Here is a 100,718-nt window from a genome sequence, read left to right on the forward strand (position 1 = left end):
AACATCGCCGAGGACCTCGGCGCGGAGTACTACGGCAAGGTCAAGAAGCCCGGCCCCGGTTCGCAATCGGTCAGCGAGTACCCCTCCATCGAGGAGCTCCCGGCCGCCTTCCGCGAGGCCGATGTCCTGACGTACTCGGTCAACGCCGACGGCAGCGTCCCCAAGTCCGTCCAGTACGTCCTGGACTCGAAGCTCTGGAAGAACCTGCCCGCCGTCAAGGCGGGGAAGGCATTCCCGTTCCGCTACACCGAGGCCGCGACCTACGGCGAGGCCGTTCAGACCCTGGACGCGATCGACGAGTCGCTCGCTCCGCTGCTGAACCGGTGACCGTCGCGGGCCGCGCCTCCCGGACGGCGGGAACCGGGCGAGCCGGGCCACGGATCGGCCTGCTCGTCGGCGGACTGCTGCTGCTGGCGGCGATCGCCGTGATCGGCATGGGCGTCGGGGCCCGCCACGTTCCGCCCGCCGAGGTCGTGCGGGCACTCTTCGACCACCGGGGCACCGACGACCAGGTGATCGTGCACGACATCCGGGCGCCGCGCGCACTGCTGGCCATCGCGGTGGGCGCCGCGCTCGCGGTGGCCGGCGCGCTGATCCAGACGCTGGCCCGGAACCCGCTGGCCGAGCCCGGCATCCTCGGGGTCACCGCGGGCGCCGGATTCGCCGTCACCGTCGGCTCGGCGCTCGGGCTGGCCGGCGGACAGGCGGGCGAACTGGGCTTCGCGATCGCCGGATCCGTGCTCGCGGCGCTGCTGGTTGCCGCGGTCGGGCAGCGCTCACCGCTGCGCCTGGTACTCACCGGCGTGGCCCTGACCGCGGTACTGGGCGGCGTCGCGCTGGGCATGCGGCTGATGCTCCCGGACGTCTTCGACGCCTACCGGTTCTGGTCGGTCGGATCACTCGCGGGCCGTGAACAGGCGCCGCTGGCCCTGCCGTTGACCGCGATCGCCGTGGCCCTGCTCGGCGCGCTGCTGCTGAGCCGGGCACTGAACGCCCTGACGCTGGGGGAGAACGTGGCACACACACTGGGTGCGGGCGTGGGCCGGGTACGGGCCGCCGCCCTGGTGCTGATCACGGTGCTCAGCGGGGCGGCGACGGCGGTGGCCGGGCCGATCCTCTTCGTCGGACTGATCGTGCCGCACCTGGCACGCAGGCCGGCGGCGGGCTCGGTCCCGTGGCTGATCCTCTACACGATGGTGCTGGGGCCGATCCTGCTCCTGGCCGCCGACATCGGGGCGCGGGTCCTGCTGCCCACCGGCGAGGTGCCGGTGGCCGTCGTGACCGCGTTCCTCGGCGGCCCCATGCTGATCTGGGCCGTCCGCCGGCACGGGGCGGGGTCGCTGTGACCGTACTCGTACCGAGGGCCGGGCGCCGCACCCTGCTGCTCTGCGCCGTGCTGATCCCTCTGATGCTGGGCCTGAGCCTGCTCGGGCTGTGTTACGGGGCGTCATGGTCCACCCCCGGCGAGGTGTTCGCCGCGCTCACCGGGACGGACCGCTCCGTGGTGATCCGGGACTGGCGGCTGCCGCGCGTACTGGCCGGGCTGGTCTTCGGCGCCGCGCTCGGTGTGGCGGGGGCGATCTTCCAGAACCTCACCCGCAACCCGATGGGCAGCCCGGACGTCATCGGTCTCGACGCGGGCGCCTACACCGGCGCCCTGGTCGCCCTCACCGTACTCTCGGGCACCTCCGCGCAACTCGCCGTCGGCTCGGTGCTCGGCGGGCTGGCCGTCGCCGCCGCCATCTACCTGCTGTCGTACGAACGGGGCTTCTCCGGGCTCCGGTTGGTGGTCATCGGCATCGCGTTCAACGCGATGGTGACCGCGGTCAACTCCTGGATCGTGCTGCGCGCCGAGCTGGAGGTGGCGATCGCCGCCGTCGGCTGGAGCGCAGGCTCGCTCAACGGAGTGGGCTGGGCCGACCTGGGGATCCCGTTCACGGTGATCGCCGTACTGCTGGCCCTGATGGCCTCGCGGGCGCACGCCATGCACCAGGCGTCGCTCGGCGACGCGGTCGCGGTGACCACCGGCGTCGGGATCGACCGGCTGCGGCTGCTGATGGTGCTGGTCGGCGTCGGCTGCACGGCCACGGTGACCGCGGTAGCCGGCCCGATCGCATTCATCGCCCTGGCCGCCCCGCAGATCGGCCGCAGACTCGCGGGCGCCGCCGGAGTACCGCTGCTCCCGGCCGCCCTGACCGGGGCCGTACTGCTCCTGGGCGCCGACCTGATCGCCCAGATGCTGCTGGCGCCCGTCGCGCTGCCCGTCGGCGTGGTGAGCACCGCGATCGGCGGCTGCTACCTGATCTGGCTGCTGACCAAGGAGGTGAGGCGCGCGTGACCGCACGCCTGACGGCGCGGGACATCACCCTGCGCCACGGAGACCGGGTCGTCTCGACCCGGCTGAGCATCGACGTCCCCGACGGCGCGTTCACCGCCATCGTCGGCCCCAACGCCTGTGGGAAGTCGACCCTGTTGAGCGCGCTGGTCCGGCTGCTGCGCCCGGACTCCGGGCAGGTGGAGTTCGACGGCCGCGAGGTCGGCCGCTACGCCACCAAGGCACTGGCCAGGCAACTCGGCTTCCTGCCGCAGGATCCGCTGGCACCCGACGACATCAGGGTCCGGCAACTCGTGGGCCGGGGACGGTTCCCGCACCAGTCGATGCTGGCCCTTTGGTCGCCGGACGACGAGGGGGCCGTCGACACGGCGATGGCCGCAGCCGGCGTCGGCGAGCTGGGGGACCGGCCGGTGCGGGAGCTGTCCGGCGGACAGCGGCAACGGGTGTGGATGGCCATGGTGCTCGCCCAGCAGACGCCGTACCTGCTGCTCGACGAACCCACGTCGTTCCTGGACATCACCCACCAGTACCAACTGCTCGGCCTGCTCGCCCGGCTGCGCGACGAGGGCCGCACGGTGGTCGCGGTCCTGCACGACATCAACCAGGCATGCCGGTTCGCCGACCACCTGATCGCCATGAAGGACGGCCGCGTCATCGCCGAGGGCGAGCCCGGGGACGTCGTGGACGCCGCGCTGATCAAGGACGTCTTCGACCTGCCGAGCGTCATCGTCCCCGACCCGGTGACCGGCACACCGATGGTCGTTCCCACACTTCTAGGAGACTGAGTTGAGCACCACAAGCGCCTCCTCGGACGGCCTGCTCGCCCTGACCGGCGCCCAGACGGGCATCTGGAACGCGCAGCGCCTCGAACCCGATTCGCCCTACTACCTGGTCGGCGACGTGGTGGAGATATCCGGCGGCGAACCGGTCGACGTGGACGCGCTGGCCGAAGCGGTCCGGGCGACCACCGAAGAGGCCGAGACCCTGCGACTGCGGGTGTACGACACCCCCGACGGGCCGCGCCAGGCGGTGAGCGGGGAACCGGTCGGGCCGCCCGAGGTGATCGACGTCAGCGGCGCGGCCGACCCAGCGGCCGCGGCCCACGCGCTCGTCGAGGACGAGCGGGGGCGGGCCGCCGAAGCATGCCGGGGGATGGTCGACCGGGCGCTCTGCTCACGTACCGTCATCAAGCTCTCGGACCACGAGGTCTGGTACACCCAGCTCGGCCACCACCTGGTCTTCGACGGCTACACCGCCTCCCTGCTCGCCCGCCGCACCGCCGCCCGCTACACCGCCCTGGTGCGCGGGACCGAACCTCCCCGGTCGACGTTCGGCCGGTTCGCCGACCTCGTCGCCGCCGACCGGGCCTACCGGGACAGCGACCGGAGCGCCGAGGACCGCGCGTACTGGGTCGAGCGGTTCACCCCGCTGCCCGACCTCGACGAACCCGGTGAGTTCGCCGCCGCCGGTCTGCCCGGCCGCACCCTGACCGCCCGCGCCGTCATCGCCCCCGAGGAGACGGCCCGGCTGCGCGCCTTCGCCGACCGGGCCGGCGTCACATGGGGCGAGGCGCTGATCGCCGGCTACGCCGCCTTCCTGCACCGCATGCTGGGCCGCACCGACGTGGTGTTCGCGCTGCCCCTGATGTGCCGGACCGGCTCGACCGAACTGCGCACCCCCGCCATGGCCGTCAACGTGCTGCCGCTGCGGGTGACCGTGCGCGCCGGGGACGACCTCGTGGAACTGAGCCGACGGGTCTCCACCGCCATGCGCGAGATGCGCGACCATCAGCGCTACCGGGGCGAGGATCTGCCCCGGGACCTCGCGGCGCCCGGCGCGGGCGCGCTGCTGCACGGGCGCGGGATCAACCTCAAGGCGTTCGACCTGGCGCTCGACTTCGCCGGGGCCACGGGTGTGATGCGTAACGTCGCGGGCGGTCCGCCGGAGGACATGGGCCTCAGCGTCCTGCCGACCCGTGACGGCGGGCTGCTGCTCGGCTTCGAGGTCGACGCCCGGTCCAAGGACCAGGCCGCTGTCGACGGCCTGCTCGCCGGGCTGCGGGCGCTGCTGTCCGGGCTGACCGGCGGCCTGCCCGTCGGGAGGATCGCCCTGACCGACGACGTGGACCAACTGCTCGCCGACCGGTGCCCGCCCGCGCTGCCCGGCACACCGGTGGACGTGCCGGCCGCCTTCGACGCGATGGCCGCCGCCGGCCCCGGGCACACCGCCCTGGTCTGCGGGGACGACCGCCTTTCCGCAGCCGGACTGGCGGACCGGGTGCACCGGTTGGCCCGCGCCCTGCGGGCGCGCGGGATCGGGGCCGACGACATCGTGGCGCTCGCGCTGCCGCGCTCGGCCGACTCGGTGATCGCCCTGCTGGCCGTGCTGGACGCGGGCGCCGCGTTCCAGCCCCTGGACGTGGCGTACCCGCCCGAGCGGCTGCGCGAGCTGATCGACGACACCCGCCCCGCGCTGGTACTGACCGACGGGGCGATCGACGGACTGCCGTGGCACACCCTGCTCGCCGAGGCCGCCGGGCTGTCCGGAGCGCCCCTGACCGCCGGTGAACTGGCCGAGCCCCGGCACCCCGAGCACCTCGCCTACGTGATCCACACCTCCGGGTCCACCGGACGCCCCAAGGGCGTACTCGGCCGGGCCGGCGGCCTGGCCGCGCTGCTGCACCACCAGCGGTCCACCGTCGTCGCCGAGGCCGAGCGGGCCGCGGGCAGGCGGCTGCGCGCCGCGCACACCTACTCGTTCGCCTTCGACTCCGCGCTCGACCACCTGGTGTGGCTGCTGTGCGGGCACGAACTGCACGTCTACGGCACCGAGACCACGCGCGACGCCGACGCCCTGCTCGCCGCCTACGCCCGCGACGGCATCGACATCGTGGACACCACACCGTCCATGGCCTCGCCACTGGTCGACGGCGGCCTGCTGGAGCTGCGGCCCACGCTCCTGGTCCTCGGCGGAGAAGCCACCCCGCCCGCGCTGTGGCGGCGGGTCGCCGCATCGGGGATCACCGCACGCAACATCTACGGGCCGACCGAGGCGACCGTGGACAGCACCACCGCACGGATCGAGGGCGACGAGCCGACCATCGGCCACCCGCTCGCGGGCACCCGGACCTACCTCCTGGACAGCGCGCTGCAGCCGGTGCCGCACGGCACGGCGGGCGAACTGTACCTGGCCGGGCCGCACCTGGCCCGCGGCTACCTCGGCCGGCCCGGGGCGAGCGCCGAGCGCTTCGTCGCCGACCCCTTCGGTGCGCCGGGTCAGCGGATGTACCGCACCGGCGACCTGGCCCGCTGGGTGCCGGGCCGGGGCCTGGAGTACCTGGGCCGGGGCGACGGACAGGTCAAGATCCGTGGCCACCGGGTGGAGACCGGCGAGGTCGAGGCGGCGCTGGCCGCGGTGCCCGGGGTGACGGCGGCGGCCGCCGCGGTGCGGTCGTCCCGGCTGGTCGGCTACCTCGTGTCCGCCTCGGTCACCGGGGACGAGGCACGTGCCCGCCTGGCCGAGCGGCTGCCCGAACACCTGGTGCCCGCGGCGGTGGTGGTGCTGGACCGGCTGCCGGTCACGCCCAACGGCAAGCTCGACCGCGCCGCCCTGCCCGCGCCCGCCCTGCACAGCGGCGGCCGGAAGCCGCGCACCGAGCGGGAACGGCTGCTCTGCGGGGTCCTCGCCGAGGCGCTCGGCGTCGAACGGGTCGGTGTGGACGACGACTTCTACGCGCTGGGCGGGGACAGCATCACCGCGATCACCGTCAGCAGCAGACTGCGCGCGGCGGGCCTCGGACTGCGGCCCCGGGATCTGCTGGCGCGCCGCAGCTTCGCCGCCCTGGCGGCCTCCGCCGAGCTGCTGTCGCAGACCCCGGAGCCGGTGGACGACCCGACCGGGCCCGTACCCGCCCCGCCGATCACGCGCGGCCTGCTCGACCCGCACCCCGACGTGGACGTCGTCGCCGGGTACGCGCAGTGGACCGCCCTGCATGTCGACGGACTCGACCGCGACGACCTGGTCACGGGTGTGCAGACGGTGCTCGACCACCACGACGCGCTGCGGCTGCGGGCGGGCGACGGCCTGGAGGTACTGCCCCGGGGCCTGGTGCGGGCGGTCGTCGACGAGGTCCACGGCGATGAAGTGACCGCCCTGGCCCGGCGGCTGGCGGGCGAACTCGACCCGCGCTCCGGCGACTTGCTGCGAGCGGCCCTGCTCCGCACCGGCGACGACGCCCCGGACCGGCTGGTCGTCGTCGTGCACCACCTCGCCATGGACGGCGTGTCCTGGCGCATCCTGTTGCCCGACCTGCACAAGGCCTGCACGGGCGGCACACTCGAACCGGTCGGGGCTTCCTGGCGGCATCACGCCCAACTCCTCGCCCGTCAGGGGGAATCAGGCGCACGGCGTGGCGAACTCGACCACTGGCGGACCGCGCTCGGCGCCGCGTCCCGGCTGGGCGCCCGGCCGCTGGACCCGGCGCGCGACAAGGTGTCGACCGCCCACCGGTCGGTCACCGTGGCCTCGGCCGAGGCCACCGAGGCGCTGCTGACCACCCTGCCCGCGGCCTACCGGGCCGGTGTCGACGAGGTGCTGCTGGCCGCGCTCGTGCTCGCCCTGCGGGGCTGGGGCCTGCGCGACGACGCGGTGACCGTGTCGTTGGAGGGCCACGGCCGTGAACACCTCGACCTGGCCCGTACCGTCGGCTGGTTCACCAGCGAGTACCCGGTGCGTGTTCCCGCCTCCGACGACGTGGGGCGGACGCTGAGGGCCGCCAAGGAGGTGCGGCGCGCCGTCCCCGACGGCGGTGTCGGCCACGGCGTCCTGCGCCACCTCGACCCGGAGGCCGGCCGCGAACTCGCGGCCACCCCGCCACCGGACGTGCTGCTCAACTACCTGGGCAGGTTCGCACCGCTGCCCGCGACCGGCTGGCGCCTGCCCGAGCAGGACGCCTTCTCCGTGATCGAGCCCGGCGCCAAGGCCCTGGAACAGGTGCTGGCGCTCAACTGCTTCGTCCACGAGGAGGGTGCGCCACGGCTCGCCGTCGAGTGGACCGCCGCGACCGGGGTGCTCGGCACCGAAGCCGTGTCGGCCCTTCAGCAGGCCTGGGCGGCGGCGCTGGACGCGCTGGCCGCGCACGCGCTGCACACCGAGGGCGGGCTCACCCCCTCGGACATCCCGCTGGCCGGCCTCGACCAGGCGGCCATCGACGCCCTCGAACGCACCGGCCGCATCGACGACGTACTCCCCGCCACACCCCTGCAGGTCGGGCTGTCCTTCCATACCCTGGTCCGCGACGACCGGGCCACCGACGTCTACGTCGTCCAGGCCGTGACCACCCTGGTCGGCGAGCTGGACCCGGACCGGATGGCCGAGGCGGCACGCGAACTGCTGCGCCGCCACCCCGCTCTGCGGGTCCACCTGGCCACGGCCGGAGACTCCGTGGTGCAGGTGATCCCCGCCGAAGTCGCCCTGGAATGGCGGGAGGACGACCGGTTCCCCGAAGCGGCCCGCGCCGATCTGGAGCGCCCGTTCGACCCGGTCCGGCCGCCGCTGATCCGCTTCCTGCTCTCCCGGGTCGGGCCCGCCGAGCACAGGCTCGTGATCACCAACCACCACGCCCTGCTCGACGGCTGGTCCATGCCGCTGGTCGGGCGCACCCTGCTCGCCGTCTACGCCGAGCTGGGCGGCGGCCCCGCCGCACCTTCCGCCCCACCGCTGTCGGAGTACTTCCGCTGGCTGGCGGGCCGGGACCGGGAGGCGTCGCTCACCGCGTGGCGGGACGCGCTGGCGGGCGTCGACGACGCGACCCGGCTGGCACCCGCGAGCAACGGCACCGCCGTCGAGCGGCCCGGCCGCGAAACCGTCCGGCTGGGGCGCGAGTTCAGCGACCGGCTGCGCGCGTTCGCCCGCGAGCGGGGCGTCACCCTGACGACGGTGCTCCAGACGGCCTGGGGCCTGCTGCTGGGCAGGCTCACCGGCCGCCGCGACGTCGTGTTCGGCTGTCCGGTGTCCGGGCGGCCCGCCGAGGTCGACGGCGTGGAGTCGATGATCGGACAGCTCGGCACCACGATCCCGGTGCGCGTGCGGCACACCCAGGACGAGACCGTGCTGGACCTCATGGCACGGGTGCACGCCGAGAGCGTCGTACTGGCCGAGCACCACCACGTGGGGCTGCCCGCGATCCAGCGGGCGGCCGGCATCGGTGAACTCTTCGACACGATGCTGGTCATGGAGAACTTCCCGCTCTCCAGCCGGAAGCGCACTCCGCTCACCCCCGGGCTCGACCTGGCCGGGGTGGACATCACCGACGCCACGCACTACGCGCTGACCGTCATCGTGATCCCGGACGAGGAGATCACCATCGGCCTCGGCCACCAGCCGCGCGCCTTCACCCGGGAGACCGTGCGCGACTACGGCCGCTGGCTGCACAACCTGCTGCGGGAGATCGTCGACGACCCGGCACGGCCCGCGCTCCGGCTGCCCGCGCTCGACCCCGACGAGCGGGCCCGGATGCTGCGCACCGGCACCGCCGCCGTCCCCGCCAGGGAACGCGGCCACTGGCTGGACGAGTTCGCCGCCCAGGTGGACCGCAGGCCCGAGGCCGAGGCCCTGGTCTGCCGCGAACGCAGCCTGAGCTACGTGGAGTTGGACCACGAGGCCAATCGCCTCGCCCATGCGCTGATCGCGCACGGGGTGCGGCCCCAGGACCCGGTCGCGGTCCTGCTCGGACGCGACATCGAGATGACCGTGGCCCTGTTCGGCGTGGCCAGGGCCGGCGCCGTGTACGTACCGATGGACGCGAGCTACCCCCGGGAACGGCTGGCCTACATGTTCGACGACATCGCCCCGGCCGCCGCCGTGACGACCGGCGCCGAACTGCCCGTCGACCGCGACATCCCCGTCCTGCGGCTGGACGACCCCGCCACCCTCGCCGGCGTACCGGAAACCGACCCGGCCGAGGCACGCGAGAGGCTCACCGAGGACGCCCTCGCCTACGTCATCTACACCTCGGGAACCACCGGGCGTCCCAAGGGAGTCGGCGTCACCCACCGGGGCGTGCCCGACCTGATCGCGCTCCAGGAGGAGGTCGTCGGGGTCACCGAGCACGACCGGTACCTGCACTTCGCGTCGACCGGCTTCGACGTCGCGTTCTGGCAGACCATGGTGCCGCTGCTCTCCGGCGGTACATCCGTGATCGCGCCCGAGGAGGTGCGCGTACCCGGCGACGAACTGCTCGACTACATCGTCGAGCACCGGGTGACCGGAGTGAACCTGCTCCCGTCGTTCCTGGCCGCGATGCCCGACGACCGCACCGTCGGCCCCGACGTCTTCTTCGTCGTCGGCGCCGAGCGCCTCGACCCCGAACTGGCGCGGCGCTGGGGCACGGGCCGCAGGGCGCTGTTCAACGCCTACGGGCCGACCGAGGTCACCATCAACGCCACGACGTGGCACTACGACCCGGACGACGAGGGACCGCTGCCGATCGGCCGCCCCGACCCCAACGTCCGTGCCTATGTCCTCGACGGCGGGCTCCAACCGGCCGGCGTCGGCGTGACCGGCGAGCTGTACCTCGCCGGGCCGAGCCTGGCCCGCGGCTACCTCGGCCGCCCCGGCCTGACCGCCGCCGCGTTCGTGGCCGACCCGTTCGGCCCGCCGGGCGAGCGGATGTACCGCACGGGCGACCTGGTGCGGTGGCGCCCGGACGGACAGCTGGTGTTCCTCGGCCGCGCCGACCACCAGGTCAAGGTCCGCGGCTTCCGGGTCGAGCTGGGCGAGATCGAGTCCACGCTGACCGGCCACCCCGACGTACGCGCCTGCGCCGTGATCATGCGGGAAGGCAGGCTCGTCGGCTATGTCATCCCGGCCGACGGCGCCGAACCGGACGCCGCGCGGCTGCGCGAGTACCTGGCCGCGGAACTTCCCGACCACATGGTGCCGACGGTGCTCGTGCCCATCGACCGGCTGCCGCTGAGCCCCGGCGGCAAGCTCGACGCCGCCGCGCTGCCGGTCCCCGAGACCGTGACCGCCGCGCGGCGCGAACCGGCCACCGAGGCCGAGACATTGCTGCTGGACGTGTTCCGGGACGTCCTGGGCACCGACGGAATCGGCCCCGACGACGACTTCTTCGCCGTCGGCGGGGACAGCATCGTCTCGCTGCAAGTGGTGTCGCGGGCCCGGCGCCGGGGACTCGGCCTGAGCGCGCGGGACGTGTTCGAGGGCGCGACGGTCGCCGGGATCGCGGCGCGGGCCCGCGCACTCGACGCCGGTGACGCACCCGCGACCGGCGACGCACCGCTGACCCCGGTCATGCGGGACCTGCTGCGCCGGGCGGGGGCCGCCGCGGACGGCTTCTGCCAGTGGGTGGAGATCTGCGTCCCGCCCGGTGGCGACGCGACGACCTGGCGGGCGGTGCTCGACGCGCTCCTGGCCCGGCGCGACGTGCTGCGGGCCCACCTGGCCGGCGACGCGCTGCGCATCCCGCCGGCCGGCGCGGTGACCTGGGCCGAGGTGCTGACATGCGTACGGGCTTCGCACGGCCTGCGGGCCCCGGTGGACGCCGCGATCGCCGCCGCCCGGGACGCGATGGACCCGCGCACCGGTCCGCTGCTGCGCGCGGTGTGGGTGGACGCCGGCCCGGAACGGCCGGGCCGGCTCGTCCTGATCGCGCACCACCTGATCGTCGACGGGGTGTCCTGGCGCGTCCTGCTGGACGACCTGGAGCACGCGTACTCGGGGGGCTCGTTGACCCGCCACGGGCAGTCCTTCCTCGGCTGGGCGCGGTCGCTGCGCGACGCCGACCGCCGGGCCGAACTGCCGCACTGGCGGCGGATGAACGCCACCCCGGCACTCACCACCCACCCGCTCGACCCCGCGCGGGACACCGCGGCCACCGCGGCGCACCACGAGATCCGGCTCGACGCCGACTCGACCCGCGCACTGATCACGACCCTGCCGGCCGCCTGCCGCACCACACCGGACGCAGTGCTGCTGACGGCACTCGCACAGGCGGTACGGGACTGGCGCGGGACCCCCGAGGTGCTGGTCGCGCTGGAGAGCCACGGCCGCCCGCGCCACGTCGACCTGTCCCAGACCGTCGGCTGGTTCACCGCCGTGCACCCCGTACGGCTCGACGCGGACGACGACGTGCGGGCGGTCGGGGAGCGGCTGCGCGCACAGGGCGACGGGCTCGGTCACGGCATCCTCACCACGGCGGGCCTGCTGGACCCGGTGGCACCGGAGATCGCCTGGAACTACCTCGGCCGGTACCCCGGCGCCCCCGACCGGGAGACACCGTGGCAGGCACCCCCGGACGCCGACCCGCTCGGCTCGGGCGGCTCCGACGCGATGCCCCTGCCGTACGCCCTGATGGTCAACGCACTGGTCCGCGACGACCTGCTCGGGGTCCGGATCACCCACCCGTCCGCGCTCTTCACCGCCGCAGAGGTCGAGGACCTGGCCGAGAAGCTGCGGACCGCGCTCCTGCGGGTCGCCGCCGCACCGGAGGCCGGGGCGCTCGACCGCGACCGCCCGGTCGCCGACGTACAACCGCTCACCCCCTTGCAGGAGGTGATGCTGCGGCACTCGCGCACCGAGCGCCCCGACCCGTACACCGTGCAGTCGGCGTTCAACCTCGCCGGCCCGCTCGACACCGACGCCCTGCGCGCCGCGGGCGCCGACCTGCTGGCCCGTCACCCGAACCTGGGCGCCGTGTTCCCCGCCGGTCTGGCGGTGATCCCCGCCTCGCCCCGGCCGGACTTCCGGGTGGTGGACGGGGAGGCCGAGGAGGTGCTGGCGGCGGATCTGGCCGAGCCGTTCGACCTGGCCCGGGGCCCGCTGCTGCGCCTGACCGTGATCCGGCGCGGCCCCGAGCGCGCCGACCTGGTCCTGACCAGCCATCATGTGCTCTCCGACGGCTGGTCGGCCCCGCGCATCCTCACCGAGCTGTTCGCGCTCTACACGGCGAGGGTCCGAGGCGAGGCCCCCGCCCTGCCCGCTCCCGTGCCCTTCGCCGACTACCTGGACTGGTGCGCCGACCACGAGCCGGGCCTCGGTGCCTGGGCGGCCGAGCTGGACGGGCTGCCCGAGGGCGACTACCTGGGCACCGGCGAACCCGGTCCGGCCTGGCAGGAACCCGAGGTCATCGAGTTCGACGCGGCGCTGGTCGCCGACCTCACCGGCCTCGCGGCCCGGCGCGGCCTGACCCGCAACACACTGGTGCAGGGCGCATGGGCGGTGCTGCTCGCCCGGCGTTCCGGTCAGGCGGACGTCTGCTTCGGCGCCATGGTCTCCAGCCGTCCCCCGGAGCTGGCGGGCGTCGAGGAGATCATCGGGCTGCTGGCCAACACCGTGCCGGTACGGGCACGGCTCGGCGGCACGCTCGCCGAGACGCTGACCGACCTCCAGTCCCGGCAGCGGTCACTGGTCGAGCACCACCACGTGGCCCTGTCCGACCTGGAACGGCTGACCGGGCGGCGCAGGCTGTTCGACAGCCTGGTGGTGTTCGAGAACTACCCGGTCGACCCGGACCGCCTCCGTGAACCCGCCCCCGGACTCACGGTCCTCGCCACCCGCTTCCGCGAGGCCACCCACCACCCCGTGACCCTGACCGTCATGCCGGACGGGGACGGCTGGACCGGCGTGCTCGCCCACCGGGCCGGAGTCTCCGTCGACGGGCTCGCCGAGGAGCTCCTCGACCTGCTCCGCGCCCTGGACAAGCACCTCGACAACGACGTGCGCGATCTTCTGGAGGGCCGGTGATCGAGAAAGCCGCGCCGCCGGACGAGCGGGTGGACGGACAGCTGCTGCGGACCGCGTTCATCCTGGTGCTCGGCACCTTCATGGCGTCGCTGGACGCCACGATCGTCAGCGTCGGCATCGACAGCCTGGCCGAGGAGTTCGGCGCCTCCGTCGCCGGGATCCAGTGGGTGAGCACCGCCTACCTGCTGGCCGTCGTCGCCGCCGTGCCCGCGTCCGGCTGGCTGGCCGACCGGTTCGGCGGCCGGCGGACCTGGCTCGCCGCCGTGGGGGTGTTCCTGCTCGGTTCGGTGCTGTGCGCGTCGGCCTGGTCGGTGACCAGCCTGGTCGTGTTCCGGGTGGTCCAAGGACTCGGCGGCGGGCTGCTGCCGGCGACCGGGCAGGCGCTGCTGGCCCGCGTCGCGGGCCCCGCCCGCACCGGGCGGGTGATCAGCGTCGTCGCGGTCGTCCCGCTGCTGTCACCGGTGTTCGGCCCGCTGGTCGGCGGCTCGATCCTCGGGGTGGCGCCGTGGCCGTGGCTGTTCCTGGTCAACCTGCCGATCGGCGTGGCCGCGGCCCTGCTCGCCCGCCGGCACGTGCCCGCGGTACCGCCCTCGACACGGCGGACGGCGTTCGATCTGCGCGGCGCACTGCTGCTCTCGCCCGGCCTGGCCGTGCTGGTGTACGGGCTGACCGAGGTCGCCCACGACCGGACCCTCCCGGCGGTGGTCGGCGTCTCGGCGGGGCTGGCGATGCTGGCCGGATTCACCGTGCACGGGCTGCGCACCCGCAGCACACCGCTGGTCGACCCCCGGCTGTTCGCCCGGCCGCCCTTCGGCGCCGCCGCCGTGGCCCTGCTCGTACTGGGCGCGTCGGTCTTCGGCACGATGTTCCTGCTGCCGCTGTACTTCCAGACCGGCCGCGGGATGACGGCGTGGCAGGCGGGGCTGCTGCTCGCCCCCCAGGGGCTGGGCGCGGCGGCCGGGTCGGTGCTGGTCAACCGGACCATCAGCAGGGTCGCGCCGCGGACCCTGGTCGTCACCGGCATCGTGCTGATCCTCGCGGGCACGGTGCCGTTCACCCGGCTCGGCCACGGGGTCCCGGACGCAGTGATCGTCTCGGCGCTGGCGGTACGCGGCTTCGGGATGGCCATGGTCGGTGCGCCCGTGATGAACATCGTCTACAGCCGTATCGAGCCCGCACAACTCCCGCGTGCCTCCGGGGCGCTCAACCTGCTCAACACCGTGGGCGGCTCGGTCGGCACAGCCGCCCTCGCGGTGGTCCTGCAGAACCGGCTGTCCGCCCGCGGCCCGGACATCTCCGCCGCGTTCGGCGACACGTTCTGGTGGGTGCTCGGTTTCTGCCTGCTGGCCGCCGCCGGGGCGACACGGCTGCCCCGTACCGAGGTCAGGAGGTCATGAGCCGCGAGCCGTTGCACGGCCGGACGCGGGAGCAGGTGCCCGCACGCGGGAGCAGCTGACCGGGCGCAGGAGCGGGTGACCGGACACGGGAACAACTGACGGGCGCAGGTGCAGGTGCCCCGGCGCGAGAGCAGGTGATATACACCACATATGCCCCGTTTGCGCATTCCGCTTCCTGTGGTCATCGGGAGCGGAATGCGGCGTTCCATGGCCCATCTGGGGCGCGCTCTCTCCCCGCGCGGCGCACTCGCCCTGCACAAGGTGGACGGTGCCTTCTCCTTCGCCCTGCGTGCCGCACTGGCCATGGCGCTGCCGGCGCTCCCGATGGCACTCGCGGGACGGCCCGATCAGGCCGTCTACGCCATGCTGGGCTCCTTCACCACCACGTTCGGCCGCAACCTGCCCTACGGGCGTCGGGCCCGGGCCCTCGCACTGGTCGCGGTGGCCATGACCGCGTGCGTGGGCTGCGGTTCGGCGCTCGCCGCCTGGGCCCATCCGCGGGACGGGGGAGCGGGCGCCGCGGTGGTGGTCGCGGCCATGGCCGTGGTGGCCGGAGCCGCGAAGCTCGCCTGCGACGCGGCAGGTCTGAGCGGGCTGGGCGCCGTGCTGCTGCTCTTCTCCTTCGCCGTGGCGGCCAATGGCTCCCCGGCCTTCGCCGACGTCCTTCCGCAGACCGCGCTGGCCGCATCGGGCGCGGCCGTCGCCTGGGTGCTGGCCGTGGCGGGCTGGTTCGTGCACCCGGACCGTCCGCAGCGGCTCGCCGTCGCCGCGGCACTCCGCGAGCTCGCCGAGCTGGGCGAGGCGACCGAGGCGGGGTACGGCGGCGGTCCCGGCAGGCACCGGGCGACCGCTGCCGTGCTCCAGGCGTACCGGACCCTCGGCGTCCTGCCCCCGACGGCCGCCGCGCGGGGCACCCGGGGCGGCACCTGCCTGCGCCTCACCGACTTCTCCTGGTCGCTGCTCATCGGTTCCGCCCGCCGGCCGCACGGCGCCCCCGCCGGCCTGGAGCGGCATCTGCGCAGACAGGTCCGGCTGCTGGTGAGCCGTCGCCGCCGGGAACCGCGACTGCTGCCGGAGCTGTCGCTCCCGCCCGGGACCGTCCGGACCGGCCCGGACCCCGTGGCCGGTCCCGAGCCCGCTCCGGCCGCTCCGGCCGGCCGGCGCGCCGCCGAGCTGCGCGCCGCGGAACTGGTGACGGGTCGGCCCCACGGCCGCCACGGACCGGTCCTGCTCGTGCCCGCCCTGCGGATGACCCTCGGCACCGGCCTGGCGGGATGGACGGCCCTCCTGCTGGGCCTCGGCCACGGCTACTGGGCGGCGATCTCGGCCGCCGCGGTGCTGCACTCGGTCAACGTCCGTACGGCCGCCCGGCGGGCGGTGCAGCGCACCCTGGGCACGGTCGCCGGACTGCTGCTCGCGCTCGGCGTGCTCGCCGCACACCCCGATCCCCTGGTGCTCGTCCTCGTGATCGTTCTGCTGGAGTTCCTGCTGGAGTACGTCGTGGCCCGCAACTACGGCCTCGGCGTCGTCTTCCTCACCCCGCTGGCGCTGCTGATGGCCGACCTGGCCGGGCCCTCACCCGCCGGTGCCCTCGTCCTGGACCGGGCCCTGGGCAGCGTCATCGGCATCGTCATCGCGCTCGGCTGCGCCCTCCTGGTGGTCCATGACCACGCCGCGCTCCGGGCGGAACGGGCGCTGGCCGCGTGCACGCAGGCGTCCGAACACGCGGAGCACTCCCTGGACAACCGCCTGGAGGCGTCGTTCCCGGTCGTCCAGACCTACCTGGCGGCAGCGGTGGTGGAGCTGCGCGAGGCCGACGACGCCGCGGCGGGCGAGCTCTGGCCCGCCGAGATCGATCCCGCCGAACTCGCCGCCGCGGAACAGCGGGCCTACCTGCTCCTGGAACGGTTCGTCCGGTGGCGGTGACGCGCGGCGGCACCGTGCACAGACGGCTCAGGCAGCGGCGGGGCCGATGGTGACGTTGACGTGCTTCATGATCGGCTGGTCGCTCTGGGTGCTGTAGTCGCCGAGCGCGCACAGCACGTTCATCTCCGGCATGTAGCCGGCCGCGCAGCCCCGGGGGATGTCGTAGGGGATGGCGAGGTAGCCGTTGAGGGACCGCTGACTGCCGTCCCTGGCGGTGCTCGTGATGTCGACGGGGCCGAGGTCGGCGATGCCGCGTTCACGCATGTCGGCCCGGTTCATGAAGACGAGCGTGCGCAGGTTCTTGATGCCGCGGTAGCGGTCGTTGTCGGAGTAGATGGTGGTGTTCCACTGGTCGTGGGAGCGCATGGTGCCCAGGGCCAGCGTGCCGGGGGCGGGAACGACGTCGGGCAGGGCGGCGGTGGAGAACTCGGCGCGTCCGGACGGGGTCAGGAAGACCAGTTCACGGGCGGGCTGCTTGATCCGGAAGCCGAGCGGCAGGCGTACCCGGCGGTTGAAGTCCTCGAAGCCGTCGAGGGCCCTGGCCATGGTGTCGCGGATCCGGTCGTAGTCCTCGACGTACCAGTGCCAGGGCGTGTCGCTGTCGGGCAGCGCGGCCTGGGCCATGCCGGCGACGATGGCCGGCTCGGACAGCAGATGCGGGGAGGCCGGGCGCTTCATGCCGATGGACAGGTGGACCATGCTCATCGAGTCCTCGACGGACGTGCTCTGGACGCCCTTGCGCTGATGGTCCTTCTCGGTACGGCCGAGGCAAGGCAGGATCAGGGCCCGGCGGCCGTGGACGAGATGGCTGCGGTTGAGCTTGGTGCTCACCTGGACGGTGAGTTCGCAGGTGCGCAGCGCCGCGCACGTGGCCGGGGTGTCGGGCGCCGCGAGTGCGAAGTTGCCGCCCATGCCGACGAACACCTTCACGTCGCCGCGCCGCATCGCCTTGATCGTGTTCACGGTGTCCAGCCCGTGCTCACGGGGCGGATCGATCCCGCAGGCTTCGGCGAGGCGGTCCAGGAACGCGTCACCGGGCCGGTGGTCGATGCCACAGGTGCGGTTGCCCTGTACGTTGCTGTGCCCGCGTACGGGGGAGGGGCCGGCGCCCTCCCGCCCCAGGTTGCCGCGGAGCAGAAGCAGGTTGACGATCTCCCGGACGGTGTCGACGCCGTGCTCGTGCTGGGTGAGCCCCAGGCACCAGCTGACGATGGAGCGGTCGGCCTCGCCGTACACCCGCGCCGCCTTGAGGATGTCGGCGCGGCTCAGCCCGGACTGGGTCTCGATCTCCTCCCACGACGTGGCCTCGCACAGCGCCCGGTACTCCTCGAAGCCCGAGGTGTGCCGGTCGATGAACTCCCGGTCCAGCGCCCTGGGATCGGATTCGGACTGCTCCAGGACCGACTTGGCCATGCCGCGCAGCAGCGCCATGTCGCCGCCGATGCGCGGTTGCAGATTGAGGGTGCTGGTCCGGGTCGTCTTGAACAGGGCCATGTCCGTGAAGTCGTGGGGGACGATGGTGCGGGTGGCCGCCGCCTCGACGAGCGGGTTGACATGCACGATCTGTGCGCCTCGGCGGTGCGCCTCGGCGAGGGAGGTGAGCATCCGGGGCGCGTTGGAAGCGGCGTTGACCCCCAGGATGAACAGCGCGTCGGCGGACTCCCAGTCCTTGAGGTCGACGGTGCCCTTGCCGGTGCCCAGGGATGCCTGAAGGGCGCGGCCGCTGGCCTCGTGACACATGTTGGAGCAGTCCGGCAGGTTGTTCGTGCCCAGCTCACGGGCCATCAACTGGTAGAGGAACGTGGCCTCGTTGCCGAGCCGGCCGGAGGTGTAGAACGACGCCTGGTTCGGGTCGTCGAGCCCGCGCAGTGTGCTGCCGACCAGTTCGAAGGCGTCCTTCCAGCTGATCGGGACGTAGTGGTCCGACTCGGGGTCGTAGACCATCGGTTCGGTCAGCCGGCCCTGGTTCTCCAGGTCGTAGTCGCTCCACCCGGACAGCTCGGTCACCGAATGGGCGGCGAAGAACTCGCGCCCGACCCGCTTGCGGGTCATCTCCCAGGTGACGTGCTTGATCCCGTTCTCGCAGATGTCCAGGTGCAGGCCCTTGGTGTCGTCCGGCCATGCGCACCCGGGACAGTCGAAGCCGGTGTTCTCGTGGTTCATCCGCATGATGGCCCGCGGACCGTCGACGAGAGCACCCTCGCGCACCAGGAAATTGGTCACGCTCTTCGCCGCGCCCCAGCCCGCCGCGGGGTGGTGGTAGGGGCGGAACTCCGGATCGCCCCCGGGGGCGGGACCGACCGCGGGTTCCAGTGGCTGCTGCTCGTCGTGGTCGGTGCTCAAGGTCTTCAACCCTTCCGCCGTTCGGGCGAGGTGGGGGGCGATCCCGAGAGAAGTGCGATTTCGGGACGGGACGGATCCTTTCGGGCAGGCTATCGGCGCCCGTGCCGGGCTGCACCCCGGCGCGGGCGCCGATAGCGTGGAGCTACTTGTCCCGGCCGGGCACGGTGATCCACCGAGCCATCGAGGTGGTCACCCCTGATGTCCAGGAAGCATTGGCCGACGCTCTCCGCGGTGCCCCGGCTCGTCGCAGCGGTGATCACCGGCGCGGTGGTCGGCGTGGTCACCGCCGTGCCGGCCAACGGGCCGCTGGGCGTCCTCACCGGAATCGCCGCGGCGGAGACGCTCTTCGTGGTGACGGGGTGGATGGTGCTGTGGCCCATGGACGCGGCCACCACCCACCGCAACGTCCGGCGCGAGGAGTTCCGGCCCGTCCTGGAGGAGCTGGCCGTCGTCACGGCGTCCCTGTGCGGACTGGTCGGCATCGTGGTGCTGCTCCTGGTCGGCCATACGGACCTGAGCCACGCGGCGGCCGCGACGGCGCTCTGCGGTGTGTTCATGGCCTGGGCGTCGCTCCACCTGATGTACGCCACCCGTTACGCGTACCTCTACTACGTGTCGTCCGAGGGCGGGATCGACTTCAATTCGCAGGACCCGCCGAAGTACGTCGACTTCCTCTACTTCAGCTACAACCTCGGGATGACCTACCAGGTCTCCGACACCGGAGTATCCAGCTCCGCCATCCGGGCGGTCGTCCTGCGGCACTGCCTGCTGTCCTACGTGTTCGGCGCGAGCATCCTGGCCACCACGATCAACCTCGTCGCCGGAATCGTCACCGGCTGATCCGGTCGGTCCGGTTGGTCTGGCCGGTCCGGCCCGCTCCTCACGGCTCCGCGGGGGCGAAGGACAGCATGCGGGCCTCGTGGTCGCTGTCGGAGCCGTTCACGCCCGAAGGAGTGATGACGATCCGGCCGTTCACGTACGCCAGGTTCCCGGCGAACATCCTGGATTCCGTGGACCGGGCCGGTGCGGGGTGGCGCATCACCGTCCTCTCCGTTTCCGCGCTGCCCGGACCGATCCGCAGGACGCTTCCCGGCCGGGTCGCCGAGGCCGCCTCGTAGACGAACGCGGAGGTGCCGTCCGCTGCGCGCAGGGGGTAGAGGTTGCTGTCCGCGGACTTCACGCCCCAGACGAGTTTCCCCGTGCCCAGGTCGTAGCCGCCGACCCGGTCGGTGCCGCCCAGGAAGACGGTGTTCCTGCCGACGGCGGTCCCGGTGCAGGACTGGAGGCGGGTGTCCGAACTGTCCCTGTCGGCACAGAACTTGAACCCCTTGGGTCTGGCGTCGATGGTCGTACGGACTTTTCCTCCGGCCCCCAGGGAGACGACCCGCCAGTTGTCGGTGCGCTCCTCGTTGTGGAGGGTGGTGAGGACGACCGGGTCGGCGGAGAGCACCTTGCCGACCTTCCAGCCAGTCCGGGTCCGGTACCGCCAGAGAACCTTTCCGGTGCGCGGATCGATCTCCCGGAGCTGGCTGTAGCTCCGGGAGCGGTCGACGCTGATCGCGCAGTCGGAGCTCACCAGGAGACGACTGCCGCCCGCCACCCGGTCGGGGTAGCACTTCGCGGAGGTCTCCATGGGAATGTCGTAGAGCTCGGTCCCGTCCTCGACCCGGTACGCGGCGGCCCGCATGCTCTGGACGACCGCGAGCGTGTCACCACTGATGGCGCTGTGCACGATGATCGTGTCGTCCATGGACCCGGTCTCGGTGAGCACCTTGTGCCAGCCGGCCTTTCCGGTCCGCAGATCGATCATCTGGAGCTGGTTGCACCGGTTGCCGCTCCGGGCGTTGCTGCTCTTGTGGACCACGACGACCTTGCCGTCAGGGGTCGGGTCGGCCGGGGTCTCGCAGACCGGCGCGGGCAATGACACGCTCCACGCCTCGGAACCGTCCGACAGCCGGTAGGCGGTGACCTTCTTGTGCATGGCCTGGACGACGGTGTCGCCGACGGTCCACAGGTCGTAGAGCTTGATGTTGCGTCCGGGCAGGTCGGTCCGGTCGTCGACGATCCACCCCGTCGCGTCCTCCGGTCTGCGTCCCGCGTTGATCTCCTCCGTCGTCGGTATCCGCTTCCACCTGGGTGTGGGGGTCGCGGAGGCGCGGGGAGCGGTCCGCGTCGCGGAGGGGCCGGGAGACTTCTCCGCCACGGGTGCGGCGGTGCCGTCCTGTCGGCCGTTGTGCACGGCGTACACCACTGTGCCCGTCACCAGGAGCAGCAGAACGACGACCGTCGCGATCACCGGGCCCCTGCCGAAGCGTCCGCGCGGCGGCGGCCCCGGCGGGTCGTAGCCCTGCGAGGCATACGGGTTGCCGGGCACCGGCTGTTGCGGTGGGTGTGGCCGGTACCAGGGCTGGGGCTGGCGTGACATCGGTCTTCCTCTCCTGTCGCGCTCCCGTGATCCGCAGTCATTCAGCCATAGTTACCGTCCCGTAGTCACATGACCGGGGAATCCGGGACGAGTTCGCTCCGTGGCCGTCCAAGGGGCCGTTCGGCACGTGATACGAACGCGTCGCCATGACGACGGACCGGCCCCTATGCTCGGCAAGGATCGGAAGGCGGCCATGCACATGGACAGGGAAAGCAGCGGCATGACACACGCACACCGCCACAACACCCCTCGGCGCGCGGAGAAGTCGGCCGGTACGCCCGTCACCACCTCGGTCCGCACCACGCCGAGCACCCGGACCGAGGCACCGCCCATCGGACTGGCGGCGCTTCAGGCCGGAGCGGGCAACGCCATGGTCGTCCAGATGCTCCGTGCGGCCGGCCACCCCTGGGCCCAGGAGCCGCCCCAGTACACCGCCGAGGACGCCCACCGGCGTGCGGAGCAGCCTCAGCAGTCCGGTACGGCCGGAAGCCCCGCACGGCCCGTGGTGCAGCGGTCCACTGTCCACGACGTGCTGCGTACCTCGGGCCGGGCGCTGGACGAGGAGACCCGCACCGACATGGAGGCCCGCCTCGGTGCGGACTTCTCCGACGTCCGCGTCCACACCGACGCCGCGGCAAGGGCCTCCGCCGCCGAAGTCGGCGCCCACGCGTACACCAGCGGCAACCACATCGTGATCGGCACCGGCGGCGGCGACCGCCATACCCTCGCCCACGAACTCACCCACGTCATCCAGCAACGCCGAGGCGCCGTCGCGGGCACCGACCGGGGGGACGGCCTCAAGGTCAGCGACCCGTCCGACCGCTTCGAGCGCGAGGCCGAGGCGAGTGCCACGCGCGCCATGGGTCTCGGTACCACCCCGGCGGCACCGGTCCGGCGGACGGCCGGGCATCCGGCCCCCCGGACCGCGACGACGGCGGGGCCCGCGGCCGTGCAGCGCAAGGCGACGCTCGCCGCCCTCAACGCATCAGCGAGCACAGGGGCGTTCGGGCAGGGCCAGGTGGAGGAGGGCGGTGTCGGGACGGTGGCGCTCGTCCCCGCCTTGCTCAGCGACGACCTGGACCTCTTCGCGATCGCCGACACGTACACCACGGGATTCGACGAGGACACCTCGCCCGTGGACAGCTTCGCCCTGGTGATCGGGGCGAACTGCTGGCGCGCCCCGAAGACCGACCCGGAGACGCTGCTGAGGAACAGGATCAGCAATTTCACGAGCCGTTGGGACGCCGACCGGTTCCGGGTCGAGATCATCGGCTTCACCTGGTCCGACCACCGCGTCACCTCCACCGCCGGCATCAACCAGGCCACCATCCCCTACGGCGAGATAAGGGACCGGATCCAGCGCGACCCCAAGGTGGCCGAACTGGTGGAGGGCCTGAAGAACCGGGGCAGGGAACACGTCTACCTGCACATCGGCGACTCCGACACCCAGTCGTTCGCCACGGCGGCGGGACCGCTCTTCTCCGCGGCCGCCACGGTCCTCGGTACGGGTGAGACGGACCTCTTCAGCGGCGGCTACACGGCTCCCGAGAGCGCCAGGGCCACCGCCGACGGCATCCTGATCTGGCACGCCGGCCAGGTTGACCTGGCGGTCCGGGACGCCATGGCCGGGATGGACCCGAGTGCCGTGTACTACCCCGAGCCGAACACCTTCGTGAAGGTGAAGACGGATTGGGGCATGCACGGGCTGGAGGACGGCATCTCCTTCGGAACCGGCAAACTGGAGGGCAAGCAACTGGTGGAGTCACTGCGCTCCAAGCGCTCGGACGTGACGGCGGCCTTCGACTCCCGGTACGCGATCACCACAGACATGAGCCGGGTCGGCGAGAACGTCGGCGGGCACGAGCGCGGTGCGGCCGTCACCGATGCCACCCTCAAGAAGCTCTTCGATCTCGCCCAGAGCCACGCCAGGAAGCAGGAGTGGCAGGACCGCGTCGCCACGGCGTACGGACTGGACCCCCGGCAGAAGCTGGCCCTGGCCGACCTCGTCTACGGGAAGGTGACCGACGTGGGCGTGCTCAGACAGCTGGCCGCCATGAACCTCGGCGCCGACGATTCCAAGTACGCCAGCGGCCTCAAGAAGAAGATCAAGGAGAACGCGGAACTCAAGGGGCTCGGCGATCAGGTGGTGGACATGGCGGTCCGAAGCAGGATCACACTGCTCCATGCCATGACCCGGGCGTGGCGGTCGCTGACAGAGCGATCAACGGATCGAACCGGCTCCTAGGCGCTCTCGCCGCCCACCGACACCACGACTGCGGTCGTACGTCCCCCGGGCGCGTCATAGGTGACGGTCTCGCCGGCGTGACGGCCGAGCAGCGCGCTGCCGAGCGGGCTGTCCGAGGTGACCAGCGTCGGGTCCAGTTCCTCGGGGAACTCGCTGATCCGCATGGTCATCTCCGTGGCGTCCGCGAACCGCACCTTCACCGTGCTGCCCACGCCGACCGTTTCGGTGGAGGGCGGCCCCGCGACGTCCGCCTCGCGGAGCCGGCCTTCGATCTCGGCGATACGGGTGTCCAGACGGTCGAGATCCGTGCCGCGCTGCAACTCGTCGGCCTCGTCCGCCCGGTCGCCCACCTGCTCCCCGCCGCGCAGCGTGGCGGCGACGGTGGCGCGCTCTGTGCGCAGGTCGGCGAGCTCCTGTTCCAGGGCCCTGCGGGCGGCAGCGCTCATGGGTTCGGGTCCACCGTTCATTCCTGCTCCCGTCGCGCGGGCGGCGCGGTCCAGCACCGCAGGTCATCAGTGATATTCGTAACATATCAGGCATATCTCCATGCTGCGGTGGTAAGTCCCCACGCCGTGGAGGTGAGCCGGGAGCCGCCCGTCACTCACCCGATACGGCGGTGTCCCCCTCGAAGCGAGGAACGGATACCGGACTGCCCTTAGACTCCGCGAATGGCGAAGTACTTCGACGTGCACCCCGAGAATCCTCAGCGGCGCACCATCAGCAGCGTTGCCGACAGCATCCGGTCCGGTGCGCTCGTCGCGTACCCGACGGACTCCTGCTACGCACTGGGATGCCAACTGGGCAGCCGGGACGGGATCGGCAGGATCCGCTCGATCCGGAACCTCGACGACCGTCACCACTTCACGCTCGTCTGCCGGAACTTCGCCCAGCTGGGTCAGTTCGTGCAGGTCGACAACGATGTGTTCCGTGCGATCAAGGCGGCGACGCCCGGCAGCTACACCTTCATCCTCCCCGCCACGAAAGAGGTGCCGCGCCAGCTGCTGCACCCGAAGAAGAAGACGGTCGGCGTACGGATCCCCGACCATGTCGTCACTCAGGCGCTGCTCGCCGAACTCGGGGAACCGCTCCTGTCCAGCACCCTGCTCCTGCCCGACGAGGACGAGCCGTTGACACAGGGCTGGGAGATCAAGGAACGCCTCGATCACGTGGTGGACGCCGTGGTCGACTCGGGTGACTGCGGTACCGAGCCGACCACCGTCATCGACTTCTCCGGCGGCGAACCCGAGATCGTCCGCCGGGGCGCCGGTGACGTCACACGGTTCGAGTAGCCGCCCCGGCCGGACACCACGCCGCCTCCCCGGACGCCTCGTCGAAGCGCTTCAGCACCAGGCGCGCCACGTCGGGGTGCGCGCCGAGCGGGGCCGATACGAGGCAGCCGCCGGCTTCCTGCGCGCGGCGGGCGAAATGGCCCGGGGCCATCAGATGGCGGGCCACCGCCACCCGGCGGTGACCCGCGGCCCGCAGGGCCCGTACCGCCTCGGCCGGTGACGGCGCGTTCGCGCAGAGGCAGGCGGCGACCACCGGGCGACCGAGCCGCTCCCGGAGCAGGCCGGCCATCACCTCGGTGTCCGCACGGGCCGCCGGATCGGTGGACCCGGCTGCCGCCAGCACGACGGCGTCGGGCCCGGACGGTCCGTGGCGGCCCGCGCTCCGGCCCGCCTGCGAGAGTCGGTCGGCCTCCGCGAGCCGGTCGGCCAGGGCGGCGGCCAGCAACGGGTCCGGTCCGAGCGGCGCAGCCTGCCGGATGTCCGGATGGGGCGCGGCGGCCCGGACGGCGGGCAGGTCCACCGTCACGTGGTAGCCGGTGTTCAGCAGCAGCGGGACCAGTACCACCGGACCACGACGGGCGGCGAGCACCTGGGCCGGCGTCGGCAGGGCGAGGTCCAGGAAGGACAGCTCGGCCGTCAGACCGGGCCGCCGGGCACGTACCAGGTCGAGCAACGCCCGGTAGGCGGCGATGCCCGCCCGGTCACGGGTGCCGTGCGCCACTGCCAGCAGGGTCGGCGCCGCGGTCTCGTCCCTCATGCCGCCGCCGCCAGGCTGTAGCCGCGCTTGGGGACCGTACGCACCAGCCGGGCGTGTCCGTCCAGCGCCCCTCTCAGCCGGGCGACCGCCGCCTCCACCGCGTGCTCGTCGGCCTGGCCGGTGACCCAGACACGGCGCAGCAGTTCGGCCCGGCTGAGCACCCGCCCCGGCTGCTCGGCCAGCGCCCGCAGCACGGCCGCGAGCAACGGCGGAAGCCGCACCGGCGGGTCGTCGTCGATCAGTACGGCGTTGCCCTGGAGCACCAACGTGCTGGGTCCGGCGCGTACTTCACGCCTGGCGTGCGCCGGCAGTGCGGCCTCGACGGTCCGCACCATGGCGCCGAGCCGCCCCCTCTCGGGGAAAAGCACGGCGACTTCGGCCTCCTCCAGCCGCCTGCCGCAGACCGGCCCCACACAGACCGGCAGCACGTCCTCCCGCAGTGCGGTCAACACCTCGTCGCCGAGCCCGAGTCCGGCCGCGGCGGCGAGGAAGGCGTCGATCGCGGGCGCGCTGGTGAAGGTGAGCGCGTGCAGTTCACGACGGACCGTCTGCTCGACCATCCGGCGCAGCGGCGACGGATCGGCCGGCGGGCCCCAGCGATAGACCGGGATCGGGATCACCTCGGCGCCCCGCTCGCGCAGCGCGGCGGAGAAGGCGTCCAGCGGCACTCCGTGCTCCTGCACGGCGATCCGTCTGCCCGGCAGTTCGCGCGCCAGCAGCCAGGTCAGCAGTGCGTCGGTGGTCTCGGTCACGGGGGAGTAGGTCGCTCAGGCCCCCGGCGCGCACCGCACCGGTCGCCTTCGGGCCGCGGGTGAGCACCACGGCGTCCCGGCACACCTCGGCCAGCCGCGCGCCGTACCCCCAGCCGTCGGCCGCGCTCAGCCAGCCGCGCCAGCCGACCCCGGTGGTCGCCACCACATAGTCGAGCGGACCGGTCAGGCAGCGCGCGGTGGCCCGGCGCAGCGCCGCGTCGTCCTCCAGCGGGAGGATCCGCAGCGCGGGCGCCTCGACCACCGTGGCCCCGCGCCGGCGCAGCAGCGCGACGAGTTCCTCCCGCCGGCGCGCGGCGGTGACGCCGATGGTGAAGCCGACGAGCGGGCCCGCGGGCTGGGTGCTGTTCATGTCCTGAAGGTTCCGTCGGCGCTGTTTCGGTCACATTGCACCCGCATCACGCCGTCGTAAGCGGGAGGCCGCCGGACGTTACGCGAGGTTTCCGCCACGTCACCCCGGGCCCGGCGGCCGGTGAAGGAGCCGTACCCCGGACGCAACAGGGCCGACCCGGTCGCGAAACGGCGGACACCGACGCTCGGGGCATGACGACGACCGACACCCACTGCCCGTACTGCTCGTTGCAGTGCGGCATGCGCCTGCGGGCGGCGCAGGACGGCGGCGAGGCGCAGGTACTGGAGCGCCCCGACTTCCCCGTCAACCGCGGCGCGCTCTGCGGAAAGGGCCGGTCGGCCACCGCGGTGCTCGGCGCCGGGGTCCGGCTGACCGCGCCGCTGGTACGTGACGGGCGGGGCGGCGAGCTGCGCGAGGCCTCCTGGGGCGAGGCCCTCGACCGGGTGGCCTCCGGACTGGCGGCGGCGGGCCTGCGCCACGGGCGGGACGCGGTCGCGGTCTTCGGCGGCGGCGGACTCACCAACGAGAAGGCCTACCTGCTCGGCAAGTTCGCCCGGGTGGTGCTCCGTACCCCGAACATCGACTACAACGGCCGGTTCTGCATGTCCTCGGCGGCCGCCGCGCACCGGATCGCCTTCGGACTGGACCGCGGACTGCCCTTCCCACTGGCCGACATCGCCACGACGGGCTGCGTGATCCTGGTCGGCGCGAACCCGGCCGACACCATGCCACCCGCCCTGCGCCACTTCAGCGAACTCCGCGCCAACGGCGGCACCCTGATCGTGGTGGATCCGCGCCGCACCCGTACCGCCGAACAGGCCGACCTGCATCTGCAACCCGTCCCCGGCACCGATCTGGCGCTCGCGCTCGGCCTGCTGCACCTGGCGGTCGCCGACCGCAGGGTGGACGAGGCTTTCGTCGCCGAGCGCACCACCGGCTTCGAGGCGGCCCGCACCGCGGCGATGGCGCACTGGCCGGAGCGGGTGGAAGCCATCACCGGCGTACCGGTGCACCAACTCCGCGAGGCCCTGAGGCTCTTCGCCGACGCCGCCACCGGCATGGTGCTCACCGCGCGCGGTTCCGAGCAGCACAGCAAGGGGACGGACACCGTCGGCGCCTGGATCAACCTCTGCCTGGCGCTCGGCAAGGCCGGCCGGCCCGGCTCCGGCTACGGCTGCCTGACCGGGCAGGGCAACGGACAGGGCGGGCGGGAGCACGGCCAGAAGGCCGACCAGCTGCCCGGCTACCGCTCGATCGCGGACCCCGCAGCCCGCGCGCACATCGCGGACGTCTGGGGAGTGGACCCCGACGACCTGCCGGGCGCGGGCCGCTCGGCCTATGAACTGCTGGACGGCCTGGGCACGGCCGGCGGCGCGCGGGCACTGCTGGTGATGGGCTCCAACCCGGTGGTCTCCGCGCCGAACGCCGCCCACGTCACCGAGCGCCTCCGGGCCCTGGACTTCCTCGCGGTCAGCGACCTGGTGCTCTCCGAGACCGCGCACCTCGCCGACGTGGTGCTGCCCGCGGCGCAGTGGGCGGAGGAGACCGGCACGACCACCAACCTGGAGGGCCGGGTGATCCTGCGCCGGGCGGCGCTGACCCCGCCGCCGGGCGTCCGCACCGACCTGCACGTACTGCGCGAACTGGCTGCCCGGCTCGGCGTGGCGGACGGCTTCCCCGAGCAGGCCGAGGAGGCCTTCGAGGAGCTCCGCCGCGCCTCGGCCGGCGGCCCGGCCGACTACGCCGGGATCAGCTACCCGCGGATCCGGACCGAGAACGGGGTCTTCTGGCCCTGCCCCGACGAGGAGCACCCCGGCACGCCCCGGCTGTTCCTGGACCGCTTCGCCACCCCGGACGGCCGGGCCCGCTTCGCCCTCGTCACCCACCGCCCGGCCGCCGAGGAACCCGACCGGGAATACCCGCTCCACCTCACGACCGGGCGGGTCCTCTCCCAGTACCAGAGCGGCGCCCAGACCCGCCGGGTGCCCGAGCTGAACCGGGCCGCGCCCGGCCCGTTCGTGGAGCTCCACCCGCAGCTGGCGGCGCGGCTCGGCGTGTCCGAAGGGGAACCGCTCAGGGTCACCAGCCGGCGGGGCCGTGCGGTCGCCCCCGCCCGGGTGACCGCGGCGATCCGGCCCGACACCGTCTTCATGCCGTTCCACTGGGCGGGCGCCGGGCGGGCCAACACGCTCACCAACCCGGTCCTCGACCCGGTATCCAAAATGCCCGAGTTCAAGGTCTGTGCCGTGCGGGTGGAGCGGGTCCGATGAGCCGCCGGATCGCGGTGGCCGGCGCCGGGATGGCGGCCGCCAGGTTCGCGCAGCAGTACCGGGCGCACGGCGGCGACGCGGAAGTGGTGCTCTACGGGGCCGAGCCGCGCGGCCCGTACAACCGGGTGCTGCTGGCCGATGTGCTGACCGGGCGTCACGACCCGGAGGCGATAGCGCTGCCGCACGGTGCCGGAACGATCGTGCGCAGCGGCTGCGAAGTGGTCGGCCTGGACCCGGTGGAACGCCGGCTGCGGCTGTCCGGGGGCGAATCGGCCGGCTATGACGAACTGGTCCTGGCCACCGGCGCCAACCCCGTACTGCCGCCCCTGCGCGGCCTGCACGAACCGGGCCGGCACAAGGACGGGCAACGGTACGGGCACAAGGGCGGGCTGAAGGAAGGAGTGCACGCCTTCCGTACCCTGGCCGACTGCGCCCGCCTCGCCGAGGAGGCCGCCGGAGCCGAACGCGCCGTAGTGATCGGCGGCGGGGTGCTCGGGGTGAGCGCCGCCCGCGCACTGGCCGCGCTCGGCCTTCCGGTGGAGATCGTCCACCAGGCGCCGTACCTGATCGAGCGCCACCTCGACGAGCGGGCCGGGGACGCACTGCGCGGCCACCTCGCCGCGCTCGGCGTGGAGACCTACCCGGGCAACCGGGCCCGTGCCCTGCGCGGAGGAGCGCGCGTCACCGGGGTCGAACTGGCCGGCGGCCACCTGCTGGAAGCGGACCTGGTGGTGCTCGCCTGCGGGGTCCGCCCGCGCACCGGCCTGGCCGAGGCAGCCGGGATCACGGTGCGCAAGGGTGTGGTGGTGGACGACCGGCTGGCGGCCTCCGTGCCCGGGGTGTACGCGATCGGCGACTGCGCCGAGCACCGGGGCACCGTCCACGGACTGGCCGGCCCCGCCTGGGAGCAGGCCGATCTGCTCGCGGCCCGGCTGGCGGGCGTGGGCGGGGACGTCCGATACACCGGCTCGCGCCCTATGACCCGGCTCACCGCGGGGGCCCTGGAGTACGCGGCCTTCGGTGAGGTGGGCGAGGACGTCCCCGGCACCGATGTGCTGCGCCTGTCCGACCCCACCCGTGGCTCGTACAAGAAACTCGTGCTCCGCGGCGACCGGCTCGTCGGCGGCATCCTGCTCGGCGATCTGGCCGCGGCCGGAGATCTGGCCCGCGCCTACGAGCGCGACGATCCGCTGCCCGAGGACCCCCTCGACCTGCTCACCACCACCCGATGACCCTCCGTGACGTCACCCGAGGAGACCGTCCGTGATCGAGAAATCCCTGGTCCTGGTCGGCCACGGCATGGTCGGACAGCGCTTCCTGGAAGCCCTGTTCGAGCAGCCGACGACCGCCGAGCATCCTGCCGACGGGCAGGCACACCGCTGGCGGGTCACCGTGCTCGCCGAGGAACCCCGCCCCGCCTATGACCGCGTGCATCTGACCAGCTGGTTCTCCGGCACATCGGCGGAGGAACTGACCCTGTGTCCCCCCGGGTTCATCGAGCGGCACGGCATCGAACTGCGCCTGGCCGACCCGGCCACCGGGATCGACCGAGGGGCCCGCACCGTCACCACCCGCAGCGGCGACGTACTGCGCTACGACGCCCTGGTGCTGGCCACCGGCTCCTACCCGTTCGTGCCGCCGGTGCCCGGCCATGACGCCGCGGGCTGCCATGTCTACCGGACCATCGAGGACCTGGAGGCGATCACCGCGAGCGCCGGCCGGGCCGCGGCCGGCGCGGTGGTCGGCGGCGGGCTCCTCGGCCTGGAGGCGGCCGGGGCGCTGCGGGCCATGGGCCTGGAGGCCCATGTGGTGGAGTTCGCACCCCGGCTGATGGCCCTCCAGGTGGACGACGGCGGCGGCGCGGTGCTCCGGCGCAAGATCGAGGAGCTCGGCGTCCATGTCCACACCGGGGCCGGCACGCAGCGGATCGACACCGACGAGCACGGCCGGGCCCGCACCATGGCGCTCTCCGACGGCACCGACCTCGCCGTCGACCTGGTGGTCTTCTCGGCCGGTGTGCGCCCGCGCGACCAGCTGGCCCGCGACTGCGGGCTGCCGGTGGGCGAACGCGGCGGCATCGTTGTGGACGAGCACTGCCGCACTGCCGACCCGCACATCTGGGCGATCGGTGAGTGCGCACTCGCCGCCGACGGCCGGGTCTACGGACTGGTCGCCCCCGGCTACGCGATGGCCGAAACGGCGGCCCGTGAACTCACCGGCACCGCCGCCGAGTTCACCGGGGCCGACACCTCCACCAAGCTCAAGCTGCTCGGTGTGGACGTGGCCAGTTTCGGCGACGCGCTGGGCACCACCGAAGGCGCTCTGGAAGTGCTCTATGCCAACAGCAGGGCCGGAATCTACAAGAAGCTGGTCGTCGGCCCGGACGGCCGGCTGCTCGGCGGAGTGCTGGTCGGCGACGCCGACTCGTACGCCACGCTCCGCCCGCTCGCCGCGAGCCGCTCCCGACTACCGGCCCCGGCGGAACAGCTGCTGCTTCCGGCCGCCTCGGACGGCCGGGGGAGCGGCCCGCTGGTGCTGCCGGACGAGGCGGTGGTCTGCTCTTGCCACAACGTCAGCAAGGGGGTCGTCCGGGCGGCCGTGTCGGAACAGGGTATGCGTACCGTCCCCGAGGTCAAGAAGTGCACCAAGGCCGGTACGGGATGCGGCAGTTGCGTCAAACTGCTGGGCTCCATCGTGGCCGACGAGCTGGCGGCGGGCGGGCACGAGGTGGCCCGGGGCCTGTGCGAGCACTTCACCCATACCCGCGCGGAGCTCTACGAGATCGTCCGCGTCAAGGGCATCACCGGCTTCTCCCGGCTCATCGACGAACACGGCAACGGCGAGGGCTGCGACATCTGCAAACCCACTGTCGCCTCCATCCTGGCCGCCCTCGGCAACGGCCACGTCCTGGACGGCGAACAGGCCGCCCTCCAGGACACCAACGACCACTTCCTGGCCAATCTCCAGCGCAACGGCTCCTACTCCGTCGTGCCCCGGATCCCCGGCGGCGAGATCACCGCCGAAGGGCTCATCACCATCGGCGAGATCGCCCGCGACCACGGCCTCTACACCAAGATCACCGGCGGCCAGCGGATCGATCTGTTCGGCGCCACCGTCGACCAGCTGCCGGGGATCTGGCGCCGCCTGGTGGACGCCGGATTCGAGTCCGGCCACGCCTACGGAAAGGCCCTGCGCACGGTCAAGTCCTGTGTCGGGCAGGCCTGGTGCCGCTACGGCGTACAGGACTCGGTGGCCCTGGCAATCGAACTGGAACTGCGCTACCGGGGCCTGCGGGCACCGCACAAAATCAAGTCCGCGGTGTCCGGCTGCGCCCGGGAGTGCGCGGAGGCGCAGAGCAAGGACTTCGGGGTGATCGCCACGTCGGAGGGGTGGAACCTCTACGTCGGCGGCAACGGCGGAACGACCCCGCGCCACGCCGATCTGCTGGCGGCCGGCCTGGACCACGACACCCTGATCCGCACCATCGACCGGTTCCTGATGTTCTACATCCGCACCGCCGACCGCCTGGAGCGCACCGCCCCCTGGCTGGAACGCCTGGAGGGCGGCCTGGACCACCTGCGCGCCGTCGTCCTGGACGACTCGCTCGGCATCTGCGCGGACCTCGACGAACTGATGGCACGGCACGTCGAGACGTACGAGGACGAGTGGGCGGCGACCCTGGCCGACCCCGAGCGGGTACGCCGCTTCGTCTCCTTCGCCAACGCCCCGGGAACACCCGACCCCACCGTGCGCTTCGTCCGTGAACGCGACGGGATCCGCCCGGCCCGCCCCGACGAGGACGGGTTCCCCCTCACTCCGGCCCTGATCGCAGGCCCGGCCCTGGAGGTACGCACACGATGAACGCGACCATCCCCGACGCGACCACCATCCCCGAAGCGAACCCCGAACCCGTGGTGGAGATCGACGACGGGCGGGCCTGGACGCCGGTATGCCGGTACCGGGATCTGGACCCGGGACGCGGGATCGCGGTGCTGGTCGGCCCGCGGGGCGACCAGGTCGCGCTCTTCCGCGAGCGCGGCGGCACGGTGCACGCGCTGGCCAACCGCGACCCGTTCAGCGGCGCCCACGTCATCTCCCGGGGGCTGCTCGGTAGCCGGCTAGGGGTGCCGGTGGTGATCTCGCCGATGCTCAAGCACGCCTTCGAACTGCGCACCGGACGCTCGCTGGACGAGGCGCACACCCCCGACGGCACCCCCGCCGACCTGCGCGTCTGGCCCGTGCGCGTGGTCGCGCCCACCCCTGCGGAGGTGAGCCGATGAGCACCACCACCGCAGCCGTCACCACCGGCCGCACCGGCTCCCGGCGGATCGAGGACTGGGATCCCGAGGACAACGAATTCTGGACCCTGGCAGGCGCCCGGATCGCCCGGCGCAACCTGGCCTACTCGGTCCTGAGCGAACACATCGGCTTCTCCGTCTGGAGCCTGTGGTCGGTGCTGGTGCTCTTCCTCGGCCCGGAGTACCACATCGACGCGGCCGGGAAGTTCACCCTCACCGCCCTGCCCACCGCACTCGGCTCGGTGCTGCGGATTCCGTACACCGTCGCCGTGGCACGGTTCGGCGGCCGCAACTGGACGGTGTTCAGCGCCCTGTTGCTGCTCGTGCCGACCGTCCTGGCCGGGATCGTGCTCAAGCCCGGGGTCTCGTACGGCACACTGCTCGTGGTGGCCGCCGTGGCCGGGGTCGGCGGCGGCAACTTCGCCTCCTCGATGGCCAACATCAACGCCTTCTACCCGCAGCGGCTCAAGGGCTGGGCGCTGGGGGTGAACGCCGGCGGCGGCAATCTCGGCGTGCCGGCCGTACAGCTGCTCGGCCTTCTGGTGCTGGCCACCGCGGGCGCCGGCCACCCACGGCTGCTGATCCTCGTCTACCTGCCGCTGATCGTGCTGGCGGCGCTCGGCGCGGCGCTTCGGATGGACAACCTCGCCACCGCACGCGGCGAGCGCGGCGCCATCCGCGAGGTGCTGGGGAACACGCACGGCCGGGTGATGTCGCTGCTCTACATCGGTACCTTCGGCTCGTTCATCGGCTTCGGCTTCGCCTTCGGACAGGTCCTCCAGGTCCAGTTCCACCAGCAGTTCGACACCCCGGCGAAGGCGGCGGCCCTCACCTTCCTCGGGCCGCTGCTCGGCTCGCTCTCCCGCCCGCTGGGCGGTCTCCTGGCGGACCGGTACGGCGGCGCCCGGGTCACCTTCTGGACCTTCGCCGCCATGGCACTGGGCGCGGGCGCGGTGCTGGAGGCGTCACGGCAGCACTCCCTGGCGCTGTTCCTGGGCGGGTTCGTCGCGCTCTTCGTCCTCAGCGGGGCGGGGAACGGCTCGACGTACAAGATGATCCCGGCGATCTTCCGCGCAACGGCACGGGAGGAGGTCGCGCAGGGCGCCCCGCCGGCCGAGGCCGAGCGACGCTCCCTACGCCGGACCACGGCCCTGATCGGAGTGGCGGGGGCCATCGGTGCCTTCGGCGGAGTGCTGGTCAACCTGGCCTTCCGGCAGTCCTTCCTGGAGACGGGGAACGGGCAGGCGGCGTACGTGGCGTTCCTCGGGTACTACGGTCTGTGCCTGGTGGTGACCTGGGCCTGCTATCTGCGCCGGTCCGAGGGCCGGCTGCCCGGCGTGTGACCGCGGCCGCGCCGCCTGGGCGACGCGGCCGCGGGGCCTGGGCGCATACTGGGATGAGCCGCACGATTGGAGGGCGCCATGATCGTCCTCGGTGTCATTCTGCTGCTCATCGGCCTGGTGGCCGGAATCTCGATCCTGTGGACCATCGGGATCGTGCTCGTCGTGATCGGCGCCGTCCTGTGGATCCTGGGCGCCGTCGGACACGCGGTGGGCGGCCGGCGCCACTACTGGTAGCACTGCCGTGGCGACCGCCCGGGGAACTGGTCACAGCCCCGGCGCTGCCGGCTCCGTACGGACCGGGCGCGTGCTCAGGCCCGGAAGGCCGCGGCGAACACGGCCGGCATCCGTGCCCAGGACGGCCGCTGCGCCAGCCGGGTGAGCCGGCGGCCCGTCAGAGCGGCGCTGCGCGCGGTGACGAACCACGGCGGCTTCGGGAACAGCGCGAACTCGCCGCCCGCGACCGACCTCGGGAAGGGCCGGAACGGCCCCCGGACGACGGTGCGTTCCGGTGCGTCGATCAGCAGGGCGTTGTGCACGACGCCGATCCCGCTCCCGGCCTCCGTGACGGTGTGGCCGGGGAAGGCGCCCCACGGCGCCGTCGCGGTGAGGAAGCCGAGCGCCGTCCAGGCGTTGACGGCGACCGTCCCGTACCGCAGCTCCGCCACCGCACGGTCGAACGACCGGCCCAGGCGCTTCAAGGTGACCGGGTCGATCACGATGTTCGCCCCGAGCGTGCCGAACAGGTCCCGGTTGGCCCGCTCGACGGCCCGGTCCAGGAATTCGGAACCCAGGCCGGGGAGTGAGAGGACACCGAGTACGGGCGCGAAGTACTCGGTCGTCTCCACCTCTGCCGGGCTCCCGTCGCCGCCGACCTCGACCAGCAGACGCGATCCCTCCACGCCCTGCCACTCGGCCCCCGGATGGCTGCGCGCCGCGTCGGCCAGCCGGTCCGCGCTGCCCGGATACCAGGCGGGCCGGGCCGGGGCAGTCCGCAGGGCGTCCCGGAGATGCCCGAGGAAGGCCTCACGCTGCGGCCAGTCGCCGCTGACCACGACCACTTGCGAGGCGATGCAGTTGTGGCCGCTGTTGTGCAGCCGCTGGGTCACGATGTGTTCGGCCTGGTAGCGGAGATCGGCAGCGCTCCACGTGCCCGGGACCACGATCACCGGGGAGACGCCGCCGAGTTCGCTCGTCATGGGCTTGTCGAGCAGCGGGGTGCCGGCGGCCTTGCGGGCCCGGCCCTCCTCGCCCGGTCCGAAGGCGACGACGTCATGGGTGGCGAGAGCGCCGGTGATGTGGACGTGCGCGACGTCCGGATGGTGTGCGAGGTAGCCGCCGACGTCGCTCCCGCCGGTGACGATGCGCAGGACGCCGTGGTCGACGAGCGGTGCGAGCGCGCGCCGGAAGACCGGTTCGAGCTCGCCCAGCACCGGATTGAGCTTCAGCACGACGACCCGGTTGTGCGCGACCAGTTCGTACAGCACGTCGAGCGGTGCGATGGAGGTGATGTTGCCGGCGCCGAGGACGAGACCGATGCCCGAAGTGCGCTCCGGGTGCAGCGCTCCGAGGCCCGCCCGGCGCCGCACGGTGTCCGCGTCGACCCGGGGCGGCATCCACACCTCGGCGCTGAAGCCGTTCATGAGCAGCCGGTCCCGCACGGTGAGCGGCAGGACCGGCACACTCACCCGGCCGCCCGGTGCCTGCCCGAACTTCGCACCGTCGAGCGGGCCGTGACCCGACGCGATGGTCCGGAGCGTGCGGGCGAGCGCGTCCAGGGAGGTCAGCAGCGCGTACGGACCGGAGAGCCACTCCTCACCGACGAGCGGCGAGTCGTCCGGCAGCAGCTTGATCCGGCTCGCCACCCGAACCCAGTTCTCGGCCTCGGCGCAGACCGCCGCATGGACCCGGGTCAGCAGGGCGCCCCGCTCGGCCAGGGACGTCGCCGCCCAACGCCGTTCACCCTCCGCGAGTTCGGCCAGCATCGTGTCGAGGCCGGGTACGTCCCCGGCCGTCGTCCCGGTGCTGTCCTCGGATGCTGCGGCAGTCATGGTGCTCTCCCTCGGTCGCGACCGCACGGACGGGCGCCGTGCTGCGGAGTTGGTCCGTGGCACAAGGTTCTCCGGACCACACCAAGATGACGGAGATCCGAACGCCCCGCCATGGGCGGGCACCGCAAGATCCACCGAACTGCACTGTGCGGCCGCACAATTCGACCGTGGGCGGGGCGGGTACGGTGGCGGCATGAGCGACACCACGGGCTGCGGCCCCGTCTTCGCCGGGATCCTCGCCTCCGTCGGCGAACTCACCGACGTGACCGTCCAGAAGATCGCCGCGGACGAGTCCTGCTACACCGGGAGCCCGCTCCCGCCCGCCCTCCTCCGCGACCTCGTCCACGCCAACATCGAGGCCCTCCTGCACAAGGAGACCGGCGGCCCCGACGTCTGCGAGGAGACGGCCCGGCGGGCCGGGCGGATCAAGGCCGAGCACGGCGTCCCGCTCCCGGCGCTGCTGCACGCCTTCCGGCTCGGTGGCATGGAGATCTGGGAGCGGGCGATCGCCCGCGCCACGGCCGGCGAGCAGGCCGACGCGCTGCTGCGCCGCTCCACCCACTTCTGGGCCGTCCTGGACCGCTGCTCCACGGCCGCGACAGAGGCGTACCGCGAGGTCGCCGACGACCGGGAACGGCAGGAGCAGGTGGCGCGACGGGTCACACTGCTCCGTGTCTTCGAGGGGTCCGACGACGTCCGGTTCGGCAGCGCCGCGGGCGTCCAACGAGCCCTGGGCCTGCCGGAACGGGCCTCGTTCCACGTCGTGGCCGGCGAGCTCGGGCGCGACGGCGAGGACCCGCTCCCCGGAGTCGCCGCCCGGCTGGCCGACGTGGACGTGGCGTCCGTGTGGACCACCGAACTGGGCGAGCGGCTGGGCCTGGTCGCCCCGGCCGGCGAGGCCGGGGCCGCCGCGGTGCTCAGGACCGTGCGGCAGGCGGCGACCGCCCGGGTGGGCGTGAGCCGGCCGTTCACCACGCTCGCCGCGGCGCCGGAGGCGGTGCGCCAGGCACGGATCGCCCTGGAGTGCGTGGCCCCGGCGGGGACCGGCGTCCACTGCTACGGCAGCGCCCCGATCGACGCCCTCGTCGCGGCCCACGCCGAGTCCGCGGCCGAGCTCGGCGAGAACGTGCTCGGGCCGCTGCTCTCCGGCGACGGCGGCGACGCGGCCCTGCTCGACACCCTGGACGCGTGGTTCGCCGCGGACGGCTCGACCGCCGAGGCGGCACGCCGGCTCCACTGCCACCGCAACACGGTGCTGTACCGGATCGCCCGCATCACGGAGCTGACGGGCCGCGCTCCGACCCGCCCGGTCGACGCCGCCGAGCTCTATGTCGCCCTGCGGGCGCGGCGACTCTCCGGCGACACCCGGTAGCTCTCCGCGGTGCACGGCCCGGCTGCAGTCGCGGACCGGGCCCGGCGAACCGCCCGACCGGCCCCGCATGTTCGGGATACCATTTCCGGCGGGTGATCACCCTGCCCTTCGTCGACCCGCTCCCGTGGGAGGACCGGCCGGTCCGCGGACCGGGGCGGGGCGCCGGACGAGGAGGGGTGCGTTGTCAAAGAAAGAGCCGGTGGAGGCATCGGCACGGTTCGAAGTCGGAGTCACCGCGTTCCTCAGCGGGATCCTGCTGGTCGCGGTGTTGCTGACACTCGCGGCCAGGGTGCCCCAACTGCTCAGGTACAGCGGCGTGAACATGCCGGGTTAGGCCGGGGCGGGCCGGACGGCCCTGCGGCACCGGCGTACGTGAACGGCCGCGGCACCGGCGTACGGGAATGACTTCGTGGCACCGGCGTACGGCAACGGCCGCGGCGGAACGTGTCCACCGCGGCCGTACCGGTCGTCACCGACCTCGAACAGACCTGGATCGACCCTGGATCGGCCCTGGATCAGACCTGGAGTTCGCCGTCCCGGACCACCACGCGCCCACCGGCCACCACCAGTTGCCGGCGCGGCGCGCGGACCAGGGCGTCCTGGACGTTCTCGGCGTCCACCAGCACGATGTCCGCACGCGCCCCCGCGACGATGTCGTGGGCGTCGCGGTGCACGAAGCCCGCCGCGCGCGTGGTGGCCAGCTCCACCGCGTAGGCGAGCTCCTCGTCGGTGCGCAGACCGTGCAGCCGGGCGAAGTTGAGCGCGACGCGAAGGATGTCGCCGTCCCCGTACGGCGACCACAGGTCCCGGATCCCGTCGGTGCCGAGGCCGATCGCGACACCGCGGTCCCGCATTCCGCGCCAGGGCAGCGGGGCGGTGCGGACCGGGGCCACGGTCGCCCAGGAGACACCGGCCTCCTCGCAGGCTTCGAGCACCCGCTGCTGCCGGTCCGCCGGGAGCTCGCCCAGGGCGAAGCCGTGTGAGACCGTCACCTTGTTCTGCAGCCCTGCGCGCAGGGTGCGCTGGGCGATGAGCTCGATCTGGAAGGCGCCGAGCTCACCTCCGTCGTGCAGGTGGATGTCGAGCCCGACGCAGCGTCGCTCCGCGATGTCGAAGAGGCCGTCGAGCTGTGCCACCGGGTCGCGGTCGATCGAAGCGGGGTCGAGGCCGCCGATGGAGGTGGCCCCGGCCTCGGCCGCCTTGTCGAGGAGTGCCAGCACGCCGGGACGGCGCATCACGCCGTCCTGCGGGAACGCGACGATCTCCACCTCGATCGCGCCACCGAATCCGGCCACCGCCTCGCGGACGACCTCGATCCCGCGCAGTCCGACACCTAGGTCGACGTCCACGTGGCTGCGTACCGCCGTCGTGCCGTGCCGGAGGAACTCGCCCAGCACGGCGGTGGTCGAGGACGTGCTCGGGATACCGAGTCCGTCACGCTCCGCGCGTTCGTGGGAGATGCGCCCCTGGGTCGTGGCCTCGCCGCCGTAGGAGACCCACGGCTTTCCCCACCAGCTCTTGTCGAGGTGGGCGTGCGCGTTGATGAAGCCGGGCAGGGCGAGAAGGCCGCCGCCGTCCAGGCGCTCGCCCTCGCCGCCCGCCGTTCCGGCGGGTACCACGGAGAGGATCTCGGCGCCGGACAGCACGATGTCCACGGGCGCCGAACCCCAGGGGCGGACGTTCGTCAGTATCACATGAGCCATGAAGTGATGGTATACCAAAAGTGTTCGGGTCAGCCGGCTGATCGGTGGGGAGCGGTGTCGCGCCGGCCCGCGAAGGCGAGCGGCAGTGTGGCGAGGCAGAGCACGGCTGTGGCCAGGAACGCCAGGGAGAACGAGGCCCCCGTCGCCAGGTAGCCGACGAGGAGAGCTCCCAATCCGGTACCGCCGTCGAACCCGATGTTCCACACGGCGCTCGCGACGCCGCTGGACCGGCTGTCGACGGCGGCGAAGGCGTCGACCAGGGTCAGGTTCTGGAGCCCGCCGTAGCTGACCCCGACCAGTGCCATCCCGGCGAGCAGCGGCACCAGGGCGGTCGCCTCCGGCGTGGCCACCGCCCAGGCCGTCAGGGCGAGTCCGGCCGCCGTGACGATCACGAGCGGCCAGCGGAACGGTTCCGTCCCGTACCGGTCGGCCAGTGCGCCGAACCGCCAGCGCGAGACGGCCGCCGTCCCCGTCAGGAGCAGCAGCCCGGCCATCGTCGCGGTGGAGTCGCCGCTCATCTGCGGGGCGAAGGTGATCAGGGCGCCGCCGGCCGTGGTGACGCCGAGCAGGAGCAGCATCGGCCGCAGCAGCGGAAGGTAAACGGCACGCCTGTCCGGCACGGCGTCCCGGTCGGGCGCGCTCTCGGCCCCGGCCGGGCGTCCGTCCAGCCGGCGGGCCAGCCGGAGCGCGGGCGCCACGCCGAGCAGGGGCAGCGCGCCGATGGCGAACACGACCCAGAAACCCAGGTTCTGCGCGGCCCACGGCGCGGTCGACACCAGGATGAACTGGGGCCCCGCGATCGCCAGACCGTACGCGCCGATCGCCTGCCCGCGCCGCGCGGGCTCGACGAGTTCGGCGACGGCACCGGCGCCGCAGACCGTGAGCACCCCGAACCCGAGTCCGCGCACCGCGGCGAGCGCGAGCACCACGCCGAGCTGCGCGGTCAGCAGGTGCAGGAGCGCGGGAACGCCGAGCAGGACCATCCCGCAGGCCAGGGTGGTGCGCCAGCCGACGCGGCGTATCACCGTCGGGACCAGGGTCTGGGCGAGCACGGTGCAGAGCATCAGGACCGCGTTGACCGAACCGGCGCCGGCGGCATCGGCCCCGCCGTGCACGGCCCAGAGCGGCGCGGTGGGCAGCAGCACCGCGAACCCCGAGAATCCCGTCGCCGTCATGAGTAGCAGCGCGGGCATGCCCGGTGCGTTCCAGACAGTTTCCCGGGCGGTGCTTTCCGCCGGAGCGTCCCTCACTGGCTCGTGCCTCCGTGGCGCCGTCGACGGACCGGCTGCCACGGCCGGCCGGCATGCGAAGGAAGGCGGCAACAGGGCCGCCCACGTGACATAAATGGTATACCGAAGTTCGCTCGGCTGTTAGCCTGGTGCCATGAGCACAGTGAACGATCCGCAGTCTGTCACAGCGGAAGACCGCGAGTTCCTCCGTCGTTGCGTCGATCTCGCACGTGAGGCCCTCACGGCCGGTGACGAGCCGTTCGGCTCGCTCCTCGTGGACGAGCACGGCACGGTCCGGTTCGAGGACCGCAACCGGGTCCAGGGCGGCGACGCGACCCGCCACCCGGAGTTCGAGATCGCGCGCTGGGCGGCCGAGAACCTGTCGCCGCAGGAGCGGAGCGCCAGCGTTGTCTACACGTCCGGCGAGCACTGCCCGATGTGCAGCGCGGCCCACGCCTGGGTCGGCCTCGGCCGCATCGTGTACGCGTCGGGCTGCGACCAACTCGTGGAGTGGCGCCGGAGTTGGGGCTTCGACGCGGGGCCGGTCGCGGCCCTTCCCATCAACGCCGTCGCGCCGGGCATTCCGGTGGCGGGCCCCGATCCGTCGCTCGCCGACGAGGTCCGCGCCCTGCACGCCCGGATGCTGGGCGTGGCCACCGACGGCTGAGGGTCTTCCCGGTTTCCCGGGGGCTTTCCCGCCTGCCCCTCCCCGGGGCAGGCGGCTTCGCCGGGGCGGGGCCGCTCAGGGCTGCCGGCCGTCAGGAACGCTGGTCGTCGGACCGGTCCGCGCGGGCCGCGTTCTTCTCCTTGATCCGCACCGCTTCCTTGCGGACCTCCGCCTGGGTGGCGCGTTCCTGCTGGAGCCAGTCGGGGGCTTCCTGCTTCAGTGCTTCGATCTGCTCCGTCGTGAGAGCTTCGGTGATTCCGCCACGGGCGAGACCCGAGATCGAGACACCCAGCTTCGCGGCGACCACCGGCCGGGGGTGCGGGCCGTTGCGTCGCAGCTCCTGCAGCCACTCGGGCGGATCGGCCTGCAGTGCGTTCAGCTCGGTGCGCGAGACGACACCCTCCTGGAACTCGGTGGGGGTGGCCTCGAGGTACACACCCAGCTTCTTTGCCGCGGTCGCGGGCTTCATCGTCTGGGCGGTCTTGTGCGACGTCATACGGACAAGGGTATCGAGCATGTGCGCTACCTCTGACCAGGGCCGGTAACCTGGCGGAGTGACAAGCTCGGAAGAAACCCCTTCGTTCCGGCTCGCGTATGTCCCGGGGGTGACACCCGGAAAGTGGGTGCGGATCTGGAACGAGCGGCTGCCCGACGTCCCGCTGACCCTCGTGGGGGTGTCGGCCGCCGAGGCGTCCGACGCGCTGCGGGGGCGTGAGGCCGACGCCGGCCTCGTACGGCTGCCGATCGACCGGACAGCTCTCAGCGCCATCCCCCTCTATACCGAGACGACCGTGGTCGTGGTCCCGAAGGACCACGTCATGGCGACCGTCGACGAGGTCTCGGCCGCGGAGCTGGCCGACGACATCGTGCTGCACCCCCTCGACGACACCCTCGACTGGGAGGACCGCCCCGGGCGGCCCGCCAACGAGCGTCCCGCCACCACGGCGGACGCCGTCGAGCTGGTGGCCGCGGGGGTGGGGCTGCTCGTCGTACCGCAGTCGCTCGCCCGCCTCCACCACCGCAAGGACCTCACCTACAGGCCGGTGACCGACGCACCCGAATCGCGCGTCGCGCTGTCGTGGCTGGAGGACGAGACCACCGATCTGGTGGAGGAGTTCATCGGGATCGTCCGCGGGCGGACCGTCAACAGCACACGGGGCCGCCCCAAGCCCCAGCCCAAGCCCCAGGCGAAGGCGAAGGACAAGCGCGCCGACAAGGGCGGCGCCGGGCGGAAGCCCGCGGCAGGCAAGTCGGCCGGAAAGTCGGGTGCCAGGACGGCCGGGAAATCGGGCGGCGGCAAGAGCACGCGGAGCGGCTCCGCCGCCCCCAAGGCCGCCAAACGCGGCAAACCCCGTCGCCGCCCCTGAGGCGTGGACGCACGTGCGGCGCACCGGGGACCGCCCGGTACGCCGCACGGTCAGGCTCTCAGCGCCTGCGCCGCACCTTCGGTTCCGGTACGAGGCGCACGACGCCGTTGAGCAGATGGTCGACCAGGTCGTGCGAGGGCTTGTCCGTGAGGTTGGTGAGCAGTCGGGCCAGGGTGTTGAGCAGGAACGGCGACCCCATGACGTAACGGTTGAGGACCGGCTGGAAACCGGAGCGGCTGAAGATCAGATCGGCGGCCGTGTTGCCCAGGCGGTAGTAGCGTCCCCAGCGGCGGTTCATCTCGACCGGGTAGCCGTGCAGCACCTGCTCGCGCCGGGGGCCCCGGGGGATCGCGAGGGCCAGCGTGGCGGTCTCGGCGGCGACCTCACCGGCTTCCATGGCCTGGCCGATCCCCTCGCCGTTCCAGGGGCTGATCATGCCTCCGGAGTCGCCGACGAGCAGGAGCCCGCGGGTGTAGAGGGGATGGCGGTTGAAGCCCAGCGGAAGGGCGGCGCTGCGGACGGGGCCCTCCGCGTTCTCCTCGCGCAGCCCCCATGCCTCGGGGGTGCGGGCCAGCCACTCGTCCAGCGTGGCGCGCAGGTCCGCCTTTCCGTGCCGGCGGTGCGGCAGTGCGCCGAGGCCGACGTTGACGCGGCCGTCGCCCATCGGGAAGATCCAGCCGTACCCGGGCAGGTAGTGATCGCTCCCGGGGAACCGGAGGTCGGCCCACAGCTCCAGGTACTCCTCCGCGGAGCGCTCGGGGCTGCGGTAGTAGCGGCGGGCGGCCGTCGCGATCTGCCGGTTCCTGTCCCGCTGGAGACCCATGGCGAGGGCGAGGCGGGCGGAGGCGCCGTCGGCGGCGATCACGACCGGCGCGTGGAAGGCCAGGGGCTCCTTCTCCTCGGTGACGGCAGTGACACCGGTGATGCGCCCTGCCCGGTCGGTCAGCGGCTCGGTGACCTTCACACCGCTGCGCAGCCGTGCTCCGGCGGCGACGGCGTGCCGGGCGAGGATGTCGTCGAAGTCGTGCCGGCTGCGTGAGAGACCGAAGTCCGGATATCGGCCGAGCGCGGGCCAGTCGATGTGGACCTGATGCTCCCCGGCCACCCAGCGCATCCCGCGTGAACGGGTCCACCCCGGAGCCTTGATGTCGACGCCCATCCTGATGAGCTGATGCACCGCACGCGGCGTCAGACCGTCCCCGCACACCTTCTCCCGGGGGAAACGGGACTTCTCCAGCAGCAGGACATCGACGCCCGCTCTGGCGAGGTGGAAGGCGGCAGCGGATCCCGCGGGCCCCGCTCCCACCACGATCACCTGGGCTTCCTCGTCCGAGCCGTGGTCGGACCGGGTGTCCGACCCGGACCGGTCTGGCGTCGTTTCCCGCATCGGGAACCCCTTCCTGAAGCCGGTGCCGTACCGGGGACGGCAGCCGTCCGCTTCATCATCGATCAAGGACGGCCGGTGTGTGACCCGGTCCGGAAATCCGGCGCCTTCCGCTGAGAACCTCAAGATGCGAAACACCTGAAACCATGACAATTTACCCTTGCTGACCAGCTACTCGGGTGAAAGGGACACCTCTGATGGAGCGTCGTCCGGCGAGTCGGAGGTTCTCGACCGCTCTCCACCTGCCCGAGGTCGCGCCCCGCGCACCGGCCGACGCCGTGTCACCCGGCCCCGCCCGGCCGCCGCGAACCGAGGCCCCCTCCCGCCCGCGCCCGCCGCCGGGCCGCACGAGTTCCGTCGCCCCTTCCCGCCAGCAACGCTCTGCCGCCGCAAGGAGTGCCGTATGAGCACCATGGACGTCCCCTCGGAAGCCGAGTCGGAGATCCCCGCATCACAGTCCCGGACCAGGAGGCCCGCGGTGCCGGGGATGACCTGGGTGACGCTGGCGCTGATGACCACCGCCTCGGTGGCCAGCCTGCGGTCCGCCCCGACGATGGCCGTGTACGGACTGGCCTGCGTCTTCCTCTACGTCGTCCCGGCGATCGTGTTCCTGATGCCCACGGCGCTGGTCTCCGCCGAGCTCGCGTCGGGGTGGAACGGCGGTGTCTACCGCTGGGTGAGCGAGGGGCTGTCGAAGCCGCTCGGATTCCTTGCCGTGTGGTGCCAGTTCGCGATGACGATCTTCTACTACCCGAGCCTGCTCGCGTACGTCGCGAGCACCATCGCCTATGTCATCGATCCGAGCCTGGCCGGCAACGGCGTGTACACCGCGATCGTGATCATGGTCCTGTACTGGACCGGGGTGTGGGTCTCCTCCCGGGGCACGAAGGCCGTCGCGGGGCTCTCGTCCTGGGGCCTGATCATCGGGACGCTGATTCCGGGCACCGTCCTCGTCGTGCTCGGCTTCGTCTTCCTGGGCCAGGGCAACGGCTCCGCGGCTCCCATGACGGCCAGTCATCTGCTTCCGCAGTGGACCGGGCTCGCCAGCCTCGTCCTGATCGTCAACAACTTTCTCAGCTACTCCGGCATGGAGATGAACGCCGTCCACGTCTCGTCGTTGAAGAACCCGGCCAGGGAGTACCCGCGGTCGATGTTCCTCGCCATGGGACTGGTGCTGCTGATCTTCATCCTTCCGGCGCTGGCCATCAGCTGGGTCGTCCCGGCCGATCAGCTCAGCCTGACGGCCGGTGTGATGCAGGCGTTCGACGCGTTCTTCTCGTACTTCCACATCGGCTGGCTCACCCCGGTCGTGGCCGTCGCCCTGGTCGCGGCGGCGCTCGGCGGCATGCTCACCTGGCTGGCGGGGCCGTCCAAGGGCCTGCTGCTGATCTCCCGGGAGGAGGGCTATCTGCCACCGTTCCTCCAGAAGCTCAACAAGAACGGCATCCAGCAGAACATCCTGGTCACCCAGGGCGTCGTGACCACCGCCATCGCCCTCATGTACGCGCTGATCCCCGATGTCTCCAGCGCCTACTGGATCTTCTCCGTGATCACCACGCAGGTGTATCTCATCGTCTATCTGCTGATGTTCGCCGCCGCGATCCGGCTGCGCAGGATCCAGCCCGACCACCCGCGCGGCTACCGCGCCCCCGCTCTCGTCCCGCTGTGCGTCCTCGGTCTGCTCGCCTCGCTCGCCGCCCTGGTGATCGGCTTCGTACCGTCGTCGCAGTTCGGCGGCGGCAGCGTCTGGTCGTACATCGCGCTGGTCGGAGGCGGGCTCGTCGTGCTCGGCCTGCTCGTGCCGTACCTCTTCCTCAGACTCCGCAAGCCGAACTGGCGCATGCCCGCCGGGCAGGACGGTGCGGCGGCGGACGGTGGCGCATGAGCGAGCTCAGGACCGACAACACGGTCCGACGCTGAACCCGGCAGCCCCGAAGCGAAGGCCCCCCCGAAGCAAAGGCCGCCACGAATCAAAGCAGCAAGAACCGAACCACCAGGGTCCGGACCGACGACCGGGAGACAACGATGAGCGAGCACGAACTGGCCGACCGGATCGCCGCCCTGATGCCGCGTGCCAAGGCGGACCTCACCGAACTGGTCTCGATCCCCTCCGTCGCCGACCCCCGCCAGTACCCGCCCGAGGAGTGCCGCAGGGCGGCCCAGTGGGTCGCCGACGCCTTCACCGAGGCGGGTCTGCACGATGTGCACCTCGCCGAGACGCCCGACGGCAGCGCGGCCGTGCTAGGCCACCGCCCGCCGCCGCCCGGCGCGCCGACCGTGCTGCTCTACTGCCACTACGACGTCCAGCCGCCGCTCGACGACGACGCCTGGACCTCGCCCCCCTTCACGCTCACCGAGCGCGACGGCCGCTGGTACGGACGCGGCACCGCGGACTGCAAGGGCAACATCGTCATGCACCTCACCGCACTGCGGGCCCTCGGGGACGACCTGCCGGTCGGGTTGCGGTTCGTCGCCGAGGGCTCGGAGGAACAGGGCACCGGCGGCCTGGAGGCATACGTCGAGCAGCACCGCGAGCAGTTCCTGGCCGATGCGCTGCTGATCTGCGACACGGGCAACGCCGCCGTGGGACGGCCGACCGTCACCACCTCCCTTCGCGGCCTCGCCAGTGTCGTGGTGACCGTGTCCACGCTCGGCGCCGAACTGCACTCGGGGATGTTCGGCGGGCCGGCCCCGGACGCCCTCGCCGCACTCGTCCACATCCTGTCCACCCTGCGCGGCCCGGACGGCGGAACGCGCATCGACGGACTCGACTCCTCCGGGACCTGGTCGGGGGCGCCCTACGACGAGGAGCAGTTCCGGCGCGACGCCGACGTGCTGGACGGGGTCTCGCTCACCGGCTCCGGCACGGTCTCCGACCGGCTCTGGGCCCGCCCCGCCGTCACCGTCCTCGGCATCGACTGCCCACCGGTCGTCGGCTCGTCCGCCGCCGTCCAGGGCACCGCACGGGCCCGGGTGAGCCTGCGCGTACCGCCGGGAACGAACGCGGACGCCGCGCTGCTGGCCCTGACCGCCCACCTGGAGAAGGCCGCCCCCTGGGGAGCGCACGTCTCGGTCGAGTCCGAAGGGACCGGCGCACCGTTCCGGGCCGCCACCGACGGACCGGCCTACGCGACCCTGGGCCGGGCCATGGCGGACGTCTACGGAGAGCCGATGGCCGCCCTCGGCCAGGGCGGCTCCATCCCGCTGTGCAACGTCCTCACCAACGCATACCCGCGCGCCGAGATCGTCCTGATGGGCGTGGAGGAACCGCAGTGCCTCATCCACGCCCCCAACGAGAGCGTCGACCCCGGCGAGATCCAGCACATGGCCCATGTCGAGGCCCTCTTCCTGAGCCGGTACGCCGCCGCGCGGCGCAACTGAGCGGCCCGAGGACCCCGCTACGACTCCAGATAGCGCAGGACCGCCAGCACCCGCCTGCTGTAGCCGGTGGCGCGCGGCAGATCGAGCTTCTCGAAGACCGAGTTGAGGTTCTTCTCGACCGAACTCAGCGAGATGTGCAGCTGCTGCGCGATGGCCGCGTTGCTGCGGCCCTGTGCAAGCTCCTGCAGAACGGTGCGCTCCCGGGGCGTCAGCCCGGCCAACGGGTCGACGTGCGTGGTCCGCACCACCAACTGCCGTACGACCTCCGCGTCGATGGACGCCCCGCCCGCGTGGATCCGTTCCAGCGACTCCAGGAACTCGTCGACCTGCGCGACCCGGTCCTTGAGCAGATAGCCGACCCGCTCGGCGTTCTGGGAAAGCAGCCGCACCGCGTAGTTGCGCTCCACGTGCTGGGAGAGCACCAGCACACCGACCAGGGGCCACCGCTCACGGATCTCCAGCGCGGCCCGCAGCCCCTCGTCGGTGTGGGTCGGCGGCATCCGGATGTCGACGACGACGAGGTCCGGCGGGTCCGCCTCGACCGCCCGGACGAGGGAGTCACCGTCCCCCACCGAGGCGAGGACCTCGTGCCCCTCCTCCGCCAGCAGCAGGGCCAGGCCCTCCCGCAGCAGGGTCGAGTCCTCGGCGAGCATTACGCGCACGGCAACTCCGCGGTGATCGTGGTGGGGCCCCCGCAGGGGCTGTCGATGTGCAGCCGGCCGTCCAGCGCGTCCACCCGGCTGCGCAGCCCGGACAGCCCGCCGCCCAGCGGATCCGCACCGCCGGTGCCGTTGTCCTGGACCGACACCGAGACCAGGTCCCCGTCGCCCCGTACGCTCACCCGGATGCGGGTCGCCCGCGCGTGCTTGGCCGCGTTGGTCACGGCCTCGCAGACCATGAAGTAGGCGGCGGTCTCCACCGGCCGGGGCAACGGCAGCGGCAGCGAGAACTCCATGTGCAGAGGAATGCCGCAGCGTTGGGCCACCCCGCCGAGGGCCTCTTCGAGCCCCAGGTCGTCGAGGGCCGAAGGGTAGACCCGCCAGGCCACATCGCGAAGTTCCGTGAGGACCTCCTGGGAGGCCTGGTGGGCCTGCTGGAGCAGCAACTCCGCCTGTTCGGGGCGCCGGTTGCGGCGGGCCCGGCCCAGCAGCATGGCCAGTGCGACGAGCCGCTGCTGCACACCGTCGTGCAGATCGCGCTCGATCCGCCTGCGTTCCGCGTCGACCGCCCGGAGCACCCCGGCCCGGCTGGCGGCCAGTTCGGCGATTCGCTGCTTCAGCAACTCCCGCTCCGAGGGCCCGAAATGATCGCGCGCCAACCGGGAGTCGAGTGCGTTCAGCGAGAAGATCCCTTGCAGATCGAGGAAGAGCAGCACACCGCCGAGGAGCGCCTGGGCCAGCAGCCCCTGCCAGTCGGCGGGGTCGCGGACCACCCCCGCGGCCAGCAACCCGGCCAGCACGGCCCCGTAGCCCAGCAACGCGAGCACCCCGGCGAACAGCGTTCCCGCGCCGGTGCGGGCGGCCAGATAGCGAAGAACATCCCGGTCGGAGGCATGGTGTGCGGGGAACACGTCGCCGAAGAAGACACTGCGGCGGATCCGTTCCAGCCCGGTGAGCCCACGCGCCCCGGCACTCAGCAGGGCGAGCGCACGCGGCCGGGTACGGGGCCACAGCACGAACGGCAGCGACAGCCCGCCCGGCACGGCGAAGTACAGCAGCCCGAACAGGGCGGTGCAGCAGCCGAGCAGAGCGCCCGAGGCCCTGCGGGGCCAGGGGTACGCGTGAGCCACCGGCGCGCCCACCCCGTCGTGCCGCAGACCGGACAGCTCCGGCAGCCGGCCGGTCGTACCGTCCGCGAAGTCCCCCTGCACGGTTGCCGAGGCTAGCCGTACGGAGGGAACACAGCAAGATCCTTCCGGTCGGGCCGGAGCCACCGACGGCGTACGGGACCGCGGCGCCGGGCTCATGAGACCCGGCGGTGCTGTGCCCGGCCACCGGACCGCAGGCGTACGGTCACATACCCGGCGACGGCCACCAGGACCAGGACGAGAACGGCCTTGGACAGGACCCCGACGTAGGTCTCCACCAGATCCCAGCGGTCGCCGAGCCAGTAACCGGCCATCACGAGCACCGAGTTCCACACCAGGCTGCCCACGGCGGTCAGGGTCACGAAGAGCGGCAGCGGCATCCGCTCCACACCGGCCGGCACGGAGATGAGACTGCGGAAGATCGGCACCATGCGGCCCAGCAGGACTGCCTTGGCGCCGTGCCTGGCGAACCACTGCTCCGTACGCTCCAGATCGGAACCCCGCACCAGCGGAAGCCTCGCCCAGACCGCGTGCATGCGGTCGCGGCCGAAGAGCATCCCGATCCAGTACAGAGCCACCGCACCCACCACCGAACCCAGTGTGGTCCACAGGAGTGCGGAGGCCAGAGTGATGACACCCTGCCCCGCCGCGAACCCGGTCAGCGGCAGAATGACCTCGCTGGGCAGCGGCGGAAAGAGATTCTCCAGGGCAATGGCGAGTCCGGCCCCCGGGCCTCCCATGGTGTCGACGAGGCCGGCCGCCCAGCCGGCGACACCGCCCGCGGGTTCCTTGGCGAGACCGAGAATCACGAGATCCATGAACTGACTCCTGGCCGTTGTGATGAGGCGCGAGAAGTCCGCCGCGCCCCACCGGCAACGCTAGGAACCGACGACCGGCACCGGTACGAGGTAATCCACCCGGCCGGTTGCTGTACTCCGCACCAGCCACCCTGCGGTTTTCCGTAACCCCGGCGCCGCGCCGACGGGTTGGCCGCACCGGGATACCGACGCTCCGGGAGGCCGTCATTTCTGTGCGAAGACGATCCAGACCTGGCCCCGTGCGAACGTCATGCGCTCGCCGTCCCGGGTGGTGAAGGCGGTCGTGGAACCGGCCGCCGGACGCGACCAACGGACGTCGTACTCCTTGCCGTCGCGCAGCACCACGGCCGAGCCGGAGCCCACGGTCTCGGTGTACGGGGACGCGCTGCCCCACCGGTCCTGATACCGCGAGGGGCGCACGGTCACGTACTGCACCACCACATCGGCCGCGCCGAGCCCGGCGCCTTCCGGCGTACGGGCAGGGGCGCCGTCCATGGAAACGAGCCACTGGCGCTGTTCGGCCGACCAGGTGAACGTGAAGCGCGCCGCCGGGTAGCGCACCGTGCGATCGGCGACCGGTCTGCCGCCCGGCAGGGCCGCGGCGAAACGCAACCCGATGTCCTCGGCCGCGTTCACGCCGGTGGTGGCGTGCGGGGTCCGGCCGGGGCGCAGATACAGGTTGTGCGGCGCAGCGCGGTCGCTGCTGCGGAAGTACGCGTCCGGGGCCTTCTCGGGAGGCAGCGGATCCAGCGGCGCCGCCGCGATGACCGGGAGAAGCTTGGTCTGGGCCCCGGAGAAGGCGAGCGTCGGCCGGTCGAACTGGCGGAGCAGCTCCAGATCCGTCTCCCGGGCGCTGCGCACCGGGCCGGCCACGGGCGGCAGCCGGGAGGAGTATGCGGCGAGTATGCGGCTGAGACCGGCCTCGACCTGCTCCACATAGACGATGTCCGCCTTGTCGAGCCCGGTCTGCGGGCGGGCGGGACCGACATTGTCGATCTTCACGGCGAGGACGTGGGCGCGTGATCGGGCGGGCGTGGACGGCTCGGCGCTGCCCGGCGACGAAGTCGTTCCCCCGCCCTGGCAGCCCGCCAGGGCGGCGGTGAGCAGTGCAAGCGCGAGCGCTGATGCCGTGCCCGGCCTCCGCGTCCTGAACAAGTGCATGACGGCCGCCCTTCCGAGTCGGCCGACGCGACGCCTCCGGCCGCGACCGCGCACCGCGACGGCTCTCTGCACATCATCACGCAGAAGGGCGCCCCAGGGGCTCCCACGGGGCACGGCGGACGTCGCCCTCGGCCGGCGCTCACAGCGAGACGTCGGGCCCCGCGCTCAGTACGGCAACGGGCGGCCCGAGGGGGTCCTCAGATCGAGGGGCGGCGGACGGGACGGCAGCTGCGGTCGTCGGACGATCCTGATGCGGCCCATTGCCACCACCCCCTGTCGGTCTCCCGTCATATGCCCGGCACGTGAGTCGTTCATGCGGCCCCCGCGTGAATCTTCCGGTCACGGGGGCCGAACAGTTCCCGACACCGGTGGACGCGCCCTGTCCCGGCACCCACGGGCACGGTTCGGGCCGGGGCTGCCCGGAACCGACCGGCGGGGCGGAGCCCGGGTGGCCGGAAGGACCCTCCCGACCGGCCGTCCGGGCAAGGGAGTTGCGCGGCGGCGCCGTCTTCCCAGCGCACCGGGGACAGCGCACCCGCGCGCTCGCTATCCTTCCCCGCTATGAGCCATGAGCATGGCACGGGTGGGGCATCCGGCGGGGCTCCGCGGAGTGCCGGGTGACCGAGGGCATGGGCCCCGCGCCGGATGCCCGTAGCGCGGAGGCATGGCGGGCCTTCGGCACCCGGCTGCGCCAGTGGCGCAGGCGCGCCGGGCTCACCCAGGCCCAGGTGGGGGCCCGCGTCGGATACGACCACACCGCCATCAGCAAACTGGAGCACGGCACCCGCAGGACACCGCTGCCGCTGGCCCGCAGGCTGGACGAACTGATGACGGCGGGCGGTACCCTCCTCGCCGCCTGCGAGGCGGCCGAGGCCGAGGGAACGGGCGGTACGGGCGAGGAGGGCGCGGCGGAGCGCCCCGCACCGGCCCCCGCACGGCAGGGGCCGCTGCCGGGGGAGCCCGCGGGAGGCGCCCTGCTCGCGATGCTGCCACCGGACACCGTCCTGCCCGCCAGACTGCCCAGCTACGGGCTGATGTGCCCGGTGCACGGCCGGGACGGCTGCTCCGTCCCGGTGCTCGCCGACGTCGTCGCCCTGCACTCGGCCTTCTGCTCCCTCGGCCCGGCCGCCGCGTCGCGCCCCGCGCTGGACATCGACACTGTGCACGCCCTGACGGCGCTGCTCGCCGTCTGCCTGCGGGCCGACGAGGAGCGCGCCTGGTCCGGAGCGACCGTCGTCGTCGAGCGCACACTGCACGCGATGCTCCGCTGGATGGCCCTGCCTTCCGCGCCCTACCAACGTCAACTCGCCCCGCTGGCAGCCGAGTACGCACAGTCCGCCGGCTGTCTGCGGCTGCAGTGGGGCCGCAACGCGACCGCGATGGCCTGGCTCGACCGCTCGCTGGTCTGGGCCCAGCTGGCCGGTCACGTCGGGACGGAGGTGGCCGCGCTCAGCGACATGAGCACACTGGCCCGGCTGGAGGGCGACGGCCCGTCCGCCCTCGCCTACGGCGGCGCGATCCGGCAGGCCGCCGCCGGCCGGTACTGGGCGGGCGCCATGAGCGATCTGTACCTGGCGCGCGGTCACGCGGTACGGGGCGACGCCCGCCAGACCCTGGGCCACATCGACCGTGCCTGGTCGCAGCTGGACCGGGTCGGCGAGCAGGACGAGACGGAGGCGCCCTGGCTGTCCGTCGCCTCGGTGCGCCTGCGGGTGGAGTCCGGCGCCGCCGGGGCGCTGCGGGACCTGGCGGCGGCGACCGGGGACCGCCGGCTGGCCCTGCGCGCGGTGGGCGCGGCCCGCACCGCGCTCGGTCTGCTGCCCCCGGGGATGCACTCGGCGCGGATGCTGTTCCTGGTACGGATGGCGGACGCGCATGCCTGCGCCCAGGACCCGCAGGCGGCGATCGCCATCGCCGGACCGGTCCTGGACACCACCGAGGTCACCGCTTCGACGCTGCTCGGACAGGAACTGCGCGGTCTGCACAGCCGGTTGGCGGCCCGGCACGACAACCGCCCGGAGACCGACGACTTCACCCGCAGGCTGGCGGCCGTCGTCCGCTGACACGCCGGAGGCGGGGCGTGTGTGCACACGCCCCGCCCCGGATGCCGCACCGGCAAAGGGTCAGCCGGCGTTCAGCGTCACGTCGTCGACGACGAAGCTGGTCTGCAGATAGGCGTCCTCCTTGCTGGTGAATCCGAGCGTGACCGTCTGGCCGGCGAACTCGCCGACGTCGAAGGTCTTCTGGACGTAGGAGCCCGTGGCGTCCACGTTGGAGTACGTCGCGAGCGTCTTGGTCCCCAGCTTCACGGTGAACGTGTCGTACGCGGTCGGGTCACCCGCCGACTCGTCCGTGTCGGTGCTCAGGTAGAAGGACAGCTTGTACGTCGAGCAGCCCGCCGGGACCGTCAGCGACTGCGAGACCGTGTCCGAGTGGGTGGATCCCCAGCCACCGAGCCAGGCCGTGTACGAGCCCGAGTGGGCCGGCTCCTCCGACGTCCGGTTGTTGATCACACCGTCCGTCTGGGTCCACGGGGTGACGCCGTCCTCGAAGCCGCCGTTGGCGACGACCTGCCGGGCCTGGCAGGTGGAGCCGCCACCGACGACGAGCGAGTACGTGGTGGTGTGGGTGGCCGTGCCGGTGCCGGTCACCGTGAGGGTGTACGTGCCCGCCGCGGCCTGGGCCCCGGCCGAGACGGTCATCGTCGATGAGGAACCCGACTGCACGGACGCCGGGGCGAACGAGACGGTGACGCCGCTCGGCGCGCCGGAGGCCGCCAGTTTCACGGTCTGGGCGGAGCCGGCGGTCGTCGCGGTGGACACGGCGGCGGTGACCGAGCCGCCCGGCTGGACATTGCCGGAGACCGGCTTCACCGAGACGGAGAAGTCGTCGGCGGGCGCGGTGGTGCCGACGGAGGTCTTCCAGATGGTGTAGGCGACCCCGTCGGCGCTGCGGTCGAGCGCCGTCGCGTTGATGTTGGCCGTGGTGTCGCAGGACGAGTGGTAGCAGGAGTCGTACGAACGGCCCGCCGTGCCGCCCCACTTGGCTGCCTGCGCCGACGTCTTGGTGTCGCTGGCGCCGGTCGCGTAGCCCGACGTGGGGATGCCGCCCTGCTGGAAGGAGTAGTCGTCGGACCGGCCCTGGCCCTCGACGTTCTCCTCCGGTGCGAGGTTCAGCGAGTCCCAGTACTCCTTCATCGGCGCCGAGGCGGCCGAGTTGACGTTGTTGATGAAGTAGCCGCCGTTGGTCGAGGCCACCATGTCGAAGTTGTAGTACGCCTTGATGGCGCTGCGCTCGGCGGAGCTGAGCCGGCCGACGTAGTACTCGGAGCCCTGCAGGCCCTGCTCCTCGCCGTTCCACCAGGCGAAGCGGACGTGCTTCGTCATGGCCGGGTTGCGCTGGGCCAGCGTGAGGGCGTTCTCCAGCAGGGTGGCGGAGCCCGAACCGTTGTCGTTGATGCCGGGGCCCGCCGAGACGCCGTCCAGGTGGGCACCGAACATGATCGTCTGGTCGGACGGCCCGCCCGGCCAGTCGGCGATCAGGTTGTTGCCGCGGTAGGTGCAGCTGGTGCAGGTCTGCTCACTGACGGTGTAGCCGGCCGCCTGCAGCTTGCTCTTCACATAGGCGAGGGAGGCCGTGTAACCGGCGCTGCCGGCCCGGCGGTTGCCGCCGTTCTGGGTGGCGATGGTGTTCAGCTGCGTGAGGTGCGCCTGCACGTTGGCGACGCTGATGTCCGGTGCGCTGCCGCCCGGATTGCCGCCCCCGTTGTCGACGGTCAGGTTGTACTGCGCGGTGTGGCTCTGGGTGCCGTCACCCTTCACCGTGAAGGTGTACGCGCCTGGCGCGGCGTTGGAGGACGCCGACACGGTCATCGTCGAGTTCGCCCCGGCCTGCACCGACGAGGGGCTGAAGGCCGCGGTGACACCGCTCGGCAGGCCGCTCGCGGTCAGAGCGACCGTCTGCGCGCTGCCGGAGCTGACCGTGGTCCGCACCGTGGCCGTCACAGAACTGCCCGGCTTCACCGAGCCCGCCCCCGGGTCCAGGGACATCGTGAAGTCGTTGTTGCCACTGGGAGTACAGGTCGGGTCGCCGCTCTGCGCGGGCACGCTGATGGCGTCCCAGGCGGCCTTGGTCCGGTCGAAGAGCACACAGCTCTGGTCGAGGTTCTTCGCCGCGGTCAAAGTGGCCGTGCGGTAGCGCTTGTAGGTCATCCCGCTGGTCTTCAGCAGCATGCCGCCGTAGAAGACCTTGCCGGCGCTCTGGATGCCGACACCGGTGACCGACGAGCTGTTGCAGGTGGGGCTGGACGGCTTCCCGCCGCCCGGGTTCGAGCCCTCGGCCAGCAGGTAGAACCAGTGGTTGAGCGGACCGGCCGCGGCATGCTCCTCGGTGTTGGGTATCGAGGAGCTGTAGCAGTTCGGGTCGCCGATCTGCCCCGGGTTGTACATGATCCGGATCGGCCCGTCGCCGACCAGGTCGATCTTCTCGCCGACGGTGTAGTCGGGGTCGTCGTACGGAGCCGGCTCATTGGTGTACGCCTCGGTCAGGGCGCCCATGATGTCGCCGGTGGCCTCACCGAGACCGGACTCGTTGTTGGCGCCGCCGGGCGTGAACTGGTCGATGCCGTGGCCGAACTCATGGCCCACCACGTCCATCGCGCCGATCCACTGATTGGCGTTGTTGTGGCCGATGGAGACCGACGAGCCGTCCCAGTAGGCGTTGACGTCGTTCAGCCCGACCTCGACCGGCCAGCTGCCGCCGTTGCCATTGTGCCCGTTGCGGCCCAGCCAGTCCTTGAGCATGTTCCACTCGTGCTGCGCCGCCCACATGACGTCGACGCAGCCGGTCTCCTTGCTGGAGGCGTTGCCGGTGCCCCAGGAGTCGCTCGACTTGGTGAAGACACTGCCCGTGCTGTAGTCGGCGCAGCTCAGGCCGGGCCGGTTGGGGTCACGCAGCGAGTAGCTGCTGCCCGAGGCGGTGGTGTCGATGGCCAGCGGCGACGGTCCGTTCCACTGGCTGTTGCCGGTGCCCGCCTTGACGTCGTCGTAGCTGTCGATGACCTTGCCGGTGCCCGCGTCGACGAAGACATGCAGTCGGCTGGGGGCCTTGGCGGTGCGTCCGGTGAGCACCGTCTCCCAGGCCAGCCGGGAGGACTTGTCCGTGGCACGGACCACGAGCCGGTGCGATTCCACCCGCTTCACCGTGCGGAGCTTCTTGCGGGCGGTGGTCTCGGCAGCCTCGGCGGAAACGGTCGGTGTGGTCGGCACGTTGATCCGCCGGGACACGGCTGACTGGGTGCCGCGTACCCGGCCCTCGGAGTCGGCCACCACGACGGCGTCGCCGCCGACGACCGGCAGGCCGCGGTAGGTGCGCTGGTAGGCGACGGAGTACATGCCCTTGACCCACGGGGTCACCATCTGGCGCTCGTACCGCTCCTCGGGCCCCTTGGCCAGGGTGTCGAGACCGCTGGCGGCCGCCCGGTCGGCCGCCGACACGGCGGCCGAGAGCGCGGAGGGGGCGGGCGGGGCCGGGTCGGCGGACGCCTGCTGCCCGCCGGTGACGACCAGAGTTGCGGCGAGGACGGCCAGGGTCGTCCCGGCCGTCATCGGTCTGAGTTTCATCGAGGCTCCTTGACTTGAGGGGGGCCTCGATCACGGGCAGCCGCGTACGTCGACGTACTTGCCCGGGCCGTCGCCGGGCGCCCGCGTCCGTGGTGTCCGTGATCGAGCGACCGAACACTCACACGTCGTCATGCACTCGTCAACGAATTGCGAAGGGTGCGGCGAGACTTGGCAAGTTTGGTCAAGCCGCGCTGGTGGGATCGCACAACGGCTCCGGCACGCGGGGCGGTTGCTCCGGTCCGGCGCGCAGCGGTCACTCCAGCCCGGAGACCGTGAACACCGCTCGCGCGTGTCTGCGGTCGATACGGTCGGCCAACTGCCGCAGTGCGGTGACCCCGCACCGCAGCGTCCCGCGCTCCACGCAGCCGCGGACGTCCTCGTCCAGCCGGTGCCACAGCGCCGGGTTCGCGAGGAACACCTCCGGGTCGACCTCGACCCGGTGGCCGTCGGCGTCCCGGAGCACCAGGCGCTGGGCGACGCCGTCCGACCAACGCGCCGAAACCAGCCGGTCGGTGCGTACGGTCCGCTCGTGGAACAGGCGCCTGGATGAGAGCCACCCGGCACCCGCGCGGACCCGCGGGGGCACCAGGACCGCCCACAGCAGCGCGGAGAGGCCCGTCCACAACAGGGCGCGCGGCCAGGTGAGATGGCGGGCCGCCGCGTCGACGGCCAGGAGCAGACCGAGGAGCGCGACGGCGCAGTGGACCGCGAAGCGCAGGTCCGCGGCCCAGCCGTGGTCGTGGGCGGTCATGCCGGGAGGAGACGGCCACCGCAGGCCGATGTGGCGTTGCATGGCAGCGACGCTAGGGGGCCGGCCCGTCCGGCGGACTCGCGTTGACGCACCGCTGATGTCGGGGCGCGGGGCCCTGACGGTTGCTTGACGCGGCGGCCGTGGAGCGCCGGCGGGCACTCGGCGACGGAGTCAGTCCTGCTCGTCGTTCTCCTCCTCGTCCCCGGCCGGGTCCAGCGGTGCGGACGAGGGGGCGGACGGCTCGGGCCCGGTGGTCGCGGTCGAGCCGGTGTCCGGGGTGTCGGCCGAGCCGGAATCCGGGGAGAACAGCACCATCCCCACATATACGGCTGCGATGAAGGCGACCGTGCCGGCGATGGCACTGGCCACCCTGGGCCGGCGCCTGATCGCTTCCCGGGCTCCGGTGCTCCGCCGGACGGGAGCGGTCCGCTCCGCCGGGCGCCGCCTGCGGCCACCGGACTGCGGCAGCCGGTACGTCGCCGCACCGTCGGCCTGCTGGGCGGAGCCGGCCGTCGGGGCGGAGCCGAACGGAGGTGCTGCGGCCGGCATATGCGGACGGCCGGTCCCGGCCGGGGCGGGTGCGGGGATGTGCGGACCACCGCTTGCCGCGTAGGGCGGATCCGGCGCGTACATCGGCAGTGGCTCCGGCTGTCCCCGCCAGGCATCGCTCTGGAACCACTCGGCGACCTGCTGGGCACTGGGCCGGTCCTCGGGCTGCTTCGCGAGCAGCCCGAGCAGATAGGAGTCGAAGGCCGGGGACAGGTCGACACCCCGCTGTCTGAGCGGTACGGGCGCGGTATCGACATGCTGATAGAGCGTGGCGGTCGCCGTGTCCGAGCGGAACGGCGGGTCTCCCAGCAGGAGTTGGTAGATCACACAGCCGAGGGAGTACATGTCGGACGCCGCACCGGCCGTACGGCCCAGGGCGCGCTCCGGGGCGAGATAGAGGCTGGTGCCGACGATCTGTCCGGTGGTGGTCAGCGCGGCGGACGGGTCGTCGACGAACTGGGCGATGCCGAAGTCGCCGATCTTGACGGACCCTTCGGCGTCCAGCATCAGGTTCCCGGGCTTGATGTCGCGGTGCACGATGCCCTGCCGGTGGGCGGCGGCGAGCCCCGCGGCGGCCTGCCCGGCGATCCGGGCGACCTGTTCGGCACCGAGCCGCTCCTCGGCATTGAGGAGATCGCCCAGGCTCCTGCCCTCGACGAGCTCCATCACGAGGTAGAAGCGGTCCTCCCAGGCCCCGAAGTCGAACACCGCCACCAGATGAGGGTGGCTCAGCCGGGCCGCGGTCTGCGCCTCCAGCCGGAACCGGGCGGTGGCCGACTCGTCGGCGTGGCCGCCGAGGAGCAACTTCACGGCGACGGCTCTGCCGAGGACTTCGTCCGAGGCACGCCACACCTCCCCCATGCCGCCACGGCCGATGGGGGAAACCAACCGGTACCGACCAGCTACCAGCACTGTGCACCAATCTCGGATTGTGGGCCGCTTCTGCTGCCACGGCGACGACCCGACGGGGTCGGGACGAGGTGGGGGGCGCGCGGCAAGATCAGGATATCGGGCCGCCGGACCCGGCGTTCCAGCGGAGCGGCCCAATCCGCGGCTCCAGCACCGAACCGGTGTCCGCCTCGTGCCCCGGTGATCAGTTCCGGCCGCCCGCCGCCGTACGGCCGACCGATTCGACCAGCGGCAGCAGCCGGTGCGGCACCCGTTCCCGCAACGCCACCTCGGTACGTGTCCTGACCACCCCGGGCAACTGGATCAGCCGCTGGATCACATCCTCCAGGTGCCCGTTGTCCCGGGCCACCACCCGCGCCAGCAGGTCCCCGCCGCCCGTCGTCGAGAACGCCTCGACGATCTCCGGCACCGCGGCGAGCGCCTCACCGACCTCGTCCAGGTGCCCCTGGGTGACTTCGAGATGGACGAAGGCCAGCACCGGGTGGCCCAGGGCGGCGGGGGAGAGGACCGGCCCGGTGCCGGTGATCACTCCGTCCCGCTCCAGCCGGTCGAGACGGGCCTGGAGAGTGCCCCGGGCGATGGAGAGGATGCGCGCGTACTCACGGACGCTGGTACGGGGCTGCTCGATGAGCAGCCGAAGGATACGGGTGTCGAGAGCGTCCACCGCCATGGTCCGCCGGCCTCCTCCTGGTACGACGATCCGGGCTGCGACTGTACCAATGGCACAGCCGGGCCCTTGCCGGAGCGCCCCGGTCCGCAGCCGGCCGCCCGTCATACCCGTAGTCCCTGAGAGCTACGGAAAAGGTTCACACCCCGGTGGGACGCCGACTACGGGGCCCTGTTCATAGCTTCTGTACCCGAGCACACAGCCACCAGGTACGGGAGGAACAACCCGCCATGCCGTCCCATCCGAGCAGGTCCCGCCTGCGCCGCGGCCTGCTCGCCGCACTGGTGGCCGCCTCGGTGGCCCTGCCCCTCTCGGGCGCGGCGGGCCCGACGGCCGTACCGGCCCCGGCCCCGGCCGTCCACGCCCCGCTGACCAGCGCCGCACCCCAGGCCCTCGCCGGGCGGTACGGCGCGACGCGGGCCGACATCGGCGCGGCCGAGCGGGCGGCGGCCCGCCACGGCGACCGCAAGCGGGCCACCGCGCTGCACGAGATGGCCGATCCCGCCCGCCGCTTCCTCGCCTTCGACGGCCGGGATGGCGGCCGCTCCGTCGAGGTGTTCGGCGATCTGTCCCACGCGGAACACATCGCCGTTCTGGTCCCCGGCGCGGGCATCGGCATCGACCACTACTGGCGGCTGCGCAACGGCGCGCGTGCCCTGCGCGAGGAGCTGGGCGGGCGTTCGGCGGTGGTCGCCTGGCTCGGGTACCGGACGCCGGTGACGGTGAGCCCGGCCTCGCTCACCTCTGGACGGGCCATCGAGGCCGCACCGGAACTGGTCCGGTTCATGGGGGAGTTGAAGCAACTGAAGCCCGCGGCCCGGACCACCCTGCTCTGCCATTCCTACGGCTCCGTCGTCTGCGCGCGGGCCGCGCACCGACTGCGGGTCGCCGGCATCGTCCTGTACGGCAGCCCGGGTACCGGCTACCCGAACGCCGCCGCCCTGCACACCACGGCCACCGTCTGGGCCGGACGCAGCAGCGGCGACTGGATCGCGGACGTGCCGCACACCGAGCTCCGACTGCCCTTCGTGGACATCGGATTCGGTACGGACCCGGTCGCGCCCGGGTTCGGCGCCGAGACCTTCGCGGCGGGTTCCGGCGGCCACAGCGACTACCTGAAGGCCGGCTCCGTACCGCTGAGGAACATCGCCCGGATCGTGGCCGGAGCGGCCGGATCCACAGACCCCACGGGAGAGCGCCATGCGTGACTTCGCACAGCGGATCGAGTCCGCCACCCCCGCCGACCGCGACCGGGCGGTCGATGCCCTGCGCGCCATCGCCATCCTCGGCGTGGTCCTGGGCCACTGGCTGGTGACCGCACTGGTCGTCGACAGCGGCACCGTGCACGGAGCGAGCCCGCTGCGGTACCTGCCCGGACTCACCCCGGTCTCCTGGCTGTTCCAGACCCTCGCGGTCTTCTTCCTGGTCGGCGGACTGGTCGGCGCGAGAAGCCATGCCGCCGCCCGCGCCCGGGGCGAGAGCTACGGCCGGTGGCTCCGTGCGCGGATGAGCCGGCTGCTGCGTCCGATGGCCGTGGTGCCGGTCGTATGGTCCGTGGCGGCGTGCGCAATGCTCTTCGCCGGGGTGGACCAGGACACCGTGCGCGCACTGTGCAAGCTGGTGTGGTCCCCGCTCTGGTTCATCGCGGTCTTCGCGGCGCTGACGGCGGTGACCCCGCTGGTGGCGAGGCTCCATCCGCTGTGGCCGTTCGCCGTCGTACTGGTCGTCGACCTCTACCGCTTCGGCCTGGACGCGCCCGGCGGATTCGCCTCGGTCAACGTGGCGGCCGGCTGGCTCGTGCCGTACTGCCTGGGCGCGGCCTGGGCCCGGGGCGAGCTGCTCGGCCGCCGCACCGGCTGGACGCTGCTGCTCGGCGGAGCCGCGGCCACCGCCGCACTGGTCGGATGGGGCGGCTACCCCGCGAGCATGGTGGGAGTGCCCGGTGTTGAGATCTCCAACCTCGACCCGCCGACCCTCGCCGTGGTCACCTTCGGCCTCGCGCAGTGCGGGGCGGCGCTGCTGCTGCTCGGCCCGCTGCGCCGGATGCTGAGGCGCCCCGTCCTGTGGGCGGTGGTGGCGACGGTGAACCTCTCGGCGATGACGGTGTTCCTGTGGCACCAGACGGCGATGATCGCGGTCACCGCGACCGGCCTGTGGGCGGGCGGAATGCTGCCGGGCCTGCACACCCCGCCCGACGGACCGGGCTGGGTACTCGCCCGGCTGGCCTGGCTGCCGGCGTTCGCCGCGGCGCTGCTGATCTGCTGGCTGGCGTTCCGAGGTTACGAACGGCAGCGGCCGACGCGGACGAAGAACCTGGTCGTCCGCGAGGGGTGCCCCGCCGGATCGATGGCGGCACGACGTGTCTAAGGTGCGAGCTGTGAACCGGGGGGACATGGTGAAGCGTTCGGCGCGGGTACTGCGGGCACTGCCCCGTACCCTGCGCCAGGATCTCGCGACCACGGCGGTCGACCCGAACGGGCAGTCGGGGAGAACGCGTTGGCTGGAATGGCGGCCGGTGATCATGGTGCCGCTCGTGATGGTCGCGCTGGGGGTGCTCATTGCGGGCAGCAACCAGTACGCCTTCGACTTCGGGATGGGCATTCAGCTCGGGGTCCTGCTCGCCGGGGTCCAGTCGGTGGCGATCGTCGTCGCCCTGTACCGCCCGCTCCAGGCATGGTGGGCGTCGATGCTCGCCATGGTGCTGGTCACCCCGTTCGCCGCGAACGTCGGCTTCGGGGCGCGGTTCCCGTGGGACGGCGCGTTCCCCTGGAGCGGGGCCGGGATCGCGATGCAGGCCGGGGTGCTGTTCCTGCTCGCGCTGCGGCTGCGCCCCAGGATCGCCGCCGAGACCCTGACGATCACCGTGCTGGCGGGGCTCCTCTGCGGAACGGCCACCCCCTGGCGCAACGCCAATGACATCCGCCTCGCCATCGGCGTCCTCGTCATCATGGTGGTGCTGGGCATCGCGCTGCGCGGCCTCGCGGTGGCCCGTACCCGGCTGGTCGAACAGGAGGAGCTCACCGCCGACGAGCGTGCCAGACGCACCCTGCTGGAGGAGCGCAACCGCATCGCACGCGAGCTGCACGACGTGGTCGCCCACCACATGTCGGTCATCTCCATCCAGGCGCAGGTGGTTCCGCACCTGGTCGAGAACCCGTCCGACGAACTGCGGGAGAATGTCGAGGGCATCCGCAGGAACGCGGTCGACGCGCTCACCGAACTGCGCCGGGTGCTCGGCGTACTGCGCTCCGAGGACCCCCTGCCGCAGGCCGCGCGGCACGCTCCGCAGCCCACGCTGGAACGGCTGGACGAACTGATCGGCAACGCGCGCGGAGCCGGGGTCGAGGTCACCGCCGAGGCCACCGGGGAGCCGCGTCCGCTGTCGCCGGGTGTCGAGCTGTCGGCGTTCCGCATCGTGCAGGAGGCGCTCAGCAACGCCATGCGACACGCACCGGGGGCCCGGGTGCGGGTGGAGATCCGCCACCGGAGCTCGGGGGTCACGGTGCGGATCACCAACACCGCGCCGGTCCGCCCCGCCCCGCCCACCACGGGCGAGGGCCACGGCCTGCTCGGCATGCGCGAGCGCGCCGCGATGCTGGGCGGAGAACTCGCCACCGGACCCACCCCCGACGGCGGCTACGAAGTCACTGCGATACTGCCCGCACCGCCCGCCGCCGGGCCCATCGACCGCACCGACTCCGCCTATCCCACCGACCCTGCCGAGGACACCCGATGACGGCCATCCGCGTACTGATCGCCGACGACCAGATGATGGTCCGGCAGGGCTTCACGGTGCTGCTGAACGCCGAACCCGGCATCGAGGTCGTCGGCCAGGCGGTGGACGGAGCGGACGCCGTGGAGAAGGTGGCCGAACTCGCCCCGGACGTCGTCCTGATGGACATCCGCATGCCCCGGCTCGGCGGCATCGAGGCGACACGCATCATCACCGGGGCCGACGGCGCCACCGTCAAGGTCCTCGTCCTGACCACCTTCGATCTCGACGAGTACGTCTACGAGGCGCTGCGCGCGGGCGCGTCCGGTTTCCTTCTGAAGGACGCGTCGGCCGACGAACTGGCCCATGCGGTAAGGGTGGTGGCGGAGGGCGAGGCCCTGCTCGCCCCGAACATCACCAAGCGGCTGATCGCCGAGTTCGCCCGGGTGAGCGCCGGTCCACGAGCCCCCCTCAGGGATCGCACCGGCGAACTGACGGAGCGTGAGACCGAGGTCCTGGCCCTGATCGCACAGGGCCTGTCCAACACCGAGATCGCCGCACGTCTCGTGGTCGCCGAACAGACCGTGAAGTCCCATGTGGGCCGGATCCTTTCCAAGTTGGGTCTGCGCGACCGGACCCAGGCGGCGGTCCACGCCTACGAAACGGGCCTGGTGCGCCCGTCCGGCTACTAGCCGCTTCCACAACACGACCCGCGCACCTCTTACGACCCGCGCACTCCTCACGACCCGCACAACACAACGCAACGCACCCGGCGCGGCGTCCGTGCCCGTCGCTGGCTCCGGCATGCCCGGAGAACGGCGGGAACGCCACGGCACAGGGGCGTACGCCCGGGACCACCGAGCGGCCGAGGGCCGCCCGGCGAGTCGTCGTGCCCCGCGAACCACGGCATGGAGCCGCTTCCGCGCACGGTCCGACCGATTCCGTATCCGACCGGAGGAACCGAAGAGCCCATGGGTACCACCCTCGTCATCACCAACGACTTCCCGCCGCGGCAGGGCGGCATCGAGACCTTCGTGCACGCGATGGCCACCCGGGTGCCGGACGACGACGTGGTCGTCTACACCTCGCACGAGCCCGGGGACACCGCCTACGACGCGAGCCTCCCGTTCCCCGTCGTACGGGATTCCGGCCGCACCCTGCTGCCGACCGGCCGGGTCACCCGCAGGGCCGTCGAGATCGCAAGAGCCCACGGCTGCGACCGGGTCTGGTTCGGCGCCGCCGCCCCGCTGGCCCTGATGGCGCCGGCCCTGCGGCGCGGCGGCGTACGGCGCATGGTGGCGACCACCCATGGCCACGAGATCTGGTGGGCGAGGACACCCGGTGCGCGCGCTCTGATGCGCCGGATCGGCGACGGCGTCGACGTGGTCACGTATCTGGGTCAGTACACCCGTGCCCGGATAGAGCCCGCGCTCGGCCCTCGGGCCCGCATGAGCCGGCTGGTTCCCGGGGTCGACGCCGAGGCGTACCGGCCCCGCGCCGGTGCTTTGCCCGACCCGCGTACCGAACTCGCCCTGCACGGCAAGCGCGTCATCCTCTGTGTGGCCAGGCTCGTTCCCCGCAAGGGCCAGGACACGCTCATCCGGGCCCTGCCGCTGATCCGGAGCAAGGTGCCCGACGCCGAGCTGGTGGTGGTCGGCCGGGGGCCCGACGAGGCCCGGCTGCGCAGACTGGCGGCGCGGTACGGCGGGGGAGCGGTCCACTTCGCGGGCGGCGTCGCGCACACCGGCACCCCTCCGTACTACGCCGCGGCGGACGTCTTCGCGATGCCGTGCCGTACCCGGCGGGCCGGTCTGGAGGCGGAGGGGCTCGGGATCGTGTTCCTGGAGGCGGCAGCGAGCGGCCTGCCGGTGGTCGTCGGCGATTCTGGCGGCGCTCCGGACACCGTTCTCGACGGCAGGACCGGCCGGCTCGTGGACGGCACCGACCCCGCGGCCGTCGCCGGTGCGCTGACCGGGATACTCCTGGACCCGGACCGCGAGGCGATGGGCGCGGCGGGCCGTGAATGGGTCCGGGAGTCCTGGTCGTGGGACGCGTCGGCCCGCCACCTGACGGACCTCCTCACCCCCGTCGAGGAGGTGACGGCACCCCTGCCGGGCGAGGAGTAGAGAGCCGCGCGGGGGCGGTGCGGTCAATCGGCCGCGGTTCGGCACGCCGCCGGTCCGTTGGCTTACTGATGGTGTACCGTCCCCGGCGATGAATGTGCCAATGGCTCAGTGGAACCCGCTCGGGTTGAGCCATGGGCCACAGGGATGTTGTGATGTACCCGTCGATGGCGCTGCGGATCTCCGCGGCGCCTTTTTCATGCCGGTGCGCAGGGCCGGTGCACGGAAGCAGGAGCGTTTGGTGCTGAAGAGGATGTTCGTCGCCCCGGACCCGGGCCGGCAGCGGCTGCGCAGCAGCGTCCGGGCCGTCCTCGGCATCGGACTCGCCGTCGCGGTGTGCGGTCTGGCCGGTCACTCCCTGGTCGCGGCCATCACCGGCGGCCTCGCCGCGCTGCTGGCCCTGTTCACGGTGCTGGACACCACGGTTCGTGGGCAGGCGATCACCACCGCCCTGCTGCCCGTCGCGGGCTTCCCCGTGCTCGCCCTCGCCGCGGGACTGCACGACCACCCGGTGGCCCGGGACGTGGCGTTCCTCGCGGTCATCGGCGCGGGTGTGTACGCCCGGCGATGGGGGCCGCGCGGCCACTCGCTCGGCGTGTTCGCGTTCATGGCCTTCTTCACCACGCAGTTCCTCCACACCCTGCCCGGACAGCTGCCCGAGCTGTACTCCGCGGTCGCCCTCTCCCTGCTCGTCTCGTCGGCCGTCCGCTTCGGACTCTGGTGCTACGAGCGGCGGCAGCCCGCCCCCTTCGTACCCGTCCCGGTGACCGGTACCGGGCTGGGCCGGGCAACCACCCGCCAGGCCGTGCAGGCGACCGCGGGCGCGGCCTTCGCGCTGATGGCGGGGCTCGTCCTCTCCGAGCAGCGCTGGTACTGGGCGGTGGGCGCCACCTGGTGGGTCTTCGTGAACACCGCCTCACGCGGCGAGACACTGGTGCGCGGCTTCCGCAGGGTCCTGGGCACACTGGTCGGCGTACCCATCGGCCTGGCGGTCGTCGTCCCGCTGCACGGAGCGCCCGTGCCCACCGCGCTGGTCGTCGCGGCCGGCGTCTTCGGGATCTTCTACACCGCCGCGGTCTCCTACACCTGGATGGTGTTCTCGGTGACGGTGATGGCCGGTGCGCTCTACGGACTCCTGGGCGTGCTGGACCCCGCCCTGCTCGTGCTGCGCCTGACGGAGACCGGCGCGGGCGCGCTCGGCGCGATGCTCGCGGTGCTGCTCGTGCTGCCGGTCACCACGCACGCCACCACCGACGCCTGGATCCAGCGGGCCCTGCGCTGTGTGCACACCTGCACCGCGGAGGCCGCCGCACGGCTCTCGGGATCCCCGACCGCCGATCCCGCGCCCCGGATCGCCGAGCTGGAGGCGCTGCTCGGCCGGGTACGGATGTCCCTGGCCCCGCTGGTCCACCCGCTCAGCCCGCTGCGCGCCCGCAGGGCCCGTGCCCGTCAGGTGCTCGCCCTGCTGGACGCCTGCGCACGTGAGGTGCGCGGACTGGCCTCCGTCGCGGCGGACCCGGAGGCATCCCACGACGCCCGCCTCGCCGCCGCCTGCTGGCGGGTCGAGGCATCCGTGGAGGCCCTGACCGCCCCCGATCCGCAGCACCGGGCCGGCGCACCGGGCGTCCCGCCGCACGCAGCCACGGCGGGGCCCGCGCTCGCCCATCTGCACGGCCTGGAGCGGGCGCTGGCCGAACTCGCCGCACCACTGCACAGCGACCCGCGCGCGCCGCTGATCGGTGTGTGACCGGTGTGCGAAAGGGCTTCGGACGTGCCCTTTTTGGCGGCCCCGGCAGCCGAGGCACTGGTCTGGACCTGACGGCCGACTGCTACCGTCGCCCCGGAAGATCACGACGGTATGGGCCGCCGTGGTCGGTCGGCTGAGAGGGGCAGTGCGATGACTGACAGTGCGGCGGGCAGCGGCGACGGCGCGGTGCGGGCGTTCATCGGGTCGTTCACCTCGGCGGGCGGACGGGGAATCACCGTCGCCGCCGTGGACCGGGAGACGGGGGCGCTGACCGTCCTCGGCGCCACGGACGCGGTCCCCGACCCCTCGTACCTCGCCCTGGGCCATGGGCCGGGGCCGGGCGGCGGCGCCCTCTACGCGGTCAGCGAGACCGAGCCCGGTGCGGCAGCCGCCCTGGACGTCACCGGCGATGTACCGAAGCCGATCGGCACGATCCGCCCGGTGGACGGCGACGGACCGACCCATCTCGCGCTCGCGGGCGGTCATCTGCTCACCGCCAACTACGGCTCCGGCAGCGTGAGCGTCCTGCCCGTGACGCCGGACGGATCCCTCGGCCCGGCCACTGCCGTCTTCCAGCACGAGGGCAGCGGTCCCGACGCCGACCGGCAGCGCGGCCCGCACGCCCACCAGGTGCTGCCCGACCCCTCGGGGAACTGGGTGCTCGGCGTGGACCTCGGGACCGACTCCGTACGGATCTGCGCGCTCGACACGACGACCGGATCACTGCGGCTGCACGGCGAGACGGCCCTGCGGCCGGGCACCGGCCCGCGCCACCTGGCCTTCCACCCCGCCGGCGGCCACGCCTACGTCCTGAACGAACTCGAACCGACCGTCACCGCATGCCGGTGGAACGCGGCCGCGGGCGTCCTGGAGCCGGTGGGGGAGACCTCCGTACTGCCCGCGCCGCCGGCGGAGGGCGACGGACCGGCGACGTACCCCTCCGAAGTGGTCGTCTCGCACGACGGACGGTTCCTCTGGACCGCCAACCGGGGCCACGACAGCATCTCGGTCCTGGCGCTCGACGCGACCGGCGAACAGGCGACCCTGGTCACGACCGTGGACTGCGGCGGGCACTGGCCGCGCGACCTCGCACTCGACCCCACCGGCCGCCGGCTGTACGCGGCCAACGAGCGGTCCGGCGACGTCAGCTGGTTCGACGTCGACCCGGAGACCGGCATCCCGCGGCGCGCCGGCTCACTGGCCGCCCCCGCCGCGTCCTGCGTGATCTTCGCCTGACCTTGCGCCGCGCACAGCACGAACGCCGGACGGGCCCGGTTCTCCGGGCCCGTCCGGCGTTCGTGCACCGACCGGCTGCCGGGCGCACCCGGCACGGGGTCAGTGCGCCTGGGCACCCTGCGGCGCGACGGGCGTGATGCCGAGCGTCGTCATGTACATCGACAGCACGAGCTTGCCGATCGCCGGGTACGCGCCGAGCGGCTCGGCCGTCGCGCAGCCCGCCTCCTTCGCGGCGGCGTCCAGCAGCCCCTCGGCCACCTCCGGGCCAACCAGGTACGGGGCCAGCGCGAGCTGCGCCGAGCCGGAGCTCGTGAGCTGCTCGGCGATCGACGCGACCGACCCCTCGACGTCGAGCGCCGCGGCCATCACCGGAACCGCGAGCCGGGCGGCCAGCAGCATGCCGGTGATCCCGGCGGCCTGCACGGCCTCGTCCCCACCCACGGTGGCCAGCACGATGCCGTCGGCGGCCGTGGCCACCGTGAAGAGCCTGGCACGGTCGGCACGGGCCAGACCGGCCTCGGAGAGCCGCACGTGCAGTGCCTCGGCGAGCAGCGGGTGCGGGCCGAGCACATCGGTCAGCTCGACCTGCGTACCGCTGTCCATCACGGCCTGCCGTATCCGCCGGATCAGGGCGCTGTCCGGCCCCGCGAGCAGCGGTACGACGACGGCGGACGGCCCCTCGGGCGCGGCGACCTCACGGCCCGCGGCCTCCGCCTGCTCGTAGCGCGCGACACGCTCGGCGGCGCAGTGGGTGAGTACGGCGGAGAGCGTCAGGTACTCGGCATCGTCGCCGTCGAGGTAGCCGATCCGGGCGTTGAGGCCGGGCAGCTCGGAACGGGCGATGCTGATCACCTCCTCGGCCAGACTGCGCGTGGCCGGGGAGGGGGTACCGGGGACGGCGAGAACGAGCGCGGCAGCGCCCTCGGGTGCGACCACGGGCTCCGGGCGGCGGTGCCGTCCGGACTGGCGAGGTCGCGGCATTCGTACAGGCAGGCCGGAAGCGGGCCCAGTGGGGGTGCTCATGGCGCCGCATGCTACTGGTTTTGGGTGCGGCTCTGTTCGGGGAGGGTCCGGACAGGCGTTATCTGTCCGCTTTTATCCGATGAGTGGCTTACTGGCCGACTGTCCTGCTCTGTCGCCACCTATTCGGGCTTGTGCCCAGGCCCCTCACCAGGCACCCACAGCAGCGTCGGGTGGCGGGGCAGCCGCAGATCCCCGGTCGCCAACGCCTGGGCGATGGAGAGCGCGCCGGTCAACGGATCACCCGAACCGGGGACCGCCCGTGCCTGCGGAAGCTGTCGGGCCAGCTCCTCGCGCAGGGGTACGAGCAGCGGATCGCCCATCCGGAACAAGCCGCCCGTCAGCGCCACTTCGCACGGTTCGCCGTCGGCCCCCGCCTCCGGGCACACCGCCGCGGCCGCCTCCGCGACATGCGCCGCGGCCTCGCGCAGAATGCCCGCGGCGACCGGATCGTGCCCGGCGCACGCGGCGACCTCGGGCGCGAAGGAGGCCAGCACGGCAGGCCGGTCGGTGCGCGGATAGAGCAGCCCGGGAAGCTCCGGCGCCGGCCCGAACACCGCCTCCAGCCGGGACAGCAGAGCGGCGGATCCGCCGCGCCGCCCGTCATGGGCACGCATGGCCGCGTCGAGCCCGGCCCGGCCGATCCAGGCCCCGCCGCCGCTGTCGCCCAGCAGATGCCCCCAGCCGTCGGCCCGGCGCCAGCTCGTCAGGTCCGTGCCCAGCGCAATCATGCCCGTGCCGGCCGCCACGACCGCCCCCGGGCGCTGGCCGACCGCCCCCGCGTACGCGGTCACGGCATCGGCGGCCAGTGCCAGCCGCCGCACCCCGAGCGCGCCCTCCAGCGCCGAGGGCAGCTCCGCGCGCAACTGCCCGCCGAGCGTCGCCATGCCGGCGGCACCGATCGCCACCGCGTCGATCCCGGCGCCGCCCTCGCCGCCGCACCGCTCCAGCAGCCGGCGGGCGGCGGGCAGCAGTTGTTCCAGCAGATGGGCCGCGTCGATTCCGGCCGCTCCGGTGCGCACCGGAGCGGCGCAGGCCGTCTTTGCCAAGGGGGCGGACAGGCCGACGGTGCCCAGTGCCACGCGCAGCCCCGAACCGCCCGAGTCCACGCCGAGCACGTACGGACCCGGTGCGCCCTTCGCCCCGCCCGGACGCACACCGGTGCCGGTGCTTTCCGGCGATCGCCGCGGTGAGCTCATGGGCCGACTCCAGGAAAGGAAGACGAATGACGGCGGCAGCCTATCCCCCGTACCGCGGGAACGGGCCGGGGGAGTGCGAGTTCGGCGGCCCGGACCGTCTCCGGGCCTGGAGCGGAGCGTTTACGCCGGTAGAGTGACGTTCCGTGGCACCACGACCGTTGAATGAAGTAGTCGAGCCCGGCTGGGCCGAGGCACTCGCCCCTGTGGCCGGACGCATCGCCGCGATGGGCGATTTCCTGCGTGCGGAGGTGGCAGCGGGACGCACCTATCTGCCGGCCGGAGCGAACGTTCTGCGCGCGTTCCAGCAGCCCTTCGACGACGTACGCGTCCTGATCGTCGGTCAGGACCCCTACCCGACACCCGGAATGGCGGTGGGGCTGAGCTTCTCCGTGGCCCCCGAAGTTCCCCAGGTGCCCGGCAGCCTGGAGAACATCTTCCGGGAGATGCACACGGACCTGGGACTTCCGCGCCCGTCGAACGGTGACCTGACGCCCTGGACGCGACAGGGCGTACTGCTGCTGAACAGGGCACTCACCACGGCGCCCCGCAAGCCGGGCGCGCACCGCGGCAAGGGCTGGGAGGAAGTGACCGAACAGGCCATCCGGGCCCTGGCCGCACGCGGCAAACCGCTGGTGTCCGTGCTGTGGGGGCGCGACGCCCGCAACCTGCGGCCGTTCCTCGACGGCTACCCGGCGATCGAGTCCGCGCACCCCTCGCCCATGTCGGCGGACCGCGGCTTCTTCGGCTCGCGCCCGTTCAGCCGCACCAATGAACTCCTGCTGCGCCAGGGGGCCCAGGCCGTCGACTGGCAACTGCCGTAGGCCCTGTCGGCCCCGGAGCGGTACCGGCTCCTTCTCGGAGCCGGTACCACGCCGCCTTCCGGTTCACACGCCGGTCGGTACGGTTCAGGACGCGTCGCGCACCGTGCCGGTGAACACCGGCCCTTCCTGCGGCTCCCAGGAATCGCCGTAGGTCATCAGCTGCATCCGCAGTGATTCCTCGGGCTCCTCCAGTGCGTCGCGGACCGTGGGCACGGTCACTTCGGCACTCGGCTTCCCGGCGGGGACCACGGCCAGGAGGAACGCCGGCTCCGCCACCCCGGACAGCGGCCGGGCCGGGGCGGGCGATTCACCGAACGTGTCCCGCAGCCACGGTCCGTCGACGTCCAGGGTGGACAGTTCCGTACCCCGGCCGACCGGCTGGATCGCGAATCCGGCGGAGTCGATGTCGACATCGGCGACCGCGGAGAGCGAGACCTTCCAGCGCAGGCTCTGCCCCTCGGTGACCTGGTCCGCGACCGGCTTCACCTCGATCGTGGGCATCGGATCGTCGTTCCGCACGGTGACGCCCCCGAGGTGGGAGCCCACGACCGCGCCCCGGACCGCCTTGACGAACACGCTGTGCGTGATGTCGTAGCCGAAGCGGGTGTTGCCCCGCACCTCGACCTGCACATCGATGTCATGGCTGCCCGGACGCACCGTCACCGTCCTTTGGCTGGGCTCGTCCTTGCCGGGTTCGGTGGCGAACAGCCGGACCTGTCCGCTGCCGCGCCCGGAGACGGTGAGCGGAACGCGGTAGGTGCGGACCCCGAAGTCGCCTTCCTCGACCTTCAGGTGGCCGATGTCCACGCGCGGCAGCGAGGCCGCCCGGACCGCGGGTGTGCCGGGGCGCCAGCCCCAGGCGTCTACCAGCCAGGCCTGCCCCGAATTGCCTCCCGGGGTCAGGTCCAGGCTCTTCACATGCTTCAGGTCCACCTTGTTCCGCACGGCGGCGGAGAGCGGCACGCGGATCTCGCGTCCCCAGTAGGAGGCGGTCCGGTCGCTGCCCGGCAGCCCGTCGATCCTCGCGCGGCCGAGCGTCGCCCGTCGGCCCGAGGTGTCGGTGAGAGCGATGTCCAGCCGGGTGCCGGTGGTGTCGGGCGGCACGATCACCCGGAGCGCCAGCGACTCGGCGCCCGCCACGGAGACCGGACGCGCGGGCCGGATCCGCACCGCACCGCCCGGCTTCGACCAGCGCATCGCGACCGCGTAGCGGCCGGGCTCCTTGGCGGTCTCCCACATGGCGAAGTGCGGGGATACGGCGGACCCCTCGGGTGGCAGACAGGCACGGCCCGGATCGGGATCCACCTGCGCGCACACCCGGCCGCCCGTCACGGACGTCGAGGAGTCCGGCAGGAACGCGGGCGTGCGCTTCCCGCCGACCGCGTGGGTGAGCACGCGTGCCGGACCGGCGGAGGGCGCGCGCCGGTCCGAACCGTCCAGCAGCGGGCGTACGCGGTCGTCGCCCGCGACGAACAGCCGGGCTGCGGCGGCGATGTACGTGGCCCCGGCGGCCTGCTGCGAAGTGGCGGTGAGCCGGGCCTTCTTGCCCGGCGTGCACACCGGGTCCGGTGTGTCACCGTCCCAGAAGTCGTCGTCGGCGGGCGCTTGCGCCTGCCCCGGCGTCCACTCGCTGTTGAAGAAGTTGTGATTGGCGCCGACCATGTAGACCGCGCTGTGCAGTGCGGCGCCACGGCTGACGCCCCGGGTGCCGTCGACGTAGATCTGGCCCTGGAGGTCGGACACGTCGCCGTCGCAGCCCGGCAGGATGGTCATGGACGGCACATCGGGAACCGGGTTCTGCCCGAAGACGGTCGGGCCGATCAGGACGGTGCCGCGAATGCGCCAGCGCACCGGGCCGCGGTAGCCGTCCTGGTCCGCGGGCGGCCGGGAGAGGCTGTCGAGAGCGGCCCGGTTGACGCCTTCGCCGCCCCGGGAGTGGCCCACGAGCAGCACCCGGGACATGTCGGCCGGCGGTGCGGCACGCACGGCCGCGGGCGCTGCGGACCGGTGGGCGGCCCAGTCCGCCCAGCGGGCGAGGTGCAGCCGCACCAGGGACGAGCGCGCCTGGGCGCCACCGTCGTCGGCGCTGTCGTCCTGCCCGTTGATCCCGTTGGCCGAGACGGACACCGTGACGTAGCCCTGGGAGGCCAGGAGTTTCTGGTCGCGCAGATAGCCCCGATGGCTCGGTACCGGCCGCGTGCCCGCCTCGCAGGGCCAGGAGATGCCTTGGTCGCCCTTGGTGTTGAAGCATGTGTAGTGACGGCCGTGCAGGAACAGTGCGAGCGGTCGGCGCCCCGGCGCGCCGACCGGTGACACCACCGCGGCTCGCATCTCCACGGGGGTGCTGAACCCGGGCAACCGTACCGACTTCAGGGTGTACTCACCGCTGGCGGTCCGGTACTTGCCCGGTACGCCGGGATCGACGGGGTTCGCGGGAGCGGGAGCGGGTGCCGGAGCCGTCGGCCGCGCCGGTTCGGTGGTCCGCCGGGCTTCCGGGGTCCGTCGGGGTCCGGAGGTGTCGAGACGCCGTCCGCCCGCCAGTGCCTTGAGGCCGGTGGCCGGTCCGATGCGCGCACCGTCGAGCTTCAGCCGGAACGTACGCCGGTCCTGCGCGGCGACCGGCCGGCCCAGGAGCTCGTCCCCGGAGTAGAACTCGACCCGGGCATCGCCCATGGGTACCGGGTGGGGTGAGGTCCAGACGAGCTGCTGCCCGGCTCCCGTACCGGTGATCCGCCAGCCCGAGGGGAGCCGGCCGTCCGGCTCTCCGCGCGACACGGTGGGGATAGCGGACGTGGCGGATGTGATGGATGTGGCAGATATGGCGGATATGGATTCGGCGGAGAGCCGAGTGTGTGCCGGTTGTGGCGACGCGCGCGCCAACTCCGGCCATCCCACGGTCAGAGTGAGTACCGCCAGTGCGGCGGTCGCCGTGCGCGGGACACGGATCAAGATGGTTCCTCCTGGTCATCGGCGCTCGCGAACTCCCCAGAGATCCCTGGGGCCCCCGCTCCCGGAGGACGGAGAGCGAAGCCCAGGGGTTGCCTCAGGCCGCGTCACATGGCGCGGAACTGCTGCTTCGGGGAGTCGAGTTGGACCGATGGCCGTGAGGAAACGGTCAAGTGGCGGCACGCCGCCGACCCGGGCGCCGGACGGCCGGGCTCGGGCAAACCGCCGACCGGCTACCGGTGGTCGGTCAGGCGTCGATCACCGCCGCCCGCACGCACAGGACGTCCGGCAGATGCGAGGCGAGCTGCTGCCAGCTGTCCCCGTCGTCCGCGCTCGCGTACAGCTCGCCGTTTCGATTGCCGAAATAGACCCCCGCCGGGTCGGCGTCGTCCGTGCAGAGCGCGTCGCGCAGCACTGTGCCGTAGTGCGTCTCCTCGGGCAGGCCCGTCGACAGTGGCTCCCAGGTGCTGCCCGCGTCGGTGGTACGGAACACCCGGCAGCGGTGTTCGGCGGGCACCCGGTCGGCGTCGGCGTTGATCGGGAAGATGTAGGCCGTGTCCGCGCGGTGCGGGTGCGCGGACACGGCGAAGCCGAAGTCCGAGGGCAGTGTCTGCCCGATGTCGGTCCAGTGGTCCCCGGAGTCGTCGCTCCGGAAAACTCCCCAGTGGTTCTGGAGATAGAGCCGGTCGGGATCGACCGCGTCCCTCGCCACCTTGTGGACGCACTGACCGAACTCCGGGTCCGGGTCGGGGAGGAAGACCGCGGACACCCCCTTGTTCGACGGAGCCCAGCTCGCACCGCCGTCCTTGGTGCGGAACACCCCGGCCGTGGAGACCGCGACGGTCACGGCCCTGGCGTCCCTCGGGTCCGTCAGGATGGTGTGCAGCCCCTCGCCGCCCCCGCCGGGCACCCATTGCGAACGCGTTGGGTGCTCCCACAGCGGGCGGACCAGCTCGAAGGACTCCCCGCCGTCCTCCGAACGGAACAGCGCGGCGGGCTCGGTCCCCGCGTACACGACATCGGGTGCCTCGGGGCCCGCCGGATGCAATTGCCAGACCCGCTCCAGCGATGTCCCGGTGAACCGGGGGAACTTCACCGCCGGTTGCTGTGGCTCGACCCAGGTCCTGCCCAGATCGTCGGAATGGATGACCGAGGGACCCCAGTGCGCGCTGTCACCGCCGACCAGGAGGCGTGGGACCCGCCTGCGGGTGTCGATGGCGATCGAATAGACCGCCTGGGCATTGAAATGCGGGCCGTCGAACTCCCATGAGCCGCCGCGCCTGCGGCCGATGAAGAGTCCCTTGCGGGTGCCCACTGTGAGCAGTACGTCGGTCATGGCCGAACCTCCCGAAACGCCGTTGTGTCGGATATCGGCAAGTCTGCACCCGACCACTGACAGAGGGTCGCAGGGCAGCCCTGACACCCGGGCCCTGTTGCTTCCGTGGCCGGCGCGGGTACGGTGCAGCAGGTGTGGAAAGCGCTTGCCGGGCAGCGTGTCGAGCACGTGCCGAGCGCTTGCCGAGCACGTGCCGAGCCGAGACCGAGGAGCAGCTGTGCCGACCTTCGAAGGGTTGCCCGGCGCCGTCGCCGTGTCCCACCTGCGGGTGTACGACTGGCCCACGGCGGACGGCCTGCGCGGAGGGACGCCCCATCTCCACCTCACCTGCTCCGAGGGGTACGTGGTGGTCGGCGGCACGGGCTCGGTGCAGACCCTCACCGCGTCGGGGTTCCGGCAGACACCGCTGGCACCGGGCGCGCTGGTGTGGTTCACGCCGGGCACGATCCACCGGCTCGTCAACGAGGACGGGCTGCGCATCGTCGTTCTTATGGAGAACAGCGGACTGCCGGAGGCGGGCGACGCCGTACTCACCCTGCCCCCTGACCGCCTGGCGGACCCCGATGTCTACCGGGCGTCGGTCGCCCTGCCGGTCGGCGGCCCGGAAGCGGATCAGGAGCGGGCCGCCCGTGCCCGCCGCGATCTCGCCGTGGAGGGCTTTCTCGCCCTGCGCCGGGCCACCGAAGCGGGCGACCCCGAGCCGCTCGCCGCATTCCACCGGGCCGCGGCAGCGCTCGTACGCCCGAGGGCCGAGGACTGGCGCGGGCGCTGGCAGCGGGGAGCCGCCGCCGCTTCAGAGGTGACCGGCGCCCAGCTCGACGCCGTGGCGCGCGGTGACGGCGGTTACCTCGCCGACGCCTGTGTACACGCCGAACAGCCCTCCGCGTACGGAAAGTTCGGCATGTGCGGCCGTCTGGACGTCTACCGGGGCTGACCGGCCCCGGCGACGTCGGAGGCGGCCGAGCGGGTCAGGACCCGGGTCGTGCTGCCGTCCTCCTCCACGGTGTCCCGGACATGCCGGAAACCGATCCGGCCCAGCAGCGTCAGTGACGCGGTGTTGTCGGCGGCCACCGTGGCATGCACCTCGGTGAGCCCGAGCGCGTCGAATCCGTACCCGGTCAGTGCCTGCGCGATCTCCGTGCCGAACCCCTGCCCCCAGGCGGTGGCGGCCAGTGCGTAGACGATCTCGTGGCCGCCCACGTCCGCCGACGGCTTGATCTCCGCATGGCCGACGAACCGCCCCTCGCGCCGGACCGCCCAGACGTCGAACAGATCCTGTGCGTAGACCTTGCTGAAGATCCGCCCGAACAGGGCGCGGTCCTCGGTCTCGCTCCGGGGCCCTTCCCCCATCCAGCGGGATACCCGGGTGTCCTGGAAGAGGGCGATGAAGTCCTCCTCGTCGTCCGGCGTGTACGGCGCCAGGCGCAGGCGTGCGGTGTGCAGGGCGGGGGTCTTCATGGCCGGTGACGCTACGCAGCCTCCCGGGTGGTCCGCAACGCAATAGTCGCAGGCCGGCGCACGCCCTGACCGGCCGGACACGGGATTCGAGAACCGGCCGGACGTAAGGAAAGAATTCGGTCCGAGGGAAGAATTCGGTCGGGCGAAGGAAAGACCGGCCGGGCGAGAGGAAGTGTGGAGCGATGACGAGCGGGATCGAGGACGCCGAGGGGCGTGCGGCAGGCATGGTGGTGAACCCCGTAGGGGCGCGGGTCGGGATCAGGGTCGAAGCGCCCTCGGGGGAGCTGTCGCTGATCTGCACCCCCGCCCGGGCCCGGGAGCTGGCGGCGGCGCTCACCCTCGCGGCGGACGAGGCCGACAGCACGCGGTCGGCGGAGCCCGTCACGGTCAAGGCGCGCGAACTGCGTCGGGGGGACGTACGGGACGGCGACCGGGCCATGACGGTGGACGACGTCAGGGTCGACGGTGCCACCGTCCACGTCACCTGGAAGTCCGGTGCCGGGCGCAGCTGGACCCAGGGCTATGACGCGGACGCCGACATCACGCTCCGAGTAGTACGAGAGGCATCGTAATTTGACGAGCGTCGTAGTACGGGATGTATCGTACTAGCGATTCTTCCGTACCTGTCGAAACGGAGTCCGACGTGAGTGCCCTTTTCGAGCCCTGCACCCTGCGGTCGCTGGTCATCCCCAACCGGGTCTGGATGGCGCCCATGTGCCAGTACAGCGCCGCACCGGACGGGCCCGACCAGGGCGTCGCGACCGACTGGCACTTCGCCCATCTCGCGGCGCGAGCCATCGGCGGCACCGGGCTCATCATCACCGAGGCGACGGCCGTCAGCCCCGAGGGCCGGATCAGCCCCGCCGACCTCGGCATCTGGAACGACACCCAGGTCGCCGCCCTCCGCCGGATCACGTCGTTCATAAAGGGGCAGGGCTCAGTGGCCGGCATCCAGCTCGCGCACGCCGGGCGCAAGGCCTCCACGGCGGCTCCCTGGCTGGGCGGCGAGCCGGTCGGGCCGGAGGCGCACGGCTGGACGCCCGTCGCCCCCAGCCCGCTGCCGTACGACGACGGCCACCCCGTGCCGCACGAGCTGACCGTGGACGGGATCCGGGGCGTCGTCGACCAGTTCCGCGAGGCCGCGCGCCGTGCTCTCGACGCCGGGTTCGAGGTCGCCGAGGTGCACGGCGCCCACGGATACCTCATCGGGCAGTTCCTCTCTCCGCACAGCAACCGGCGCACCGACGAGTACGGCGGCAGCTTCGAGAACCGCAGCCGCCTCGCCCTGGAGATCGTCGACGCGGTGCGTGAGGTCTGGCCGCAGGAGCTGCCTGTCCTCTTCCGGATCTCCGCGACGGACTGGCTCACGGAGAACGACGAGGACGACCGCGAGGGCTGGACGGTCGACGAGACCGTGCGGCTGGCCGCGCAGCTCCAGGCCCACGGGGTCGACCTGCTGGACGTCTCCAGCGGTGGGAACGCCCCGCGCGCCCGCATCGCGACCGGGCCGGGGTACCAGGTCCCCTTCGCCGAGCGGGTCAGGGCCGAGACCTCGCTGCCGGTGGCGGCTGTCGGCCTGATCACCGAGCCGCAGCAGGCCGAGAAGATCATCACCGAGGGGCGGGCCGACGCCGTGCTCCTCGGGCGCGAACTGCTGCGCAGCCCGTCATGGGCCCAGGAGGCGGCTCGTGAACTGGGCGGCGAACTCCGCAAGCCGGAGCAGTACCTCCGCGCGGCCTGAGACCCCGCACCGCCCCGACCGGTCCCCGCACACAGTGATGCGTCACGGGCCCCGGGCCGGGTCGGCTCGCCGGAGCGGACCGAGGCGGTGCGCGTGTCGGTGGGGGAAGGGCCGGTGCGTGCGGTGAAGTTGCCTGGGTGCGACAGGTGCGTAAAGAGGTGCTGCGGCCCTGTCCGGTGGATGTAGAACTACGACGAATCTCGTATTATGAAGTCTCCGACCAAGAAGGATCCCAGCAACCCCAGTAAGTGGAGCCGACGTGACCGCCGCCAGTGCCCCTGCCACGAGTACCGCCGAGGCAGGCGGTCGCGTGCTCGACCACCCCGCGCGGGACGAGATCCGCATCGAGGGGGTGCTCCACGCGCTCTCCGACCCGATGCGACTGCGCATCGTCCGTGAGCTGGCCGCCGCCGACGCCGAACTCACCTGCTCCTGTTTCGAGCTGCCGGTCTCCAAGTCCACCTCCACGCACCACTTCCGGGTGCTGCGCGAGAGTGGGATCGTCCGGCAGATCTACCGTGGCACGGCCAAGATGAACGGGCTGCGGCGAGACGACCTGGACGCGCTGTTCCCCGGGCTCCTCGACAGCGTCCTCGACGCGGCGAACCGGCAGCTCCGGCGCGTCGGCGAGGACCGCTAGGCCGTTTCCTTCGGATCATCTGATCGCTGGTCCCGTGTGTCGTCGACTGGCGCCCCGTGGGCACGCGTCGAGCCGTTGCTGCCGGACCGGACGCCGAAGCGGGGTGGACGCCGGCGTGATCACCGGCAGGTGATCGACGCGATCGCGTTCACCGACACACCAGCGTTCGCCGAGGTCATGGCCCGCTTACGGGTGCCGCGGCCCATCGGCCGGCCCGGGACCGCACCGGACATGATCCTGGCCGACAATGCCTACTGGTCCCGCGCGATCCGTTCCCATCTCCACCGGCGCGGAATCCGGGCCGTGATCCCACAGCCCGCTGGCCAGGCCGCCAACCGCAAACGCCTTGGCGGTTGCGGCGGCAGGCCACCGGTCTTCTACCGCGACGCCCACGAACAACGCAATACGGTCGAGACCGCCACCATCTACCTCGCCGGTCCCCATCTCGCCGCCATCTTCTTCCGGTCAGCGAGATGATCCGAAAGAAGCGTCCTGGGTCTCAGGGTCGACAGAAGTGCGTTTGTAGTGACATGGGTAGGGATAGGGGTCTCCCCCGCCCGCGTAGACAGTTCCGTCCATCTGCAGCTCTCCGCGCTCCAAAAAGAATTGCAGAGTCTGGATGTCGTTGTGATTCCTGAAACGAAGTACCAGATAGGGCGACAGGCCAGGGTCTTTGTTGACCCCATGCCATTTCCCGTCGGACGAACGGCGTGTCACCTGCGCGTCCGGCACGGGGCCGTCCCACTCGACTGGAAAGTCCTTGCTGGAAAAAGTGTAATCGTCACGTAGTCGAACTGTCGGCGATCCGCATTTCCGCTCCCCGTCCCATCGGCCGACCAATTCGGAATGAGTTACGGCCTCTGGAGTGGCGACGGGTTTTTCTGCCCCGCAAGAGGACGGGGCGATTGCCGTCACGGTGGCAGCTGCAAGGCTTGCACTGATGCGAAATATGTCGGATTTCACGCTATCTGCTTCCGGCCGTATTCTGGATGGCGCCCAGTATGCCGGTCGATGATCCGAAAGAGGCGGTCCTTAGCCCCGGGCTCCGTCCCGTGCGGCGTTCAGCAGCCCAGCCCAGTCCGGGATCTTCACCCGCTCCCGCCCCAGTGACCGGCCGAGCGCAGCCTCCGCCCGCTCGATGGACAGCCAGCCGTCCCACTCCACCGGATGCAGCCCCCACGCCCGCAGCGCTGCCACCGGATCGGGTACCGACGGGTGCCCGGCGAGCAGCGGGGCGTCGTCGAGCAGCGAAGCCACCGTCTCCTTGGCACACGAGCGGTTCGAGCCGATCACCCCGGTCGGCCCCCGCTTGATCCACCCGGCGACGTACTCCCCGGGTGACGGCACCCCGTCCCGCAGCACCCGCCCCGCCAGATGCGGCACCGTCCCGCGTACCGGGTCGAAGGGCAGTCCGGGCAGTGGGATCCCCCGGTAGCCGACCGCCCGCAGCACGAGCTGGGCGTCGATGTCCTCGTACGTACCGGCGTCGCGCACACCCCCGCTGCCGTCCGGCACGGTCCGGGCGAACCGGACTCCGGCCACCCGGCCGTCCCGTTCCAGCAGCTCGACGGGGCGGAGGAAGAACCGCAGGTGGATGGTGCGCAGCGGATGCCCGCCGGGGCCCGCGCCCTCGCTGCCGGCCGCGGCCCAGCCGCGCAGGACCTCGACATTGCGCCGGGCCGCCGCCGTCGGGGGCGGTGCGTTCGGCGGTGAGGACAGGGCGGGGGCCTGCTGGGCGGACGGATTCGCGTACGCCGGATCGAGGGCGAGCTCCGTCTCGTCCACCAGGACCCGGGCCTGCGGCAGGCTGCCCAGCTCGCGCAGTTCCTTGGTGGTGAACCTGGCCTGTGACGGTCCGCGTCTGCCCGCCATGTGGATCTCGCGCACCCGGCTGCCCGCCAGTGCGCCGAGCGCACCGTGCGGCACGTCGGTGGGGTGCAGCTCCTGTGCGCTCCGCGCGAGAATCCGTGCCACGTCCACCGCCACGTTGCCGACCCCGATCACCACGGCCGAACGCGCCCGTAGCGGGAAGCCGTCGGCCGCCGCGTCGGGGTGTGCGCTGTACCAGGAGACGAACTCGGTGGCGGAGAAACTGCCGGGCAGATCCTCACCGGGTACGGCGAGCGAACGGTCGGTCGCGGCCCCGACGCAGTAGACCACCGCGTCGTAGAGCTCGCCGAGCCGCTCGGGCGGAATCCCGCCCCCACCCACCTCGACGTTCCCGAGGAAGGTGATCCGCTCGTGCTCCAGGACCGTCCGCAGACTGTTCTGCAGCGACTTGATCTTCTCGTGGTCCGGCGCGACGCCGTAACGCACCAGGCCGTACGGGCAGGGGAGCCGGTCCAGCACATGGACACGGACATCGGGAACCCGGTCCTGCGCGACCAGGGCCTGGGCGGTGTAGACCCCGCTGGGACCGGAGCCGACGACGGCGACACGGAGCACGGCGCACCTCTTCCCGGAGGATGCCTCCAGCATGGCACCGGTGGGCGGAGCGGGGGAGAGGCGCGCCGGGCCGTCGTCAGGACGACATCGTGCGCATTCGGTTGATCTCCACCGTCTGCTGTGCGACTACGTCGCCGGCCATCTCCTCGATCTGCACGTTGTTCCCCTCCGCGAGCACCTCGGTCGCCATCGTGACCGCCCCCTGGTGGTGGGTGATCATCAACTTCAGGAAGAGCCTGTCGAAGGCCGCGCCGTCCGCCGCGCGCAACTTCTTCAGCTGCGCCTCGGTCGCCATTCCGGGCATCGCCGAGTGGTCGTGGGCGGATTCGCGCTTCGCTCCGCCGTTGTGCGTGAGCCACCCCTCCATGGCGCCTATCTCCGGCTTCTGGCCGGCGGTTATGCGCTCGGCGAGCCGTTTGACCGAGGAGGAGCCGGAACGCGACGGGGCCAGTCGGGTCATCTCCAGGGCCTGGGCGTGGTGTTGGATCATCATCTGCGCATAGCGGTGGTCGGCGGAGTTGGGGCGGTCGTCCCCGGCGGCCTTCGCGGCCTCCTCGGCGGAGAGCGTCCTTGCTGGCTCCCCCGGCTTTCCGGGGGCCACCACCGAAGGACCCCCGCCCGCCTGGGCCCTGGTGCGGTTCTCGCCGCCACCCGCATCGCACGCGGCGAGGGCGAGAACGGCCGAAACGGCAACTGCGACAAGAGCGGAGCTACGTACACACATGGTCTGACGGCGGATCAACAAGTGGACCTCCATGGCCATATGGGGTGGTTGCCGACCGTCCTAACACGCTTCCGCGCGGCAGTGATCAGAAACTTTCATTACGTCTCTGTTGCCATCTGTTGGGATCACCATGACAAGGACGATACTGCCGAGGTCCGTGAACCGTTCAACTACGTTCGGATCCATGGGAGGACGCAGTGATTTCGTTGCACACGAGCCCGGTGCGGCGCAGACGGCTGGGCGTGGCGACGGCAGCCGCCGGCCTGCTGGCCACGTTGCTGATGGCCGGACCCGCGGCCGCGACGCCCGACCCCGGGGACCGGGGTGAGGCCCGGACGGGCGTCTCCGCCGCCCAGCAGGCCGAGGCCAAGGCCGCGATCGAGAACGGCGAAGTACCAGGCGTGGACGAGATCGTCCACAGCTCCAACATCACTCATCTGGCCAACGTCCCGAAGGACGCGCTCAAGGGCCTCAACACGGACCTGGCCTTCCAGGGGAAGTACGCCTTCGCCGGAAACTACGACGGTTTCCGGATCTTCGACATCAGCAACCCCAGCGCCCCGAAGACGGTCTCGCAGGTCCTCTGCCCCGGCTCGCAGAACGACATATCGGTCTCGGGCAACCTGCTCTTCCTGTCCACCGACTCCTCGCGCAGCGACAACTCCTGCACCAGCACCACCCAGCCCGCCACGGAGAAGTCCTCCTGGGAGGGCATGAAGGTCTTCGACATCAGCGACAAGCGCAACCCGAAGTACGTCGCCGCCGTCGAGACCGCGTGCGGATCGCACACCCACACGCTGGTTCCCGAGCGCAAGAACGTGTACGTGTACGTCTCCTCGTACTCGCCGAGCGCGACGTTCCCCGACTGTCAGCCGCCGCACGACGGGATCTCCGTCATCAAGGTGCCGCGCAACGCGCCCGAGAAGGCGGCGGTCGTGAACTTCCCGGTGCTCTTCCCGGACGGCGGCAACCCGGGTGCTCCGGACAACCCGGGCGTCTCCAGGACCACCGGCTGCCACGACATCACCGTGCTGCCCTCGAAGGACCTGGCAGCGGGTGCCTGCATGGGCGACGGGCTGCTCTTCTCCATCAAGGACCCGGAGAACCCGAAGATCATCGACCGGGTGCAGGACAATGTGAACTTCGCGTTCTGGCACTCGGCGACGTTCAACCAGACGACGGACAAGGTCGTCTTCACCGATGAGCTCGGCGGCGGTGGCGCGGCCACCTGCAACGAGGAGATCGGCCCGAAGCGCGGCGCCAACGGCATCTACGACATCGTCGGCAAGGGCGACCACCGCAAGCTGGTCTTCCGCAGCTACTTCAAGATCGACCGCCCGCAGGCCGACACCGAGGTCTGCGTCGCCCACAACGGCTCGATCATCCCGGTCAAGGGCCGCGACCTGATGGTCCAGGCCTGGTACCAGGGCGGGGTGTCGGTCTGGGACTTCACCGACTCGTCGAAGCCGAAGGAGATCGGCTACTTCGAGCGCGGCCCGGTCAGCACCGACGCCGTCACCACGGCCGGCCCCTGGTCGGCGTACTACTACAACGGCTACATCTACTCCAACGACATCGCCAAGGGCTTCGACGTCCTGAAGCTCGACGACCGGCGGACCGACCCGGCGAAGCGGGTGCGGCTGGACGAGCTCAACGTGCAGACCCAGCCTGACTACTTCGACCGCTGACCCACCGGATCCACTGCCTGACCGGATCCACTGCCTGACCGGATCCACTACCCGACCGGATCCTCTGCACGACTGGATCCACCACCCGACCGGAACCTCCACCCGGCCGGATCCACCGCGAAACAGAAGGAGTCCCGCAGGGCGGATCCACCGCCCTGCGGGACAGCGCGGTTCGGGACACCGCCCTGCGGGGCACTGCGGCGCGGGACGGCGCGGTGCTAGGCGGCGGACCTGTCGCCGCCGCTCGTCGCAGCGGCCCACTCCACCAGCAGGCGCTGGTACTGCTCCTCGTCCTCGGGGGACAGGCAGCCGCCCGAGCGCTGCCACAACTCACGGATCTCTTTGTTCACCACGGCGGCGGTGCGCGTGGAGTCGGAGGAGCACGGAGAACGGGACATGCATACAGGCTAAGGCCACGATGTGACAATCAGACCCATTGGGCGTCAGGGACATCTCTCACATGTCTGTCAGGCAACGCCCGGCACCAGTCCGAGCGTCCGCAGTCCGTCGGGCCGCTCCGCCACCGGCAGATGGTGGACAAACCGCACGTCACAGCCCAGTGCGGCGGCACCGCCGTCCGCGTTGCGGTCGTCGCCGACCATCACCACGTCCGCCGGATCCAGCCCGAGATTTGTGCAGGCGATGTGGAAGAGTCGTGAGTCCGGCTTCTGGACGCCGTGCTCGTACGACAGCACATAGGTGTCGATCAGGGGGTCCAGACCGTGCGCCCGGAAGACCGGCCGCAGGTCCCAGCCGATGTTGCTGACCACACCGATCCGGATTCCGCTGTCGTGCAGCGCGCCGAGCACCTCCGCCGCGTCCGGATACGGCTCCCAGGCGGCCGGTGTCCGATGCCGCTCGTACAGCGCGTCGTACAGCCCGGGATCCGGCAGGGCCACCTGCCGGGCCAGCCCGGTGTACGCCTCCCGGTGGAGTTCCGCGCTTTCGTCACGGGTGGCGTACGCGGCGGCGAGCCGGGCGGGGACGTGCCGGGGAGGCGGGCCGCCCGGCAGTGCCCCGGCGGCCTCCAGCCCGCCCGCGTACCGTTCGAAGTCGGCCGCGCCCACTGTCACCCCCTGCTCGGCGAGGACCGCGCGCAGCCAGGACCGGACGGACTCGATACGGAAGAGAGTCCCGGAGAAGTCGAAGAGCACACCCTTGATCTGCATGGCTGCGATCCTCCCCGGCACGGGGGCGGCTCGACAAGGCGGGTCGCCCGGTGCCGGGGGAGGGCGGGACGCGGCCGGTCGGGGCCGGCTCAGGAACGGCCGGGCGCCCGGGGCCCGCCGCGCCGCTCGTACCGGGCGAATCCGGCGATCGCGAAGGCGACCAGGGACACCCCCAGCAGCCAGCCGGTCAGTACGTCGCTCAGCCAGTGCACGCCCAGGTAGAGGCGGGTCAGGCCCACCCCGACGACCGAGACGCACGCCACGACCAGCGCCGTCCGCCACAACCGGGGCCCGACGCCGTACCGGTGCAGCAGCCACAGCAGCAGGCCGCAGCTCACCGTCGCCGTCATCGCGTGACCGGACGGGAACGCCGCGTAATGCGCCGAATCCACCGGGTCCGGCCACTGCGGCCGCTCCCGGCCGACCGCGGACTTCAGCCCCTGCTGCACCAGAGTGCCCAGCACGCTCGTCGCCGCGACCCACACCGCGAGCAGCCGCTCCCCGCGCCACCACAGCGCCACCACCGCCACCGTGATCAGGGCGCGCATGGTCCACGGATCCCAGGCCCAGTCGGTCAGGATCCGGTTGGCGTGGACCAGGCCGGGTTCGGCCACCGCCCTGCGGTGCAGGGCGTCCGCGACGGTACGGTCCAGCGTCATCAGCGGTGACCAGCTCACGGCGACGAGGACCAGTACGACCAGTGCGAGAAGCGCGCAGACCGCACCCGTTTTGAACGGTGTGACACGGGAACGCCTACGGACCGGCGGGGGGAGCTGCGTGGACGGCATGGGGCGATCTTCGCGGAAGGCCGGCGGCCCTGGCTATCGCAGCGCGCTGAGTCCTGGAACGAAGGCCACCAGAAGCGGGACCACCGGCACCAGCGCGGCCGCAGCGGTCAGCCGGAGCCGACGGCCCGCGGTGAGCCGGTCTGCCGGGGTCAGCAACCGGTTCACCCGCAGTGGCAACTGTGCGTCCGGCGCCGGGCAGGGGCCGAACACGCCCCGGTCCTCGTTGAGTTCCACCAGGGCCAGTGCGATCGTCAGTCGTCCGAAGCGCTTCGACGCCACGTCGTCCGCGGCCAGTTCGACCAGCCTGTGCATCTCGTCGCGGAACGCCGCGAACACAGGTACCTGCGGGAACCCGGCCGCCAGCGCGCCGGAGCAGTGCAGCAGCCAGTCGTGCCGTGCGTTGGCGTGCCCCTGCTCATGGGCCAGCACCGCGTCCAGCTGACGGCCTTTCAGGCGCCTGAGTGCCGTGGTGGTGATGACCAGTTGAGGTGCGGAGCCCGGCAGCCACCAGGCGTCCGGACGCTCGCCCTCCAGCACGACGAGACGTCCGCTGCCGGGCTTCTCGCCCGGCATCAGCGGGGCACGCACCAGGAGTTCGGCGCGCCGCTGCCTGCGACGCACCTGGGCCCGGTGGATCTCCCGGGTCAGCATCACCGCCGACCACAGCCCGCCGAGCGCCAGCAGCACGGCCATGGCAGCGGACCAACGGCCGTGCCCGCCCAACGCGTAGGCCTCCACCACCGCGTGCGGCGCCGACGCGAACACATGCCCGCGCACCGCCTGCCAGGCGGCGGCCGCGCTGAACGTCATGGAGAGCGCGAAGGAGAGCAGCACCCCGGCCACCACGCACTGCCACACCCACAGCGCCACGACGGGCTCGCGCTCCGGCCACCGGGCCCTGGCCATCAGCCGCGGGGTCAGGACGGCAGCCAGTGCACCGAGCAGCAGCAGTGCGAGGGAGACCAACATGACGTCAGCCTATGGGGGTGCGGTACCCACGGGTATGGCTGTGCGCGGCAAGTGACGCAGACCACGGTTTGACCGGCCGACTGTCTCACAGAGCGAGCAGCATCGCGAACATGGCCATCCCCATCGTCAGCCGGCAGGCGAGCGCCATCTCGGGCCGCGTGGTCCAGGAGCCGCCGGCCGGGCCACCGCCCGCCGGGACGGGGGCGGAGGCCACGGGTATCAGCCGGGCCCCCGACCGCAGCACGTACACCGCGTAGTAGGCGAGCAGCAGCCCGGTCAGCACAGGGACGCCCCCGGCCGCCGCGACCCCGTGTCCCAGGTGTCCGCAGTGCGCCGCAGCGCCGCCGCCCGGTGCCATCGTCAGGGCCATGTAGACCATCGCCGAGGACCCTACGAGATGGTGCAGATGGTGTCCGCTGCGCCGCGAGAACCACAGCGCGCGCAACGAGGCGGCCCCGAACAGCGCCGCGTACACCGCCCATGCCCACGCGGGGGGTGTCACGACGGCCGCCGGCACCGCCATGGCGGCCATGCCGAACCCCATCAGCGCCTCCGCGCGCGCGGTCCTGCGCCCCTCCCCGGTCTCGCCGCGGGTGCGCAGCAGGCAGTACGCACCCGTCGTCGCGCACAACGCCATCAGCAGCCAGCCCGACATCGCCGATCCGTGCACAGCGCACCTCCCCCTGGCAGTACGACGCGGTCCCCCTGGTCGATGCCCGGACAAGGACCGTCGTACGCGGCGCACTGAAGTACAAGGGGAGCGCGCGGCAGGAGCGTTTTTCCCGCCGCGCGCTGCGTTCTTCGTCCTCCGGCCAGCCGATTCGCCCCCCGTCAGCCGAGAGTGAGGGACTTGAAGGCGCGTGCCTGCTCGGTGATGGCCCGCTCCGTGGGCAGCCGTTCCATGGAAGAGGCGCCGAAGAAACCGGCGATCCCCGAGGTGTGCTCCAGGACGTAACGGGCGTCCTCCGGTTCGGCGATCGGGCCGCCGTGGCAGAGCACGACGATGTCGGGATTGACGCGCTTCGCGGCGTCGTGCATCTCCTGCACGGCGGCGGCGGCCTGATCGAGCGTGAGCGCGGTCGAGGCGCCGATGGACCCCTTGGTGGTCAGCCCGACGTGCGGTACGAGGACATCGGCACCCGCCCGCGCCATTTCGGCGGCCTGATCGGGGTCGAACACATAGGGCGCGGTGAGCAGATCGCGTTCGTGGGCCTGGCGGATCATGTCGATCTCCAGACCGAAGCCCATGCCGGTCTCCTCCAGGTTCTCGCGGAACCTGCCGTCGTAGAGCCCGACGGTGGGGAAGTTCTGCACGCCGGTGAAGCCGATGGCCTTCAACTCGTCGAGGAAGTTGCCCATGATCCGGAACGGGTCGGTGCCGCACACCCCGGCGAGCACGGGGACGTCCCGCACCACGGGCAGGACCTCGCCCGCCATGTCGAGCACGATGGCGTTGGCGTCGCCGTACGGCAGCAGGCCCGCCAGCGAGCCCCGCCCGGCCATCCGGTACCGGCCGGAGTTGTAGATGATCAGCAGGTCGACGCCGCCGGCCTCCGCGCACTTGGCGGACAGGCCGGTGCCTGCGCCCGCGCCTATGACGGCCTTGCCTGCTGCGACCTGCTCGGTCAGGCGCGACAGGGCTTGGTTGCGGTTCACGGATGGACTCCTGATTCGGTCGGTGGGTTTCTCGCCGCTGAGACGAGCGGATGCGAGGCTCAGACGTTCGGGTGCGAACGTTGCTGGGTGCTGATCAGCTGGTGGAGGTGGTCGGCGGCGGCGACGCCGAACGACGTGTCGTTGAGATGTGCGCCGATCTCGCGCAGATCGACGGCGCTGCCCCGCAGGGCGGCGCGCAGGGCGGCCAGCCCGGCCGCGTCGGCCTCCGGATCGTGGAACGGCCCGCCCTTGGCGTCCACGGCGGAGATGCCGCCCAGCGGCCAGAGGACCGCGGTCGGGCCGTGCGCCGAGGACAGCTTCTGCCCCATGGAGGCGCCGAGTCCGGTCATCTCCTCGGCCGTGGTGCGCATCAGCGTGACGGTGGGGTTGTGCACGAGCAGCCGGCGATCCGCGAAGCGTTCCGGAACGGTGTCGGCGGGGCCGAAGTTGACCATGTCCAGCGCGCCGGGCGCGACCACCTGAGGCACGCCGGCCCGGCCCGCCGCGGTGAGCCGGTCGGGGCCCGCGCTCAGTACGCCGCCGACCAGTTCGTCCGCGAGCTCGGTGGTCGTCAGGTCCAGGACACCCGCGAGGAACCCGCCCGAGGCGAGCTTCTCCAGCGCCCGGCCGCCCGCACCGGTGGCGTGAAAAACCAGGACCTCGTAGCCCAGCTCGTCCAGCCGCCTGCGGGCGGCGTCGACCGCGGGCGTGGTGACGCCGAACATGCTGGCGCCGATCAGCGGGCGCCCCTGGGGCCGCGACTCGTTCAGGCTCCGCTCGTGGTGGATGGCCATGCCGGCCGCCGCAGCCACCGCGTTGCCCATGATCTGCGAGGACACCGAATTGATGCCCGCCACGTCGACGACGCTGTACATCATGGTGATGTCGCTGCTGCCCACGTACGGCGACACGTCCCCGCCGGCCATGGTGGACACAAGCACCTTCGGGACGCCGATGGGCAGCGCCTGCATGGCACGCGCGGCGATGAACGACCCGCCGCTCCCGGCCACCGCCAGCACCGCGTGCAGCTGCCCCTCGCGGTGCAGATCACCGACGATCCGCTCGACCCCGTCGGCCATGGCGGACACCGCCGCACCGCGGTCCCCGCCGGCGCGCAGCGCCTCCAGACCGTGCCCGGCGCGGCGCGCGACGGCCGCCGCGTCGATGTCACCCGTGACCGTGCCCGCCGGCGACGGCATCACCCCGGCATCGACGAGCACCACGTCGCAGCCCGCTTCGCGGAGCCGCGCCGCGAGCCACTCGTACTCCGCCCCCTTGGTGTCCAACGTCCCGACGAGCACCACGGTCGCCATGTTCCTGCTCCTTTGCAACGGCGTTCTCCCGATCATGTGCGAGCCGTCGGAGGGCGGCAAAGACCACTTGGGGGCAATTGGCCTGCGGCGGGCGATGACGAGCGCGCGGACCGCAGATGATGGGGGGATGGACCGCATTCCTCCCACCCGGCTGTCCCGTCTGCTCACCGGGTGGTCCAAGGACGGCACGGGCGCGATGCCGCGACTGCTGGCCGAGGCGCTGCGCGAGCTGGCGCAGCGCGGCGACGTGGCACCGGGCACGGTGCTGCCCTCCCAGCGCGCCCTGGCGACGGCGCTGGGCGTCAGCCGCTCCACGGTGACGGCCGCGTACGGACTGCTGGAGGCCGAGGGGTGGCTGGAGAGCCGGCAGGGCAGCGGCTCCCGGCTGCGGGGTTCCGGCGCGGTGGGCGAGCCGGCGACCGAGGGGCGGCTGGCCAGCTTCGGGACCAGGGACGGCGGCATCGACCTGTCCAGCGGGGCGCTGGACGGCCTGCCCGCGGTCGCGGCGGCCGTCGGTGACCTGTCCGCCGGTGACCTCACCGCCGCGCTGGCCGGCGACGGGTACCTCCCGTACGGGCTGCCCGAACTCCGCGAGGGGATCGCCGAGTACCACCGCTCGGCCGGCCTGCCGACCTCTGCGGAACAGATCCTGGTGACCGCCGGATCCCAGCAGGCCGTCTGGCTGATCATCCAGGGCCTGGTCGAACCCGGTGACACGGTGATCGTGGAGGACCCCACCTACCGCGGCGCACTCGAAGCGCTGCGCGGCCGAGGCGCCCGGCTCGTCCCGCTGCCCGCGGGCGGGGCGCACGGCGCCCACGCACTGGCCCGGCTGGCCGGCCACGTCCGGCCGCGCCTCGTCTATCTGCAACCGTCCGTCCACAACCCCACCGGACGCCGCATGGACGAGCCCACCCGCCGCGCCTGGGCCGCCGTACTGGCCGAACAGGGCCTCTACGTGGTGGAGGACAACGCCTACGCCGAACTGTCTTTGCTCGACGACGCCGCGCCCCGCTCCCTCGCCGGCCTGCTGCCGCCCGCCGCCACGGCCACCGTGGGCACCCTGTCCAAGCTCTTCTGGGGCGGCCTCCGGCTGGGCTGGATCAGGGCCTCCACCACCGTGATCCGGCGCCTGGCCGACATCAAGAGGTCCGTCGACCTGTCGTGCCCGGTGGTGGATCAGATGCTGGCCGTGAAGCTGCTGGGGCAACTGCCCGAGGCCCGCGCCCGGCGCCGCTCCCGGCTGCGCGAACGTCTGGCGGAGACCGAACGGCTGCTGCGCGAGCAGCGGACCGGCTGGCGGTGGGAGCGCCCCGCCGGTGGCTCCGCCCTCTGGGTGGAGATCCCGGGCGCCGACGCCGAAGCCACCGCCCAGCTGGCCCGCCGCGCGGGCGTACTGATCGTCCCCGGTCCGGCCTTCTCCGCCGTGGACGGCTTCCGCCACCACGTGCGACTTCCGTTCGCCGACGACGACGGTGGCCTTGCGAAGGCCCTGCCCGTGCTCGTCGACTGCGCGCGGCGCAGCAGCGCCCCGCACTGACGGCGCCGGCGCGCCGGCTCAGGGGCGATACCGCAGCGGATGGTCAGCAGGGATCTCCACCATCACGATCCGGTGCCCGTCCGGATCCCGGATCCACATCTCGATCAGCCCCCACGGCTCGCGAACCGGCTCCCGCAGCACCTCGACGCCGCGGGACGACAACTCCTCGTGCGCCGCCAGCACGTCCGCGACCTGCATCCACAGTTGCAGGCCGGGCACCGGCGGCTCGGCGGCGCGTCCGGACACCTCCAGGAAGCCGCCGCCGAGGAAGTAGACCGTGCCCCGCTCGGGGCCGGTGCCGAACTCCCGGTAGACGGGCAGCCCGAGGGACTGGCCGTAGAAGACGCGGGACCGTTCGGGATCGGCCGGGCGCAACAGGATCCGGCTGCTCAGCACATGAACCATGCGCCCGAATCTAGTTCGGGACAGCCGGGTTACGCTGCTCCGGCACGGCCACAGCACAGAAACGGAGAGCCACGCCCATGGACACCGCCCCCGCCCAGGACCCGGGACAGCTGACCTTCCGTGACGCCGCCGACGCCGATGTGCCCGCGCTGGTGACGCTGATCGAGTCGGCGTACCGCGGGGACTCCAGCCGGTCGGGCTGGACCACCGAGGCGGACATCCTGCAGGGGCAGCGGACGGACCCGGACGGTGTGCGTCAGGTCCTCGAAGCGCCCGGCAGCCGACTGCTCGTGGTGGAGCGCGACGGCGGGATCGTCGCCTGCTGCCAGCTCGAACACCGCGGCGACGCCGCCTACTTCGGGATGTTCGCGGTCCGTCCCGGACTGCAGGGGGCGGGGCTCGGCAAGGTGATCATCGCCGAGGCCGAGCGCAACGTCCGGGAGAGCTGGGGCGTGAGCGAGATGCACATGACCGTGATCTCGGTGCGCGAGGAGCTGATCGCCTGGTACGAGCGGCGCGGCTACCGCCGTACGGGAGAGCTCAGCCCGTTCCCGTACGGCGACGAGCGCTTCGGCATTCCGCAGCGTGACGACCTCGCCTTCGAGCTGCTGGTCAAGGACCTCGTCTGACCGGGACCGCGATCAGGCGGTGAAGCGGCCGGCGCGGCGGATCTCCGGGTGGTCGGTGGTCGCGCCGTCCAGCCGCAGGGCGCGTGCCAGCCGCAGATGGTCCTGGGTGTTCACCACCCAGCCGATGACCTTCAGCCCCTCGGCGTGCGCCTGTTCGGCCACTTCCAGGGTGAGGCGGCGGATGTTCAGCGCGAGCGTCGCCGCCCCCACCGCCTTCGCCCGGTCCACCACATCGCCCTGCCAGCGGCTGGCGATGAGCACGGTCCGTACCCCCGGCACCAGCCGGGCGATCTCGGCCACCGCCTCGTCGTGGAACGAGGACACCTCGACCCGGTCGACGAGATCGCGTCGCAGCATCACCTCGGCCAGCGCGCGGGCCGCCGCCGCGTCCTTGATCTCGGCCTGCACGGGGGACCGCACGGCGTCGAGCACCTCCTCGAAGACCGGCACCCGCTCGCCCTGTCCGGCATCGAGTTCCCGCAGCTCGGACAGGGTCTTCTCGTTGATCGGCCCGGTGCCGTCGGTCGTACGGTCCACATCGGCGTCGTGCATGACGGCCAGCGCGCCGTCCTTGCTCAGATGAAGGTCCAGCTCGATCACGTCCATTCCGGCCCGTTCCGCGTGGATGAACGAGCGCAGGGTGTTCTCCGGCTCGACACCCATCACTCCGCGATGTCCGATGGTGAGAAAAGACAAGGCAACCCGCTTCCGTCGACGGCGTCTCCCCCGTGCGGTTCCTACCCACGGGACACTGCGGCATACGGCGATCCGGCAGTCCCGACCCCACTGGGGGAGCGGTGAAGGGGCGGACACCCCCTAAAAACTCCAGTGCGCGCCCAGCCGACGGAAGTAGCCGCCGAGAACGTTCCGCACAGGAAGAATCGCGGTGACCGTGGGGGGCGGCAGGATAATTTTCTGGACCCCACTTGTCTCAAGGAACCGCACATGGATACGGTTGCTTAACGCGAGGTTCTCCTGTGGAGGAAGTGTTATGACGGAAATTCTTGTGCAGGAAGCTGCTGCGGGCGGCATAGCCACGGATCGGAGGGTGGTCGATCATCCCGCCTGGCCCGCACTCAAGAATGCTGTGGAGGAGATCCGTCCCTGGCAGTCGAAGGACGGTTCCATCGACTTCGAGGCCGAGGGTGCGCCGTCCCCCGAGGCCGCACGGTCGACGCTGGACCGTGTGATCGCCGCGGTCGAGGAGCTCTCCCCGCTGCTGCCGCACGACGCCGCGTACCACCGCGCCCTCGCCGCGGACCTGCGCCGCTGGGCCGCGGACGGCTTCGGCGTACCGGACTTCCTGGACTCGCTGCTCGCCTTCCAGCCGGCCAAGGACCGCGCCGACGGTCTGCAGCACCTGGCCGTCTTCGCGATGTACACGCAGAACGGCAACCCGGACCGCAACCTCGAAGCGGTCGTGCTGCGGATGGTCTGGCCCGAGTGGCTGGCCGAGCTCGAAGCCACCCGCTACGACAACCCGCTGTTCTGCGGCATCACCTTCGAGGACTTCACCTCGGGTTACGACACCAACTCCGCCGTGCTCTTCCCGGAGACCATCGCCGTGCGCGAGGCCCCCGAGCGCTTCAGCTGGGGCGGCATCTTCTGCGACCGCGAGGCGGCCCGCTTCCGCCGGGTCACCGAGGCATCGGTCGAGCTGCTCGGGGTCGAGCTGCCCGACGACATCCGGGAGATGGTCGCCGACCAGCAGCGCTGCGAGCAGGCGTTCGTCCTCTGGGACATGGTCCACGACCGCACCCACAGCCACGGCGACCTGCCCTTCGACCCGTTCATGATCAAGCAGCGCCAGCCGTTCTGGATGTACGGCCTGGAGGAGCTCCGCTGCGACCTCACCGCCTTCAAGGAGGCGGTGAAGCTGGAGGCCGAGGGCAACGCGCACGGCCGTGACGTCCAGTACGCCGTCCTCTTCGACCGGATGTTCCGCTTCCCCGTCACCGGCGAGCGCGTCCGCAACTACGACGGCCTCGGCGGCCAGCTGCTCTTCGCGTACCTCCACAAGCACGACGTGGTCCGCTGGACCGACAACACGCTGAAGATCGACTGGGACCGCGCCCCGCAGATCACCAACCAGCTCTGCGCCGAGATCGAGAAGCTCTACCGCGACGGCATCGACCGCCCCAAGCTGGTCCACTGGTTCGCCGCGTACGACCTGGTCTCGACCTACCTCGCCCCGCACCCGGGCTCCCGCTGGGCCAAGGGCCCGGACGCGCTGGACCTGTCGCAGCCGCCCCGTAAGCTCGTCGACGATGTGCTTCCTGACGAGTTTCCCCTGAGCATGTTCTATGAGGCGCTCTCCAAGAAGCTGAAGAACGTGATCGCCTCGACCAAGGGGATCACCGCCGCGGATGCCGAGCGGGCAGCCGCGTGAGCGCCGGGTCTGAGGAGGCGGTGGCCATGAACGGAAACGGCAGGGGCAACGGGAGCGGTGCTCTCGAAGGTGCCGTGGTCGCGGTGGCCGGGGCCGCGGGCCCGGCCGGGCGGGCCGCACTGATGAGGCTCGCCGAGGCCGGTGCGACGGTCGTCGCCTCCGACGCGGACGCCGCCCGCCTGGCCGAGGCGGTCGACGCCGCGCGTTACGGCCACGGCGGCGCCACCGTCACCGGCGACACGGTCGATCTGCTGGACCTCGGTGCCGCCCGTGAATGGGCGGACAAGACCGAGAAGGAATTCGGCCGGATCGACGGCCTGGTCCACCTCGTCGGCGGCTGGCGCGGCAGCGCGAGCTTCGCCGAGACCGACCTCGCCGACTGGAACCTGCTGGAGAAGCTGCTGATCCGTACGGTCCAGCACACCTCGCTCGCCTTCCAGGAGGGTCTCCAGCGCAGCGACCGGGGCCGCTACGTGCTGATCAGCGCGGCCGGGGCGTCCAAGCCCACCGCGGGAAACGCCGCCTACGCCGCGTCGAAGGCGGCGGCCGAGGCCTGGACGCTCGCGCTCGCGGACGCGTTCCGCAAGGCGGGGGGCGACGAAGGGCCCAGGACCGCGGCTGCGATCCTGATCGTCAAGGCACTGGTGCACGACGCGATGCGCGCCGAGCGCCCCAATGCGAAGTTCGCGGGCTTCACCGACGTCAAGGAGCTGGCAGATGCCATCGCCGGCGTCTGGGACCGGCCCGCCCCGGAAGTGAACGGAAAGCGCCTGTGGCTGACCCCACAACCGTAAGGACCGACGCGCGGCGCCACCACGACCCGCAGATCCGCGGTTTCGCCAGCGACAACTACGCGGGCACCCACCCGGAGATCCTCGCGGCCCTCGCCCTCGCCAACGGCGGTCACCAGATCGCCTACGGCGAGGACGAGTACACCGAGCACCTCCAGCGCGTCATGCACAGCCACTTCGGCCCCACCGCCGAAGCCTTCCCGGTCTTCAACGGCACCGGTGCCAACGTCGTCTCCCTCCAGGCGATGACCGACCGCTGGGGCGCGGTGATCTGCGCCGAGTCCGCCCACATCAACGTGGACGAGGGCGGCGCGCCGGAGCGGGTGGGCGGCCTCAAGCTGCTCACCGTGCCCACCCCGGACGGCAAGCTCACCCCCGAGCTCATCGACCGGCAGGCATACGGCTGGGACGACGAGCACCGTGCCATGCCGCAGGTCGTCTCGATCGCCCAGAACACCGAGCTGGGCACGGTCTACACACCCGACGAGATCCGTGCCATCTGCGACCACGCCCACGGACACGGCATGAAGGTCCATCTGGACGGGGCCCGGATAGCCAACGCCGCGGCGTCGCTGGACGTGCCGATGCGTACGTTCACCAACACCGTCGGCGTCGATGTGCTGTCCTTCGGCGGTACGAAGAACGGGGCGATCTTCGGCGAGGCCGTGGTCGTCCTGAACCCGGACGCCGTCCGCGCCATGAAGCACCTGCGCAAGCTGTCGATGCAGCTCGCATCGAAGATGCGCTTCGTCTCCGTACAGCTGGAGGCGCTGCTCGCCGGGGACCTCTGGCTGCGCAACGCCCGGCACGCCAACGCGATGGCCCAGCGGCTCGCCGATGGCGTGCGGACGGTGGACGGTGTGGAGATCCTCCACCCCGTCCAGGCCAACGCCGTCTTCGCCCGGCTGCCCCACGAGGTGAGTGAGCGGCTGCAGAAGCGCTTCCGCTTCTACTTCTGGGACGAGGCGGCCGGCGATGTCCGCTGGATGTGCGCCTTCGACACGAGGGAGGACGACGTCGACGCGTTCGTCCTCGCCCTGAAGGAAGAGATGGCGAAGTAGCCAAAAATTGATAGTGATTGCATAGGTATGCGGTCGAACGGAAAATCATTGACTCCCGGTCGGCCGCACATCTACGCTCGGCGCCCATGGAACTGATCCAGCAGGTCCCTGAACTCTCCGCCTATCTGGCCGCCGACGAGGTCATCGACCACGAGCACCCGCTGGTGCGGGAGACGGTCGCCGAGCTCCGTGGTGACACCACGGACGCATATGCATACGCTTCCGCCGCCTACGCCTTTGTGCGCGACACCATTGCGCACTCAGCCGATTCCGGCGACATGCGGGTCACCTGGCGAGCCTCCGACGTCCTCGCGACGCGGAACGGCATCTGCCACTCCAAGTCCCACGCCCTGGCCGCCCTCCTGCGCGCGGCAGGCGTCCCGACCGCTCTCTGCTACCAGGCCCTCGCCGACGACGACGGGGGGCCCGGTCCCGTGCACGGGCTGATCGCGATCCGGCTGCCCGGCCATGACGGCTGGTACCGCCAGGACGCCCGCGGCAACAAGCCCGGCGTCGACGCGCAGTTCTCGCTCGACGAGGAGCGGCTGGCCTGGCCTGTCCGCCCCGAGATCGGCGAGGTGGACTACCCGCTCCTGTACGCGGCCCCGCATCCGGCGGTGCTGCACGGCCTGCGGTCCGCCGAAGACCGCCCGCAGCTGTGGCGCACTCTTCCCACGGCGCTCTGAGCCGGAGAAACGACGCGCCGGGCCGGCGACACGGCACTCGGAGCCGGAAAGGCGTCACTCCGGGCAGCGGATCGACGCCCGCTTCCCGGAGTGACGTTTCGGCCGCGTCAGCTCCTCTCCCGCACCTCGGCGGGGGTCGGGGCCGTACCGCCGAGGTGGGCGGGGACCCACCAGGTGTCGCTCGCGTCCTTCGGGCGCACGGGATAGGCGCGCTGGGCCGCCTCCAGGAGCTCCTGGACCCGCTCCCGCAGCCGCCGCGTGATCGCGCCCGCGTACTGGTCGGCGGGTGCCTCCACGGGCTCGCCGACCCGGATCGTCACCGGCACGTGATTGCGCTTGAGATTGCGCGGCCGGCCCTTGGTCCACAGTCGCTGCGTCCCCCACAGCGCCATCGGGATCAGCGGTACGCCGGCCTCCTGGGCCAGCCGGGCGGCACCCGACTTGAAGCTTTTCAGCGTGAACGACTCCGAGATGGTGGCCTCGGGGAACACACCGACGATCTCGCCGGCGCGCAGCGAGGCGAGCGCGTGCGCATACGCGTCCTCGCCCTGCTTGCGGTCGACGGGGATGTGCTTCATTCCGCGCATCAGCGGTCCCGAGATCTTGTGCCGGAAGACCGACTCCTTCGCCATGAAGCGGACCAGCCGCTTCTGCGGCAGGGCCGCGAGCCCGGTGAAGATGAAGTCCAGATAGCTGATGTGGTTGCTCACCAGTACCGCGCCACCGGTCTTCGGGATGTGCTCGGAACCCTGAGTGTCGATCTTCAGGTCAAGCGCCTTGAAAAACGTACGAGCGGCGCCGATGACCGGCCGATAGACGAGTTCTGCCATCTGGGGAAGACCCTTCTTCAGCGCCTGAGGAGGGTTCTCCCGGCGGAAGTTACGCAGCCGTAGGTTTGCGGCATTGCGCCGATCGTGCCCCATGCGCGACGCGGTGGCCAGTCTCCGAGGGCTCGGGGCGCGAGATTCTCGTCACGTGGAACCTCCGGGAATGTCTCGCGGGCCGGTGGCGCTGACCTCTTGCGATGAGCTCTGACAGGAGGCCGAAGGTGGACGGGCAGACGTGTGGAGAGCCGCTGGACGCGGCCCGGCTCGGCGCCGAACTGGGGGAGCGGGCCACCCTCGTGCAGTTCTCCAGCGCGTTCTGTCAGCCCTGCCGGGCCACCCGTCGGACCCTCGCCGAGGTGGCGCGCATGGTGGACGGCGTGGCCCATGTGGAGATCGACGCCGAGGCGCATCTCACCCTCGTGCGGGAGCTGGAGATCAGCCGCACGCCGACCGTGCTGGTCCTCGACGCGGCCGGCCGGATCGTCCGACGGGCCGTCGGACAGCCGCGCACCGTCGACGTGGTCGCCGCTCTGGGGCGGGCGATGTGACGGACAGTGATACATCTCCCACATCGCGGAACGGCCTTGACTGCACTGGCCATGCATCGTCAGTCTGACGCTATGCCGCCGGAAGTCCTTCTCTACGGCCGGGTCCACGTGGATCTCGCCCGCAACGCGAGTGCGCGCTGTCCGGGTGCCTGAGCAACCACGGCCCCGTAAGCCACTTCCGCAGAAGGACATGTCCATGACGGCATCGCCCGAGCTCGGCACCACCCGCACGGCCTCTCCCGAGCTGCTCCGCTCGGTCTTCCGGCAACACGCCGCCGGCGTGGCAGTGATCACCGCCGCAGGTGACCGCCCGGTCGGCTTCACCGCCACCTCCCTCAACTCCGTGGCCGCCGAGCCACCGCTGATCTCCTTCGGGGTCGGCACCTCGTCCTCCAGCTGGCCGGTCCTGGCCGAGGCCGAGCACATCGGCGTCCACATACTCGGCGAGCACCAGCAGGAGCTGGCCGCCACATTCGCCCGCAGCGGCGCCGACCGCTTCGGCCCGTCCACCTATTGGCGCAGTGGGCCCGAAGGAGTGCCGGTGCTCGACGGCGTACTGGCGTGGCTGGTCTGCCGCGTGGTCGCCCGCGTCCCGGCCGGGGACCACCGGATCGTGATCGCACAGGCAGTGGTCGGGGATCCGGCCGGAGGCGGCCGTCCGCTGATCTATCACCAGGGCCGTTTCAACGCGCTGCGGGACTGACTCCGCCCAGGCGCCACACGGGGTGCCGTACGTTGGGCATATCACAGTTCCGAGCGCTTGCTCATGGGTGAGCCGCTGGGTGTACTGGCTAGTAATATTTCCGGTCGAGGCGTCGGTCGCCCCGACCGGAAACCGCCCCATCAGGCGCCTATGCTGCGTGCAACAAGGCAGCCCGGAAATGACGATGCAGTAGGAGAGCCGGCGTGAGCTTGAGGATCGTTGTCTGTGTGAAGTACGTGCCCGACGCCACCGGTGACCGGCATTTCGCCGATGACCTGACGGTGGACCGTGAGGATGTGGACGGTCTGCTGTCGGAGCTCGATGAGTACGCGGTGGAGCAGGCGTTGCAGATCGCGGACGAGGCCGACGATGCGGAGGTCACCGTGTTGACGGTGGGTCCGGAGGATGCCAAGGACGCGTTGCGCAAGGCGTTGTCGATGGGTGCGGACAAGGCGGTTCATGT

Annotated in this window: 79 protein-coding genes and 2 pseudogenes (1 of these 81 cut by a window edge); 46 read left to right on the forward strand and 35 right to left on the reverse strand. The window is 72.1% G+C overall.

All coding sequences use genetic code 11. The annotated features are described in order from the left end of the window. The 7 genes from ACFYY7_RS21745 to ACFYY7_RS21775 form a co-directional block, all read left to right on the forward strand. Positions 1 to 327, forward strand: the final stretch of a protein-coding gene (locus ACFYY7_RS21745) for an ABC transporter substrate-binding protein (RefSeq protein WP_388663620.1). 672 nt of this gene lie to the left of the window's left edge; the window shows 327 of its 999 coding nt (coding positions 673–999); the start codon falls outside the window, past its left edge; it ends in the stop codon at positions 325 to 327. After that, complete coding sequence (locus tag ACFYY7_RS21750) at positions 324 to 1,346, forward strand: FecCD family ABC transporter permease (protein WP_388663622.1); 1,023 nt, start codon at positions 324 to 326, stop codon at positions 1,344 to 1,346. Before ACFYY7_RS21745 ends, ACFYY7_RS21750 begins: the two co-directional genes overlap by 4 nt. Positions 1,347 to 1,408: 62 nt before the next feature. Next, a complete protein-coding gene (locus ACFYY7_RS21755; protein ID WP_388663747.1) occupies positions 1,409 to 2,338 on the forward strand; it encodes a FecCD family ABC transporter permease in 930 nt (309 codons plus the stop codon). Next, positions 2,335 to 3,120 carry an ABC transporter ATP-binding protein gene (locus ACFYY7_RS21760; RefSeq protein ID WP_388663623.1) on the forward strand — a complete coding sequence of 262 codons (786 nt, stop codon included), beginning with the start codon at positions 2,335 to 2,337 and terminating at the stop codon, positions 3,118 to 3,120. Before ACFYY7_RS21755 ends, ACFYY7_RS21760 begins: the two co-directional genes overlap by 4 nt. Position 3,121: 1 nt before the next feature. Beyond that, positions 3,122 to 13,096, forward strand: a complete 9,975-nt coding sequence (locus tag ACFYY7_RS21765) for an amino acid adenylation domain-containing protein (protein ID WP_388663625.1) — start codon at positions 3,122 to 3,124, stop codon at positions 13,094 to 13,096. Continuing rightward, on the forward strand, positions 13,093 to 14,493 hold the full coding sequence (locus ACFYY7_RS21770; protein WP_388663626.1) for an MDR family MFS transporter: 1,401 nt from the start codon (positions 13,093 to 13,095) through the stop codon (positions 14,491 to 14,493). The genes ACFYY7_RS21765 and ACFYY7_RS21770 overlap by 4 nt, the downstream gene beginning before the upstream one ends. A gap of 195 nt (positions 14,494 to 14,688) precedes the next feature. Then, positions 14,689 to 16,419 carry an FUSC family protein gene (locus tag ACFYY7_RS21775; RefSeq protein ID WP_388663628.1) on the forward strand — a complete coding sequence of 577 codons (1,731 nt, stop codon included), beginning with the start codon at positions 14,689 to 14,691 and terminating at the stop codon, positions 16,417 to 16,419. Positions 16,420 to 16,446: 27 nt separating this feature from the next. Here ACFYY7_RS21775 and ACFYY7_RS21780 read toward each other — a convergent pair whose 3' ends face one another. Continuing rightward, positions 16,447 to 18,762: an FdhF/YdeP family oxidoreductase gene (locus tag ACFYY7_RS21780; RefSeq protein ID WP_388663629.1), complete on the reverse strand. Its 2,316-nt coding sequence runs from the start codon at positions 18,760 to 18,762 to the stop codon at positions 16,447 to 16,449. A gap of 198 nt (positions 18,763 to 18,960) precedes the next feature. Between ACFYY7_RS21780 and ACFYY7_RS21785 the strand changes: the two genes are divergently transcribed. Further along, complete coding sequence (locus tag ACFYY7_RS21785) at positions 18,961 to 19,602, forward strand: DUF1345 domain-containing protein (protein WP_388663631.1); 642 nt, start codon at positions 18,961 to 18,963, stop codon at positions 19,600 to 19,602. Between the two features lie 40 nt (positions 19,603 to 19,642). On the opposite strand, the gene ACFYY7_RS21790 is transcribed toward ACFYY7_RS21785, so the two are convergent. After that, a complete protein-coding gene (locus tag ACFYY7_RS21790; protein ID WP_388663632.1) occupies positions 19,643 to 21,187 on the reverse strand; it encodes a PQQ-binding-like beta-propeller repeat protein in 1,545 nt (514 codons plus the stop codon). 220 nt (positions 21,188 to 21,407) lie between these two features. On the opposite strand from ACFYY7_RS21790, the gene ACFYY7_RS21795 reads away from it, so the two are divergent. Beyond that, positions 21,408 to 23,432 (forward strand): DUF4157 domain-containing protein, encoded by a 2,025-nt coding sequence (locus tag ACFYY7_RS21795; RefSeq protein ID WP_388663633.1) that lies wholly within the window; start codon positions 21,408 to 21,410, stop codon positions 23,430 to 23,432. Here ACFYY7_RS21795 and ACFYY7_RS21800 read toward each other — a convergent pair. Further along, the gene (locus ACFYY7_RS21800; RefSeq protein ID WP_388663635.1) at positions 23,429 to 23,899 is read right to left on the reverse strand and encodes a GreA/GreB family elongation factor; all 471 of its coding nucleotides are present in this window, start codon (positions 23,897 to 23,899) and stop codon (positions 23,429 to 23,431) included. The two genes, ACFYY7_RS21795 and ACFYY7_RS21800, sit on opposite strands and share 4 nt — an antisense overlap. A 201-nt stretch (positions 23,900 to 24,100) precedes the next feature. Between ACFYY7_RS21800 and ACFYY7_RS21805 the strand changes: the two genes are divergently transcribed. Next, positions 24,101 to 24,721: an L-threonylcarbamoyladenylate synthase gene (locus tag ACFYY7_RS21805; protein WP_266735141.1), complete on the forward strand. Its 621-nt coding sequence runs from the start codon at positions 24,101 to 24,103 to the stop codon at positions 24,719 to 24,721. Here ACFYY7_RS21805 and ACFYY7_RS21810 read toward each other — a convergent pair. Continuing rightward, positions 24,705 to 25,478 (reverse strand): sirohydrochlorin chelatase, encoded by a 774-nt coding sequence (locus ACFYY7_RS21810; RefSeq protein ID WP_388663637.1) that lies wholly within the window; start codon positions 25,476 to 25,478, stop codon positions 24,705 to 24,707. The two genes, ACFYY7_RS21805 and ACFYY7_RS21810, sit on opposite strands and share 17 nt — an antisense overlap. Beyond that, positions 25,475 to 26,600 (reverse strand): annotated as a pseudogene (locus ACFYY7_RS21815) (uroporphyrinogen-III synthase). Before ACFYY7_RS21815 ends, ACFYY7_RS21810 begins: the two are co-directional and overlap by 4 nt. A 191-nt stretch (positions 26,601 to 26,791) precedes the next feature. Between ACFYY7_RS21815 and ACFYY7_RS21820 the strand changes: the two are divergent. The 6 genes from ACFYY7_RS21820 to ACFYY7_RS21845 all read left to right on the forward strand — a co-directional run bounded on the left by ACFYY7_RS21820 (position 26,792) and on the right by ACFYY7_RS21845 (position 34,745). Further along, the gene (locus tag ACFYY7_RS21820) at positions 26,792 to 28,870 is read left to right on the forward strand and encodes a molybdopterin oxidoreductase family protein (RefSeq protein ID WP_388663638.1); all 2,079 of its coding nucleotides are present in this window, start codon (positions 26,792 to 26,794) and stop codon (positions 28,868 to 28,870) included. After that, positions 28,867 to 30,102: an NAD(P)/FAD-dependent oxidoreductase gene (locus ACFYY7_RS21825; RefSeq protein WP_388663639.1), complete on the forward strand. Its 1,236-nt coding sequence runs from the start codon at positions 28,867 to 28,869 to the stop codon at positions 30,100 to 30,102. The genes ACFYY7_RS21820 and ACFYY7_RS21825 overlap by 4 nt, the downstream gene beginning before the upstream one ends. A 31-nt stretch (positions 30,103 to 30,133) precedes the next feature. Further along, positions 30,134 to 32,731 (forward strand): nitrite reductase large subunit NirB, encoded by a 2,598-nt coding sequence (gene nirB / locus ACFYY7_RS21830; protein ID WP_388663641.1) that lies wholly within the window; start codon positions 30,134 to 30,136, stop codon positions 32,729 to 32,731. Next, positions 32,728 to 33,150: a nitrite reductase (NAD(P)H) small subunit gene (locus ACFYY7_RS21835; RefSeq protein WP_388663643.1), complete on the forward strand. Its 423-nt coding sequence runs from the start codon at positions 32,728 to 32,730 to the stop codon at positions 33,148 to 33,150. Before nirB ends, ACFYY7_RS21835 begins: the two co-directional genes overlap by 4 nt. Next, complete coding sequence (locus ACFYY7_RS21840) at positions 33,147 to 34,511, forward strand: nitrate/nitrite transporter (protein WP_388663644.1); 1,365 nt, start codon at positions 33,147 to 33,149, stop codon at positions 34,509 to 34,511. The genes ACFYY7_RS21835 and ACFYY7_RS21840 overlap by 4 nt, the downstream gene beginning before the upstream one ends. A gap of 78 nt (positions 34,512 to 34,589) precedes the next feature. Beyond that, the gene (locus tag ACFYY7_RS21845; protein ID WP_266735132.1) at positions 34,590 to 34,745 is read left to right on the forward strand and encodes a DUF6131 family protein; all 156 of its coding nucleotides are present in this window, start codon (positions 34,590 to 34,592) and stop codon (positions 34,743 to 34,745) included. A 74-nt stretch (positions 34,746 to 34,819) separates the two neighbouring features. Here ACFYY7_RS21845 and ACFYY7_RS21850 read toward each other — a convergent pair whose 3' ends face one another. Next, positions 34,820 to 36,559, reverse strand: a complete 1,740-nt coding sequence (locus tag ACFYY7_RS21850) for an aldehyde dehydrogenase family protein (RefSeq protein ID WP_388663646.1) — start codon at positions 36,557 to 36,559, stop codon at positions 34,820 to 34,822. A gap of 193 nt (positions 36,560 to 36,752) precedes the next feature. Here ACFYY7_RS21850 and ACFYY7_RS21855 point away from each other — a divergent pair, with 193 nt between their 5' ends. Both ACFYY7_RS21855 and ACFYY7_RS21860 read left to right on the forward strand, forming a co-directional pair. Then, positions 36,753 to 37,931: a PucR family transcriptional regulator gene (locus ACFYY7_RS21855; RefSeq protein WP_388663648.1), complete on the forward strand. Its 1,179-nt coding sequence runs from the start codon at positions 36,753 to 36,755 to the stop codon at positions 37,929 to 37,931. 181 nt (positions 37,932 to 38,112) lie between these two features. Further along, positions 38,113 to 38,265, forward strand: coding sequence for a hypothetical protein (locus ACFYY7_RS21860; protein ID WP_388663649.1), 153 nt, complete (start codon positions 38,113 to 38,115; stop codon positions 38,263 to 38,265). A gap of 181 nt (positions 38,266 to 38,446) precedes the next feature. Here the strand turns inward: ACFYY7_RS21860 and ACFYY7_RS21865 are convergent, their stop codons facing one another. Both ACFYY7_RS21865 and ACFYY7_RS21870 read right to left on the reverse strand, forming a co-directional pair. Beyond that, entirely contained in the window at positions 38,447 to 39,634 is a 1,188-nt protein-coding gene (locus ACFYY7_RS21865) for an amidohydrolase (protein ID WP_388663651.1), read from the reverse strand. Positions 39,635 to 39,663: 29 nt separating this feature from the next. Then, positions 39,664 to 40,827 (reverse strand): MFS transporter, encoded by a 1,164-nt coding sequence (locus ACFYY7_RS21870; RefSeq protein ID WP_388663653.1) that lies wholly within the window; start codon positions 40,825 to 40,827, stop codon positions 39,664 to 39,666. A gap of 190 nt (positions 40,828 to 41,017) precedes the next feature. Here ACFYY7_RS21870 and ACFYY7_RS21875 point away from each other — a divergent pair, with 190 nt between their 5' ends. Next, a complete protein-coding gene (locus tag ACFYY7_RS21875; RefSeq protein WP_388663655.1) occupies positions 41,018 to 41,530 on the forward strand; it encodes a nucleoside deaminase in 513 nt (170 codons plus the stop codon). A gap of 91 nt (positions 41,531 to 41,621) precedes the next feature. On the opposite strand, the gene ACFYY7_RS21880 is transcribed toward ACFYY7_RS21875, so the two are convergent. Next, a complete protein-coding gene (locus tag ACFYY7_RS21880) occupies positions 41,622 to 42,026 on the reverse strand; it encodes a DUF5997 family protein (protein ID WP_356085872.1) in 405 nt (134 codons plus the stop codon). A 58-nt stretch (positions 42,027 to 42,084) separates the two neighbouring features. On the opposite strand from ACFYY7_RS21880, the gene ACFYY7_RS21885 reads away from it, so the two are divergent. Then, positions 42,085 to 42,897: a LysR family substrate-binding domain-containing protein gene (locus ACFYY7_RS21885; protein WP_388663657.1), complete on the forward strand. Its 813-nt coding sequence runs from the start codon at positions 42,085 to 42,087 to the stop codon at positions 42,895 to 42,897. Positions 42,898 to 42,955: 58 nt separating this feature from the next. Here the strand turns inward: ACFYY7_RS21885 and ACFYY7_RS21890 are convergent, their stop codons facing one another. After that, positions 42,956 to 44,284 (reverse strand): geranylgeranyl reductase family protein, encoded by a 1,329-nt coding sequence (locus ACFYY7_RS21890; protein WP_388663659.1) that lies wholly within the window; start codon positions 44,282 to 44,284, stop codon positions 42,956 to 42,958. 400 nt (positions 44,285 to 44,684) lie between these two features. Between ACFYY7_RS21890 and ACFYY7_RS21895 the strand changes: the two genes are divergently transcribed. After that, positions 44,685 to 46,166: an APC family permease gene (locus ACFYY7_RS21895; protein ID WP_388663661.1), complete on the forward strand. Its 1,482-nt coding sequence runs from the start codon at positions 44,685 to 44,687 to the stop codon at positions 46,164 to 46,166. 140 nt (positions 46,167 to 46,306) lie between these two features. After that, positions 46,307 to 47,662: a dipeptidase gene (locus ACFYY7_RS21900; protein WP_388663663.1), complete on the forward strand. Its 1,356-nt coding sequence runs from the start codon at positions 46,307 to 46,309 to the stop codon at positions 47,660 to 47,662. Positions 47,663 to 47,679: 17 nt separating this feature from the next. Here ACFYY7_RS21900 and ACFYY7_RS21905 read toward each other — a convergent pair whose 3' ends face one another. From ACFYY7_RS21905 to ACFYY7_RS21920, 4 genes are all read right to left on the reverse strand, one after another. Further along, positions 47,680 to 48,315: a response regulator transcription factor gene (locus ACFYY7_RS21905; protein WP_351253881.1), complete on the reverse strand. Its 636-nt coding sequence runs from the start codon at positions 48,313 to 48,315 to the stop codon at positions 47,680 to 47,682. Then, positions 48,315 to 49,478 carry a sensor histidine kinase gene (locus ACFYY7_RS21910; protein ID WP_388663749.1) on the reverse strand — a complete coding sequence of 388 codons (1,164 nt, stop codon included), beginning with the start codon at positions 49,476 to 49,478 and terminating at the stop codon, positions 48,315 to 48,317. Before ACFYY7_RS21910 ends, ACFYY7_RS21905 begins: the two co-directional genes overlap by 1 nt. Positions 49,479 to 49,624: 146 nt before the next feature. Next, the gene (locus ACFYY7_RS21915; protein WP_388663665.1) at positions 49,625 to 50,287 is read right to left on the reverse strand and encodes a DedA family protein; all 663 of its coding nucleotides are present in this window, start codon (positions 50,285 to 50,287) and stop codon (positions 49,625 to 49,627) included. A 204-nt stretch (positions 50,288 to 50,491) separates the two neighbouring features. Beyond that, a complete protein-coding gene (locus ACFYY7_RS21920; protein ID WP_388663666.1) occupies positions 50,492 to 51,448 on the reverse strand; it encodes a DUF3048 domain-containing protein in 957 nt (318 codons plus the stop codon). Between the two features lie 617 nt (positions 51,449 to 52,065). Here ACFYY7_RS21920 and ACFYY7_RS21925 point away from each other — a divergent pair. Beyond that, positions 52,066 to 53,511 carry a helix-turn-helix domain-containing protein gene (locus ACFYY7_RS21925; RefSeq protein ID WP_388663668.1) on the forward strand — a complete coding sequence of 482 codons (1,446 nt, stop codon included), beginning with the start codon at positions 52,066 to 52,068 and terminating at the stop codon, positions 53,509 to 53,511. 60 nt (positions 53,512 to 53,571) lie between these two features. Here ACFYY7_RS21925 and ACFYY7_RS21930 read toward each other — a convergent pair whose 3' ends face one another. From ACFYY7_RS21930 to ACFYY7_RS21945, 4 genes are all read right to left on the reverse strand, one after another. Continuing rightward, complete coding sequence (locus tag ACFYY7_RS21930) at positions 53,572 to 57,054, reverse strand: M28 family peptidase (RefSeq protein ID WP_388663751.1); 3,483 nt, start codon at positions 57,052 to 57,054, stop codon at positions 53,572 to 53,574. Between the two features lie 268 nt (positions 57,055 to 57,322). Next, the gene (locus ACFYY7_RS21935) at positions 57,323 to 57,862 is read right to left on the reverse strand and encodes a hypothetical protein (RefSeq protein WP_266735111.1); all 540 of its coding nucleotides are present in this window, start codon (positions 57,860 to 57,862) and stop codon (positions 57,323 to 57,325) included. 129 nt (positions 57,863 to 57,991) lie between these two features. After that, positions 57,992 to 59,230: a protein kinase gene (locus ACFYY7_RS21940; protein WP_388663670.1), complete on the reverse strand. Its 1,239-nt coding sequence runs from the start codon at positions 59,228 to 59,230 to the stop codon at positions 57,992 to 57,994. A 232-nt stretch (positions 59,231 to 59,462) separates the two neighbouring features. Then, a complete protein-coding gene (locus ACFYY7_RS21945) occupies positions 59,463 to 59,948 on the reverse strand; it encodes an Lrp/AsnC family transcriptional regulator (RefSeq protein WP_266735108.1) in 486 nt (161 codons plus the stop codon). A 227-nt stretch (positions 59,949 to 60,175) separates the two neighbouring features. Between ACFYY7_RS21945 and ACFYY7_RS21950 the strand changes: the two genes are divergently transcribed. The 7 genes from ACFYY7_RS21950 (at position 60,176) to ACFYY7_RS21980 (ending at position 68,763) form a co-directional block, all read left to right on the forward strand. Continuing rightward, positions 60,176 to 61,153 (forward strand): alpha/beta hydrolase, encoded by a 978-nt coding sequence (locus tag ACFYY7_RS21950; protein WP_388663672.1) that lies wholly within the window; start codon positions 60,176 to 60,178, stop codon positions 61,151 to 61,153. Beyond that, a complete protein-coding gene (locus tag ACFYY7_RS21955; RefSeq protein ID WP_388663674.1) occupies positions 61,146 to 62,312 on the forward strand; it encodes an acyltransferase in 1,167 nt (388 codons plus the stop codon). Before ACFYY7_RS21950 ends, ACFYY7_RS21955 begins: the two co-directional genes overlap by 8 nt. Before the next feature lie 25 nt (positions 62,313 to 62,337). Continuing rightward, positions 62,338 to 63,681, forward strand: coding sequence for a sensor histidine kinase (locus ACFYY7_RS21960; RefSeq protein WP_388663753.1), 1,344 nt, complete (start codon positions 62,338 to 62,340; stop codon positions 63,679 to 63,681). Further along, the gene (locus ACFYY7_RS21965; protein WP_360929309.1) at positions 63,678 to 64,349 is read left to right on the forward strand and encodes a response regulator transcription factor; all 672 of its coding nucleotides are present in this window, start codon (positions 63,678 to 63,680) and stop codon (positions 64,347 to 64,349) included. Before ACFYY7_RS21960 ends, ACFYY7_RS21965 begins: the two co-directional genes overlap by 4 nt. Positions 64,350 to 64,628: 279 nt before the next feature. Then, positions 64,629 to 65,783, forward strand: coding sequence for a glycosyltransferase family 4 protein (locus ACFYY7_RS21970; protein WP_388663676.1), 1,155 nt, complete (start codon positions 64,629 to 64,631; stop codon positions 65,781 to 65,783). Between the two features lie 238 nt (positions 65,784 to 66,021). Beyond that, the gene (locus ACFYY7_RS21975; protein ID WP_388663678.1) at positions 66,022 to 67,527 is read left to right on the forward strand and encodes an FUSC family protein; all 1,506 of its coding nucleotides are present in this window, start codon (positions 66,022 to 66,024) and stop codon (positions 67,525 to 67,527) included. 150 nt (positions 67,528 to 67,677) lie between these two features. Further along, positions 67,678 to 68,763 (forward strand): lactonase family protein, encoded by a 1,086-nt coding sequence (locus ACFYY7_RS21980; protein ID WP_388663680.1) that lies wholly within the window; start codon positions 67,678 to 67,680, stop codon positions 68,761 to 68,763. 99 nt (positions 68,764 to 68,862) lie between these two features. Here the strand turns inward: ACFYY7_RS21980 and ACFYY7_RS21985 are convergent, their stop codons facing one another. Next, positions 68,863 to 69,786 carry a sirohydrochlorin chelatase gene (locus ACFYY7_RS21985; RefSeq protein ID WP_388663682.1) on the reverse strand — a complete coding sequence of 308 codons (924 nt, stop codon included), beginning with the start codon at positions 69,784 to 69,786 and terminating at the stop codon, positions 68,863 to 68,865. Positions 69,787 to 69,905: 119 nt separating this feature from the next. After that, entirely contained in the window at positions 69,906 to 70,982 is a 1,077-nt protein-coding gene (locus ACFYY7_RS21990; RefSeq protein ID WP_388663684.1) for an N-acetylglucosamine kinase, read from the reverse strand. A 143-nt stretch (positions 70,983 to 71,125) separates the two neighbouring features. Between ACFYY7_RS21990 and ACFYY7_RS21995 the strand changes: the two genes are divergently transcribed. After that, entirely contained in the window at positions 71,126 to 71,803 is a 678-nt protein-coding gene (locus tag ACFYY7_RS21995; RefSeq protein WP_266735092.1) for a uracil-DNA glycosylase, read from the forward strand. An 84-nt stretch (positions 71,804 to 71,887) separates the two neighbouring features. On the opposite strand, the gene ACFYY7_RS22000 is transcribed toward ACFYY7_RS21995, so the two are convergent. Beyond that, positions 71,888 to 74,752, reverse strand: coding sequence for a hypothetical protein (locus tag ACFYY7_RS22000; protein ID WP_388663685.1), 2,865 nt, complete (start codon positions 74,750 to 74,752; stop codon positions 71,888 to 71,890). 244 nt (positions 74,753 to 74,996) lie between these two features. Next, entirely contained in the window at positions 74,997 to 76,085 is a 1,089-nt protein-coding gene (locus ACFYY7_RS22005) for a WD40/YVTN/BNR-like repeat-containing protein (protein WP_388663687.1), read from the reverse strand. A 217-nt stretch (positions 76,086 to 76,302) separates the two neighbouring features. Between ACFYY7_RS22005 and ACFYY7_RS22010 the strand changes: the two genes are divergently transcribed. Beyond that, entirely contained in the window at positions 76,303 to 77,019 is a 717-nt protein-coding gene (locus tag ACFYY7_RS22010; RefSeq protein ID WP_388663689.1) for a cupin domain-containing protein, read from the forward strand. Here the strand turns inward: ACFYY7_RS22010 and ACFYY7_RS22015 are convergent. Then, a complete protein-coding gene (locus tag ACFYY7_RS22015; protein WP_388663691.1) occupies positions 77,007 to 77,543 on the reverse strand; it encodes a GNAT family N-acetyltransferase in 537 nt (178 codons plus the stop codon). The genes ACFYY7_RS22010 and ACFYY7_RS22015 overlap by 13 nt on opposite strands. Before the next feature lie 182 nt (positions 77,544 to 77,725). Here ACFYY7_RS22015 and ACFYY7_RS22020 point away from each other — a divergent pair, with 182 nt between their 5' ends. From ACFYY7_RS22020 to ACFYY7_RS22035, 4 genes and pseudogenes are all read left to right on the forward strand, one after another. After that, positions 77,726 to 78,115, forward strand: a complete 390-nt coding sequence (locus ACFYY7_RS22020; protein ID WP_388663693.1) for a hypothetical protein — start codon at positions 77,726 to 77,728, stop codon at positions 78,113 to 78,115. A gap of 71 nt (positions 78,116 to 78,186) precedes the next feature. Then, positions 78,187 to 79,284, forward strand: a complete 1,098-nt coding sequence (locus ACFYY7_RS22025; RefSeq protein ID WP_388663695.1) for an NADH:flavin oxidoreductase/NADH oxidase — start codon at positions 78,187 to 78,189, stop codon at positions 79,282 to 79,284. Positions 79,285 to 79,543: 259 nt separating this feature from the next. Beyond that, positions 79,544 to 79,924, forward strand: coding sequence for an ArsR/SmtB family transcription factor (locus ACFYY7_RS22030; RefSeq protein ID WP_388663696.1), 381 nt, complete (start codon positions 79,544 to 79,546; stop codon positions 79,922 to 79,924). 153 nt (positions 79,925 to 80,077) lie between these two features. Then, positions 80,078 to 80,338: pseudogene (locus ACFYY7_RS22035) on the forward strand (IS5/IS1182 family transposase); the annotation flags it as partial. Positions 80,339 to 80,956: 618 nt separating this feature from the next. Here ACFYY7_RS22035 and ACFYY7_RS22040 read toward each other — a convergent pair. Continuing rightward, entirely contained in the window at positions 80,957 to 82,369 is a 1,413-nt protein-coding gene (locus ACFYY7_RS22040) for an FAD-dependent oxidoreductase (protein WP_388663698.1), read from the reverse strand. A 76-nt stretch (positions 82,370 to 82,445) separates the two neighbouring features. Further along, positions 82,446 to 83,132: a DUF305 domain-containing protein gene (locus tag ACFYY7_RS22045; protein ID WP_388663700.1), complete on the reverse strand. Its 687-nt coding sequence runs from the start codon at positions 83,130 to 83,132 to the stop codon at positions 82,446 to 82,448. A 158-nt stretch (positions 83,133 to 83,290) separates the two neighbouring features. Here ACFYY7_RS22045 and ACFYY7_RS22050 point away from each other — a divergent pair, with 158 nt between their 5' ends. Next, positions 83,291 to 84,781, forward strand: a complete 1,491-nt coding sequence (locus ACFYY7_RS22050; protein WP_388663702.1) for an LVIVD repeat-containing protein — start codon at positions 83,291 to 83,293, stop codon at positions 84,779 to 84,781. Between the two features lie 218 nt (positions 84,782 to 84,999). Here the strand turns inward: ACFYY7_RS22050 and ACFYY7_RS22055 are convergent, their stop codons facing one another. From ACFYY7_RS22055 to ACFYY7_RS22085, 7 genes are all read right to left on the reverse strand, one after another. Then, complete coding sequence (locus tag ACFYY7_RS22055; RefSeq protein ID WP_376632900.1) at positions 85,000 to 85,179, reverse strand: hypothetical protein; 180 nt, start codon at positions 85,177 to 85,179, stop codon at positions 85,000 to 85,002. 69 nt (positions 85,180 to 85,248) lie between these two features. Then, on the reverse strand, positions 85,249 to 85,950 hold the full coding sequence (locus tag ACFYY7_RS22060) for an HAD family hydrolase (protein ID WP_388663704.1): 702 nt from the start codon (positions 85,948 to 85,950) through the stop codon (positions 85,249 to 85,251). Positions 85,951 to 86,039: 89 nt separating this feature from the next. Then, a complete protein-coding gene (locus ACFYY7_RS22065) occupies positions 86,040 to 86,738 on the reverse strand; it encodes a phosphatase PAP2 family protein (protein ID WP_388663705.1) in 699 nt (232 codons plus the stop codon). A gap of 33 nt (positions 86,739 to 86,771) precedes the next feature. Further along, positions 86,772 to 87,707: a M56 family metallopeptidase gene (locus tag ACFYY7_RS22070; protein WP_388663706.1), complete on the reverse strand. Its 936-nt coding sequence runs from the start codon at positions 87,705 to 87,707 to the stop codon at positions 86,772 to 86,774. A gap of 85 nt (positions 87,708 to 87,792) precedes the next feature. Next, on the reverse strand, positions 87,793 to 88,377 hold the full coding sequence (locus ACFYY7_RS22075) for a DUF5134 domain-containing protein (protein WP_388663707.1): 585 nt from the start codon (positions 88,375 to 88,377) through the stop codon (positions 87,793 to 87,795). Positions 88,378 to 88,538: 161 nt separating this feature from the next. Then, a complete protein-coding gene (locus ACFYY7_RS22080) occupies positions 88,539 to 89,363 on the reverse strand; it encodes a phosphoenolpyruvate hydrolase family protein (protein WP_388663709.1) in 825 nt (274 codons plus the stop codon). 59 nt (positions 89,364 to 89,422) lie between these two features. Further along, the gene (locus ACFYY7_RS22085) at positions 89,423 to 90,676 is read right to left on the reverse strand and encodes a Tm-1-like ATP-binding domain-containing protein (RefSeq protein ID WP_388663710.1); all 1,254 of its coding nucleotides are present in this window, start codon (positions 90,674 to 90,676) and stop codon (positions 89,423 to 89,425) included. A gap of 127 nt (positions 90,677 to 90,803) precedes the next feature. On the opposite strand from ACFYY7_RS22085, the gene ACFYY7_RS22090 reads away from it, so the two are divergent. Beyond that, a complete protein-coding gene (locus ACFYY7_RS22090) occupies positions 90,804 to 92,216 on the forward strand; it encodes a PLP-dependent aminotransferase family protein (RefSeq protein ID WP_388663711.1) in 1,413 nt (470 codons plus the stop codon). 18 nt (positions 92,217 to 92,234) lie between these two features. Here the strand turns inward: ACFYY7_RS22090 and ACFYY7_RS22095 are convergent, their stop codons facing one another. Then, a complete protein-coding gene (locus ACFYY7_RS22095) occupies positions 92,235 to 92,621 on the reverse strand; it encodes a VOC family protein (protein WP_388663713.1) in 387 nt (128 codons plus the stop codon). Positions 92,622 to 92,698: 77 nt separating this feature from the next. Here ACFYY7_RS22095 and ACFYY7_RS22100 point away from each other — a divergent pair, with 77 nt between their 5' ends. Then, positions 92,699 to 93,250 carry a GNAT family N-acetyltransferase gene (locus ACFYY7_RS22100; RefSeq protein ID WP_388663714.1) on the forward strand — a complete coding sequence of 184 codons (552 nt, stop codon included), beginning with the start codon at positions 92,699 to 92,701 and terminating at the stop codon, positions 93,248 to 93,250. A 12-nt stretch (positions 93,251 to 93,262) separates the two neighbouring features. Here ACFYY7_RS22100 and ACFYY7_RS22105 read toward each other — a convergent pair whose 3' ends face one another. Beyond that, positions 93,263 to 93,913, reverse strand: a complete 651-nt coding sequence (locus ACFYY7_RS22105; RefSeq protein ID WP_388663716.1) for a glycerophosphodiester phosphodiesterase — start codon at positions 93,911 to 93,913, stop codon at positions 93,263 to 93,265. 328 nt (positions 93,914 to 94,241) lie between these two features. On the opposite strand from ACFYY7_RS22105, the gene ACFYY7_RS22110 reads away from it, so the two are divergent. The 4 genes from ACFYY7_RS22110 to ACFYY7_RS22125 all read left to right on the forward strand — a co-directional run bounded on the left by ACFYY7_RS22110 (position 94,242) and on the right by ACFYY7_RS22125 (position 98,177). Continuing rightward, entirely contained in the window at positions 94,242 to 95,639 is a 1,398-nt protein-coding gene (locus tag ACFYY7_RS22110; protein ID WP_388663718.1) for a DUF6421 family protein, read from the forward strand. A gap of 26 nt (positions 95,640 to 95,665) precedes the next feature. Next, positions 95,666 to 96,433: an SDR family NAD(P)-dependent oxidoreductase gene (locus tag ACFYY7_RS22115; RefSeq protein WP_388663719.1), complete on the forward strand. Its 768-nt coding sequence runs from the start codon at positions 95,666 to 95,668 to the stop codon at positions 96,431 to 96,433. Further along, positions 96,412 to 97,491 carry a threonine aldolase family protein gene (locus ACFYY7_RS22120; protein WP_388663721.1) on the forward strand — a complete coding sequence of 360 codons (1,080 nt, stop codon included), beginning with the start codon at positions 96,412 to 96,414 and terminating at the stop codon, positions 97,489 to 97,491. The genes ACFYY7_RS22115 and ACFYY7_RS22120 overlap by 22 nt, the downstream gene beginning before the upstream one ends. 86 nt (positions 97,492 to 97,577) lie before the next feature. Continuing rightward, the gene (locus tag ACFYY7_RS22125; protein ID WP_388663723.1) at positions 97,578 to 98,177 is read left to right on the forward strand and encodes a transglutaminase domain-containing protein; all 600 of its coding nucleotides are present in this window, start codon (positions 97,578 to 97,580) and stop codon (positions 98,175 to 98,177) included. A gap of 107 nt (positions 98,178 to 98,284) precedes the next feature. Here the strand turns inward: ACFYY7_RS22125 and ACFYY7_RS22130 are convergent, their stop codons facing one another. After that, entirely contained in the window at positions 98,285 to 99,007 is a 723-nt protein-coding gene (locus ACFYY7_RS22130) for a 1-acyl-sn-glycerol-3-phosphate acyltransferase (RefSeq protein WP_266735051.1), read from the reverse strand. A 194-nt stretch (positions 99,008 to 99,201) separates the two neighbouring features. Between ACFYY7_RS22130 and ACFYY7_RS22135 the strand changes: the two genes are divergently transcribed. The 3 genes from ACFYY7_RS22135 to ACFYY7_RS22145 form a co-directional block, all read left to right on the forward strand. After that, positions 99,202 to 99,552 (forward strand): TlpA family protein disulfide reductase, encoded by a 351-nt coding sequence (locus ACFYY7_RS22135; RefSeq protein ID WP_388663725.1) that lies wholly within the window; start codon positions 99,202 to 99,204, stop codon positions 99,550 to 99,552. A 196-nt stretch (positions 99,553 to 99,748) separates the two neighbouring features. Next, positions 99,749 to 100,255, forward strand: a complete 507-nt coding sequence (locus ACFYY7_RS22140) for a flavin reductase family protein (RefSeq protein ID WP_388663727.1) — start codon at positions 99,749 to 99,751, stop codon at positions 100,253 to 100,255. Between the two features lie 203 nt (positions 100,256 to 100,458). Continuing rightward, a partial coding sequence (locus ACFYY7_RS22145) for an electron transfer flavoprotein subunit beta/FixA family protein (protein ID WP_388663729.1) occupies positions 100,459 to 100,718 on the forward strand: 260 nt, incomplete at its 3' end.

The sequence above is a fragment of the Streptomyces sp. NPDC001933 genome (assembly GCF_042890955.1).
Taxonomy (GTDB): Bacteria; Actinomycetota; Actinomycetes; order Streptomycetales; family Streptomycetaceae; genus Streptomyces.

Bases quoted from the DNA above. Each gene is read 5' to 3' on its own strand.
- ACFYY7_RS21755 (WP_388663747.1), top strand. From the start codon at position 1,409: ATGCTGGGCCTGAGCCTGCTCGGGCTGTGTTACGGGGCGTCATGGTCC.
- ACFYY7_RS21775 (WP_388663628.1), top strand. From the start codon at position 14,689: ATGCGGCGTTCCATGGCCCATCTGGGGCGCGCTCTCTCCCCGCGCGGC.
- ACFYY7_RS21785 (WP_388663631.1), top strand. From the start codon at position 18,961: ATGTCCAGGAAGCATTGGCCGACGCTCTCCGCGGTGCCCCGGCTCGTC.
- ACFYY7_RS21790 (WP_388663632.1), bottom strand. From the start codon at position 21,187: ATGTCACGCCAGCCCCAGCCCTGGTACCGGCCACACCCACCGCAACAG.
- ACFYY7_RS21795 (WP_388663633.1), top strand. From the start codon at position 21,408: ATGACACACGCACACCGCCACAACACCCCTCGGCGCGCGGAGAAGTCG.
- ACFYY7_RS21800 (WP_388663635.1), bottom strand. From the start codon at position 23,899: ATGAACGGTGGACCCGAACCCATGAGCGCTGCCGCCCGCAGGGCCCTG.
- ACFYY7_RS21805 (WP_266735141.1), top strand. From the start codon at position 24,101: ATGGCGAAGTACTTCGACGTGCACCCCGAGAATCCTCAGCGGCGCACC.
- ACFYY7_RS21810 (WP_388663637.1), bottom strand. From the start codon at position 25,478: ATGAGGGACGAGACCGCGGCGCCGACCCTGCTGGCAGTGGCGCACGGC.
- ACFYY7_RS21820 (WP_388663638.1), top strand. From the start codon at position 26,792: ATGACGACGACCGACACCCACTGCCCGTACTGCTCGTTGCAGTGCGGC.
- ACFYY7_RS21825 (WP_388663639.1), top strand. From the start codon at position 28,867: ATGAGCCGCCGGATCGCGGTGGCCGGCGCCGGGATGGCGGCCGCCAGG.
- ACFYY7_RS21835 (WP_388663643.1), top strand. From the start codon at position 32,728: ATGAACGCGACCATCCCCGACGCGACCACCATCCCCGAAGCGAACCCC.
- ACFYY7_RS21840 (WP_388663644.1), top strand. From the start codon at position 33,147: ATGAGCACCACCACCGCAGCCGTCACCACCGGCCGCACCGGCTCCCGG.
- ACFYY7_RS21845 (WP_266735132.1), top strand. From the start codon at position 34,590: ATGATCGTCCTCGGTGTCATTCTGCTGCTCATCGGCCTGGTGGCCGGA.
- ACFYY7_RS21850 (WP_388663646.1), bottom strand. From the start codon at position 36,559: ATGACTGCCGCAGCATCCGAGGACAGCACCGGGACGACGGCCGGGGAC.
- ACFYY7_RS21855 (WP_388663648.1), top strand. From the start codon at position 36,753: ATGAGCGACACCACGGGCTGCGGCCCCGTCTTCGCCGGGATCCTCGCC.
- ACFYY7_RS21865 (WP_388663651.1), bottom strand. From the start codon at position 39,634: ATGGCTCATGTGATACTGACGAACGTCCGCCCCTGGGGTTCGGCGCCC.
- ACFYY7_RS21870 (WP_388663653.1), bottom strand. From the start codon at position 40,827: ATGCCCGCGCTGCTACTCATGACGGCGACGGGATTCTCGGGGTTCGCG.
- ACFYY7_RS21875 (WP_388663655.1), top strand. From the start codon at position 41,018: ATGAGCACAGTGAACGATCCGCAGTCTGTCACAGCGGAAGACCGCGAG.
- ACFYY7_RS21880 (WP_356085872.1), bottom strand. From the start codon at position 42,026: ATGACGTCGCACAAGACCGCCCAGACGATGAAGCCCGCGACCGCGGCA.
- ACFYY7_RS21890 (WP_388663659.1), bottom strand. From the start codon at position 44,284: ATGCGGGAAACGACGCCAGACCGGTCCGGGTCGGACACCCGGTCCGAC.
- ACFYY7_RS21895 (WP_388663661.1), top strand. From the start codon at position 44,685: ATGAGCACCATGGACGTCCCCTCGGAAGCCGAGTCGGAGATCCCCGCA.
- ACFYY7_RS21900 (WP_388663663.1), top strand. From the start codon at position 46,307: ATGAGCGAGCACGAACTGGCCGACCGGATCGCCGCCCTGATGCCGCGT.
- ACFYY7_RS21905 (WP_351253881.1), bottom strand. From the start codon at position 48,315: ATGCTCGCCGAGGACTCGACCCTGCTGCGGGAGGGCCTGGCCCTGCTG.
- ACFYY7_RS21915 (WP_388663665.1), bottom strand. From the start codon at position 50,287: ATGGATCTCGTGATTCTCGGTCTCGCCAAGGAACCCGCGGGCGGTGTC.
- ACFYY7_RS21920 (WP_388663666.1), bottom strand. From the start codon at position 51,448: ATGCACTTGTTCAGGACGCGGAGGCCGGGCACGGCATCAGCGCTCGCG.
- ACFYY7_RS21930 (WP_388663751.1), bottom strand. From the start codon at position 57,054: ATGACGGCCGGGACGACCCTGGCCGTCCTCGCCGCAACTCTGGTCGTC.
- ACFYY7_RS21935 (WP_266735111.1), bottom strand. From the start codon at position 57,862: ATGCAACGCCACATCGGCCTGCGGTGGCCGTCTCCTCCCGGCATGACC.
- ACFYY7_RS21940 (WP_388663670.1), bottom strand. From the start codon at position 59,230: ATGGGGGAGGTGTGGCGTGCCTCGGACGAAGTCCTCGGCAGAGCCGTC.
- ACFYY7_RS21945 (WP_266735108.1), bottom strand. From the start codon at position 59,948: ATGGCGGTGGACGCTCTCGACACCCGTATCCTTCGGCTGCTCATCGAG.
- ACFYY7_RS21950 (WP_388663672.1), top strand. From the start codon at position 60,176: ATGCCGTCCCATCCGAGCAGGTCCCGCCTGCGCCGCGGCCTGCTCGCC.
- ACFYY7_RS21955 (WP_388663674.1), top strand. From the start codon at position 61,146: ATGCGTGACTTCGCACAGCGGATCGAGTCCGCCACCCCCGCCGACCGC.
- ACFYY7_RS21960 (WP_388663753.1), top strand. From the start codon at position 62,338: ATGGTGAAGCGTTCGGCGCGGGTACTGCGGGCACTGCCCCGTACCCTG.
- ACFYY7_RS21965 (WP_360929309.1), top strand. From the start codon at position 63,678: ATGACGGCCATCCGCGTACTGATCGCCGACGACCAGATGATGGTCCGG.
- ACFYY7_RS21970 (WP_388663676.1), top strand. From the start codon at position 64,629: ATGGGTACCACCCTCGTCATCACCAACGACTTCCCGCCGCGGCAGGGC.
- ACFYY7_RS21980 (WP_388663680.1), top strand. From the start codon at position 67,678: ATGACTGACAGTGCGGCGGGCAGCGGCGACGGCGCGGTGCGGGCGTTC.
- ACFYY7_RS21985 (WP_388663682.1), bottom strand. From the start codon at position 69,786: ATGAGCACCCCCACTGGGCCCGCTTCCGGCCTGCCTGTACGAATGCCG.
- ACFYY7_RS21990 (WP_388663684.1), bottom strand. From the start codon at position 70,982: ATGAGCTCACCGCGGCGATCGCCGGAAAGCACCGGCACCGGTGTGCGT.
- ACFYY7_RS22005 (WP_388663687.1), bottom strand. From the start codon at position 76,085: ATGACCGACGTACTGCTCACAGTGGGCACCCGCAAGGGACTCTTCATC.
- ACFYY7_RS22015 (WP_388663691.1), bottom strand. From the start codon at position 77,543: ATGAAGACCCCCGCCCTGCACACCGCACGCCTGCGCCTGGCGCCGTAC.
- ACFYY7_RS22020 (WP_388663693.1), top strand. From the start codon at position 77,726: ATGACGAGCGGGATCGAGGACGCCGAGGGGCGTGCGGCAGGCATGGTG.
- ACFYY7_RS22045 (WP_388663700.1), bottom strand. From the start codon at position 83,132: ATGGCCATGGAGGTCCACTTGTTGATCCGCCGTCAGACCATGTGTGTA.
- ACFYY7_RS22055 (WP_376632900.1), bottom strand. From the start codon at position 85,179: ATGTCCCGTTCTCCGTGCTCCTCCGACTCCACGCGCACCGCCGCCGTG.
- ACFYY7_RS22060 (WP_388663704.1), bottom strand. From the start codon at position 85,950: ATGCAGATCAAGGGTGTGCTCTTCGACTTCTCCGGGACTCTCTTCCGT.
- ACFYY7_RS22065 (WP_388663705.1), bottom strand. From the start codon at position 86,738: ATGCCGTCCACGCAGCTCCCCCCGCCGGTCCGTAGGCGTTCCCGTGTC.
- ACFYY7_RS22070 (WP_388663706.1), bottom strand. From the start codon at position 87,707: ATGTTGGTCTCCCTCGCACTGCTGCTGCTCGGTGCACTGGCTGCCGTC.
- ACFYY7_RS22085 (WP_388663710.1), bottom strand. From the start codon at position 90,676: ATGGCGACCGTGGTGCTCGTCGGGACGTTGGACACCAAGGGGGCGGAG.
- ACFYY7_RS22090 (WP_388663711.1), top strand. From the start codon at position 90,804: ATGGACCGCATTCCTCCCACCCGGCTGTCCCGTCTGCTCACCGGGTGG.
- ACFYY7_RS22095 (WP_388663713.1), bottom strand. From the start codon at position 92,621: ATGGTTCATGTGCTGAGCAGCCGGATCCTGTTGCGCCCGGCCGATCCC.
- ACFYY7_RS22100 (WP_388663714.1), top strand. From the start codon at position 92,699: ATGGACACCGCCCCCGCCCAGGACCCGGGACAGCTGACCTTCCGTGAC.
- ACFYY7_RS22105 (WP_388663716.1), bottom strand. From the start codon at position 93,913: ATGGGTGTCGAGCCGGAGAACACCCTGCGCTCGTTCATCCACGCGGAA.
- ACFYY7_RS22110 (WP_388663718.1), top strand. From the start codon at position 94,242: ATGACGGAAATTCTTGTGCAGGAAGCTGCTGCGGGCGGCATAGCCACG.
- ACFYY7_RS22115 (WP_388663719.1), top strand. From the start codon at position 95,666: ATGAACGGAAACGGCAGGGGCAACGGGAGCGGTGCTCTCGAAGGTGCC.
- ACFYY7_RS22125 (WP_388663723.1), top strand. From the start codon at position 97,578: ATGGAACTGATCCAGCAGGTCCCTGAACTCTCCGCCTATCTGGCCGCC.
- ACFYY7_RS22130 (WP_266735051.1), bottom strand. From the start codon at position 99,007: ATGGCAGAACTCGTCTATCGGCCGGTCATCGGCGCCGCTCGTACGTTT.
- ACFYY7_RS22135 (WP_388663725.1), top strand. From the start codon at position 99,202: ATGAGCTCTGACAGGAGGCCGAAGGTGGACGGGCAGACGTGTGGAGAG.
- ACFYY7_RS22140 (WP_388663727.1), top strand. From the start codon at position 99,749: ATGACGGCATCGCCCGAGCTCGGCACCACCCGCACGGCCTCTCCCGAG.